Source organism: Clostridium sp. AF37-5, from assembly GCF_003477605.1.
In the GTDB taxonomy this organism is placed as follows: Bacteria; Bacillota; Clostridia; order Lachnospirales; family Lachnospiraceae; genus Eubacterium_F.
In genome coordinates, this window is the sequence record NZ_QUDR01000012.1 from 1 (window position 1) to 91,910 (window position 91,910).

75 protein-coding genes and 1 other annotated feature are annotated in these 91,910 nt (G+C 41.4%); of the genes, 58 read left to right on the forward strand and 17 right to left on the reverse strand.

Annotated elements, in window-relative coordinates:
- Positions 1-83 precede the first annotated feature (83 nt).
- Complete coding sequence (locus tag DW019_RS08730; protein ID WP_022377808.1) at positions 84-254, reverse strand: 4Fe-4S binding protein; 171 nt, start codon at positions 252-254, stop codon at positions 84-86.
- Between the two features lie 146 nt (positions 255-400).
- Positions 401-826 carry a flavodoxin gene (locus DW019_RS08735; RefSeq protein WP_117478173.1) on the reverse strand — a complete coding sequence of 142 codons (426 nt, stop codon included), beginning with the start codon at positions 824-826 and terminating at the stop codon, positions 401-403.
- Positions 827-1,082: 256 nt separating this feature from the next.
- On the opposite strand from DW019_RS08735, the gene DW019_RS08740 reads away from it, so the two are divergent.
- Complete coding sequence (locus DW019_RS08740) at positions 1,083-1,292, forward strand: DUF1858 domain-containing protein (RefSeq protein ID WP_347461394.1); 210 nt, start codon at positions 1,083-1,085, stop codon at positions 1,290-1,292.
- A gap of 62 nt (positions 1,293-1,354) precedes the next feature.
- On the opposite strand, the gene DW019_RS08745 is transcribed toward DW019_RS08740, so the two are convergent.
- Positions 1,355-2,155 (reverse strand): adaptor protein MecA, encoded by an 801-nt coding sequence (locus DW019_RS08745; protein WP_181974925.1) that lies wholly within the window; start codon positions 2,153-2,155, stop codon positions 1,355-1,357.
- A 239-nt stretch (positions 2,156-2,394) separates the two neighbouring features.
- Here DW019_RS08745 and DW019_RS08750 point away from each other — a divergent pair, with 239 nt between their 5' ends.
- The 3 genes from DW019_RS08750 to DW019_RS08760 all read left to right on the forward strand — a co-directional run bounded on the left by DW019_RS08750 (position 2,395) and on the right by DW019_RS08760 (position 5,194).
- The gene (locus DW019_RS08750; protein ID WP_022377812.1) at positions 2,395-2,739 is read left to right on the forward strand and encodes a hypothetical protein; all 345 of its coding nucleotides are present in this window, start codon (positions 2,395-2,397) and stop codon (positions 2,737-2,739) included.
- Between the two features lie 97 nt (positions 2,740-2,836).
- Complete coding sequence (locus DW019_RS08755) at positions 2,837-4,399, forward strand: hypothetical protein (protein ID WP_118443132.1); 1,563 nt, start codon at positions 2,837-2,839, stop codon at positions 4,397-4,399.
- 153 nt (positions 4,400-4,552) lie between these two features.
- Positions 4,553-5,194, forward strand: coding sequence for a hypothetical protein (locus DW019_RS08760; RefSeq protein ID WP_118443133.1), 642 nt, complete (start codon positions 4,553-4,555; stop codon positions 5,192-5,194).
- Position 5,195: 1 nt separating this feature from the next.
- Here the strand turns inward: DW019_RS08760 and DW019_RS08765 are convergent, their stop codons facing one another.
- Entirely contained in the window at positions 5,196-6,137 is a 942-nt protein-coding gene (locus DW019_RS08765; protein ID WP_117478168.1) for an AEC family transporter, read from the reverse strand.
- A 144-nt stretch (positions 6,138-6,281) separates the two neighbouring features.
- Between DW019_RS08765 and DW019_RS08770 the strand changes: the two genes are divergently transcribed.
- Positions 6,282-6,974: an L-ribulose-5-phosphate 4-epimerase gene (locus DW019_RS08770; RefSeq protein WP_022377816.1), complete on the forward strand. Its 693-nt coding sequence runs from the start codon at positions 6,282-6,284 to the stop codon at positions 6,972-6,974.
- On the opposite strand, the gene DW019_RS08775 is transcribed toward DW019_RS08770, so the two are convergent.
- Positions 6,971-8,293, reverse strand: a complete 1,323-nt coding sequence (locus DW019_RS08775; protein WP_118443134.1) for an aryl-sulfate sulfotransferase — start codon at positions 8,291-8,293, stop codon at positions 6,971-6,973. The genes DW019_RS08770 and DW019_RS08775 overlap by 4 nt on opposite strands.
- Positions 8,294-8,387: 94 nt before the next feature.
- Positions 8,388-9,671 (reverse strand): amino acid carrier protein, encoded by a 1,284-nt coding sequence (locus DW019_RS08780; RefSeq protein WP_118443135.1) that lies wholly within the window; start codon positions 9,669-9,671, stop codon positions 8,388-8,390.
- Between the two features lie 111 nt (positions 9,672-9,782).
- Here DW019_RS08780 and DW019_RS08785 point away from each other — a divergent pair, with 111 nt between their 5' ends.
- From DW019_RS08785 to DW019_RS08800, 4 genes are all read left to right on the forward strand, one after another.
- Complete coding sequence (locus tag DW019_RS08785; protein WP_118443136.1) at positions 9,783-11,078, forward strand: chromate transporter; 1,296 nt, start codon at positions 9,783-9,785, stop codon at positions 11,076-11,078.
- A 25-nt stretch (positions 11,079-11,103) separates the two neighbouring features.
- Positions 11,104-11,658 carry a DUF5662 family protein gene (locus DW019_RS08790; RefSeq protein WP_022377820.1) on the forward strand — a complete coding sequence of 185 codons (555 nt, stop codon included), beginning with the start codon at positions 11,104-11,106 and terminating at the stop codon, positions 11,656-11,658.
- A gap of 94 nt (positions 11,659-11,752) precedes the next feature.
- Complete coding sequence (gene cysC, locus DW019_RS08795) at positions 11,753-12,331, forward strand: adenylyl-sulfate kinase (protein ID WP_118443137.1); 579 nt, start codon at positions 11,753-11,755, stop codon at positions 12,329-12,331.
- A gap of 24 nt (positions 12,332-12,355) precedes the next feature.
- Positions 12,356-14,380, forward strand: coding sequence for an aryl-sulfate sulfotransferase (locus DW019_RS08800; protein ID WP_118443138.1), 2,025 nt, complete (start codon positions 12,356-12,358; stop codon positions 14,378-14,380).
- Here the strand turns inward: DW019_RS08800 and DW019_RS08805 are convergent.
- From DW019_RS08805 to DW019_RS08815, 3 genes are all read right to left on the reverse strand, one after another.
- The gene (locus tag DW019_RS08805) at positions 14,366-15,928 is read right to left on the reverse strand and encodes a ClC family H(+)/Cl(-) exchange transporter (protein ID WP_118443139.1); all 1,563 of its coding nucleotides are present in this window, start codon (positions 15,926-15,928) and stop codon (positions 14,366-14,368) included. The two genes, DW019_RS08800 and DW019_RS08805, sit on opposite strands and share 15 nt — an antisense overlap.
- Before the next feature lie 125 nt (positions 15,929-16,053).
- Positions 16,054-16,851: an Ig-like domain-containing protein gene (locus DW019_RS08810; protein ID WP_118443140.1), complete on the reverse strand. Its 798-nt coding sequence runs from the start codon at positions 16,849-16,851 to the stop codon at positions 16,054-16,056.
- Between the two features lie 79 nt (positions 16,852-16,930).
- On the reverse strand, positions 16,931-18,253 hold the full coding sequence (locus DW019_RS08815; protein WP_118443141.1) for a uracil-xanthine permease family protein: 1,323 nt from the start codon (positions 18,251-18,253) through the stop codon (positions 16,931-16,933).
- Positions 18,254-18,376: 123 nt separating this feature from the next.
- Here DW019_RS08815 and DW019_RS08820 point away from each other — a divergent pair, with 123 nt between their 5' ends.
- Both DW019_RS08820 and upp read left to right on the forward strand, forming a co-directional pair.
- Positions 18,377-19,723, forward strand: a complete 1,347-nt coding sequence (locus DW019_RS08820; protein ID WP_118443142.1) for an HTH domain-containing protein — start codon at positions 18,377-18,379, stop codon at positions 19,721-19,723.
- A 75-nt stretch (positions 19,724-19,798) separates the two neighbouring features.
- A complete protein-coding gene (upp, locus tag DW019_RS08825) occupies positions 19,799-20,428 on the forward strand; it encodes a uracil phosphoribosyltransferase (RefSeq protein ID WP_117478158.1) in 630 nt (209 codons plus the stop codon).
- 70 nt (positions 20,429-20,498) lie between these two features.
- Here the strand turns inward: upp and DW019_RS08830 are convergent, their stop codons facing one another.
- Together DW019_RS08830 and putP are read right to left on the reverse strand one after the other, a co-directional pair.
- Positions 20,499-21,056 carry an NUDIX hydrolase gene (locus DW019_RS08830; RefSeq protein WP_022377830.1) on the reverse strand — a complete coding sequence of 186 codons (558 nt, stop codon included), beginning with the start codon at positions 21,054-21,056 and terminating at the stop codon, positions 20,499-20,501.
- Positions 21,057-21,080: 24 nt separating this feature from the next.
- Positions 21,081-22,607: a sodium/proline symporter PutP gene (gene putP, locus DW019_RS08835; protein WP_118443143.1), complete on the reverse strand. Its 1,527-nt coding sequence runs from the start codon at positions 22,605-22,607 to the stop codon at positions 21,081-21,083.
- A 543-nt stretch (positions 22,608-23,150) separates the two neighbouring features.
- Between putP and DW019_RS08840 the strand changes: the two genes are divergently transcribed.
- From DW019_RS08840 to DW019_RS08860, 5 genes are all read left to right on the forward strand, one after another.
- The gene (locus DW019_RS08840) at positions 23,151-24,173 is read left to right on the forward strand and encodes a hypothetical protein (RefSeq protein ID WP_118443144.1); all 1,023 of its coding nucleotides are present in this window, start codon (positions 23,151-23,153) and stop codon (positions 24,171-24,173) included.
- 100 nt (positions 24,174-24,273) lie between these two features.
- Positions 24,274-25,587 (forward strand): pyrimidine-nucleoside phosphorylase, encoded by a 1,314-nt coding sequence (locus DW019_RS08845; RefSeq protein WP_118443145.1) that lies wholly within the window; start codon positions 24,274-24,276, stop codon positions 25,585-25,587.
- A 46-nt stretch (positions 25,588-25,633) separates the two neighbouring features.
- Positions 25,634-26,782, forward strand: coding sequence for a UDP-galactopyranose mutase (glf, locus tag DW019_RS08850; RefSeq protein WP_022376710.1), 1,149 nt, complete (start codon positions 25,634-25,636; stop codon positions 26,780-26,782).
- Between the two features lie 18 nt (positions 26,783-26,800).
- Positions 26,801-27,817: a glycosyltransferase family A protein gene (locus tag DW019_RS08855; protein ID WP_118443146.1), complete on the forward strand. Its 1,017-nt coding sequence runs from the start codon at positions 26,801-26,803 to the stop codon at positions 27,815-27,817.
- A 47-nt stretch (positions 27,818-27,864) separates the two neighbouring features.
- Positions 27,865-28,446: a VanZ family protein gene (locus DW019_RS08860; protein ID WP_118443147.1), complete on the forward strand. Its 582-nt coding sequence runs from the start codon at positions 27,865-27,867 to the stop codon at positions 28,444-28,446.
- A 113-nt stretch (positions 28,447-28,559) separates the two neighbouring features.
- Here the strand turns inward: DW019_RS08860 and DW019_RS08865 are convergent, their stop codons facing one another.
- On the reverse strand, positions 28,560-30,005 hold the full coding sequence (locus DW019_RS08865) for a nicotinate phosphoribosyltransferase (RefSeq protein ID WP_118443148.1): 1,446 nt from the start codon (positions 30,003-30,005) through the stop codon (positions 28,560-28,562).
- A 755-nt stretch (positions 30,006-30,760) separates the two neighbouring features.
- Between DW019_RS08865 and DW019_RS08875 the strand changes: the two genes are divergently transcribed.
- From DW019_RS08875 to DW019_RS08910, 8 genes are all read left to right on the forward strand, one after another.
- Entirely contained in the window at positions 30,761-31,564 is an 804-nt protein-coding gene (locus DW019_RS08875; RefSeq protein ID WP_118443150.1) for a hypothetical protein, read from the forward strand.
- Positions 31,565-31,947: 383 nt separating this feature from the next.
- Positions 31,948-33,384: a sugar transferase gene (locus DW019_RS08880; RefSeq protein WP_117478150.1), complete on the forward strand. Its 1,437-nt coding sequence runs from the start codon at positions 31,948-31,950 to the stop codon at positions 33,382-33,384.
- A complete protein-coding gene (locus tag DW019_RS08885) occupies positions 33,377-34,522 on the forward strand; it encodes a glycosyltransferase (RefSeq protein ID WP_118443151.1) in 1,146 nt (381 codons plus the stop codon). Before DW019_RS08880 ends, DW019_RS08885 begins: the two co-directional genes overlap by 8 nt.
- On the forward strand, positions 34,519-35,517 hold the full coding sequence (locus tag DW019_RS08890; RefSeq protein WP_118443152.1) for a glycosyltransferase family 2 protein: 999 nt from the start codon (positions 34,519-34,521) through the stop codon (positions 35,515-35,517). Before DW019_RS08885 ends, DW019_RS08890 begins: the two co-directional genes overlap by 4 nt.
- 16 nt (positions 35,518-35,533) lie before the next feature.
- The gene (locus DW019_RS08895) at positions 35,534-36,337 is read left to right on the forward strand and encodes an ABC transporter permease (RefSeq protein ID WP_022377398.1); all 804 of its coding nucleotides are present in this window, start codon (positions 35,534-35,536) and stop codon (positions 36,335-36,337) included.
- A gap of 13 nt (positions 36,338-36,350) precedes the next feature.
- On the forward strand, positions 36,351-37,091 hold the full coding sequence (locus DW019_RS08900) for an ABC transporter ATP-binding protein (RefSeq protein WP_118443153.1): 741 nt from the start codon (positions 36,351-36,353) through the stop codon (positions 37,089-37,091).
- A 9-nt stretch (positions 37,092-37,100) separates the two neighbouring features.
- Positions 37,101-38,855, forward strand: coding sequence for a glycosyltransferase (locus tag DW019_RS08905; protein WP_118443154.1), 1,755 nt, complete (start codon positions 37,101-37,103; stop codon positions 38,853-38,855).
- A gap of 48 nt (positions 38,856-38,903) precedes the next feature.
- A complete protein-coding gene (locus DW019_RS08910; RefSeq protein ID WP_118443155.1) occupies positions 38,904-39,656 on the forward strand; it encodes a radical SAM protein in 753 nt (250 codons plus the stop codon).
- An 85-nt stretch (positions 39,657-39,741) separates the two neighbouring features.
- On the opposite strand, the gene DW019_RS08915 is transcribed toward DW019_RS08910, so the two are convergent.
- Together DW019_RS08915 and DW019_RS08920 are read right to left on the reverse strand one after the other, a co-directional pair.
- Positions 39,742-42,795: a CDP-glycerol glycerophosphotransferase family protein gene (locus tag DW019_RS08915; RefSeq protein WP_118443156.1), complete on the reverse strand. Its 3,054-nt coding sequence runs from the start codon at positions 42,793-42,795 to the stop codon at positions 39,742-39,744.
- A gap of 19 nt (positions 42,796-42,814) precedes the next feature.
- On the reverse strand, positions 42,815-43,942 hold the full coding sequence (locus tag DW019_RS08920; protein ID WP_118443157.1) for a CDP-glycerol glycerophosphotransferase family protein: 1,128 nt from the start codon (positions 43,940-43,942) through the stop codon (positions 42,815-42,817).
- A 797-nt stretch (positions 43,943-44,739) separates the two neighbouring features.
- Here DW019_RS08920 and DW019_RS08925 point away from each other — a divergent pair.
- The 18 genes from DW019_RS08925 (at position 44,740) to DW019_RS09010 (ending at position 72,281) form a co-directional block, all read left to right on the forward strand.
- Positions 44,740-45,189: a hypothetical protein gene (locus tag DW019_RS08925; RefSeq protein WP_022376064.1), complete on the forward strand. Its 450-nt coding sequence runs from the start codon at positions 44,740-44,742 to the stop codon at positions 45,187-45,189.
- Positions 45,113-46,162, forward strand: a complete 1,050-nt coding sequence (gene hydE / locus DW019_RS08930; RefSeq protein ID WP_117478142.1) for a [FeFe] hydrogenase H-cluster radical SAM maturase HydE — start codon at positions 45,113-45,115, stop codon at positions 46,160-46,162. The genes DW019_RS08925 and hydE overlap by 77 nt, the downstream gene beginning before the upstream one ends.
- 9 nt (positions 46,163-46,171) lie before the next feature.
- Positions 46,172-47,941, forward strand: a complete 1,770-nt coding sequence (locus DW019_RS15735; protein WP_117478141.1) for a DUF1294 domain-containing protein — start codon at positions 46,172-46,174, stop codon at positions 47,939-47,941.
- A gap of 153 nt (positions 47,942-48,094) precedes the next feature.
- Positions 48,095-50,050: a methyl-accepting chemotaxis protein gene (locus DW019_RS08940; protein ID WP_181974924.1), complete on the forward strand. Its 1,956-nt coding sequence runs from the start codon at positions 48,095-48,097 to the stop codon at positions 50,048-50,050.
- A 501-nt stretch (positions 50,051-50,551) separates the two neighbouring features.
- Entirely contained in the window at positions 50,552-51,454 is a 903-nt protein-coding gene (locus tag DW019_RS08945) for a substrate-binding domain-containing protein (protein WP_022376057.1), read from the forward strand.
- Between the two features lie 11 nt (positions 51,455-51,465).
- On the forward strand, positions 51,466-52,308 hold the full coding sequence (gene pstC / locus DW019_RS08950; protein ID WP_022376056.1) for a phosphate ABC transporter permease subunit PstC: 843 nt from the start codon (positions 51,466-51,468) through the stop codon (positions 52,306-52,308).
- Positions 52,309-53,184: a phosphate ABC transporter permease PstA gene (pstA, locus tag DW019_RS08955; protein WP_118443158.1), complete on the forward strand. Its 876-nt coding sequence runs from the start codon at positions 52,309-52,311 to the stop codon at positions 53,182-53,184. It abuts the gene before it with no gap.
- 14 nt (positions 53,185-53,198) lie between these two features.
- Positions 53,199-53,951 (forward strand): phosphate ABC transporter ATP-binding protein PstB, encoded by a 753-nt coding sequence (pstB, locus tag DW019_RS08960; RefSeq protein ID WP_022376054.1) that lies wholly within the window; start codon positions 53,199-53,201, stop codon positions 53,949-53,951.
- On the forward strand, positions 53,951-54,598 hold the full coding sequence (phoU, locus tag DW019_RS08965; RefSeq protein ID WP_118443159.1) for a phosphate signaling complex protein PhoU: 648 nt from the start codon (positions 53,951-53,953) through the stop codon (positions 54,596-54,598). The genes pstB and phoU overlap by 1 nt, the downstream gene beginning before the upstream one ends.
- 102 nt (positions 54,599-54,700) lie before the next feature.
- Complete coding sequence (locus DW019_RS08970) at positions 54,701-56,794, forward strand: methyl-accepting chemotaxis protein (RefSeq protein ID WP_117478135.1); 2,094 nt, start codon at positions 54,701-54,703, stop codon at positions 56,792-56,794.
- A 331-nt stretch (positions 56,795-57,125) separates the two neighbouring features.
- Positions 57,126-60,287, forward strand: coding sequence for an isoleucine--tRNA ligase (ileS, locus tag DW019_RS08975; RefSeq protein ID WP_117478134.1), 3,162 nt, complete (start codon positions 57,126-57,128; stop codon positions 60,285-60,287).
- 32 nt (positions 60,288-60,319) lie between these two features.
- A complete protein-coding gene (locus DW019_RS08980) occupies positions 60,320-62,782 on the forward strand; it encodes a glycogen/starch/alpha-glucan phosphorylase (RefSeq protein WP_117478133.1) in 2,463 nt (820 codons plus the stop codon).
- A gap of 66 nt (positions 62,783-62,848) precedes the next feature.
- The gene (locus tag DW019_RS08985; RefSeq protein WP_117478132.1) at positions 62,849-63,538 is read left to right on the forward strand and encodes a M23 family metallopeptidase; all 690 of its coding nucleotides are present in this window, start codon (positions 62,849-62,851) and stop codon (positions 63,536-63,538) included.
- 109 nt (positions 63,539-63,647) lie between these two features.
- Positions 63,648-66,119, forward strand: coding sequence for a family 43 glycosylhydrolase (locus DW019_RS08990; protein WP_117478131.1), 2,472 nt, complete (start codon positions 63,648-63,650; stop codon positions 66,117-66,119).
- 131 nt (positions 66,120-66,250) lie between these two features.
- Complete coding sequence (locus DW019_RS08995; protein ID WP_117478130.1) at positions 66,251-67,024, forward strand: helix-turn-helix transcriptional regulator; 774 nt, start codon at positions 66,251-66,253, stop codon at positions 67,022-67,024.
- A gap of 204 nt (positions 67,025-67,228) precedes the next feature.
- Positions 67,229-69,400 carry a PT domain-containing protein gene (locus DW019_RS15065; protein WP_242989348.1) on the forward strand — a complete coding sequence of 724 codons (2,172 nt, stop codon included), beginning with the start codon at positions 67,229-67,231 and terminating at the stop codon, positions 69,398-69,400.
- 69 nt (positions 69,401-69,469) lie between these two features.
- A complete protein-coding gene (locus tag DW019_RS09005) occupies positions 69,470-71,485 on the forward strand; it encodes a sialate O-acetylesterase (RefSeq protein WP_118443160.1) in 2,016 nt (671 codons plus the stop codon).
- Positions 71,486-71,657: 172 nt separating this feature from the next.
- Positions 71,658-72,281, forward strand: coding sequence for a hypothetical protein (locus DW019_RS09010; protein ID WP_147353020.1), 624 nt, complete (start codon positions 71,658-71,660; stop codon positions 72,279-72,281).
- Here the strand turns inward: DW019_RS09010 and DW019_RS09015 are convergent.
- Together DW019_RS09015 and DW019_RS09020 are read right to left on the reverse strand one after the other, a co-directional pair.
- A complete protein-coding gene (locus DW019_RS09015; RefSeq protein ID WP_118443162.1) occupies positions 72,265-72,777 on the reverse strand; it encodes a Gx transporter family protein in 513 nt (170 codons plus the stop codon). The two genes, DW019_RS09010 and DW019_RS09015, sit on opposite strands and share 17 nt — an antisense overlap.
- 19 nt (positions 72,778-72,796) lie before the next feature.
- A complete protein-coding gene (locus DW019_RS09020) occupies positions 72,797-73,189 on the reverse strand; it encodes a NusG domain II-containing protein (RefSeq protein WP_118443163.1) in 393 nt (130 codons plus the stop codon).
- Between the two features lie 92 nt (positions 73,190-73,281).
- Between DW019_RS09020 and DW019_RS09025 the strand changes: the two genes are divergently transcribed.
- The 14 genes from DW019_RS09025 to rplL all read left to right on the forward strand — a co-directional run bounded on the left by DW019_RS09025 (position 73,282) and on the right by rplL (position 83,284).
- Positions 73,282-74,547: a right-handed parallel beta-helix repeat-containing protein gene (locus tag DW019_RS09025; protein ID WP_118443164.1), complete on the forward strand. Its 1,266-nt coding sequence runs from the start codon at positions 73,282-73,284 to the stop codon at positions 74,545-74,547.
- Between the two features lie 7 nt (positions 74,548-74,554).
- Entirely contained in the window at positions 74,555-75,325 is a 771-nt protein-coding gene (locus DW019_RS09030; protein ID WP_118443165.1) for a tRNA threonylcarbamoyladenosine dehydratase, read from the forward strand.
- Between the two features lies 1 nt (position 75,326).
- Positions 75,327-76,469, forward strand: coding sequence for an ATP-binding protein (locus tag DW019_RS09035; protein WP_118443166.1), 1,143 nt, complete (start codon positions 75,327-75,329; stop codon positions 76,467-76,469).
- Positions 76,470-76,480: 11 nt separating this feature from the next.
- Entirely contained in the window at positions 76,481-77,704 is a 1,224-nt protein-coding gene (locus DW019_RS09040; RefSeq protein ID WP_118443167.1) for a hypothetical protein, read from the forward strand.
- 393 nt (positions 77,705-78,097) lie between these two features.
- Positions 78,098-78,541, forward strand: coding sequence for a hypothetical protein (locus DW019_RS09045; RefSeq protein WP_118443168.1), 444 nt, complete (start codon positions 78,098-78,100; stop codon positions 78,539-78,541).
- 394 nt (positions 78,542-78,935) lie between these two features.
- On the forward strand, positions 78,936-79,271 hold the full coding sequence (locus DW019_RS09050) for a nucleotidyltransferase domain-containing protein (protein ID WP_117478120.1): 336 nt from the start codon (positions 78,936-78,938) through the stop codon (positions 79,269-79,271).
- A complete protein-coding gene (locus DW019_RS09055; RefSeq protein ID WP_117478119.1) occupies positions 79,264-79,659 on the forward strand; it encodes a HEPN domain-containing protein in 396 nt (131 codons plus the stop codon). The genes DW019_RS09050 and DW019_RS09055 overlap by 8 nt, the downstream gene beginning before the upstream one ends.
- 317 nt (positions 79,660-79,976) lie before the next feature.
- A complete protein-coding gene (gene rpmG / locus DW019_RS09060; RefSeq protein ID WP_022376034.1) occupies positions 79,977-80,126 on the forward strand; it encodes a 50S ribosomal protein L33 in 150 nt (49 codons plus the stop codon).
- A gap of 33 nt (positions 80,127-80,159) precedes the next feature.
- The gene (gene secE, locus DW019_RS09065) at positions 80,160-80,363 is read left to right on the forward strand and encodes a preprotein translocase subunit SecE (RefSeq protein ID WP_022376033.1); all 204 of its coding nucleotides are present in this window, start codon (positions 80,160-80,162) and stop codon (positions 80,361-80,363) included.
- Positions 80,364-80,372: 9 nt separating this feature from the next.
- A complete protein-coding gene (gene nusG / locus DW019_RS09070; protein ID WP_022376032.1) occupies positions 80,373-80,891 on the forward strand; it encodes a transcription termination/antitermination protein NusG in 519 nt (172 codons plus the stop codon).
- A 20-nt stretch (positions 80,892-80,911) separates the two neighbouring features.
- Entirely contained in the window at positions 80,912-81,337 is a 426-nt protein-coding gene (rplK, locus tag DW019_RS09075) for a 50S ribosomal protein L11 (RefSeq protein WP_118443169.1), read from the forward strand.
- Between the two features lie 86 nt (positions 81,338-81,423).
- Positions 81,424-82,116: a 50S ribosomal protein L1 gene (gene rplA / locus DW019_RS09080; RefSeq protein ID WP_118443170.1), complete on the forward strand. Its 693-nt coding sequence runs from the start codon at positions 81,424-81,426 to the stop codon at positions 82,114-82,116.
- 37 nt (positions 82,117-82,153) lie between these two features.
- Positions 82,154-82,299: a sequence feature (ribosomal protein L10 leader region), on the forward strand.
- Positions 82,300-82,374: 75 nt separating this feature from the next.
- On the forward strand, positions 82,375-82,875 hold the full coding sequence (gene rplJ / locus DW019_RS09085) for a 50S ribosomal protein L10 (RefSeq protein ID WP_022376029.1): 501 nt from the start codon (positions 82,375-82,377) through the stop codon (positions 82,873-82,875).
- 40 nt (positions 82,876-82,915) lie between these two features.
- The gene (rplL, locus tag DW019_RS09090) at positions 82,916-83,284 is read left to right on the forward strand and encodes a 50S ribosomal protein L7/L12 (protein ID WP_022376028.1); all 369 of its coding nucleotides are present in this window, start codon (positions 82,916-82,918) and stop codon (positions 83,282-83,284) included.
- Positions 83,285-83,412: 128 nt separating this feature from the next.
- Here the strand turns inward: rplL and DW019_RS09095 are convergent, their stop codons facing one another.
- Positions 83,413-84,009 carry a cytidylate kinase-like family protein gene (locus DW019_RS09095; protein ID WP_118443171.1) on the reverse strand — a complete coding sequence of 199 codons (597 nt, stop codon included), beginning with the start codon at positions 84,007-84,009 and terminating at the stop codon, positions 83,413-83,415.
- A gap of 177 nt (positions 84,010-84,186) precedes the next feature.
- Between DW019_RS09095 and DW019_RS09100 the strand changes: the two genes are divergently transcribed.
- Both DW019_RS09100 and rpoC read left to right on the forward strand, forming a co-directional pair.
- Positions 84,187-87,984, forward strand: coding sequence for a DNA-directed RNA polymerase subunit beta (locus tag DW019_RS09100; RefSeq protein ID WP_117478116.1), 3,798 nt, complete (start codon positions 84,187-84,189; stop codon positions 87,982-87,984).
- A 21-nt stretch (positions 87,985-88,005) separates the two neighbouring features.
- Positions 88,006-91,746, forward strand: coding sequence for a DNA-directed RNA polymerase subunit beta' (gene rpoC / locus DW019_RS09105; RefSeq protein WP_118443172.1), 3,741 nt, complete (start codon positions 88,006-88,008; stop codon positions 91,744-91,746).
- Positions 91,747-91,910 lie beyond the last annotated feature (164 nt).

Below are 91,910 nucleotides of genomic sequence, written 5' to 3' on the forward strand. Positions count from 1 at the left end.
GCAGGAAAAATTTATATTTTTTCAATTGTCTACTTGACGGGAAGCAGTTCAAAATGACAGTCCCTTTTTAATTTTAATAAAAATTATTCAGCTTCAATCGCACCGGTAGGACATGCTGCTGCGCAAGAACCGCAATCCAAGCAAGCTCCGCCGTCGATTTCGTAATGTGCATCGCCTTCTGAAATAGCGCCTACTGGACACTCAGATGCACATGAACCACAACTGATGCAAGAATCAGAAATTTTATAAGCCATTTTTAAATCCTCCTTTTCTCAAAAATATTTTGAACATACTCACATGATAATACAATTTGCTCAAAAATACAAGGGAAAATTTATCGATAAGCCCTTAGAAAAGAATGGAAAAGGAGCACGACTTACGTTACTGATAAAAAATATCATTACTGAGCGGCAAGCTGTTTGCCAAGTGCCTTACATTCAGCAATAGCATCGTCATTTGGGACTTCCTGACAAATCAGACCCTCGCCGTTTAATACACGTGCGCCGGCTGCTTCCATACGCTCTACCCAGTCACGCATCCACTGACCGTCACCCCAGCCATATGAGCCAAAGAGTGCAATGGTCTTTCCACCAACGCTTCTTTCCAACTCGGATACAAAAGGTTCCATTTCGCTTTCTTCCAAAACCTCTGCGCCCATTGCCGGACATCCGAGTGCAAATACTTTTTCTGCTTTCAAGGCATCCAGAGAAGCGTCCGTAACATCAATAATTTTAGCTTCTTTGCCTGCTTCTGTTACGCCTTCGCTAATCGCTTCTGCCATAGCCTGCGTGTTTCCTGTCTGTGACCAATAAACAATCGATATCATAGTTAAACCTCCTTTATGTAGTTAGTTAAATCTAACTCACGCTTATACTAGTTTACTTTATGAAATCTGTCAACCGGATTATTGATAGATTTAATCAGCATCCATTAATTGAGATTCTTTCTTAAAAATGGAAAAACTTTACAGACTCAAAATGCGAATAACATTCCTTGACAAAGAATACACTTGTGACTATAATCGAAATTGCATGATATGATAGTTATCGATGACGAAAGCCAAAAGGAGGATATATACTATGTTGAAGGAAGTAACAAAGGATATGCTGATTGGAGAAATTTTGCAGGCAGACGCAACGGTTGCACCGATTCTTATGGCGTCCGGTATGCACTGCATTGGCTGCCCGGCTTCTCAGGGAGAAAGTTTAGAGGAAGCAGCAATGGTTCACGGCATTGACAGCGATGAACTGGTTACGAAAATTAATGAGTATCTGGCAACAAAGAATGCATAAGATTGTATTAAAAAAGGACCGCTTTTGTGGTCCTTTTTTCATGTTCTTAATTCATTGCAGCCTTAAATATCAGCAAGCTTAGTTAATGCGTTGTCCTTCAAAATCAGACGAAAATGCTCGTTATAATATGCCTGTGTGGCATAAGTAACATTTTCCTCTTTTGCGTATTCAGCCAAAGCAGAACACATCAGACGGAAAGCATTTTTCCCTTTGCCGCGGTGGAGTAACAAGAAATACCGCTTAGTAGCAGGGTCTTTCCACAAACTGTTTTTGCCACGGTAATCGCAGTCAATCTGACTGGTAAGTGTTATCAGCGTATTCAGGGAATCAAAGGAGAATACTTTGATTCGGTTAGCAAGTGGTTCTGCCTCTTTTTTCTTAGCGTTGCGTCTGTTTCCCTGCAAAGTATCCTTTAATGGTACAAATTCGCCTGATGATTCAGAAGAATCTTTTGTTTCATTATCCTCGGCTTCTTCCAATAATTCATGGAGCTGCTCGAAGCAGTTTATGAAATCCTCAGAATTCTCCGGTGCATCTTCTTCTAACAAATCATTGTCATCGGAATCGGCATCATCCGATGGGCCGAACATGGAGAAACGCTCATCCAATTCATCTGGATTATCAACTTTATTAATAAGCAGAATGATGGAATCCCGTGAAGTCGGGATTGCCTCAATCATAAGTGGAATATCATCCGCATCAAAACCTAAGTCTATATTCGCTTGCTCCATTATATCACGAAAAAGTTCTTTAGCTTTATCGGAGCCGTAAGCCAATTCACTGATTTTGAGCTGACGTTCCATCAAATCATGTTTGTTTAAGGTACAACGGATTTGATTTTCACTCGTTCGTTCAATTTTCACAAGCACACATCCTTTCATATTTTCTATTGTAGAAAAGTATAAGTTATCTTATCTATAAAGTCAACACTAAGTGAAAAAAAACAAGGGGAAAGTCGTTTAGTCGTTTGGGATGAGCTGAAACGGATAGACGACACTTGTTTTGGCAAAATCACCTCTTATATAATAGAAGCAGGTAAGTCAAAGCGATACGATGGGAGGTGCAGGAAAATAATCTATGACTTGCCGGGATGGAACGAAAAATGGCACTTTCATATGATAATATCACGGAAAAGTATTATGAGGGGGAAACTATGCAGCAGAATCAATGGATTGTAGACGAGATGAATCAGGTTTACAAACAAGGAATACGAGTTGATGTAAATGGGCTTTCGTATAATCCGAAAACCTCAGCAAATTTAATGCGTGTATTGGAAAATGGTTCCTATATGCTAGACTATGAAGGAGACATGTTGGGGCGTATTGTGGCTCTGCACGTGGATTCTGTCGGGCCATCGGAACAGCCATCCTATAAAACGCTGCGCTGTAAAAAAACAAAAAACAGGCCGGAAAAAAAGAGGCGTAGCGAAAAAAATAAAAAAAAATAAATTTTTTGCAACTTTTCCTCTCTTTGAATCGTCTTATTGGTATAAAGGGGTAAGAAAAAGCCCAAAACAATAAACTTAGTAAAAGGGAGGTTTTTTTATGAAAAAACAAATTTTATTTGCGGCGACAGCATTGATGCTCACCGCAGGCGTAGTGGCAGGATCAAATGAGTCGGAAGCAAAAGCACCGAAAAAGATTGCGATTAACAAGAAGAATTTTCCGGATCAGGTCTTTCGTGAACTTGTAAAATCCAATTATGACAAGAACAAAGACAAAAAGCTCTCAAAGGGCGAGATTAAGAAAGCAAAGAAGTTTGGTACATCCAGTACCAAAAACTCGATTAAGATTAAGAAGTCCAAGTATGGAAAGTATACCAAAAAGTATATTAAGGACATTAAGAACTTTAAGGGAATCGAGAAACTGACAAATCTTCAGAAGTTTGTTGCGAACGAGACGTCAGTAAAAACCATTAACTTAAAGAAGAACAAGAACTTAACATATCTTGAGATGCAGGATGGCAATCTGCGCAAGATTGATTTGAATAGTAACAAAAAATTGAAATATGTCTATCTGGCGTATAACAAAATTTCTTCCCTCAAGATGAACAAATGTAAAAAATTACTGATTGTAAATATTCAGGGACATATGGTTAAGAAAGTAAAAATCAACCGTAACAAAGCAACCGTTGTATACGGTGAAGATTATTATGCACCATATGCAGTTACAAAAGTAAAAGAAAATTTCAGCAATTTGAATAAAGCAGGACAGATGGATGGTGATGGTATATTCTGTGTATATGAGTGGGCAACAGACCATTCGAACTGCCTTCGTAAAACCGTAAGCGGCGCTGCTATGGCAAGCCAGCCGGTAGCCTTAGATGCAGATGCTGCAGCAAAGGCAAAGGGCATGCAGCAGATTACGGCGCAGTGGAAAGATGCGAAAGGCAACTTCTACTTCTTAGCAGATAAAGATGGCGATATGGTTGCTAAGACGGCATATTATCTGGTAAAGGTGAATGCGCAGGGTAAAATCGAGGCTGAACTTGCAGTCAACGACCAGTTGATTCCAAATATGACCGGTATTCAGGAAAAATACAGTATGGAACTTTTGGCAGTTCAGAACAATACTGCCGTACTCAGTATTTTGACTGCCGGAAATAATGGTGTTGTAACGGTTGACTTAGATAAATTGACGATTACAAAAGAGGCTGTTTGCAGTTTTATTCCGAAAACAGCAGAGGGGGATGTAATTGCCGGCGTTGAACAGGATGGATTTGAGTTTCATGATGTAGTAGTCAGCAAATTGGTTTCTTCCGGTGTGCAGAAAGCAGCGGATGGAAAAACAGACGTAGAAAAATGTCTGTTGTCAAACGGGCACGTTATGAGTATTCCGCTTCGCGAATCCTATGGTATGTACGGCAGTGCGGTACAGATTTACGGACAGAACATTTATGTGATTTCCGGCGAAGGATTTTTCAAAGCAAAACTGACCGCTAAGAAATTTACACAGCTTTATGGAATCAGTAACTTTGATGGCATGCAGGAAAGTGAAGTAACCTTTAGTCTGGCAATGAAGAATGAAAAAGAGATTTATCTTATGAGTGAAAAGCAGGACGATGATGATAAGGTGACATACCAGTTGCAGGCTGGTAAAATCGGATAAAGAGACTCGGGAGTAGTACGAAGTAATAAAGTAAGAGCCGCCAGTCGTTTATGTCCCCTCAAAACGGCTGGCGGCTTTGGTTGCAGAAATGGCGCAGATAGGCTATAATAAGGCAATATCAATAGATAATATTACGAAGACAGGAGTAAACGAATGAGAGAACAACGATGGAAGAGATTGCGAACCGGACTATTGATTATTGCCTTTTCGGTGATTGGAATGCTTGAATATGTGCAGTTAGTACAGGCATTTGATTTACCACAGATGATGTTAGTCGTTCCGGTGGTGTCCGTGATTGCCATGCTTTTACTTGGAAAATACAGTTTTTTTGTGCCGGTCTGCACGATTGTACTAGCAAGTGCATATCAGATTTTGGCGGGAAGTGAAAATGCGGTAGCAGAGCTTCAGACCAGTGCAAGAAGTATCGCAATTATTTTATTTGAATGTTTGTTTGTGCTTATGATCGCACAGTTTATCGGATTGGGACTTGGGGCAGCTGCCCGCACATTAGGAAAGAAGAATAAAAAAAGAGTGGTAAAGATTGTTATCGGCGTAGTCTTTGCGGTTGTTTCGCTTGTGCCGTATCTGCTTTTATTCCATAATCCGCTGTATCCTATGACAGCAAGACACCGTTTAAAATCATTTGCGGACAAGACTATTACCGACTATCCGATTGCGGATAAAAAAGTGTATTATTCTTTGAATGATTCGCGGTACATGTGCCGTGTTATTATGTCTGACGGACAGGTTCGCGTGCTGTATTTAGATGAGAACGGAGAAGCAAAGCGGCAGTAGTTTACAGGACTCCGAAACTCTTTAAAACAAAAATCCAAAGCGTCAGAGTCAGTGAGGACAAAAGTGTCGTCAGGACAATGATGCTGGATGTCAATATGCCATCGTTTCCGGTGTTTTTTGCCATAATGTAGCTGGAAACCGTAGTCGGTGAGCCAAGCATAACAAGCAGTGCCATGAGTTCCTGATTGCGGTAGCCAAAGAAGACGGCAAGCGGTAAAAACAGACCGGCAAGCAGAATCAGTTTGATAAAAGAAGCAAGAAGGGTTGGTTTCATTTTTTTCAATGCTTTTTTTCCTTCAAAGCTGGCACCGATGGAAATCAATGCGAGAGGGGTTGCAGTGTTTGCTACACTTCCAATGGCTTTATTGACAAAGGATGGAAAGTGCAGGTTCAATAAAGCGAATGGAAGTGCGATCAGAATACTAAGTAAAATCGGATTCTTCATCACATTGATAAAAGTTTCTTTCATATTTGGCTTTTTACCGCCGTTGTCACCTTTTAACGTAAGGATGATGACGGCGAAAATATTATATAAAGGAACGCAGCCGATAATCATTAAAGGAGCCATGCCGACACTGTCATACATATTGTTGATGAAAGCAAGTCCTAAAATGGCGGCGCTGCTGCGGTAAGAGCCCTGAATAAAGGCACCTTTTTGCTCTTCATTTTTCATGAATTTCTCGGTAAGTCCCCACAAAACGGCGATGGAAAAAATAGTGACAGAAAAACAGAATAACACATATTTTCCGTCAAAGGCAGAGCCGACATTATTTTCTGTCAAATCCGAAAATAAAAGAGCCGGCAGTGCGATGCGGAATACGTAGCGGTCCGCTGTTTTGGTAAATTCATCGTTGATAATTTTTGTTGTTTTCAAAACCTTTCCTAAGATGATAAGTAAAAAAATAGGAAGTGTGGCGTTAATACTGTAAATTAAGTTTGACATAATAATTTCCCTTCTTAGGCCATCTCTGGAGTAGACCTACAAAACTATTTTACCATGCCTGTCAATAGTATCGTGACAAATGGCGGTCTTTGTGGTACGATAAAACTATCCATAGTTTAAAAATTTTGATGGAGGTAATTAAGTATGTTAGAACAGTTAAAAAAAGAAGTATACGAAGCAAACATGGAGCTTCAGAAAAAAGGACTTGTCATCTACACTTGGGGAAATGTAAGCGGAATTGACCGCGAAAACAATTATGTTGTTATTAAGCCAAGTGGTGTTGAATACGATGAATTGACGCCGGATGATATGGTTGTTGTTGATTTTGACCAGAATGTAATCGAAGGAAAATACCGTCCGTCTTCGGATACGGCAACACATATTGAATTGTACCGTGCATATCCTTCTTTAGCAGGTGTTGTCCACACGCATTCAACGTGGGCAGTAACATTTGCGCAGGCAGGAATGTCGATTCCGGCACTGGGAACGACACATGCGGATTATTTTTATGGAGATATTCCGTGCACAAGAGATTTGACCGCAGAGGAAATTAACTTGGATTATGAGAGAAATACGGGACTTGTCATTATCGAGACAATTGGCGATAAAGACCCGATGGAAGTTCCGGGAATCGTTGTAAAGAACCACGGACCATTTGCGTGGGGAACAAGCCCGGCAAATGCCGTTTACAATGCGGTTGTTTTGGACAAAGTAGCAGAAATGGCGCACCATACACTGACATTAAATCCTCGTGTAAAACGCGCGCCACAGTATTTGATGGATAAGCATTATTTCCGCAAACACGGAGCCAATGCTTACTATGGACAGGATAACTAATTTTCGTTATTTCTTCTCCGCGAGAGGGACAAGGCATCCTGTAAGACTTCCTGTTTGCCATCACGAAAACGAATAACAAGAGAATAGGTACCGCTGTACATTTCCGTTAGAGGAACGGTAAGTGTGTAGCGGTATTTTTCGTACAAAGATTCATCAAGCGGCGGATTTGTCAAATCAAGCTGATAAATGCGGTCCGGATGACTGAATACAATTTCCTGAATCAAGTCACCGGTTGTGTTTACTAACAGGCTGTCGCCGTTTATGGAAAATGTAATGCCGTACGTATTTTTCATAAATTCTAAATCGGTAGCAGAAGATGTTTCTACCGAAGCTGCCTTGTAAAAGACCGGTGCTTTGAGCCAGCCAACGACCGGAAATTCAATTTTTTCCAGACATTCTCCAAAATGCGAGAACTGCTCTAACGAGTCGCTGATGACGGATTCGAAAAATTCCTGCTTCAGATGTGTGGCAGGAGAAGTTACTTCTCTTTCATAAGGAGAGTAGATATGCTGGATTGCACCGGTTTCCCGGTTGATTTCCAATAATAACTTGTCTCCTTTTTTGGCATCCGAGGAAAGCACTAACAAGTTTTTGTTTTCCGCAGAAATTTCGCCATATACGTCAAAAATGCCATCACCCACATAGTAGGTGCGGTAACATCTGCCAAGCAAATCCACCTCATACATGTGTGTTGGTAAAAGCCCCTGCTCTGTTTTTACCAGATAGTCCGGATGGACAATCAGAAAGTGTCCGTCCGAGAGCGGAATTAAATTATCATCTTTTGCCGGAAGCGATAAGAAATAACGATACATCCCCTGTTTGTCCTGGACGCATGGATAATGGTTTGTTTCGCTCAATGTGCCGGTATGCAATGTGATTTCACGGCTTTTAATAGGCTGGTTTGACTCGTTATATAATGTCAAAGTAATCATATTATCCGTGTTCTCACATAAGCCGAAAACAGGAAGTACGTGATTGGTTGTGTACGTCATGGAATCGTAGTGCCAGGGCATACAAAAATCGCTCACAACCGTGTAAGATAAACGGCATCTTGTGTTGGTGTGAAACATGCAAAGTGCAGTGAGCGGTGTGATGCCATAGGGATTTAACAAAAGTTCCATCGACTCAAACGAAGTTGAGGCATCGTGGCTTCTTGCCCATAAAAGATTTTCTGCCATCCTTGTTTTCTCAGTCAGAGAAATTGTTACCGGAATCTGGCCGGATATCGTTTGGTTTAAGCGCAGACGGTTAAGGCTCATAAAATCAATTTTATATTGTGTGACATGGCTTTTCAGCCATGAAGTGATTTTGTTTGGCATAAGATAAAATCTCCTTTGTACTTTTTACCCATTTTACCTATATAGTGTAATTATAGCAAAAAAAATATGTAAAAAGTATGTTTTTTTGTATAAATTACTCTTTTTTTACATATTTTCGGCACCGGACGAGCAGGTAAATGTTTGGAAGAAGGAGGAAAAGGTTAATAAAATCGGTCATTTCCCAGACAAGAGCAAGCGGCATAATGCCTCCGGCAAAAATCATAATGAGGTATAGAGTCTGGTAAAAACGCTCGTATTTTCCCTGAAACAAATAGTCAAATCCCTGCTTGCCAAGGTAACTCCAGCCAATTAAGGTGGCAAGTGCAAAACTGATAATGGCAATGGATAAAATTTCATCACCGAAAAATGGAAGTTTTCCAAATGCGGCGGTCGTTAAGGCGGAGGCGGGAAGCGTCTGCCATTCGGACGGAAATTCCAACTGATAGCAGACAAGTACAAGTCCGGTGATGGCGCAGAGAACGACGGTGTCCCAAAAGGTAGCGGACATGGAAATGGCGGCCTGTTTGACGGAATCATCTTCCGAGCAGTGGCCGGCAATCAGGCCGGTTGTGCCAAGCCCGGATTCGTTTGTAAAAAGCCCCCTTGCTACGCCATAGCGGATGGCTTTTCCCATCGTGTATCCGGCAAAACCGCCACCGATGGAAGGTGGTGTAAAAGCGGAGGAAAAAATTAATTTCAGAGAGGGCAGAAGATAATCTGCGTGCAGGATGAGATAGAGAAGACATCCGCCAAAGAAAAAAATAGCCATAGTCGGCACAATGGCGATGGAGACATTTTCAATCCATTTGCGTCCCTGCATCAAAATTAATCCCACAAAAAAAGCGGTTATAATCGCGCAAGTGGCAGGCGGAAGCGAAAAGACCTGATGACAGGTTTCGGTTATTGCGTTGCTTTGTGTGGTGCATCCGATAAAAAATGCAGATAGCGTGAGCGCGGCACTGTAAAGAAGTGCAAGCGTTTTTTTGTGCAGTAAAAAATGAAGAATATACATGGGTCCACCGTGTCCCTGATAGCGGAAATGGTGGCACAAAAACGTTTCGGCGTAAGTGGTTGCCATGCCCAAAAGCCCGGTGAGCCAGCACCAAAACACAGCACCCGGTCCGCCTAAGAAAACGGCGGTGGAAATGCCTATAATATTTCCGGTTCCAAGCGTAGCAGCGAGCGTTGTTGTAAGCGAGCCAAAACGCCCAAATCCCTTTTTGTTTTTGCTGCCATCGGAAAGAGAAAGGGAGATGCCATATCCGATTTTTCGCTGCACAAGCCGTAAACGCAGGGTGAAGTAGACATGTGTGCCAAAAAGCATAACAAGAATAGGACCATTCCATAAAAGCTGATTTACATCAATTAAAAGTTTCAATCACAGACTCCTTTGGTTTCCTTTAGTTCATTGTATGAAAAATTTTGGCAAGTCATACTTTTGACAAGACCGTTTGCTAATCTCGTGGACAAATGAGATTTGGAGGAAGCTATGAAGAAACAATTCACATTCATCGAATCGATGATAAAGGTGGGAGTGATTGGTTTCGGCGGTGGGAATGCACTGATTCCGGTATTGGAGCAGGAAGTGGTAAACGAAAAAAAACTGGTAAGTAAAGATGAGTATGACAAGTCGGTTATTGCCGCAACGCTGACACCGGGGGCACTTCCGGTTGAAATTGCATCGGGGATTGGTCTGCATGTCGGCGGCATCGGTGGGATGCTCGCGGGCGGTGTATTGATGGCTCTTCCGGGAGTTGTGTTTACGGTATTGTATTTAATGCTGCTTAGCGGTGCGGATTCTAATATTTTACAGCAGATTCAGTATGCTTCCATCGGCATTACAGCGTTTATTTTGTGCCTTTTGACGCAATACATTGTGCAGACATTAAAGGCGTACCGCCACTCTAAATTCCAGGTGGCCGCATGGTTCGTAATTCTATTTGTGTTTATTGCAACGGGTGGAAATTATCTTTGCCGTATTTTTGGATTAGAAATCCGGCTTCCTAAATTTTCGACAATCCAGATACTTTTGCTTACACTTTTAGGAAGTGTTGTTGTAGGATTATTGTACCAGAAAAAGACGAAAAAGAAGGACAAAAAGCCAAAACTGGCAGCCGGAAAACTGGGGGGCAGACTTTTGTTATGGGTTTTATTTCTGCTTTTGTTTTGTCTGCCGGCACTTTTTATGATGTGGCGTGAAGCGGCGGGCTTTGTAGGGCAGGGCGCTGTGTCTTCCTTTTTGTCATTTGGTGGCGGAGATGCCTATTTATCCATTGCCGACGGTCTTTTTGTGCCGGAATATATTTCAGAAAGTGACTTTTACAATCATCTGGTTGTAATTGTAAATGTGCTGCCGGGGTCTATTTTGTGCAAGACTTTGGCAGGGATCGGTTATTTGTGCGGAGAGGCGGTCGTTGGAACGACAGCCGGTGGATTTGCCTTTGCGGTGGCGGGATTTGCCTGTAGTGTTGCCTGCTCTTGTTTGATTTTTTATCTGGTTTACCACTTGTATGACAGACTGGAAGGATGTGCCATTTTTAAGGTAATCAAAAAGGCAATTCGCGTTGTTGTTTCGGGACTTTTGCTTACCGTGATGACAGGGCTTTTGTTGTCCGAGATGGAGATTAATTCAAATCCTGAGCTTCCGCGTTTGGCGGTTCCCACAATGATTGCTTTCTTTTGTTTCATAAATCTGATATTATATCATAGGAAATGGAAAAACATCGGACGCATTGTCGTATCGCTTGTGCTTGCTTTTTTACTGTGCAATGTGCTCGAAGTTTAGAAACAAAGGAAAGCAGGTTATATTTATGCATATTTGGAAACATTTTTCTACGATTACAAGGCACCGTCATAAAGTAATCGTGCATTGCTTTATGGCAGGAATTTTCTGGCAGGGGCTTAGACATGACTTGTCAAAATACAGTCCGGCGGAATTTATTCCGGGGGCAAGAAATTATCTGGGAGATAAAAGTCCGAACGAAAAAGAGAGGGAACGGTACGGCTTTTCGCGTGCGTGGCTTCATCATCAGGGACGCAATAAACACCATTTTGAATACTGGGTTGATTACAATCCGAAGTTAAACCGGAAAGAACCGGTGGAGATGCCAACCCGTTATTTGATTGAAATGTTTTGCGACCGCGTGGCGGCAAGTAAAATTTATTATGGGGATGACTATGATATAGAGAAGCCGTTTCTTTATTTTGACAAAGGGAGAAAACGACGCTGGATGCACCCGGTAACGTCGCAGAAATTAGAGGATTTGCTGATTATGCTGCGCGATAGGGGGGAAAAAGAGACGTTTTCATACATTAAACACGTGATGAAACCGGAAGGAAAAAAAGATAAAGCTCATTGGAAATAAAAACTAAAAAAGCCTTTTTTGTGACAAAAACCTATGATAGGATTTCTTCCAGAACATGGGTGGACATGCGATTTCATTAAAGGAGAAAAGGAAAATGACGGAAAATGTTATTTGGCAGCCGAATAAGGTCTCGGCAAAAGACCGTTATCGTGTGCTCGGACAAAAGGGGCTTGTTGTTTGGTTTACGGGACTTTCCGGTTCCGGAAAATCAACAATTGCGGTAGAACTGGAGAAAATGTTGAATGATGCAAAAAAAGCAGTTTATCTTTTAGACGGAGATAACATTCGACATGGAATCAATTCGGATTTGGAGTTTACGGATAAGGACCGTGATGAAAACATACGGCGGATTGGAGAAATTTCTGCCCTGTTTTGCGACGCAGGAGTTATTACACTGGCTGCTTTTATTTCCCCGTTTCGTAAGATGCGCCGGTTTGCGAGAGGGCGCGTCGGGGAAAATCAATTTCTTGAGGTATATGTGAGTACGGATTTTGAGACCTGTTGTAAGAGGGATCCAAAAGGTTTGTACAAAAAGAATATTAAAAATTTTACGGGAAAAGATTCCGGTTATGAGAAGCCGGAGAATCCGGAAATTGTTTTGGATACCATACATTTCACACCACAGGAGTGTGCAAAAGTTGTATATCAGGAAATTTTAAAAAGAATGAATTAGCAAAACGTGCATGGAGGAACAAAAATGGATAATTATTTTGTGTCTTCGTGTAAGAGGGTGAAGGATTGGATTTGCAGGCAGTTTGGGCAAAAGGAAAAAAAGACGGTTCACCACAAGAAACTTGCCGATGGCGGTGAGGTGATTGTGTGGGAAACCGGACGAGCAGGTGAAGAAGCGGCGTCGTATGAGAATTTATTTCTCCGCAAAGAAATCGCAGGATTTCGCACGAATATACGTCGTGAGCAGTCCTGTTCCATAAAGTCACTGACTAGAGACTATTTGTATAAGCAGCTTCTGAGCAGTGGTGAGTACACGTTTGACCATATGCTCGTTATAAAAGATCCATATGGAGAGGCACCGTTGACTGCACTTGCTTTGTTCATGTTAGAAGAGCCGGCATGTGTCCGTGTTACGACAAAAGGAAATTTAAAGGTGACGGATTTTGTTACAGAACTTCCTAAGAAAAAAGAGCATCGAGTGCCGATTTTAGGGATGTATGCTGAAAAGGCAAATGACATCGTCATAGAGATTCTCGATGATGAGGGAAACTGCGTAAAAAGCCATACTTTCACGATACGAACGAAAAGACTGCCGAAGTCACTGCGCAACGTGATTACGGTGAAAAAATGGACCGACAAACCGGCGTATTCCAATATTATGATAAATGGCGGTGTCAAGATTCATACCTGCGTGTTTGATATCGAAGGGAAAATACGTTATTATCTCAGCCGCAAACCGAGAGGATATGGTATTTTTCCATTATCGGATGGTCACTTTTTTTACATGGAAAAATATATTTCCGTGCCATCCTATTCCAATCCCCAGACAGTAGAGTCTTATGATATGGACTATTTCGGTCGTGTGTTTCGAACCTATCTGACGGAAAAAGGGGTTCACCACACGGCGGAAGAAAAGGCAGGCGGTAACATTCTCACCGGAAGTAATTCAATGCTTGAGCATACGGAGGACTGCGTTATTGAGATTGACAGACAGACCGGTGAAATTGTGTGGCAGTTAAATATGGCAGAGCTTTTTGATGAAACCTATCAGAATATGATGGACTGGTGCCATGTAAATTCCGCTGCGTATTATGAAAAAGACCGCACGATTTTGATTTCCCTCAGAAATGTGCATGCGGTAATTTGTGTAGATTACGATACGAAAAAACTCCGCTGGATTTTATCCGACCCGAAATTCTGGGAGGGAACAAAGATGACACCATATCTTTTGCAGCCGGAAGGTGATGTCAAATGGTGTTACCAGCAGCATGCGGCATTTGAAATTGCACTCCCGGATGAATCGAATCCACAGAAAAAACGGATTATTGTTTATGATAATCACTGGGCAAAGCGTCGAAAGGCGAAGTCTTTTGATAAAGATCCGCTCAGTTATGTGAGTTTTTATGATATTGATGAGGAAAAGAAAACCGTTTCGCTGCATAAACGATTTGCCGGACCAAAGACAAGAATCCGTGCAAATGGAATCTATGTTCCTGACAAAAAGCGTGTGTATAATATGGCAGGTTCTTATGCAGAACCGGTGGACGGTGATGGCGGTGGTATTTTCGAATACGATTATGAGACCGGCGAGGTGCTTTCCGAGTTTGGTGTAAAACCGGGATTTTTCCGCGCGTATCCGTTTGAGCCGAATGTGCAGGAACTCGCAGAGCCGATGCAGGTGACCGGCGATTATCAGGTCGGTCAGATTAAACAGCCGCAAGAGATATCAAGCAGCAAATACTGCAAGTTAAAGTCGGAAAAGAAACATCATATCAAGAGTGCTGCTATCGAATATGAGATGCAGGAAGATTTACTCTTTGTGAATAACGTAGACCACGAAGTGGAAAAAGTTTATTTTATTGGTGACAAAGGTGGTTATCAGGTTGACTTTGATGACACATACCAGACAATGGATGTGTTCCGCACGATGGTTTATAAAGTTGCCATGCAGCTAACCAATCTGCCAAAAGATAAATATAAAATTTATTTGCAGGTGAAAGGTGAACTGCAGACAACAAAAAAATATATCAATATATCAGCCGTTAATTAACTTTTCATAAGCTGCATAATCGGCAGCGTAGTATTGTCTGCCGATGAGCACCATGAGCAAGTCGCCGGGCAGAATTTCGGTGTCGCCTTTCGGCGTAATCGTGTGACCGTCACGCTCAATGGATGCAACCAATGTATTTTTCTGCCAGTCAATCTGGCAGATTTTTTTATGGCAGACCGGACTGTCAAAAGGAATGACATAAGTAACCAAAACTTTTTCTGCCGATTCTTTAATTTCCAGTTCAGTCTGTTTGTTCAGAATATTTTCCAAAAGGGACGTGTAAATCGGTTTGCTGCCAAGCAGGTTTGCAATGATATAAGCAATACTGCTCACGACAGCGATGTCTAACATCCGGTGCATATTGCCGGTCATTTCGGTAATCAATACAATACCGGTAATCGGCGCACGCACGATGCCCGCAAATAATCCCGCCATGCTGATAACGATAAACTGGGGAAGTAAATCGTTTGGCAGGGAGAGAGCGTGGATGGAAAGGTTTCCGAAAATTGCCCCGATGTAGGCGCCTAAAATCAGAAGTGGGAAAAAGATTCCACCGGGTGCGCCGCATCCGAAACTAACTGCCGAAAATAAAAATTTAACGACAAGTAAAATGCAAATCATGGAAAGTTCCGGTTTCCCATGCTCTAACAAAGCAATCATGCTGTGACCGCCGGCTAATACCTGCGGAAGGGTGAGACCAAGAATCCCGGAAATGACAAAAACAAAGGCAATCCGGATTTCTTTTGGTATTTTTTTCAAACGGTGGAAAAAAGCCTGCATTTTTAACATGACAAAATTATATCCGGCACCCGCAAGACCAAGCAAAATACCAAGCAATGCTAACAGCCAATAATAGCGGAGTGCAAGAGTCGATGTCGTAAACGAAAAAATAGCAGACTGTCCAAAAAATATTTTTGAGACGAAGTCGGCGCACACCGTGGCAATCAGACCAGCGACTAACATTGTGCGGTCAAAGGTGTGGTGGATTTCTTCAAGAACAAACATAATGCCGGCAAGCGGTGCATTAAAGGCGGCGGCAAGTCCGGCACCTGCGCCACACGATAACAGACCGATTTCTGTTGTTTTATCATAGTTTCTAAGGCGGGAATAACTTTTTGCCACCATCGCACCAAGCTGAATGGACGGGCCCTCTCTTCCAAGGGACAGACCGCCGAAGATACTAAGTGTACCACCGGTGAATTTGGCTAAAACGACACGCCAAAAACTCTGGTCCAAATAACCGCGGACCTCCCCTGAAACCTGCGGGATCCCGGAACCGGCAGCCATTGGCTCCCATTTCACAATCTTTGCGACAATACATCCCATCAAAATAAGAGCGGCAAACCAGAGGGCGGTAACACCTGCATTTCCGCGTATGAAATTCAGAACCGCATATAATCCGCTCTCTGCATAAGTTAGGCAGTATCGGTATAGAACGGCAGTCAAGCCGGCCAAGACACCGATTAAAGCACCTTCTATAACGAGTGTAATACTTCGCTTTGCCGTATTGTTTTCCAATTTTTCCAAAGTATGTTGATATTTATTCATAGGTAAACTTTCTCCTTGTTGTTTTCTTTATCCAATCAACCAGAGATATTTTACATCCAAATGCATTATTTTGCAAATACCCTCTTATTGCTCCTAAATGTAATGAAATTAAAAAATCTTTGCCGTTATAAAACCGTAATCGTACATTCCTTTGTTACACCGTCAATCGATGCCCGGATTTTTGTTGTGCCACGTTTTATTGCCGTGACTTTTCCGCGGCTGTTGACGGTGGCTACACTTTTTTTCTGAGACTTCCATGTTACTTTTTTCCCGGAGGACACTTTTGCTGTCAGAAGAAGTGTCTGATTGCGGGACAAAGATGCAGAAGTATAATTAAGTGTAACTTTAGGTTTTTTTACCGTGACATGACAGGTTTTTTTTGTACCGTCTGCCTTTGCGGTAATTGTAGTCTCTCCTGGTTTCTTTGCTGAAATTTTACCGTTTTCGTCAATTTCGGCAACGCTTGATTTTTGAGATTTCCATGAGATAGGTGACCTATTTGAGGTCTGCCCTTTCAGAGTAACCTGCGCTCCGTTTTCCATTGTAATGGAGGCGGTTGATAATGAAATGATAGTTTTCGTGACGGTAATTTTACAACTGGCTTCCCCACCTGCGACTTTTCCTGTAATCGTGCAGGTGCCCGCTTTTTTTGCGGTGACTCTGCCATATGTATTTACCGAGGCGACAGCGCTTTTACTGCTTTTAAACCGAACCCACTTGCCGTTGCTTGCAATTCCCGCAAGAGTAAAAGAATCGCCAATTTTTAATGTGGCACGATATCGGGAAAGAATTACAAGAGCCGGTGAGGCGGCATCTGCTGTCAAAGGTGCGGAAAAAACAGAGGCGGTAAACAGTACCGCTGTACATAAAAGGGCAATGCTCCGCCGGCAAGCCGCTTTCAAAAAAATAGACGTGTGTTTCATGATAAACCCTCCTTTTGTGGAGCAATAAGAGGGTAAATACAAGATAACACACGTCTAGTCATAAATCAAGTATTATTTTTTATTCTTTATCTTCTTCTCGTCCGGGTAAAATGGCATTTAACAAAATGCCCATAATAGCGGCAATGGCAAGACCGGTTAAAGTGATGCTTGTTCCTGCAATCTGGAAGGTAAGTCCGGAAGAGAAACCAAGTCCGCATACTAAAATGGTAGCCGCAATAATTAAGTTTCTTGATTTGGTGAAATCAACTTTGTTTTCTACGACGTTGCGAACACCGATGGCGGCAATCATACCGTAGAGAATAAAGCTGACACCGCCAACGATAGCTGCCGGTAGGGTACTGATGATACCGGCAAATTTCGGGATGAAACTTAAAACGACAGCGTAAATAGCAGCCAGACGGATTACTTTCGGATCATGTACACGGCTCAGTTCCAAAACACCTGTATTTTCACCGTAAGTGGTGTTGGCAGGACCGCCAACCAAAGCAGAAAGGGAAGTTGCCAGACCATCACCGATTAATGTGCGGTGAAGACCGGGATCTTCTACATAATTTTCGCCAACGGTTGCGGAAATGGCGGAAATATCGCCGATATGCTCCATCATGGACGCAATGGCAATCGGAGCCATAGCAAGGATTGCAGTTAAGTCAAATTTACAAAACTCAAATGGTGGAACATTAACCCAGGAAGCGTTGGCAACTTCTGCAAAATTAAAGATGGCGGAACCATCCGGATTTGTGATACCGCAAAAGTGCAGAATCAAGGCAACAGCGTAAGCACCGGCAATGCCGAGAAGAATTGGGATGATTTTCCACATACCTTTTCCCCAAATGTTGAAAATCACAATGATGGTAAATGCGATAATGGCTAACAGCCAGTTTGTCTGAACATTATTAACTGCGGATGGTGCTAAGCTTAAGCCGATGCAGATAATAATCGGACCGGTGACAACCGGTGGAAGAAAACGCATCGCACGTTTCACACCGACTAGTTTGATAATCAGTGCAAGCACCAGATACAGAGCACCGGCTACTACGATACCGCCGCAGGCGTAAGGCAGTTTTTCGCCCATGGACATATCTTTGAAAATTCCGGTGTCCAATTTGGAAACGGTTTCAAATCCGCCGAGAAAGGCGAACGAAGAACCAAGAAAAGCGGGAACTTTTAATTTCGTACACAAATGGAAGAAAAGTGTGCCGACACCGGCGCAGAATAATGTAACCTGAATGGAGAGCCCCTCTCCTTTAAAATAGTTGTTTACCAGAATCGGTACTAAGATTGTGGCACCAAACATGGCGAACATATGCTGTAGACCTAACAGTAGCATTTTGGGGATGCCAAGCGTTCTGGCATCGCGGATTGCATTGTTTTTTGTTTCCATAAGAAACCTCCTCATAATCGTTATTGGTTTTATTATAAAGAAAAAAAGTTCATCTGACAAGCATTGTTGCAATTGTGGCGTAAGAATAGTAAAATGAGGGAGGAAATAGAAAGGTGAACAAAGATGAAGAAGAGATTTACGGCGGGTGTTTTATTAGCCATTTTTACATTTTTATTTTTAGAGACAGAATATTTATTTGTGAATATAATGAGTGCGTTTTCATCTTCGCAGCAGGCGGTTAGTGCACAGGGAATTGTGCTGGGTGTCAGCGTCATTGGTTTTCTTTTATATGCTCTATTTCACAGGATAAAATCTGCTTTTGTAAAAAGAGTGGTGACAGTCATGTTTCCGCTTATTATGGCGGTCTGCTTGTTCTTTTTATGTGAAGCGGATAGTTACGCCATCTGTCTTTTTATGGGCGGTGTTGTATTTGTGCTGCTTGGATTGTTTGGCAGTGCTCTGCATTATCATGCACTTTTTTATGTTGGCAGAGATTCGCGCCTAGCACTTTTGGTTGGTGTGGCTTATGCACTGGGGTTGCTTTTTCAGTTTATATGTAACAATCTTGTTCGCAGCCAGATGGTACAGTTGATTTTTGTATTTATTCTTTTTGCCGCCACGGTTTATTATCTGCTCATACAAAAGGAAGCAGTGGAGTTAGAGCCTGTGGACAAGGGGGAGAAACAGGAGAAAATAACAGGGTTTATATTGGTTTTATGTGTTTTGTGTATGACGATGATTTTTGCGGCATTGGATAATGCAGTTACATTACAGCATGCAAAGGGAAGCTTGGATGTTGGACAGTGGCCGAGGCTTCTATTGGCGGTAAGCGGGATTTTGGCAGGCTTTTTGTTTGATTTAAAAAATCACCGGTATATGTCGATTGTGATGTTCTGCGTCACGCTTTTATCCGTACTCTGTGTGCTTGTTATTGTGACAGGCGGCTCGGTGCTTGCCGGACTTGTTATTTTTTATTTGTCATCCGGATTTTTCGTTGTCTATTTTACGACGAGATTTATGAATTATGCGGTACAGAGTTCCATTCCTGCACTCTGGGCAGGCATGGGAAGAGCGGTAAACAATGCGGGAGCGGCGGTCGTGACCGGAGGATCGATAGCCTTAGTAGAAGGTGGGAATGTAATTTTGATTTCTTCTGTGGTGCTTTTGCTGTTTGCGCTTATCAGCATTGCGATGTTTGCGACGGAGAGGCAGCAGGGAAAGAAAAAGGCAGAAGATGCACAGACACTTGACTTAGGAGCATTTGCAGAGAAATATTCCCTCACAAAAAGAGAAACGGAAGTTTTGGATGCATTGTTAAATTTTGATGACAGTGCGAAAGATTTGGCGAAACAATTATATATTTCAAGAGCTGCTTTGTATCGGCATATTTCTTCCTTGAATGAGAAAACGGGTACAAAATCGAGAATTGGCTTGATTCAGTTCTATTATCAGCAAAAAAATGAAGAATGAGATAATGCGAGATTGTATTTTTTTACAAGAAAAGGTACAATAATAGAAAACGCGAAAGAAAATGGAGGAAAGAAAATGAAACAGATTACTATAATGGAACATCCGCTGATTCAGCATAAGATTTCGATTTTGCGAAATGAGGCAACAGGAACGAATGAGTTCCGCCGTCTGATTGAGGAGATTGCCATGCTTATGGGATATGAGGCACTCCGTGATCTGCCGGTTGAAGATGTGGAAATTAAGACACCAATTGAGACGTGCCGGACACCGATGATTGCCGGAAAGAAGTTAGCTATTGTGCCGATTCTTCGTGCCGGACTTGGTATGGTAAGCGGTATTTTATCACTGGTGCCATCGGCGAAAGTCGGTCATATCGGTTTGTACCGTGATGAGGAAACACATGAACCTCATGAGTATTACTGTAAGCTTCCGGAACCGATTGACCAGAGAACGATTGTGGTTGTAGATCCGATGTTGGCAACCGGTGGTTCGGCAGTGGCGGCAGTAGATTTTATCAAAGCGCATGGTGGAAAGAACATTAAATTTATGTCGATTATTGCTGCACCGGAAGGAATTGAGCGTCTGATGAAAGCACATCCGGATATTCAGCTTTATGTGGGCTGCAAAGACCGCTGTCTGAATGAAAATGCGTATATTTGTCCGGGACTTGGAGATGCCGGAGACCGAATCTTTGGAACCAAGTAAGAAATGTTAGAAAATAAAATGCTTAGAAAGCGAAATCTGATGTCAGGATTTTAGCCTTCTAAGCATTTTTTTATTTACTCCACAAGTAACAGTAAGATTGCGTTCTTGCGGCGAATAATTCCGTTTTCAGAAGTTTTTTGACTTCGTCTTTTGTGTACCAGCCGGCTTTTATTTCCTCAACAGTGGAACTGCTTTTGGAAAAGGTGCCGTCTGCAACACCGACGATACAGAGGTTGGTTTCATTGGCAAAGCCAATGGCACTGTAACTTAAAGGAAGAATATCGTTTACCGTCAGTAAATCAAGTCCGGTTTCTTCTTTTAATTCGCGCCTTGCGCTTTCGATTGGCTCTTCACCCTCATCAATCAGACCTGCCGGGAAATTATATACCCAGTCGCCTAAGGCAAGGCGGAATTCTTTATTTAACAGTATTTTTTCGTTCTTCTCATCGTGCATGATTAAAACGACAGAGTCCGGTGTTTTTGCCTGAAGCTCCGAAAGCGTGGAAATGTCCGGATTTCGGCTAATCATTTCATAAACTTTTTCTTTTCCATCGACCGTTTCATATGTGATATCATAGCGGTGGATAAAGTGACCGTCATGAATTTTTTTTAAACCTTTAAACTCCATAAAAACCTCCGTAGGTTTTGCTATTTATTCCTGATAAGTTTTGACAGATTCAAATTCTTCAACAATTTCTTTGGATGGTGCTTTTGTCAAAAGGCTGACAATGACAATGCACAAAAGGCTGACAAAGAATCCTAATAACAGGGAGTAAATTCCGGTTACGGCGTAAGGTGTCTGACCGCCAAGAATTGGAAGGTAATCCCAGATGATAACAAACAATCCACCGGATACGATGCCGGCAACGGCACCCGGAAGGTTGGTACGTTTCCAGAACAGGGAGCACACAACGAGTGGACCAAAGGCGGAACCAAGACCGGCCCATGCGTCAGAAACAAGTCCCATGATACTGCTGTCCGGGTTCCATGCGATAATGCAGGCAACGACAGCAATTACAAGAACCGTAATACGGCTTACATTTAATACTTTTTTGTCTTCTGCTTCCGGTTTCAGAATATTTTTGAAAATATCTTTAGATGCGGAGGAGGCGCAGACAAGAAGCTGGGAATCTGCTGTTGACATAATGGCAGCAAGGATTCCGCAAAGGAACAAACCGCCAATAAAGATTAAAACGATGTTGCCATCGAAAATCTGCTGAATCATTTTGATAAATACATTTTCGGAACCGGTTTCTACGAGTGTTTCATTTAAGAATCCGCGTCCTAAGATTCCGATAAAGCATGCGGCAATCAGCGAAATGGCAACCCATACGATTGCGATTACACTGGATTTTTTCAATTCTTTTTCGCTCTTAACAGCCATAAAACGGACTAAGATATGTGGCATACCGCAGTAACCAAGTCCCCAGGCTAAGTCAGAAACGATGGAAATCAGCGGATATGGTTTTCCTTCCATATAGAACAAACTTAAGAAGTCTGAATTTTCTGCTACACCGTGAGCGGTTAATGCACCGGTGAAGTCGCCACTGATAGCGGCATAAGCGATAATTGGCACCGTTAAGAGAGCGATAAGCATCATGGTTCCCTGCACAAAATCGGTGGTACATACGGCGAGGAATCCTCCCATAAACGTGTATGCCAGAATAACGGCTGCACCAATTAAAAGTGCGTAGTGGTAATCAAGACCAAATACGGTCTGGAAGAGTTTTCCACCGGATGCCAGTGCCGATGCGGTATACACTAAGAAGAAAATAACGATTACAATGGAAGAAATTCCAAGAAGAATCTTTTTCTTATCGCGAAAACGGTTCTGGAAAAATTCCGGGAGTGTTAAAGAGTTGTTTGCTACAATTGTGTAACGGCGCAGGCGTTTGGAAATGCAAATCCAGTTAAGCGCCGTTCCGATAAACAATCCGATGGCAATCCAGGCTTTTCCGGTTCCGGCAAGGTAAATCGAACCCGGCAGTCCCATCAAGAGCCATCCGCTCATATCGGAAGCCTGTGCGGAAAGAGCGGCAACCCAGCTGTTTAAGCCTCTTCCGCCAAGAAAATAATCTTCGGTACTGTTTGTTTTTTTCATCGAAAAGATGCCGATGCCAATCATCATCGCTAAATAACACACGAAGGCAATTAACACCGCAATGGTAGTTGTGGACATAAAAAATCCCCTTTCATAAAGTGTAATAATCGTCAAAAGTATAACATATTTGAGGGGGTGTAGGCAAGTAATGGTTAGGACTTGTCTTTAGATTTCGGCAGCTCAGAAGAAAAATTTTTCTTCTGAGCTGCCGAAATCTAAATAAACTTATAACGAATATTTGCTACATCTTTTGTGGCTGAAATTTGGGGGTGATTTGTGGCTAAAATTTGAGGTTAACACTTCCGGAACAACTCTTTTGCTTGATTTTTGCCTAGAGGGTTGCATTTTCACCTCATTATTCGGTTTTATTCGGGAAAATTGTACGACACATGCAACTCTTTATATTAATTTCTTGCTTTTTGGTTGCTTTCGGCTGAATTTTCTCAAAATCTATGCAACTATTCTTGGTATATATGAAGGATAAGGTTGCATGTGGTTCTTTTCTTCTAAAAACTTGGTCTAAAAACTTGGCTGAAAGTATGATGGACATCATATCTCAGTTGTAGTAAAATACAAAGTAATAGTTTTGTGTTGATAGTTTAGGAAAGGGCGTGAGTTACTATGAAGTGGGTTCGGTGTTTTCTGATTTGTTGCTTGAGTCTGTTTGTTATTTCCTGCGATAAAGAAGCTGCGGTGCAACCGAGAGAGGAAGTTTCTCTAAAACGAGATAAGTCATACGAATATGAAAAGATACAAAAGCCGGAGCTTGCATTTTCAAAAGATATGAAACAAATGTACCTTATTGTAAATGAAGAGGTGCCGTATTATATTTTTCGCATGCAGACTTCCGGAAAAGATTCTTATATGGAGTGCCGGTGGGAGGAAGATAAGAAATGGGTGATGAAAAAAACGGCATGGAGTGATTTTATTGCAAAAAACTGCGGCAATGGTGAAATTCAGATTGCAGCCGATACAAAGCAGAATTTGTACGTGATGTATAGTGATAATAGTAAAACAAAATGCCAGCTGTATAAAATCAAGAAAAATAGGGAAATCCGGGAACTTCATATCCCTGATATTACGTCACGTGTAAAAGGGCAAAAGATTGTATCGTTTAGTGTGATTAACGAATCACGTCTTGTGTTTTTCTTTTCCTTAAAGGAAGATGCCACGGACGGACAGGCAATAGAGTACGACAGTGTAGAAGAAAAATTTCTTGCCAAAGATGGAAAAATTGATGATATATCAGCAGGGTTTGATACGGAAGGAAACTATTATGTGGTGGCACCGAGACAGCAGTTGATTATGAAAAAATCACTTTATGAAAGTGTGCCGAAAAAGGTTATAAAATGTGAGGGAATGACATCGGAAAGCAGCACTTCCGGTCTTGTGATTGATGACGATTTCGGATATCTGTTGACGGGGAATGGCATCTATGGTGGGAAATTGGATGCCAATGCATGGGAGAAGAAGATTGATGGGAAAGAACTCTATTACTGCAAGGACTTTCCGTCGCCGGTTCTTGGGATTGCCAACATGGTAAAGGTGCCTGGCAGGGATTTAGAATTTTATTTGATGACATGGAAAAATGCGGAGTGTTCGGATTTTGAATGGGTTCATTATTTTGCGGGCAAAAAACCGTAAATTACTGGCAGGAATGGCTAGAATATGTTACATTATAACTAACGGAAATCGTTTCGATTGGGTTTATGGGAACGGTCGTATTATATAGGAGGTATTTCACATGGGAAAAGAGAGATTTGTTGATTTAATCCAGAAAAAAAAGAATGGAGAGACACTGACAAAAGAAGAAATTGATTTTATGATAACGGATTATGTGGCAGGGAAAATTCCGGATTATCAGATGTCTGCCATGCTGATGGCAATTTACTTTAATGGCATGGAAAATGAGGAACTGGCGGCGTTTACTCTGGCAATGCGGGATTCCGGAGATTTGGTCGATTTGTCACCGATTGAAGGAATTAAAGTGGACAAACATTCGACGGGCGGTGTTGGCGACAAGACAACACTGATTGTTGGACCGATTGTGGCGGCTTGTGGCGTGCCGGTGGCAAAAATGAGTGGACGCGGACTTGGATTTACCGGGGGAACGCTAGATAAACTGGAGTCGATATCCGGTTTTCGCATTGACCTTTCGGCAGAGGAGTTTTTTGAAACGGTGAAAAAAACGGGAATCAGCGTGATTGGACAGACCGGAAATCTGGCACCGGCGGACAAACTTTTGTATGCACTCCGCGATGTAACAGCTACAGTGGACAGTATTCCGTTGATTGCAGCGTCGGTTATGAGCAAGAAGCTGGCGGCAGGAAGTGACAAAATTGTTTTGGATGTCACGACGGGCAGCGGAGCATTTATGAAAAATACAAGAGATGCGAAAAAACTTGCGAAACATATGGTGGCAATTGGAAATCATGCGGGAAAAGAGACCGTGGCAATTTTAACCGGCATGGAGGAACCGCTCGGATTTGCAATCGGCAATAACATGGAAGTAAAAGAAGCGATTGAGGTGTTAAAAGGAGGAGGCCCGGAAGATGTCAAAGAAGTCAGTGTGGCGATAGCCGGTATGATGCTGTCACTTGGGCTGGAAAATGTAAGCCACAGTCAGGGAAAAAGGATGGCGAAAAAAGCTCTTTCGTCCGGACAGGCATTTGAAAAATTCAAAGAAATGGTACAGGCGCAGGGCGGCGATATCCGTTATGTAGAGCATCCGGAATTTTTTGAGAGAGACGCATTTGAGGGAGAAGTGCTTGCTGCAGAAGATGGATTTTTATCCGGGATGGATACCGAGAAGATTGGTGTGGCAGCAGGACTTTTGGGTGCCGGCAGGGAGACCAAAGACAGCGTCATTGATATGAGCGCAGGTATTTACTTGAAAAAGAAAATTGGAGATACCGTGAAAAAAGGCGAACCGATTGCCATCTGCTATGCAGGAACAAAAGAAAAATTGAACCGTGGAATGGCAATGTTTGAGAGCAGTATCCGGTATTCGAAAGAAGCTCCAAGGATTCCGAAATTAATAGTGGATATTATTCGCTAGGTTTGGTAAAATAGGAATAATAAGGAATAAATGAGGGAGGACAGATATGTTCGATAGTATTGTGATTGGCAGCGGCTTCGCCGGTGCTGTGGTAGCCAGAGAGCTGGCTGAGAAAAAAGGACAGCAGGTGTTAGTAATTGACGCCAGAGACCATGTCGGCGGCAACTGCTATGACAAAAAAGACGACTATGGCATTTTGATTCATCAGTATGGACCGCATATTTTCCATACCAATATTGATAGAGTGTATGAGTATTTGTCACGTTTTACCGACTGGTATGAGTACCGCCATGAAGTTGTTGGAAATGTATACGGCAGAGAATTGCCAATTCCGTTTAACTTAAATACGCTGGAGCTTGTGTACGGCGAGCGCGCGCCGCATTTGGAAAAGCTTTTAATTGATAATTTTGGCGAAGGTGCCAGAGTTCCGATTCTGGAACTTATGAATCATGAAAATGAAGAGTTACAGGAGATTGCTCAGTATGTATATGAAAATGTTTTCTTGAAATATACGATGAAGCAGTGGGGCAAATCGCCGAAGGAAATCGATCCGGCTGTGTCTGGCCGAGTTCCGGTTCTTTTATCCAGAGATAACCGTTATTTTCAGGATAAATATCAGGGACTTCCGAAGGAAGGATTTACGCCGATTTTTGAAAAAATGCTCGATTATCCGGGCATTGAAGTGCGCTTAAATTGCGAGGCTGCATCGGTTCTTACCATTGACCCGGAGGCAGAAAATAAGGTTCTTTTTGAGGGGCAGCCATTTACCGGTAATGTGATTTTTACCGGAGCTTTGGATGAGCTGTTTGGATGCCGCTTTGGCAGACTTCCGTATCGTTCGCTGCGGTTTGATTTTGAGCACTATGACAAGAAATTTTATCAGAGCCACGGTGTAGTAAACTACACGGTGTCGGAAGATTTTACCCGTATAACAGAGTTTAAGTATTTGTCCGGCCAGTTGGATGCAAAGGATACGACAATTGTGAAAGAATACCCGATGCCTTATCAGGGAAAAGACGGGGAAATTCCTTATTATGCAATTAATAACGCTGAAAATGATGCTCTGTTTTTGAAGTACAAAGAACTTGTTAATAAGATTCCAAACTTCTATCTGTTGGGACGTTTGGCTGAATACAAGTATTATAATATTGATGCGATTGTGGACCGTGCACTGACGGTGGCAGAGGAAATTTAAGAAAGAAGGGTTTTGAGAATGAAACTATTGACGGTTGCGATACCTTGCTATAATTCGCAGGATTACATGGAGCATGCAGTAGAAACCGCGTTAGTAGGTGGCGAAGATGTTGAAATTATTCTGGTAAATGATGGTTCTTCAGATAAAACGGCTGAAATTGCCGACCGTCTGCAAAAAGAACATCCGACGATTGTACGGGCGATTCACCAGGAAAACGGGGGCCACGGGGCAGCAGTAAATACCGGTCTTGCCAATGCAAGTGGTTTGTATTACAAGGTGCTCGACAGTGATGACTGGTTTGACAGAGGGGCATTCCTTAAGATTTTGGATGTGCTTCGCAGTTTTGTGGAAGATGGTTCCGGCGTGGATATGCTGCTTGCTAATTATGTTTACGAAAAGCCAAGCCTTCACAAACACAAAGTGATTCGCTACGATGGCGTTTTTCCGGAAAATCAGGTATTTACGTGGAATGATGTAAAACGCTTTAAGATTAGTCAGAACATTTTGATGCATTCGGTTATTTACCGGACGAAAATGCTTCGCGACTGCCAGCTTGAACTGCCAAGACATACGTTTTATGTAGATAACATTTTTGTTTATAATCCGCTTCCGTTTGTGAAAAAAATGTATTACGTGAATGCCGATTTGTATCGTTATTTTATCGGAAGAGATGACCAGTCGGTAAACGAAAAAGTAATGATTGGACGTATCGACCAGCAGATTAAAGTCAACAAATTGATGATTGATGCGTATGATTTGACAAAAATCAAGAACAAAAAACTGCGCGATTACATGGTAAAATATTTGACAATGATGATGACGGTTAGTTCTGTATTTCTCATTAAAGAAGGCTCGGAAGAAAGCCTGCTGAAACGCGAGGAATTATGGGAGTACCTGAAAAATAAAAATAAAATCATGTACCGCATGATAAATAAAATGGCACTGAGTAAGCCGATGCAGTTCCGCAGCAAAGCCGGCAGAAAGATTGTCGTGTGGGGTTATAGTTTGTCACAGAAGATTTACGGATTTAATTAGAAATTGATGGAAAAAGAGATAATATTGCTGGAGGGAAAGGAGTTTATATGATTACAGCACAGTTTATTTTATTCTTTTTTGCGTTTCTTATAATTTGCATGTTTGTTATGGGAGCATTAAACCGGGATTTGAGAGATAAAAGGTATTTATCGACAATGGGTTGTCTTTTGTCTGTTATGTTGATTGTTTGTGTATGCTTTTTTCCATTTCCGTATCAAGATGAATTATTGCAGACGATGATTACGGATGGAGAAGGACTGGGGAATAATTTTATTCCGTTTCATACAATAATATCTATTTTTGGTGAAGCAATAACATATCATACATATGGCACTTTGTGTTATCAATTTTTTGGAAACATTCTTTTATTTATACCTTTTGGTTTTTCACTTTGCTATTATTTTAAAGAAGGCAAAAAGTTTTTCAAGGTATTATGCTGCATTATTCTTGTAACAGTTTTAGTAGAAGTTTGGCAGGGAGCATTTAACGCTATGTTACAAGTAAATTACCGTTGTGTTGATATTGATGATGTAATGTTAAATACCATTGGGGGAATTTTTGGCTTTTGTGTGGCTTATTTTGGGATTCCGCGGTTGCAGACAATTTTTAAGAAAACAAAGAATAATTAGTACAAGAAAAGGAAGAAACATTATGCCCTTCTATGGCTATTATTTGATGAGTTAGAAGGATGGAAATGTTTTGTATCTTTGTATACGAAAATAACAATTTGTAGGACGCTTACTCAGCGTCCTACTTCATTTAATAATTCTTTTTTCATTTCATACAACTTGTCAGACAAATCAACAAATACTTCCTGAGGATTAACCAGACGTCTTGATTCTTCCCACATCGTTTCCAATTGCTCCTTGCAGTGTTTTTGAATTTCCATAACGGATGGCGAGTCGTAAACACACTGTCCGTTTTTGAAAATAGGAACTAAAATTTCTTTCATCGTGTAGGTGCCGCCTTCAAGACGCGTTTTTTTCCAAGTAGCATTCGGGTCAAAAAGAAGCAAATCTTCGGATTCGTCAAAGGTTTCGTCCGCAAGTGTTATGTAATCGGCACGGATTTTTCCGGATTCTTTGTCGTAAATGCGGTAAACCGTTTTGTTGCCAGGATTTGTGATTTTTGCCGGGTTTTCGGATAATTTGATTTTTGGAATCATTTCTCCGTCAATTTCTACCGCAGCCAATTTGTATACACCGCCAAACGCAGGTGTGTTTTTGGATGTAATCAGGTTTGTGCCAACGCCCCAGGAATCAATGCAGGCACCCTGTGAGAGCAGAGAGTCAATCAGATATTCATCCAAATCACTTGAAGCACAGATTTCGGCGTCCGGAAATCCCGCATCGTCTAACATTTTTCTTGCTTTTTTTGAAAGGTAAGCAAGGTCGCCGCTGTCGAGACGAATGCCATATTTTTTCGGCATGCGGTTCTGCTCACTCAATTCTTCAAATACACGGATGGCATTCGGTACGCCCGAACGAAGGGTGTCATAGGTGTCAACAAGAAGTGTCGTGTTATTTGGATACAATTCGGCATATTTGCGGAATGCAGTCAATTCATCCCCATAACTCATAATCCAGCTGTGTGCGTGCGTGCCAAGTGCGGGAACATCATATTCTTTTGCGCAAATTACGTTGCTTGTACCAATACATCCGCCAATGACAGCCGCACGTGCCCCGAATGTACCGGCATCCGGTCCCTGTGCGCGCCGCAGACCAAATTCCATAACGCCACCGCCCTTTGCTGCATAGCAGACACGGGAAGCTTTTGTTGCAATCAGGCTTTGGTGGTTAATCAGATTTAAGAGTGCTGTTTCCACTAACTGCGCCTCTAAAATCGGTGCGACAACTTTTAAAAGCGGCTCGCGCGGAAAGACTACGGTACCTTCCGGAATCGCATAAATATCCCCTGTAAAATGAAAACTTGCAAGATAATCCAAAAAGTCTTCATCAAACACGCCAAGACCGCGTAAGTAATCAATATCCTCATAATCAAAGTGAAGGCTTTTGACATAGTCAATTACCTGAGCCAGTCCGGCACATACGGCATACGCACCATCATCCGGATTCTGACGGTAAAATAAATCAAAAACAACACAATTTGATGCATGATTTTTAAAATAGCCCTGCATCATTGTGATTTCGTAAAAATCAGTAAGCAGAGTAAAATTTCGATTATCCATACTAACCTCTCAATCTGCGCAAAACTCAAAAAGTGCGCGTTTGCTTTTCAATCGTAATTCTTATTTTAGTAGAAAAAGAGATATCTTTCAAGTTAAACTGAGTTTTGGTTTGTGTTAGGGGGCGTTGGCGCCTTTTTGGTTTTCGTAATTTATCAAGAAAAGTTTGTGCTTCGTGGGTGCTCCCGCTTAACAAACGCGTAAGGGTATGGGCATGCAAAATACGCAATGCCTCATACCCACGTGTTTGTACCCACTCACCCCAAATCTTTTCTTGATAAATTACGGGGAATCCAAAAAGATTGCTAACGAACCCCTGATGCAAACTAATAACTTTGACCTCATATGCAACCTTTCTTCTCGGAAAAAGACAAAAGAGCTGCATGCCTTTTGAACAAAAGCAACCCAAAACAACGGAAAATTAGAAGAAAGAGTTGCATAGAACCATAAAGCCATCTTGACCATACATATAGTTCCCCTCAATTTTTTTGATACTATACTGGAACCCAATTGGCAGCAAATACTTAACATAGCTCAAATATCATTGAAATTTCTCAAAAAGAAAATGTCGATATAAATCACTTGCTTTTTAAATAATAGTAATACTTAGTTGTGTATATATCTATGAAATTTGTAATATCTTAATTGCCTGTAAATTGGGATTAAAGACTAATATAGATAATGACAATAGAATAACTAAGGAGTATAATAAGTAACTACAGGTGTTGTATTACGTGGGAATTGAAAGAGAGGGATAAATGATGAATATAAGTTGGAAACGTGTTTGGATTCTTATAAAAAAATGGAGACTGTTTATTATTAGTTCTGCTATAGCAGTTCTCTCATTAATATTTGTAATAAAGACATATGGCGAAACAAATGAGAGTTGTAAATTGATTAATGATATTGCAGTGTCCTTTTTTTCTGGGGCTCTTTTTGCTGATGTAACTTTTTTTGTTGAAATAAGAATTGCAACGCAAAAAGAATGGCAACAATTTGCTAATGTTATTTCAAAATACATTTTTGAACTTGACAAAAAAATTTTCGAATTAGAGAAGGAAAACATTCTAACAGAGGATAGAAATAGAATAAGAGAATTGGAACACATTAATGAGTGCATTGGAGAAATGATTGATGAGATACGTCAGTATAATATGATATATTTTCTGAAGGCATATCAAATGGAAGTTTTTTTAGGAAAATTGTTATGTGTTATTGAAAGATATCTAGAGATTATTAAAAAAGAAGAGAAAATAGAAAAGCAGAAAAAACTTTTTTCTAGATTAATGAAGAAATTAATTATAGAGAAAGAGGTGCCCGTTGAAGAAGCGGCAGAGGTGTATCCTTATGATTCTTTTTGCGAAAATGATTTAGATGAAGTTGATAAATTGGTATTAAATGGTATGAGTGATTCTACAATGAATGATAAACTAAAAATTTGTGATGATTCTGACCTTTCTCATGGAACGGAGTATAGTTTTGCAGAGAAACTAAAAAAGAGATATAACATTGTTAATTATTATATTGTACATGTTTTGCCGAAGGAGCATTTTTTGTTTTAGTACTCCAAAACTGATTGTACGCAGCCTTAGAATAGGAGCGTTTCTTGTTAAGCATTTTTTATAAGAGAAAGAATCATACTAAGTTTCAAATGCGTAGTTTGTGACAGGGGGGCACTTCCGATTTTTTGTTTTCTAATAAATCATCAAGAAAAGATTTGGGGTGAGTGGGTACAAACACGTGGGTATCTGGCATTGCGTATTTTGCATGCCGATACCCATACGCGTTTGTTAAGCGGGAGCGCCCACGAAGCACAAACTTTTCTTGATGATTTATGGAAACCTAAAAAATCGGCAACGACCCCCTACATTGACAATAACTTTCCATCTATGGTAAAATTACTATACTTGTGCATGACAGACAGTTTGGGAGGTGGATGGTTGTCATGAATAAAAATTATGACCCGTACAAGAAGACGATTTTGTTCTTCTTTTCCTTAATAAGCGTGGCATTGATGGCGACAGTTTTTGCGTATTTCTGGTACCGCGTGTACTGGGACACGATGTACTTTTTCCATTTCTACCGCAAAGGTAACTGGGCTTTGATTGGGCTTTACGCAATTTTAGTGTACTTTTTCTCAACGATGTATGGGGCACTCAGAATTGGACAGCTGCGGCGGATGGAAGTGGTGCTGTCGCAGTTTTTAGCTACATTTTTAGCAAATATTGTGATGTATTTCGTGATTTGTCTGCTGGCTTTTGGGCTTGTCAATCCGGGATACATGATTTTGATGCAGTTAATTGACTGCGTGATTGCGGTTGTTTGGACAGTTGTGACGAGACGATTGTATAACCGCATTTTCCAGCCGTGGAAAATTCTTCTGATTTATGGTGACAGACCGGCGTCGGAGTTAGTCGATAAATTGGAGACAAGACGTGATAAGTATGCGATTTACGGGGCAATTGATGCCCATGCCGGAATCGACCGCATTGCCGAGACGGTGAAAGATTATCAGGCGGTTTTGATTGGAGATATTGCGGCGGAAACAAGAAATGAAATTTTAAAATATTGTTATGGAAATGGAATCCGGGCGTATGTAATGCCGAAGATTTCCGATATTATTTTGATGGGTGGCGACGAAATTCATGTGTTTGACACCCCATTTTTGCTGTCTAAGGGATATTCTTTGAGTTTCGACCAGCGGTTTTGGAAGCGTACGGTAGATTTGCTCATTGCGGTGCCGCTTACGATTTTATTGTCGCCGATTATGCTCTTGGTGGCATTTGCGATAAAATGCTGCGACGGAGGTCCGGTTTTTTACAGGCAGGTGCGGTGCACGAAAGACAATCGGGAATTTTCTATTTTAAAATTCCGCAGCATGATTGTGGATGCCGAAAAGTCGGGAGAAGCCGTTCTTGCCAAAGAGCATGATGAGCGGATTACGCCGGTGGGCCGTTTTTTGCGTGCTGTCCGGTTAGATGAACTGCCACAGCTTTTTAACGTGCTTTCCGGGGATATGTCGCTTGTCGGACCGAGACCGGAGCGGCCGGAAATTATTGCAGAATACCAGAAAGAAATGCCGGAGTTTGTTTTCCGCACCCGTGTAAAAGCCGGAGTGACCGGATTTGCACAGATTTACGGAAAATACAACACCGTTCCCTATGACAAACTGAAACTGGATTTGTTTTATATTGAAAATTACTCTCTGTGGATGGACTTGAAACTGATTCTTATGACAGTAAAAACCGTTTTGAAAAAGGACTCGACAGAGGGCGTGGATACCGACCAGACAACGGGATTGAAAGAACACACCGAGGGCAACGAAGAGGTCGAACGCAAGATTCAGGAATATACATCCAGGGAGGAATCGCATCATGAGTAAAAAAGCATTACTGGTAACAAGAGTCAGCGGCTTTGTACCACAGTTTGAAATGAACAACGTGAAAATATTACAGGAAATGGGATATGAAATCCATTATGCGGCAAACTTTGATGTTGTTGTGTATGGAAAAGACAATTCCCGGCTGATGGGCACGGGAATCCACCGACATCATATTCCGTTTGGGCGCTCGCCATTTTCCAGGGATGTGCGGACGTGCTATTTGGCGTTGAAAAAACTGATGCTTGAGGAAAAATTTGATTTGATTCACTGCCATATGCCGATGACAGGAGTTCTCACACGCAAAGCGGCAGAGAAAGTATACAAAATGACAGGAAGAAAAGTTCCTGTTATTTATACCGCACATGGCTTTCATTTTTATGAGGGTGCACCGGTTTCCAATTGGAAATATTATGTAGCGGAAAAGCATTATGCGAGATATACGGATAAACTTTTGGTGATTAATCAGGAAGATTATGCGAGGGCAAAAAAATTCCCGATTCGCGGAAATGTGGAATATGTGCAGGGTGTTGGCTTGAAACCGGCCCCTGAAAAAGACCCTGATTTTGATATGCGGAAAGCATACGGAATCCCGGCGGACCACAAAGTAGTTGTGAGTGTTGGCGAGCTGACGGAAGGAAAAAATAATGAAGTTATGCTCCGGGCGATGGATCGATTCCGCAGAAAAAAACTGACGTATCTTATTTGTGGTACTGGTGCGATGGAAGAACATCTGCGCACCGTGGTGCGGGAGATGCATCTTGATGAACAGGTGGTATTTGCCGGTTACTGTGAGAAAATTCCGGATGTTCTTTTGCAGGCAGACTGCTTTGCCTTTCCATCGAAGCGTGAAGGACTTCCGGTAGCGATGATGGAGGCAATGCGTGCCGGACTCCCGGTGCTTGCCTTAGATATCCGTGGAAACCATGATTTGATTTCCGATGGAGAAGGCGGATTTTTATTTGAAGAGGGAAATGCATCCGATTATGTAAAAGGTCTTTCCTTTTTCTTAGATTACCCGGAAGAGGCAAAACGGATGGGTGAATGGAACAAAAAAAGAGTGCAGGATTTTTCGATTGATTTAGTGGAAGAAAAAATGCGGAGAATTTATGCAGAGGCAGAAAGCGGGGAATTGAAATGAAACTTTTGACGGTGTCCATAGCCGCCTATCATGTGGAGGATTATCTTCGTGAAACATTGGATAGTTTTTTGATTCCGGAAGTAACGGACCAGTTAGAAGTTTTGATTGTAAATGATGGTTCCGGTGAAGGGGTCAATGAAATTGCCCGTGAATATGAGGCTAATTATCCGGATGTATTCCGTTTGATTGATAAAGAAAATGGCGGTCATGGTTCGACGGTAAACCGCGGAATCGAAGAGGCAGCGGGTAAATATTTTAAGACCGTTGACGGGGACGATTACGTGTCCGCAGAAGGCTTGAAAGAGTTGCTTTCATATCTTCAGACCGCAGAGGCTGATTTGGTGGTGAATGACTACCATAGTTTTAACGATGCTTCCGGTGAAATGGTGAGTGAGATGCACCATGAATTTCCGGAAAAAGAGTATCGGAAAACGTATCCATTTGAGAAAGTCTGCGGCAAAGTTTACATTAATATGCATGCTGCTACTTACCGCACGGAATTGCTGAAAAAAATGGGAAGACGTCTGGATGAACATTGTTTTTATGTGGACGCCGAGTATAATTTGTATCCGATTCCGTTTGTGAAAACAATTGCGTTTTTGGAAAAGCAGGTGTACTGTTACAGACTTGGGATGGAGACGCAGAGTATGAACATCCGAAATATGCAGAAAAACTGCGCACACCATGAGATGGTGCTGACACATTTGCTGGAATTTTATAAGGAAGAAGCAGAGCGTCTGACGCCGGAGAAAAAAGCATATGTGGCGGAAGGCGTAGCGAAAATATTGACAAGCCAGTATAAAATTTATTTGAGTTATCCGGCAGAGGCGGTTCACAAAAATCAAATTGTGGCTTGGGATAAACGAATTAAAAAAGAATTTCCGGATATTTACCACAGTGTGACAAACCGTGCCGTGAAAATGCTGCGGCATAGTGGGTATGGATTGTATCGTTTGGCGTCGTATTTATGCCGGAAGGCATACGGATGCGACTAGAGAATGGAGGTAGTGTATGTCATTATTTGTTGCCAGAATAAAGGGCTTTGTCCGATTCAAAGATTTGATGGGACAGCTTGTGAGCAGGGATTTGAAATTGAAATACCGCCGCAGTGTGCTGGGCTATTTGTGGAGTGTATTAAACCCGCTGTTTATTATGATTATCATGGCGATTGTATTTTCTAAAATGTTTACGAGAGCCAGTATTACTAACTTCCCGGTATATTTGATGAGCGGCCAGGTTATGTTTAACTTTATGAATCTGTCCACGAAATCGGCGATTCAGTCGATTAACGGAAGTGCATCACTCCTCAAAAAAACATATGTACCGAAATACGTTTTTACCGTTTCAAAAATTATCAGTGGTTTGATTGACTGTGTATTTTCAATGGGAGCGCTTTTGATTGTTATGTTATTTACCGGGGGAGAATTTACGTGGCGGCTTTTTCTGTTCCCGCTTGTGCTCGCACAGAATTTTGTATTTACGATGGGGCTGGGACTTTTCTTGGCCGCAACCAATGTATTTTTCCGGGATATCCAGTATATTTACAATGCCATTACAACGGCATGGCTTTATTTGACACCGATGTTTTATCCGATTGAGGCACTGCCACAGAATCTTCAGTACATTGTATCGCATCTGAATCCGATGTACTCCTATGTTTCACAGTTTCGTATGCTGACGCTGCCAGGGTTCGTGCCGGCTGGAATCAGTATTATGTGGCTCATTATAATTGGAATTGTGTCGGCATTTCTGATGCTCATCATCGGACTGTGGGTATTTGTAAAGACGCAGGACAAATTTATTTTGTATATTTAAGGAGGAGAATGGCGTGAATGATATTGCAATCGATGTAAAAGATGTGACGATACGGTTTAATCTGGCATCGGAAAAAATTGATAATCTAAAAGAATATTTTGTAAAATTAATCAAACATGAACTTCTCTTTCAGGAGTTTCTTGCCGTCCGGGATGCTTCTTTTACAATCCGTAAAGGAGAGGCGTGGGCGCTTGTGGGAAGCAATGGTTCCGGCAAGTCAACACTTTTGAAGGCAATCAGCGGAATTTTGAAACCGTACAAAGGGGAGATTGTTGTAAATGGAACGATTTCTCCGCTATTGGAGCTTGGCGCCGGTTTTGATATGAATCTGACGGCAAGGGAAAATATCTTTTTGAATGGAACAGTGCTTGGACATTCTAAGAAATATATGCAGGAGCATTTTGATGAAATTGTGGAGTTTTCAGAACTTCATAAGTTTTTGGATTCGCCGGTGAAAAACTTTTCATCCGGTATGCGTGCAAGGCTTGGCTTCTCGATTGCTACGATTGTGCGTCCGGACATTTTGATTGTGGATGAGATTCTGGCGGTTGGCGACTATTCGTTCCAGCAGAAGTGTTTGAAGCGAATGGATGAAATGATGGGCGGCGGAACAACGCTTTTGTTTGTATCACATTCGATTGACCAGGTGCGTAAACTCTGCGACCATGCGGTGTGGATTAATAAGGGACAGATTATGCAGATTGGCGAGGTAAATGAAGTGTGTGATGCCTATATGGCAACTCAGAAGAAATAGAGGATAAAAATGATATTACAGAATTTAGTTTTTCCAAAAGAAAATATTTGCAATGAGCCGGAGCTTTATTTCCATGGGACGACAGACGGAAAAATACCGGCTGGAAATGAAGCGGATTTATTTACTTATTTTAATAGTTTTTCGGCTTATAAATGGAAAATGTATACGAAAATAAAAGAGGTTCGATTCCGCCTGCGCTGTAAGGGAAGCTGCATGGTTCGACTGTGGGATGCCGGAGTTACGGGTGGAACAATGGCATTGACTGAAAATTTTACCAGTGAGAGACATAGGCAGGCAGATCCGGATGAGGTTTCTCTTTCCTTTTCTCTGGCAGACGTAAAGGGAATTGTTTACGCAACGGTTAGGGCAGACAGTGATACGGAGATTCTCGGTGGATGTTTTGAGACAGTTTTTGAACCCATCCAGTTAGCGAAAATAGCGATTGGAATTTGTACATTCCGGCGCGAAGAATTTGTGAAGAAAACGCTGGAAACTTTAAAGCGTGAAACGATGGAAAATCCGGATTCACCGCTTTATCAGAATGTTTATGTTTATGTGTCGGATAACGGACAGACGCTTCCTTGCGAAGAGTTGTCAAACGACAGAATTTTTGTGATGCCAAATCGAAACACCGGCGGCTCCGGCGGTTTTGGACGCTGCATGAAAGAAGCATATGAGGATAGGGAAAAGTATGGCCTCACACATATTTTATTGATGGATGATGATATTGTACTGGAACCGGAGTCACTTTTCAGAACGTATACACTTCTTAACTTCTTAAAAGAGGAGCGGAAAGGGGCTATGCTCGGCGGAGGGCTTTTGCGTCTTGATATCCCTTACATTCAGCATGCGAATGGAGAACTTTGGCAGGGGGGACGTATTGGTTTTACTAAGCGTGGCTATGATTTACGGAGAATGACAGATGTTGTCCGCAATGAATATAATCTCCCGATGGACTATAATGGCTGGTGGTACTGCTGCGTGCCGTTAGCAGCACAATTTCGTGGTTTTCCGCTTCCAATTTTTATTCATGGCGACGATATTGAATATGGTCTGCGTTTCGATGGAAATATTATGACAATGAACGGAATTGGTGTGTGGCATGATGCGTTCGATAATAGAAAGGCGTCTTCCATGGAATATTACGATATGAGAAACACATTGATTGCCTGTGCCATCCATCATCCGGAGTATTCTCGTCTGCACATGATAAAACGTGTTGCGAGACATCTTATTGGACAAATGCTTCATCTTCGCGTGAAAGATCAGGAATTGACGATGAAGGGCGTCGAAGATTTCTGTAAGGGAACTGATTTTTTGAAGGAACTAGATCCGACAAAACTTCATCCGGAAATCATGAAAATGGGTTATGCCATGCAGGATGTTTCGGATGATTTACACAAGTTTGGCGTTGATGTGGAAAAGACAAAGCCGCAGCCTTCGCATTTATATGAGGACGGTGGTTTTGCAAAGAAACATTTGCTGTCTGTGAACGGATGGCTTCTTCCGGCGAAAAAAGAGACGGCGGTGCTTCCTATGGGCGTGCATCCGGATGCTTTGTATCGCAGAAAAACGGCTCTTTTATACGACCCGGACACAAGCCGTGGATTTTATGTCGAACGGAAAGCAAAAGATTTCTTTGCAACCATTGGCAGATGTTTCAAAATGGGCTGGCTGCTTGCAGGCAAGTATAAAAAGACCGTGAAAGATTTTCAGAAAAATGGTGCGGAATTGATTTCGTATGATTTCTGGAAAGGGTATTGATGGCGGGGGAGATTTATAAATTATAAAAAAGGGGAATGTAGTTTCGTTATGAATGAATATGTAAAAAATTTAAATCGAATTGAATTTGTTGTAACAATGGCATGCACCGGAAAATGTAAACACTGTTCAGAAGGGGAACATACAAATTGCAGAGGGCATATAGACACAGCACTTGCCGTAAAATCAATTCGTGAAATATGTGGACAATATAAAATTGAATCTTTGATGACATTTGGTGGAGAACTACTTATTTATCCGGAAGTTGTCTGTGCGATTCATAAAATGGCAACGGAGATGGGAATTAAAAAAAGGGAATTAATCACAAATGGTTATTTTTCAAGAAAGAAAGAGCGGATAAAAGAAGTTGTTAAGAGTCTGGAAGAAAGTGGTGTTGAGAGCCTGCTTTTATCAGTTGATGCTTTTCATCAGGAAACAATACCCATTGACCCAGTAAAGTATTTTGCTAAGTGCGTTTCAAATTCAAAGATACACATTGAGTTAGGTCCTGCATGGCTTGTTAGTAAAGAAGATGACAATCCGTATAATCTGAGGACAAAAGAAATATTAAAAGAATTTGAGGATTTAAAAATTCCCATTGGGGCAGGAAATGTCATTTTCCCGAGTGGAAATGCGTTAAAATATCTTGGGGAATATTTTGATGAGGAACTTTCGTATTCGTCGCCCTATGATGAAGACCCATATGATATAAGGGCAATTAGCTTTTCGCCGGATGGAAGTATTTTAAATGGAAATATTCATAGGAAAAAGATACTGGATATTTTAGAAGAATATCAGCCATAAAGTTAAGTCTTTAAATTGCAAAAAAAGTCGAAAAAAGCAAGTTTGTGCATTTGAGTGCACAAACTTGCTTTTTTCGTAAACTGTTTTAATATTTATTCTTAAATATTTTCCCCCTGATATTATCGCAGTAATAACAGTAACTCTTATAAATCCACCGATAAATAAATTTCGATTTTTTCATCGACATTTCAAACGATTTTGTATGGTATGACTTTCCATGCATCCAGTCGACAATTGTCTGGAAGGTTACCGGAGGAGCGTATTCCTCAGCACGCTCACCAAGTGCCACGGCATCCTTGAGGCTTCCAAAGACATTCAGCAGAATCGGATCGTCGGTTGTCTGCTTGAAGTTTGCCATGCCAAAGTCATACAGGTAATGGCCGGTTGTAAATTCATCCTCTAAGTTGAGTGCACAGAAATCCTTTGCAAAGCGAACCAGATAAGTTTCCAATGCCTGATTCATTTCTTCGTCATTTTCACAGGAATTAAATACCGGCTCGATGCGTCCATTTTTCTCTTCGTAGGTTTCGATGGTACGATACGGAAGATTTGCAAAAATGGATTCTGCAAACACAACGGAATGTGTGTTGCAGGTGTAGTTGTAGCGGATGGATTTGCCGATGGTCGGGTAAATGCTCCGTACATAATACATCGGGTCATCTACTTCGTGACCGGCGGCATCGGCTAACAATCTTGTCAGGCAGTCCTGTGTATAGCCACGGCCCCAATACTCAACAAAGGCAAATGGTTCGTTGAAATCAATTTCCTGACGAAGATAGTCGGAAACGATGACACGCTGCTTTTTGGCAACGGCAAGCAAATGTTCTTTGTAAGCATCGGAACGTTTTAATTTCTGGCTCACATCAGAAATTAACTGGTCTGAATAACGCTTCGTTGTTTTTAAGTAACCAAGCTCCGGGAAGAACTTATCAAATGCTGCTTCGTCAATCAAAAGGGCGGAAAGCAATTTGTTGAAATTGCGAACGCCGCTGAAGTTGCCGTAAGGCTCGAAAAATTCTTCATCCACTTTGTCGATAAACGATGGCACACGCCATGCTTTTCGTGAACCGTAAATATATTTTGTGCGCAGCGGAAGTCCTTTGCTCTCAATTACGGCATCCGCCATAAGTTTCAAATAATAGCCGTCACGGGAAATAAAATAAAGTGTTTTGTAACCTCGTTTTAAGGCGTCGTGAACTGCCCAGTGAACATAAGGAACGAAATAAAGACTGGCATATTTGTAGGCAAAAGTCTCTTTGTCCGTGTGCTCCTCCAGGCGGAAGTTGCGGAACAATTTCACAACACTGTGCATACCATATTCTTCAATGTAGGCTGCCATATGTTTTTCATAGTTGTCAAGTTCCGGAACCGACACCGGCTGTGTGTGGATGCCAAGACGGGATGGCTGGGTGTCATCGGCAAATTTATTATCGCCAATGTGAATCCATTCCGAATAATGGTAGTCGAGAGAACTATAAACTTCCAAAAATAATTTTCTGGTTGTTTTTTGATAACCTTTATCACTCGATAAAAACAGTGGAAGTGTGGCAAGAAGCGGGTCCGCTTTTGCTAACATTTTCTGAATCGTTTCTTTCGGCAAATACATATCACTGATTAATACAACATCGTTTCCTTCGGCAAGATACGATTTGAGCATATCAATGTGGTCGGTTAAAGGAATGACGGAGCGGATTTCTTCCTCGCACTCCCATGTAATCAACTGCTGTTTCTGCTCATCGGTGAGAGGAAACAGTGTTGCCATGTGGTCATAAATTTCCGACAACTGGATTTCCAAATGGTCGTCATTTCGGATTAATACCGACTTTTTATAAAACTCACGCACATTGGATTCGCACCAGCGGCGAATCTGCGAAAATTTGCGGATAAAATAGCTGTCGTAGCCACAGTCAGACTGCTCCAGTTTTTTGCGGACATTGTCGAAAACGCTGGAAGGATGACAGCACTGACGTGAAAACAGGGTATCAAAAATATCGAAACTGTAAAGTTTCGGAAATTCTCGTTTTTCCGGCGTGAAAGAAAGTGCGGTGTCGATAATCCGCTCGCAGTCATTTTCATCCGAATAAGACCAGAATAACTGATTGATTCGGTCGAGTTCTTTTTTCTCTGTCTCTTTGCAGGAAGCAAGAGCTGCAAGTAATTCATCAAAATCAGATGCTTCGGTTCCGCAGGTCATTTCTCGTACATCGAAAACAAAATCGCGGAAATTTTCTTTGTCATCAATATCATAAAAATACCTAATAAAAGTTTTTACTCCACGCGCTAATAAATCATAGAAAATGGAGGAGTAATCAACAATGGCAATGTCGATATCGGAAAAGATTTCGTACACATCATCTTCATTTTCCCAGAAATAAAAATTCGGATGTTCACGATATACTTCTTTCATTGCGAGATACTGAGTGTCTTTTTCCACTAAAGGATGCATTTTTAATATCAAAAGAATGTTGTTTTCATGAAGGACTTCTGCTAGACGTTTCATATCCGGAAGAGCGGACTTCATGAAATTAGCACCATTATTATCGCGGTAAGTAGGGCAGTATATTGCCAGCTTGGTATCGGCAGACAGCCCTTTCTTTTTGCGAATATCATGGTCGTAACTTTGAATGTTATCGTTCACAACACAGCGTGGATAGCCTGCACGGATTACTTTGTCATCATCAATGCCGCACTGCTCTTTGAAATGTTTTTCCATAATTTCCGAGGTAACTAAAAAGAGCTGGTTGTTGCGAAGAATATCGTTGTTTTGAATGTATTTTTTCGCAATGCGCTCCTGAAGAAATCCGTCGGTTACCTTTCTTTCGATACTCTTGCAGCCAACGCCGTGCCACAGATTCAAAACGGTAATACCGGAAAGTTCCGGCTGAAATACTTCTTTACACATTTCAACGACATAGACACCGGCTTTTTTCATGACATCTTTTCCTTTGGAAGAGCGGTAAAGTTCTGCCTCGTAACCAAGTTTATGCACGTAGTTCATCGTGTCTGCATTGTAGCACATCCAGACCGGTTTGATTTCTTTGTGATGTCTTATGATATATTCAAACATCCATTTTGGATTGCCGGCAAAGCTATTTCCGGCGTTAAAAATCCATAAATTTTTATCTCGTTGTTCGCTCATTTTATTACTCCTTACATTCTTAGTTCTCTAATATATGAAGAATTTGTTCACATGCTGTTCCTTTTTCAAAAGAACCCATGGTTTCAAAATGCTGTTTGTACAAAGTTGTGAAGTCTTCGTCCCGGTATTTGACTGCCATGTCGGGAAGTGCCGCAATGTCTTTGCATTTCAAATACGGCCATGTGTCATATGGAACAAAGAAACCGCGGTCCATTTGTTCGTATTCTTTCAGGCGGTTTTCCAATAAGAAAACCGGGCGCCCGGTCAAGGCAAAATCCCAGATGCAGGAAGAAAAATCGGTTACCAGTAAATCACTGGTGTAAAGTAAGTCCTGCATTTCATAATAGGCATTTCCGTCAAGAATCCGCTCATCAAGGGATTCATTTGTTTCCTCTCGGAAATAATGTGAGCGGTAAAGAACAATCCAGTTGCTTTTGGTCGCTTCTTCTAAACGGTCAATTGTTTCTGATAAATAGCGCAAATCGTACTGCTCTTTTTCCGGAGCAGTCATCTGAAAACTTGGCGCAAAAAGCAAAATTTTTGTCTGCTCGCTTATATGATAAAAGTCCTGTACACGTTTTTTGATTTCCGGATGCTTGGAGAAAAAAATATCGTTTCTTGGCGTTCCGGTTTCCAAAAAGATTTTTCGGTCTAACGAAAATGCTTCGGCGTACATGTCAGTGCATGCTTGGCAGGAAGACACAAAGTAATCTAACCGCTTATACCATTTGTCGAAATTTGCGGCAAAGGTTTTATCTTCGTTTATTGTTTCTTTGCCGACTTTTTTATAAGCACCGCCACCATGCCAGGTTGTCAAAAAGATTTGTCCTCTTTTTTTGACAAGTGCTTCATCAATCATATCGTTAGTGATAAAAATACCACAGCGCAGAAATAATTTAAAATAGCTTAAGCTTCGCTGGCGCACGACTGTAATTCCGGTCCGCATCGTACAGGTTTCCGGAAAACGGGTGACCCAGATAAGTTCGTATTCTCCCGGATGTTTTAACCAAAACGACTCCATAAGAATACTTGGGTTGCACACATAGCCCTTGCGGTTATTCGCATAAAACATAATCCGGTTTTTTTTGACCGGAATAAAAAACAGCAGGTACTGAAGAAGTCGTGCTATTCGTATTTTTGCTTTCATATTAAAACGCTTCCTCTTTCCTTTTTCATAACCTCAATATTTTACTACAGAGCATAAATAGATGTCAAGTGTTGACAAATCAAGGGGTTGGCAGTTGTTAAGGATTCCATAAATCATCAAGAAAAGTTTGTGCTTCGCGGGCACTCTCGTTTGACAAACGCGTAGGGGTATCGGCATGCAAAATACGCAATGCCAGATACCCACGTGTTTGTATCCGCTCTTCACGAACTTTTCTTGATGATTAAATGCAAGCCTAATAAGCTGCCAGCAGATACTTGTTAGTGAATCTCTCCTGCACGAATTAGGTGCGCAGTTTTGAAACAACGCTTTTCCTGCAATTTGCTCTATAGGGTTGCATGTGTTAGGCTTCATCTGGAGAAATTAGATGGCACAAGCAACTCTTTGTGGTAATTTTCGCTGTTTAGGTTGTTTTTTTCTTATATATTTTCTTGATGAAAGTTGAATGTGACGAAAAAATGCAACCTTTTGAAGAAAATAAATGGAAAAGAGTTGTTCCATAGGGGCAAATGTTAGTTGTTTATCTTTTTAGGTTTCCGTAAATTAGCAGGAAAAGATTTGTGGTAAGTGAGTACAAACACGTGGGTATCAGGCATTGCGTATTTTGCATGCCGATACCCCTACGCGTTTGTTGAGCGTGAGCGCTCACGAACCACAAACTTTTCCTGCTAATTTACGGAAACCTAAAAATTTTAAAAGCAACAAACATTTGAAAAAAGGATGACAAAAACAGAGGAGTTTCATATAATAAGTGTGAAGATATTTCTTTGGGGATTTATATGTCAGAAAAGAATAATTTTTTGTATGATGTCAGTATGTCCTATGTAAATGCCGGATGGCAGGAGCGTTATTGTGCGCTGGTAAAGTATCTTGATGCATATCTGAAGGAGAATTGTGGTGAATTTTTTGCCGATTTGCAGCTTTACCAGACCGGGCCGATGAATTATGTAGTAGTGGCGGTGTATTATGATGTGCCGGGTGTCGGCGAGGCTCTTCCTAAGATTCTTGGATTTGTAAATGCAAAATATCGGGAAGTTGTTGGACATAATGTAAGACGAAAGCAGATTTTGAAGTTTGACTTAGCAAAAAAATTACACGGGCAGAGTGAAGTGTGTCTGCACGCTTCCTCGGAAGAGATGGAGGAATCAGAAGATGAACAACCGCGAGAGGATTATGCGTCTTCGACAGGAGAAGAAATTAGACAGGAACGAAATGATACAACTTCTTGAAACAGCAAATAGAGAGGACCGAGAGTTTCTTGCCGCACAGGCGAGAGAGGTTCGGGAGAAGATTTATGGGAAGGACGTATTTGTACGGGGGCTGATTGAATTTACAAATATCTGCCGCAATGATTGTTATTACTGCGGGATACGCAAAAGTAACGAAAAAGTGGAGCGGTACCGCCTGACGCCGGAAGAAATTTTGTCCTGTGCCAAAGAAGGATATGAATTGGGGTTTCGCACTTTTGTGCTGCAAGGCGGCGAAGATGGCTGGTTTACGAAAGAGCGGGTGGCTTCGATTGTCCGGGAATTAAAGAAACAATTTCCGGATTGTGCAGTGACGTTATCTATCGGAGAGCGCACCAAAGAGGAATATGAATGTTTTCGTGAGGCGGGGGCAGACCGTTACCTTCTGCGCCACGAGACGGCGGACGACGCTCACTATAGAAAACTGCATCCTCAGGAAATGAAACTTAAAAACCGTAAAGAATGTTTATTTACCTTACGTGAACTTGGATATGAAGTAGGTGCCGGTTTTATGGTAGGCTCGCCGGGACAGACGGTGGAGTGTCTTGTTGAAGATTTTGAATTTTTGCAGGAACTGAAGCCCCATATGATTGGAATCGGACCGTTTCTTGCCCATCAGGATACACCATTTGGTGCAGAAGAAAATGGTTCCTATGAGCAGACACTTTTATTATTAAGTATTCTTCGTCTGATGTTTCCGGGGGTGTTACTTCCTGCGACGACAGCACTTGGAACAATTGCACCGGATGGACGAGAGCAGGGATTATTGGCAGGAGCGAATGTATTAATGCCAAATTTATCACCGGTTTCTGTGCGGAAAAAGTACGAGCTGTATGATAATAAAATATGTACCGGGGAAGAGTCGGCACAGTGTAAAGATTGTTTAAGCAGGCGTGTGGAATCGGTTGGCTACCGGATTGTGACTGACCGGGGAGACAGCCGGATTGAGAAATAGGAGGAACGTATGATAGCGTATTTTTTGGCAGCATATTTGATTTTAAATGGAATTGTATTTTTGATTTACGGAGTGGACAAGTATAAAGCAGTTCACAATAAGTGGAGAATCCCGGAAACTACCCTTCTTGTTATCGCTGTTATTGGTGTAATAGGTGCCTTTGCCGGAATGCATGTTTTTCATCACAAAACACGTAAACCAAAGTTTTATGTAGGGGTTCCCGTTATCTTTTTCTTGGAGGTGCTTGCTGTTATTGGTATTTTTTGTGCGGGTGGGAAATACATGGGGAACACTGCCAAAAAAGAAAATGCAGCGAAAACGGCGAGCCTTTCTTCCACATCAAGGGAGGGATTAAAAAGAGGGGAAGAATTTACCATTGAAAAACAGGAGTTTAAGAAAAGTCTTTCGCAGGAGTCTTTTTCGATTCCATTCAATACAATGGATGAGTGTTATCGTGTGGGGGACTTGTTTGTGTCTTTTGATTCGGGAACAAAATCAAAAATAAAGATTTATTTTTGGAATCCAAAGACAATGAAAGTTCCGGCTGTATATACATATCGTGAAAATGTTGAAAATTATGATGATTCGTTATTTGCAGCGAATGAGAGCGGACAATATGTGATTGCGCAGATTGCCGAAAAGTTAATTGTATTTAATTTTTTGGGAAAGGCCATGAAGGAGATTTCAATTGAAGAAGGCCGGCCAACAGATATTATGGAAAAGGATGGGAAACAATACATTTTGACATCATCGACGCTTTATGTCGGCAGTATCCAGTCGGGATTTCGTAAGGTGGGAAGCAATTCTGACAAAGAGGAAAAGAAGAATGCCGAGGAGGATAGATGGTCGTTAGAATTTTTATTTTCCTGTGGAGATTATGTTTATGTATTGATGACTGTGCCTGCTAAGTATCATAGTTTTAGTTGGTTGTGGCAGATATCATTAAAAAATGGCGAGTGGAAAAAAATCATGGACGAAATGCCCGGCTTTTCTTTTGATAAGGATACAAAAGAAGTGGCAGCGGGAATTGAAATTGGCGAAAAAAATGCTGAGGTATTGTATTATAAATTCCATGAAGATGGAACGTATGAAAAGAAAAAAATCAAGGCGATTCCGGGAGCTGTGGAAAATGGAGTTATTTACACCGCATCGAAAAAAGAATTTCTCGCTATTTCGGTGAAAGACAACAAAAAAACGGTGTTAAAGCATGTAGGGCGGTATTGTGAAATTGCAGATTTAAAGTATGAAAATTTAAGTAATGTAAGGCAGGAAAAAAAGGGGAAAATTATTTACAAGGTATCCGTTTATTTGTCGGAGAAACCGATGAAAAACCGGTATGGAAAGCCGATGCCGGATTATGAAAATTATTACTGCTATGATGTGGAAACAAAGCAGACGCAGACAGTGAATACAGGTGTCAGCTATATAGATTTTGATTATGCGGAAGGAAAGACATATATGAAAAATCGGGAAAAATGGCTTACACTTGAAAAGGAAACGAACATGGTAGAAATGGCAATTGATTATATGTATGAGGATAATGCGACACCGGATAAAAGAGTTGTGCGTGTGGCGCAAAAAGACAAGCAGGAAAAGGTAGTCTCGGATAAAGTGTATACTTTTTGTGGAGACGAACAAGGAAATTGCCGGATTGAAGATGTGACTGGCAAGTATAGAACGCTTGAGAAGAAAGAAAAGTGGTTTACAATTACAGCAAAACAAGTAAAAACGATTTCGGATAAGAAGTTGTTAAAAGGGCTGATGAAAACGGATGAATAGGGGCACGCATGTGATATGTTTTGTCTTGCATGTTGTAGAAAATGATGTTAGACTATAAGAGATAAGCAGACAGAAAGGATACTTGAATTGATGGAGAAGATGGAGAAAACATCTTACAATGAGTAAATTATTTATATGTCAAGGAGGGGGAATATGAAAAAAACAATTAAGGGGAAACTTACACTAAACACAGCAATTTTTATTGTTGCAGCAATTATTGTCTGCGAAATTGTCAGTGTGAATGCATTAAAAACAAACATGACAAATCAGACAAGACAATATGTCAGCAGAGAGGCACAGACCAATGCACGTGTGGTTAATGAATGGCTGCAGGGGCAGGCAAACACGGTACATACAATTACGAATACGATTGCTTTTATGAACACAAAAGATACGGATCACGTGATGGATTACCTGGAAAAAGCCTTGAGTGAGAATAAAGAGGCATTGATGTATTATTTGTGTTTTGGATATGATGGAGGAGTATTTCCTGCAAACCATTCTAAAATAGATCTGGATCCAACGACAAGAGACTGGTGGAAGCAGGCCATTAAGAAAAATAGTTTGATTTATACGGCACCATATAAAGATTTTGCTTCTGGGAAAATGATTGTTACCATTGCAGAACCGCTGGAAATAAAAGGCGAACAGGCGGTTGTGCTGGCGGATATTACGATTGATACTTTGACTAAACTTGTTTCTAATGTAAGTACGGATGAAAACATTCAGGGCTTTTTGTTAGATGCCGATGGTATGGTTGTTTCGCATCAGAATAAGGATTATCTGCCGAAAGAGGAAGGAAATACTTCTTTGGCTAAGGTACTTTCTGTTAATGTAAAAGAGGTTTCTGAGATAACAGATTATGATGGATATTCAAAATTTATTCATACCGCGCAGATTACAGCTACCGGATGGACATTTGGTGTAACGGAGAGGGAATCAGTAGTAACAACACAAGTGGTGAAGAGTGTGATTTTAGTTGTCGGAATCGGGGTTGTCCTTTTGATTCTCGTAGTTCTTCTTACCATTGCCAGTGTGAAGAAAAATTTGAGGCCACTTGAAAATATGAAGACATTTATCCGGGAGAAAGTCATCGGTGATTCTCAAAAGAATGTACATAAAAATGAGGTTGAGGAAATCTCTTATTTATTACAGGAGTTAGAACAGCGTTTTATTGGTGTGATTCGCAAAACAAAAGATGAATCCAATGTCATTCATACCAGAGTGGAAAATACGAATGACAAGGTCTCCTTAATTAATCAGAATATTATGGAAATCAGTGCAGCAATGGAAGAAACCGGAGCAAACATTGATTCCCAGACAACCAGTATTCAAAACATTGATAAAACTTGCAAGGATACAACGCATGCAGTGGATGTTCTTGTATCCCATGCAGAAGAAATGTCTGATAAAGCGAAAGAGATTGGTGAGCGTGTCAATGAAGCGGTGCAGAAATTAATGACAGATAAAGACAGTGCTGTGGTGAAGGCGGACGAAAGCAGAAATCGTATGCAAATGGCGATTCAGCAGACAAGAATTATTGGCGAGATTGCAACTGTCTCAGCGTCAATTGAAGAAATTGCTTCTCAGACAAATCTTCTTGCATTAAATGCTTCGATTGAGGCGGCAAGAGCCGGAGAGTCAGGAAAAGGATTTGCGGTTGTTGCGGAAGAAATCAAACAATTGAGTGAAGATACATCAAACGAAATTCGTAAAGTGAATGACTTGACGCAGAAAGTATTTGAAAGTGTGAAGATACTGTCCACTGAAAGTAACGAGTTATTAGTCTTTTTAGATGAGACAGTTTTGGCAGATTATGATAAATTTGCAAGTCTTGCGAATCAGTATAAAGAAGACGCAAATTATTATGAGGAAACAAGCGGTTCCATGGAACATAATGCAGAAGAAGTAATGGACGCAATTCAAAGTATTTCAAATGTTTTGGAAAATGCAAGTTCAGCACAGATGGAACTTGCGTCTGCAGTAGAAAGCGTAAATGAGAATTTGCAGAACATGACAAGTTCAAGTGAAAGCATGACTAAGGAAACGAAGAATGCGATGGAAAGCGTAAATGCTTTGCGGGAGACGATGGAAAAATTTAATATGTAAAGCAATATACATATTCTTGGAATTTCCAGTCAATAAAGAAAGGTTATGTTTTGTGGGCGCTTCCGCTTAACAAGCGCGTAGGGGTATCGGCATGCTAAATACGCATGCCGGATACCCACGTGCTTGTACCCACGCAACATAACCTTTTTATTGACTGGAAATTCCAAAAGAAGAACTATATTACTACATATTAATTTCTATCTATTTTGCAATTTCCCTTTTTCTTATTTTTCTCAAACCTAATCCCCAATCCATTCCGTAGCAAAAAAACACGACCCATTGACTGCATACAGCCACGCGGGTATGAGACATGCGTATTTAGCATGCCCATACCCTTGCGCGGCTGTTAAGCGGGAGCGTGCAGTCAATGGGGGTGTATTTTTTTGCAAATTTTTACGAACTTTTTACATAGAAATGATTTCAGATTTTACATTCGCCTCCTAAACTAGGACTTGTAAGAAAGAAAAAGAAAGATGAAAAGATTGAAAGGAGAAAACAAAAATGAAGATGACAAAAAAAGTATTAGGAATGGTTTTATGCGGGGTTATGACAGTGGGGATGATTACCGGCTGTGGCGGCTCTGACAGCAGCACAACAAATGATGCAGGAAATACATCTGCAGATGCAGCACAGGAAATTTCCGTTGTATCACGTGAAGATGGTTCCGGTACACGAGGCGCTTTTGTAGAGCTTTTTGGTGTTGAAGATGAGGAGAACGGAGAAAAAGTAGACAAGACGACAGAAGAAGCAACAATCGCAAACAGCACGGAAATCGTTATGACAACCGTAGCCGGTGATAAAAATGCAATTGGTTACTGCTCACTTGGTTCTTTAAATGACAGTGTGAAAGGACTTAAGATTGACGGTGCAGAGCCAACGGTTGATAACATTAACAATGGAAGTTATGCAATTTCCCGACCATTTAACATTGCAACAAAGGATAAGAAAAGTGAAGTAACACAGGACTTCATTAACTACATCCTGAGTGAAGACGGACAGAAAGTAATTGAGTCTAACGGTTACATCAAAGCAAGTGATGCCGGTGCTTTCAAGAGTAACGGTGCCAAAGGTAAAATTGTAGTAGCCGGTTCCTCTTCGGTTACGCCGGTTATGGAAAAACTTGCTGAAAGTTACAAGACAGTAAACAGTGGAGCAGAAATTGAAATTCAGGAAAGTGATTCCACAACAGGTATGAATTCAGCAGCAGAAGGAACTTGTGACATCGGTATGGCATCCCGTGACTTAAAAGACAGTGAAACAGGTGCAGGACTTACACCGACAGTAATTGCAAAAGACGGAATCGTAGTAATCGTAAATAACGAAAACAAAGTAGATAACATGACAAAAGCACAGGTAAATGATGTGTTCCGCGGAACAATCACAGACTGGAGTGCCATCAAATAAAGGAGGCAGCCATGAAAGAAAAGGCAATGAAAGTAGTGTTTCTGATTGCCGCTTGTGTTTCGATTCTTGCTGTAGCATTAATTTGTATCTTTCTCTTCGCAAATGGTATCCCGGCAATTAAGGAAATCGGCTTGTTCGATTTCCTGACGGGAACGGCGTGGAAACCGGGAAATCACAAATTTGGGATTTTGCCGATGATATTAGGAAGTATATATGTGACCGCCGGAGCTCTTATTGTAGGAGTTCCGATTGGCATTTTGACAGCAGTGTTTTTAGCAAAGTATTGTCCGAAAAAATGGTATCGAATCTTAAAAGGCGGCGTCGATTTGCTTGCCGGAATCCCATCCGTTGTCTACGGATTTTTTGGACTTGTTGTTCTGGTTCCGATGGTGCGCGACACCTTTGGCGGAAATGGAAACAGTATTTTAACGGCATCTCTTTTGCTTGGCATTATGATTCTGCCAACGATTATTGAGACATCAGAGGCAGCTATTCAGGCGGTGCCGGATAAATATTACGAAGGAGCACTGGCACTTGGTGCCACGCATGAGAGAAGTGTTTACCGTACGGTTGTACCGGCAGCGAAATCCGGAATTTTAGCAGGAATCATTCTTGGTGTCGGACGTGCGATTGGTGAGACGATGGCAGTCATTATGATTGCCGGAAATCAGGCAAGAATGCCTGCCGGTTTGTTAAAGGGTGTTCGTACACTTACAGCAAACATAGTAATTGAAATGGGATATGCGGCAGATTTACACCGCGAAGCGTTAATTGCGACAGGTGTTGTCCTGTTTGTCTTTATCCTGATTATCAATTTATTGTTCTCACTCTTAAAGAGAAAGAAGGTGGACTAGATGGCAAATGGTTTGAAAAAACAAAAGCAGAAATGGAAAGCACTTGCAAAACATAAGTCCTCTCTGGTTCTTTACCTGATTACAATTTTGGCAGCAGCGATTACGGTATTTGTGTTAGGATACCTGATTGTTTATATTCTGGCAAATGGTATTCCACATTTGAAACCGTCACTGTTTGCTTTTACTTATACATCGGACAATGTTTCGATGATGCCGGCACTGATTAATACGGTGCTTATGACACTGGCAACCTTGATTGTTGCGGTTCCGCTTGGCATTTTCGCCGCCATTTATCTGGTGGAATATGCGAAGAAAGGGAACAAATTAGTAAGTGCAATTCGTGTAACGGCAGAAACACTGACCGGAATACCATCGATTGTTTATGGATTGTTTGGTATGTTGTTCTTCGTCGGTTACTGCAAATGGGGATTTTCCCTTTTGTCAGGAGCTCTCACCTTAGCAATTATGGTGCTTCCGGTTATTATGCGAACGACCGAAGAAGCACTTATGGCAGTGCCGGATTCTTACCGAGAAGGAAGCTTTGGGCTTGGTGCCGGAAAACTGCGAACGGTATTTCACGTAGTTTTGCCGAGCGCCGTTCCGGGGATTTTATCCGGTGTTATTTTGGCTACCGGGAGGATTGTTGGTGAGACCGCAGCATTGATTTATACGGCAGGAACGATTGCAAAAGTGCCAAGCAGCATTTTTGATTCGGCAAGAACGTTATCGGTTCATATGTATAATTTGTCAAAAGAAGGACTGCATACGGATGAATCGTATGCAACGGCAGTGGTTCTTTTGGTCCTTGTAATTGCAATCAATATGTTGTCGAATTTTGTCGCTCGAAAAGTTGGGAAAAACAAATATGGCAATTAGAATGGAGAATGAATATGGAAGATAAATTTTGCATACAAAACATGAATCTCTATTATGGAGATTTTCATGCACTGAAAGATGTCAGTATGAACATTCCGGCGAATGAGATTACCGCTTTTATCGGACCTTCCGGCTGCGGTAAATCTACATTTTTAAAATCGCTAAACCGGATGAATGATTTGGTAGAAGGGTGTCGGATTTCCGGTTCCCTTCAGTTAGATGGCGAAGATATTTACGGTGACATTGATGTCAATCATCTTCGCAAGCGGGTTGGAATGGTGTTCCAGAACCCGAACCCATTTCCAATGAGTGTGTACGATAATATTGCTTATGGTCCACGAACTCATGGAATTCACTCCAAGGCAAAATTAGATGAAATAGTTGAACGGTCGCTGAAACAGGCAGCAATTTGGGACGAACTCAAAGACCGTTTGAAAAAAAGTGCCCTTGGTTTATCCGGCGGACAGCAGCAGCGTTTGTGTATTGCCAGAGCACTTGCAATAGAGCCGGAAGTGATTTTGATGGATGAACCAACAAGTGCCTTAGACCCGATTTCCACTTCAAGAATTGAGGATTTGGTACTGGAATTAAAAGATAAATACACAATTGTAATGGTAACGCATAATATGCAGCAGGCAACGCGTGTATCTGACCGCACGGTATTTTTCCTTCTTGGAGAAGTAGTTGAAATGGACAAAACGGAAAAATTATTTTCCATGCCAACGGATAAACGTACAGAAGATTATATTACGGGGAGGTTTGGATGATGAGAAATCGATTTGACAGACAGCTTACAGAATTAAATCAGGACATGATTCAGATGGGGCATATGATTGGCCAGGCAATCGGCATGGCAATCAGCGCACTGAATAACCGTGACAAAGAACAGGCGGAAAAAGTAATTGATTATGATGATGAAATTAATGAGGAGGAGCGGATTATCGAAAATCTCTGCTTGAAACTTTTGTTGCAGCAACAGCCTGTGGCAAGGGATCTGCGCGTAATTTCATCGGCACTGAAAATGATTACAGACATGGAAAGAATTGGTGATCAGGCAGCAGATATTTCGGAAGTAACCCTGCATTTAATTGATGCTAAGTATAAAAGAGATATGGAGCATATTCGAAAGATGGCAGCAGAAACGACCTATATGGTTGTGCAGAGCGTGGAAGCATATGTAGAAAAAGACGAGGAAAAAGCAAAAGAAGTCATTGCACATGATGACATTATTGATGATTTATTTATTAAGTCAAGAGAGGATGTAATTTCTCTTATTCGCAGTAATCCGGAAGAGGGGGCTTGTGCGACGGATTTACTTATGATTGCAAAGTACTTTGAGCGAATCGGAGACCATGCCTGCAACATTGCGGAATGGGTCATTTTTTCAATTACCGGAGAGCACAAGAAAAAATAAAAATAAAGTAAAAATATGTAAAGTTATAATTGCATTTTTTCCTTATCAGCAGTAAAATAAATATAACATTGATTTTACTTATGAGATAGGAGGAGCGTGTGTATGAAATCAAAATCATTGCGATTTCGCATATTGTTACTATTGGTAGGAACAACGGCTATAGCTGCTTTAATTTGCGGAATTATAGGATATTATAATTCGAGAGCAGTTGCCGACAGTGATGCAAAAGAAAAATTGACGACAGTGAGTGAAGGGTATGGGAAAGATATCGATAACCTGCTTTCACAGGTAGAAGTTGCGGTGAATACTCTTGCAGATGTAACAAAAAATCAGATTCAGGATGTAGACAAGTTCAAAAGCAGCAGCAGCTACGTGGATTCCTGTACGGAGGCGTTAGAGACTACAGCTCTTCAGTGTGCGAATAACACGAAGGGCGCGATGACTTATTATATCCGCTATAATCCGGAATTTACAGAAGCAACATCCGGTATTTTTGCTTCGAAAGAGAGTGAGAATGCAGATTTTAAGTCATTGACACCGACAGATTTCAGCAGTTTTGACAAAGACGATGCAGAACATGTGGGCTGGTATTATATTCCGGTTAAAAATGGAAAGGCAACTTGGATGGATCCGTATTTAAATTCCAATGTGAATGTATATATGATTTCCTATGTTGTTCCGATTATGATTGACAATGAAGCAATTGGAGTTGTTGGCATGGATATCAACTTTAATCAGTTAAAACAACTTGCCGACAAAGCCAAATGTTTTGATTCCGGATATGTTTTCTTGGTTGATTCATCGAATAAAGTTTTGTCACATAAGGATATAAAACAGGGAACGGATTTGCAGAAAGTGGATGGCGAACTGGCCTCATTTGTGAAGGCCGGAAAGACGGGCGAAATAAAAGAGTACACTTATAATGGAAACAGGAAAATGGTAAGTGCTGTTTCATTGAAGAATGGCATGAAATTGGTAATGGCTGTTTTAGATAAAGAAGTGCAGAGCAATTCCACCCGCTTGATGTATATGATGATTATTGCGATTGTTGCAGCAACTTTATATGCAGCAATTACAGGATTTTTCTTCAGTGGTTCGATGATTCGTCCAATTAAGGATTTGACAGGAATTATTGAGAATACGGCGAAACTTAATTTTGTAAAAAGTGAAAAGGGTGAGAAATTAGTCCGTATGAAGGACGAGACCGGTGCGATGGCACGTGCCGTACAGCAGATGCGAAGTAAACTTCGTGCGATGGTAGCGTTAATTGACCAGGCAGGAATTAAAATGGGTGATAATGTTACCGACTTGACTGTGAATATGTCAGAGGTCAATGATATCTGTAATAATAACTCGGCCACGACAGAAGAACTCGCAGCAGCGATGGAAGAAGCAGCCAGTGCAACGGATACAGTAAATCAGACGATTGCAACCGTAAAAGAAAATGCCGAAAGTATTAAGGCACTTTCGGGAAGAGGTGCCGCACTGTCAACGGAAGTGATGGAGCGTGCGAATCAGTTAAAGACAACGACGGAGAATGCCGGAAAACGTACAGATGAAATGTATGCAGAAGTGAAACAGCGTACGGAAGTTGCGATGAAACAGGCAGAAGCGGTAGAGAAGATTAATGAACTTACGCATGATATTATGGAAATTTCTTCTCAGACAAATCTCCTTGCCTTAAATGCTTCCATTGAAGCAGCAAGAGCAGGAGAGGCCGGTAAAGGATTTGCCGTTGTAGCAACCGAAATCGGTGCTTTGGCTACACAGACCCAGAATGCAGTTGGTGATATCGACAGCATTATTGGCGAGGTACATAACGCAGTAAGCGGTATGGTAGATTGTTTACAGAATGCGATGGACTTTTTGGAAAATACGGTTCTTGGCGATTACAAAGGATTTATGGAAGTCGGCGAGAAGTATTCCGAAGATGCTGCTGCTTTTGAAGATGGCATGACTAAAATTAATCATTCAATTGTTACGTTGGTTGATGCGATTACTGATATTTCTCATTCAATCGAAGAGATTAATCTGACGGTAAATGAGTCGGCAACCGGTGTTTCAGACATTGCAGAGAAAACTTCTGAGATGGTTCGGAAGATTGAGGCAACCGGAACATTTATGCAGGATAGCGAAGAAAGTGCTAACAATTTAAATCAGATTGTCAGTGAATTTGATTTGGATGGCAAGAAATAACAAACTCTTGACAATTGCAAATAATCGTACTATCATGAAAATGCTCATAGAGAAAAGCGTTGACGGAGACAGTACCCTGTGTGGAAGTGTTTCAGTGAGCCGGCGATAGTGAGAATCCGGCACCAGTAAGCATAGGCGAATATCACTCCTTAGCTGCAAAGTCGAACGGTATTTATCCAGTAGACTACGCCGGTATCTCCCGTTATAGAGATATATGTTCGGTTTGTGAAACACTCACAGTCCTGACGTAGAAGACAGGTGGTATAATGAAAGTTTAGGCTCTCATCCTAGTTGGATGGGAGCTTTTTTATTTTTTTTAATGGAGGTAACTATGTATAACAAAGTATCAACAGGCATGAATTTTGTCGAGAGAGAAAAAGAAGTAGAAAAATTTTGGAAAGACAAAGATATTTTTCGCAAAAGTATTAAACTGCGTGAGGGGGCACCAACGTATATGTTTTACGATGGACCGCCAACGGCGAATGGAAAACCGCATATTGGTCATGTATTGACCCGTGTTATTAAAGATATGATTCCGCGTTACCGTACAATGAAAGGCTATCGTGTGCCGCGTAAAGCCGGATGGGACACGCATGGTCTGCCGGTTGAGCTGGAAGTAGAAAAACTGTTAGGTCTGGATGGAAAAGAGCAGATTGAAGAATATGGTATGGAACCATTTATTAATCAGTGTAAAGAATCTGTCTGGAAATACAAAGGTATGTGGGAAGACTTTTCCGATACCGTAGGTTTCTGGGCTGACATGGATGACCCATATGTCACATATGATGACAATTATATTGAGTCTGAGTGGTGGGCATTGAAGGAAATCTGGAATAAAGACCTTTTGTATAAAGGATTTAAAATCGTGCCTTACTGCCCTCGCTGTGGTACACCGTTGTCCGCACAGGAGGTTGCGCAGGGATACAAAACCGTAAAAGAGCGTTCTGCTATTGTCCGCTTTAAGGTGACAGGTGAGGATGCCTATTTCCTTGCATGGACGACAACACCTTGGACCCTGCCAAGTAACGTGGCTCTTTGTGTAAACCCGAATGATACTTACTGTAAAGTAAAAGCAGCAGATGGCTATACTTATTATATGGCGCAGGATCTTTTGGATACGGTACTTGGTAAACTGGCAAAAGATGATGAGCCGGCTTATGAAGTGTTAGAGAGTTTCCCGGGAACCGCATTAGAGCATAAAGAATATGAGCCATTGTTTGCCTGCGCGAAAGAGTGTGCTGATAAGCAGAACAAAAAAGGATTTTTCGTAACCTGTGATACTTACGTTACGATGACCGATGGTACCGGTATTGTTCATATCGCACCGGCATTTGGTGAAGATGATGCCAATGTGGGAAGAAACTATGACCTTCCTTTTGTGCAGTTTGTAAATGAAAAAGGCGAGTTGACAGAAGAGACTCCATTTGCAGGTATTTTCGTAAAGAAAGCGGACCCTGAGGTATTAAAAGACTTAGATGCCAGAGGACAGTTGTTTGATGCACCGAAGTTTGAGCATGAATATCCACACTGCTGGCGCTGTGATACACCGTTGATTTACTATGCAAGAGAATCCTGGTATATCCGTGAAACAGCAGTAAAAGACGATTTGATTAAAAATAATAACACTGTAAACTGGATTCCGGAGTCAATTGGAAAAGGACGTTTTGGAAACTGGTTAGAGAATATTCAGGACTGGGCAATTTCCCGTAACCGTTATTGGGGAACTCCATTAAACATCTGGGAGTGTGAAGGATGTGGACATCAGGAATGTATCGGCGGAAGAAAAGAACTGGCAGAGCGTGCCGGAGATCCAAAAGCCGCTGAGGTAGAACTCCACCGTCCATACATTGATGAAGTAACCTTTACCTGTCCGGATTGTGGAAAAGTTATGCACCGTGTACCGGAAGTAATCGACTGTTGGTTTGACTCCGGTGCGATGCCATTTGCACAGTATCACTATCCATTTGAAAATAAAGACGTGTTTGAGAAACAGTTTCCGGCCCAGTTTATCTCCGAGGCGGTTGACCAGACACGTGGATGGTTCCATTCGCTGATGGCAGAATCTACTTTACTTTTCAACAAAGCACCATATGAAAATGTAATCGTTCTTGGACATGTGCAGGATGAAAATGGACAGAAGATGAGTAAGAGTAAGGGAAATGCCGTAGATCCGTTTGATGCTCTGGAAAATTATGGAGCAGACGCAATCCGCTGGTATTTCTATGTAAACAGTGCACCATGGCTGCCGAACCGTTTCCATGGAAAAGCGGTTACCGAGGGACAGCGTAAATTCATGGGTACACTGTGGAACACATATGCCTTTTATGTGTTGTATGCGGAGATTGACCAGTTTAATCCAACCGAGCATACATTAGAATATGAGAAACTTTCGATTATGGACCGCTGGCTTTTGTCCCGTCTGTATTCGACGGTTAAAGAAGTTGATGAGGACCTTGACAACTACAAAATTCCGGAGACCGCAAAAGCATTGCAGAGTTTTGTGGAAGATATGAGTAACTGGTATGTGCGCCGCTGTCGTGATCGTTTCTGGGCAAAAGGCATGGAGCAGGATAAAATGAATGCCTACATGACTTTGTATACGGCACTTGTAACAATCAGTAAGGCAGCAGCTCCGATGATTCCATTTATGACCGAGAGCATTTATCAGAATCTTGTGTGCAATCTGGATTCAAAAGCACCGGAAAGTATTCATTTGTGTGATTTTCCGAAAGTTAAGGAAGAATGGATTGACAAAGAACTTGAGACACAGATGAAACAGCTTTTGGACATTGTTGTTCTTGGCCGTGCATGCCGTAATACAGCAAATATCAAAAACCGTCAGCCAATTGGAAAAATGTATGTAAAGGCAGAAGGCGAATTGTCCGATTTCTATAAAGAAATCATTGCAGATGAGCTGAATGTAAAAGAAGTTGTATTTACCAATGATACAAAAGAATTTACGACATATCAGTTTAAGCCGCAGCTTCGTACTCTCGGACGCCGTTTCGGAAGCCGTTTGAACGAATTGAAAGAAGTGCTTGCCGGATTAGATGGCAATGCTACGATGGATGCGTTGAATGCTTCCGGTGAAGTGACTGTTACGGTTGGCGGCGTAGATGAAGTGCTGGCAACAGAGGATTTGCTGGTAGAAACGGCACAGATGGATGGCTATGTGAGCGAGGAAGATCACGGTATTACCGTTGTATTGGATACAAACCTGACACCGGAGTTAATCGAGGAAGGATTTGTGCGTGAGGTTATCAGTAAAATTCAGACCATGCGTAAAGATGCAGGTTTTGAAGTGGTTGACCATATCCGTGTTTACGAGCAGGGAAATGATAAGATTAAAGAAATCATCAAAGCAAATGAATCTCAGATTAAAGCCGATGTTTTGGCAGATGAGGTTATTTTGGATAAAGTAGAAGGTTACACCGCAGATTGGAAAATTAACGGTGAGGCTGTTACACTGGGTGTTACAAAAGTGGAAGCGTAACGAAGAGTTTGTTACAGAAAGAGAGGTAATTTATGGCATTTGTAACGGAAAAGGAAAAGAAAAAGGAATTGAAGAATAACATTTCGAACTACATGAAATTGTTGTTCCGCCGTTCGGTTGAAGAGGCAACTCCACAGCAGTTGTTTCAGGCAGTTTCTTATGCAGTCAAAGATATCGTAGTTGATGACTGGATGGCAACGCACAAAGCCTATGAGAAAAAGGATGTGAAGACAGTTTACTATTTGTCCATGGAGTTTTTGATGGGTCGTGCACTTGGTAACATGATTATCAACCTCAAAGAGGACAAAGTTGTACGCGAGGTACTTGACGAGATGGGTGTAAACTTAGACTTGCTTGAGGATGAAGAGCCGGATGCAGCTCTTGGTAATGGTGGTCTTGGACGTTTGGCAGCCTGCTTTTTGGATTCCTTATCTACACTTGGGTATCCGGCTTATGGCTGTGGTATCCGCTACAAATATGGTATGTTCAAGCAGAAAATCGAAAATGGTTTCCAGATTGAAGCACCGGATGACTGGTTAAAAGATGGTAATCCATTTGAGATGAAGCGTCCGGAATATGCCGTTGAAGTACGTTTTGGCGGTTATGTAGCGGTAAGAAAAGACGAAAAGACCGGAAGGGATCGTTTTGTACAGGAAAATTATCAGTCCGTAATGGCAGTGCCTTATGATTTGCCGGTTGTCGGTTACGGAAACCACATTGTAAACACACTTCGTATCTGGGATGCTGAGGCAATTGATACGTTCAATCTGGATTCTTTTGATAAAGGTGATTATCAGAAGGCAGTTGAGCAGCAGAACCTTGCCCGTACTATTTGTGAAGTGCTGTATCCAAATGACAACCATATGGCAGGAAAAGAGCTTCGCTTGAAACAGCAGTATTTCTTTGTATCGGCAAGCGTGCAGCGTGCGATTATGAAGTATATGGAAAACCACAATGATATTCATGGTCTTCCGGAAAAAGTATGTTTCCAGTTAAATGATACCCATCCAACGGTAACAGTACCTGAATTGATGCGTATTTTGTTAGATGAATATGGTCTTGAGTGGGATGATGCGTGGGATATCACAACCCGTACCTGTGCTTATACAAACCATACAATTATGGCGGAAGCATTGGAGAAATGGCCGCTTGAGTTATTCTCCCGTCTGCTTCCTAGAATTTATCAGATTACCGAGGAAATTAACCGTCGTTTCCAGAATGAGATTCAGGCAAAGTATCCGGATAATCAGGATAAAGTAAAAAGTATGGCAATTATTTATGATGGTCAGGTCAAGATGGCACATCTTGCTATCGCTGCCGGATTTTCGGTAAATGGTGTGGCAAGGCTTCATACGGAAATTTTGAAACATCAGGAATTAAAAGATTTCTATGAAATGATGCCGGAGAAATTTAATAACAAGACAAATGGTATTACACAGCGTCGTTTCCTGCTTCATGGAAATCCGAAACTTGCTGCATGGGTAACAGACAAAATCGGTGATGAGTGGATTACAGACTTGTCTAAAATTGATAAACTTTCTGTTTTTGTGGATGATAAAAAAGCGCAGCAGGAATTTATGAATATCAAGTTCCAGAATAAAGTTCGTCTTGCGAAGTATATTAAGGAGCACAATGGTGTTGAAGTAGACCCTCATTCGATTTTCGATGTACAGGTAAAACGTCTGCATGAGTACAAACGCCAGCTGCTTAACATTTTGCATGTTATGTATTTGTATAATCAGTTGAAGAAAAATCCGGGTATGGATATGTATCCTCGTACTTTCATTTTTGGTGCGAAAGCTTCTGCCGGATACCGCCGTGCAAAGGCAATTATCAAACTGATTAACAGTGTTGCTGACGTAGTAAACAATGACGCTTCAATTGAAGGAAAAATCAAAGTTGTATTTATTGAAAACTACCGTGTGTCCAATGCAGAAATCATTTTTGCTGCTGCTGATGTATCAGAGCAGATTTCAACTGCAAGTAAAGAGGCATCCGGTACCGGTAATATGAAATTTATGCTAAATGGTGCACCTACCCTCGGAACAATGGATGGTGCCAATGTTGAAATCGTAGAAGAAGTAGGCGAGGAAAATGCTTTCATCTTCGGCCTTTCCTCACAGGAAGTAATTGATTTCGAGCATAATAACCAGTATGATCCGAAAGAAATTTACAACATGGATTCGGATATCCGTGCCGTGCTTACCCAGTTGATTGATGGAACATATTCCCCTGAAAATCTTGATTTGTTCCGTGAGATTTACAATTCTCTGCTTGAGACAAACGGCTATGAGCGTGCGGACCAGTACTTTATTTTGAAAGACTTCCGTTCTTATGAGGCGGCACAAAAGAAAGTAGAAGAAGCATACCGCGATGAGGAGCGATGGGCGAAGATGGCAATGCTCCAGACTGCTAAATGCGGTAAATTCTCTTCCGACCGCACCATCGAAGAATATGCGAAAGAGATTTGGCATTTGGAGAAAGTTACTTTGTAATAAAATTGAATAAATTATTTTAAAATCGAACATACTATCATCAAACAATTTTTGTGAGGTGATAGTATGTTTTTTAAACAAAAAGGATTCTATATATCATTAGCCTGTGGCATTGCTGCAATTGGCGCCTTTGCGGCGTTATGCATCAATATGAACCGCAGTGAACAAAAGGAGCCGGTGGCTTCGGCGAGTAATCCCCCGCAGGCGACCGCGGCGGCAACACCGGAGACGAAAGAAGCGTCCAGCAATCATGCAAATTCCGAGGTAAAAGAAAAGAAAACAAAAAAACGTAAGAAAAAATCTGTACAGACCAATGCAAAACCTGCGAAAAAGCAATTATCGTTTAATCAGGAAGAGGGCCTTTCCTGGCCAATAAAAGGCGATGTGCTGATGGAGTACAGCGCAGACAAAGTGGTATATTTTAAGACACTGGCACAGTACCGCACAAATCCGGCACTTCTTATAGAAGCCAAAGAAGGAATGGATGTAAAAGCGAGTGCGGATGGTATCGTGGAATCGGTGGAAACTTCTGAAGAAACCGGTCGTACGGTTTCGATATCAATTGGTGATGGTTTTACAGTTGTTTATGGACAGTTAAAAGATGTTTCTGTAAGTAAAGGTGATATGGTTTCGGAAGGACAGGTCCTCGGGAAAATTGCAGAGCCGACAAAGTATTATAAAGAAGAAGGAACAAACCTTTATTTTCAAGTGAAGGAGAATAAAACCACGGTAAATCCGATGTTGCTGCTTAAATAAGTGTGCCGAATATATCAAAAACAATACGTTTATCATCATGGCAGGGAACTTCTTTTTGTGTTATTATAAACAAAATATAAAAACTATATAATGTAAAGGAGGAACTGCCATGAAACAATGGAAACGAGTTAGTGGAGTTGTTTTATCGGGGATTTTAGCTTTGTCAATGACACTTGGCGGGATGACAGCGCCGGATGCAGGGGCAAAAGCGAAAAAAGCAAAATTAAAGACAAAAAAGATTAGTGTTACGGTAGGAAAGAAGAAAACAATTAAAATTGCAAACAAGAAAAAATCCTGCAAGTACACATTTAAGAGTAACAAGAAAAAGGTTGCCAAAGTATCGAAAAAGGGTGTTGTGACCGGTCAGAAGAAGGGGACAGCCAAGATTACGGTAAAAGAAGTTAAAAAGAACGGAAAAACGAGAAAACTTGGAACTGTTAAGGTAACAGTGACGAGGAAAAAAGGACCGGATAAAAACGTAGTAAATACGACAAAACCTACGGCAAAGGCTACAGCGAAAGCAACAGAAAAGCCAAATCCGGCAAAAGCAACACCGACACCTGTTGTAAAAGGCACATCGGTAAAAGTGTATACGGACGAAATTAAGGATTCTAATTTGGTTGCAGAGGCAGACGGATTTGGACATATGCCGACACCGGAACCGACAAAATCAGCAGATGCTACACCGGAACCAACACCGGCAGTGCTTGTTAATGCGGACATGGAAAAGGGCGAATATGAGCCAATCGCTTCTCGTGGTTCAGCTTCTATTTCAGTCGTTGATGATGGAGCAAATAACACAAAGAAAAGTGCTAAAGTAACAGGACGTACAGCAGACTGGCATGGTGCTTCAATTGATGTTTCTTCTTTGGTTGAAACAGACAATGAATATGCGATTTCTTTTTATGCAAAGCAGGAAACAGGAGAGGATCAGAAACTGGATCTTTCCATGCAGTATGTTGGGGATGATGAGTCCACTCATTACGATTCAATTACGTCCGTTGAACTTTCGGATTCTACATGGACAAAATGTGAGGCAACTATGAAGGTGCCGGAGCACACGGGAACGATCTTGATTTACTGGCAGTCTGTGTACCAATCCAATAATGATATGGACTTTTACCTGGATGAGGTAACCATGACAGGAGTTGCAAAAACAGCGGATAAAGATGCAGGCGTTCCGGATCTTAGTACAGGACTTGTTAAAGGGAAAATCGGTAATCCGATTATGACCTCCCGTTTGACAGCGGATCCGTGGGCTATGGAATACAACGGAAGAGTGTATGTTTATGGAACAAATGATTCTCAGCAGTACGAGGCAGCAGCTAATGCAGATAATAACTACAGCAAAATTAAATCATTGAACTGCTATTCTTCTGCCGATATGGTGAACTGGACAGATCATGGAACGATTGCAGTATCCGGAAGTAAAGGAGCTGCGAAATGGTCGGCAAATTCATGGGCACCTGCAGTATGTCATAAGAAGATTAACGGCAAAGAGAAATTCTTCCTGTATTTTGCGAACAACGCAAGCAGTATTGGTGTATTGACGGCAGACAGCCCAACCGGTCCTTGGACGGATCCGATTGGAAAACCAATTATTGACCGCTCTATTACCGGCTGTGCAGAATCTGAAATTGGATGGCTCTTTGACCCGGCAGTTTTGGTTGACGATGATGGAACCGGCTACCTTTATTTTGGTGGTATTGGTAATACCGATGGAAAGAAAGAAGACTTTATCCGCAATCCTAAATGTGCACGAGTTGTAAAACTTAGTGACGATATGACTAGTGTAGATGGGGATGCAAAAACGATTGATGCACCATTCATGTTTGAAGATTCCGGTATTAACAAAATCGGAGATAAGTATTATTACAGTTACTGCACAAACTGGACCGGAAGCATTGACGGTGTTACCATTGACCGTGCAGACTGCCCGACGGCAAACATTGCGGTAATGGTAAGTGACAGCCCAATGGGTGACTTTAAATATGTTGGCTGTGTTTTGAAAAATCCGGGTACATATTTTGGAGTAACCGGTAATAACCATCACTGTTTTACACAGTTTAATGGTAAACTGTATGCATTTTATCATACGAAGAAAGACACAATAGCAGTCGGTACGAAACAGGATTACCGTACGACTTATGTAAATGAGTTAAATCTTGGTGACAATGGAGATTTTACAAATGCGGATGGAACAATTGCCGATACAAAGATGACAAAGACCGGTGTATCATCGATTGGTACAATCAATCCTTATGAGACGGTTGAGGCAGAAACATTTGCGATGGCAGATACGGTAGGAACTGTTATTAATAATGAAAAAGCGTCCAATGAAGACTGGGCCGTAAATTATTCCGTATACAATGGAAAGATTGGTGCTTATATTGGTGTAGCGGATGTTGATTTTGGAACGGATGGAGCATCTGAAATTACCATGAAACTTGGTGATTCCACATCGGATTCTTACCAGACGGTTACAAAGAAACTCGGTAAAAAGCTGACAGGAAAGCATACCATTTATTTTGAGTTTGATACACTGGATGTTCGTATGGATTCTTGGAGCTTTAAAAAGTAATAGTATTGTTTTGTAGATGTATAAAAGGACAGCATACCATAGAAGATTGTGGTGTGTTGTTCTTTTTTGTGTTGCTATAATTCAAAATGACATGTTATAATAGCACTAATAGTTGAGGAGGTGTTTAATACATGTTTCGAATTATATATGCAGTCGAACGTGAATGTAAGCCGGAGGGGTTTGAGGATAATCTTGTATTTGCTGAAGGTGAGTATGAGATGATGTTGTTTGAAAACGATACGATGATTGAAGTGGATGGCGAAATGCGTCCATACCCGGCACATACCGGGATTATTTATAAGCCCGGACAGAGAGTTCATTATCATGCGAAAGAGGGAAGATTAACATACACATGGATACGATTTGATTGTGATGAACCATTGTTTGCGGAAGGCTATGTGCCATTTGGGGTTCCTATTTTCTGTTCAAATTATGACTATTTTCTTGTTTATTGGCATATGGTTGCCTGTGAGAATTATTGGCATAGTAAAAGCGAAGAATATATTATTTCGAATTTGATGCATATTATTTTCCACTGGTTTCATGATTATGCATTTCCTAAGCAAGGCTCCAGGTATCAGCCGCTCTTAGAAAAACTGCGCGGGGATATTTATGCACATCCGGAATATGACTGGACGTTGGAAATGATGGCAGAGCGGATAAATCTAAGTCCACGCTCGCTTCAGAAAGTGTATAAAAATTTTGCAAATGTTTCATGTATTTCAGAAGTGATTGAGAGTCGGATGATTCGGGCAAAGATGCTTTTACTTCGAAGTGCCTTTGATGTTGGTGAAATTAGTATGCAGTGTGGATATCGCAATGTAGAGCATTTTTGCCGCCAATTTAAAAAGCATGAAGGATGTTCTCCAAGCCATTATCGTAAAGAACATTTGGTTCGGCCGTAAAGTGTGCATGATAAATCAATTTTCGTTCAAGATATATCATGGATTTGCTGCAGGAAGTGAGTTATACTAATACTCAAGTAAATCAATATTTACTTTCCCTCAAAACAAACTCTTATAACTAAAAATACTGTCATTGTGAAAACAGTGGCAGTATTTTGCTTTTTTGGGGTTTTGATGGAAAAGTCAAAAAGGAGGAATCAGAGCATGAGAAAAAATGTATTTCGTGCAAAGGGGCTTGCACTGTTATTAACAGCTGCCCTGCTTGTGCCGCAGATGTCGGGCGTATCTGCTGATGCAAAAGCAAAAAAACCAAAATTGAGTAGAACAAAGGTTTCCGTTACAGTGGGGAAAACAAAAAAGGTGACAGTAAAAAATGCAAAAAAAGTTACTTGGAAAGTAACAAAAAAAGCAGCCAAAATTGTTAAACTCACAAAGAAATCCAAAAAGGGAGCAACAATTAAAGGCTTAAAAAAAGGAACTGCAAAAATTTCCGTTCAAATGAAGAATGGAAAGAAAAAAGTGAAAAAGACGCTTACGGTGAAAGTAAGCAGTGCAAAAAAAGTTGTTGTTACCGCAGAACCGGCTAAGACTACAAACAAACCGACAAACGGTCCAACGAATGGTCCAACAAAAGAACCGGTAAAAGAGCCAACAGCGACACCGACTGCAACATCAACAACAGAACCGTCGGTAACGCCAACAGCAACGCCGACAGAAGAACCATCGGCAGAGCCAACAGCGACACCAACACCAATGCCGCTTCCGGATCTTGGTAAAAACGACGTTAAAGTTGACCTGACAAAAGAAAACGAATACGGGCAGAATTCAGTATTGGAAGATACCATTACTTATTATGAAGGAAATGGTGTAAGCTATACATCGACCGGAGAATTTAGCGGTGGTGGTGTAGCATACTGGACCAATGCAGACAAGTCCGGAATTGATTTATCCAAATACAAATCCATTCGTATTGTAGCGTCATCAGATACAGCAAATACACCTGTTGTTTGTGAATTGCTGAAGAGCAATCCGGCAAATGTATGGGGTGGTGGAATCGACGTATTTGATGGCTACAGTGAGTACAATGCTATTACAGAAGCTGGTAAAGCACAAGTGTTTGAATTCCAGATTAGTGATGATTTGGCAGCTGATTTGGCAGAGGGAACACTTGCTTACGGTATTCGCTTGAAATACAATGCATATCATACGGATGGTGACGATTTACCAAATTGCAATTTTAATATTTATTCCATTATTCTTATGGGAAAAGATGATGTGCCAGAGCCAACAGCAACACCAACAGAAGAACCGACACCAACACCTGGTGTGGCAAGCGGAAGTGCTGCGGTTGTGGTAACAGCGACAGGAAGTGCGGCAGGACTTGATTTGGAAGAGGGAGATACTCTTGATTTAAATGCCAGTGTAAGCACTACTGGATGTGCGGTAACCGGTGATATTGTTTGGACAAGCTCCAATGAAGAGGTAGCAACGGTTAGTGCAAGTGGCGCATCGGCAACAGTAACGGCGGTTGGAGAAGGAACGGCAACGATTAAAGCAACAATTACAACCGATACCGGCATTGTTACATATGACAAATATGATGTTACGGTAGTCGCTTCTGACCTTGTTTTAGAAGGTGATGATTTAGGAGCAGGTGCATCTTATACGTATGTACCTAATGGATTTGCTCTGTATGCTTCTATGGGAATTTTTGAGATTGATAAGTCAAAATTGAGTAAAGAAGGAACAACTATTTCGATAAAGTACACAGCGATGGAAGGAGATACTGACGTAAAAGATACACAGAGATTTAACATTGGATTAAAGACCGGTGACAAATGGAATTCCCCGGCAATTAAAGATTACTATGGCAAGACAGGCGGCGAGGTAAATCTAACATTGACTGCTGATGACATGAAGAAAATCGGTGCGGATGATAAGGTTTATGTTCATGTAGGCACAGGAACTGCCGGATTTAAAGGAACATTTACGTATCTGTCGGTAACAGCAGGAGAAGATAGTCTTGTGTCGGAACTTCCAAAGGCTGTAAGTTATGTGGAAAGCGGACTGGCACAGTGGGCTCCAACAGCAAAAGTTATGCTTCCGAGTGATATTGATTTTAAGCAATATTCAAAATGCCAGATTGAATTTACAGCATCCGATCCGACTTTCGAATTCCACGGAATTGTTGGTCATAAAGTGAATGGTAAAGATGTAACAGATCCTAAGTATGGTGTTACATCAGAAGGATATTTTGAGGTAAATCTTTCCAATGTGAAAAAAGAAGAGGGTACAGAACCGTTTGTTGTAATCAATGCCGGAAAGGCAGGGTACGCAGGCTCTGTGACGATTACTAAGATAACATTTGTAAAATAGTATTTGCGATGAAAGAGACCTGCTCTTTTTGCAGGTCTCTTTCGTTATCAAAGGAAAGCGAGAGTATTAATGAAATTAAAAAAAATCATGAAATGGTCGGTGATTACGATGGCAATGATGGCGGGGATTTGTTTTGCGCCGCAGTCGGGAAAAGCGGCGGAAAAATTGGAGGTTAAAATTCCTACCGAGCGCGCAATTTATCAAAGGGACAATAACAATTATGCCAACGTAAAGGTTTCTATTGAGTACAGTGGAACCGGGGAGGTGTCGGCAAAACTTTATGACGGAGATAAAGAATTAGGAAAAACGGCGGTTTTAACCAAAGGGGAAGGTAATACATATGAAGGAAGTATTGCAAATGTACCCGGAGGTGGCTGGTATACATTGATTGTAAATGCGGGAAGTGAGAGTAAAACAGTAGAAAAAGTTGGAGTCGGTGAAGTTTTTATTACCGGTGGACAGTCAAATTCCTGTAACTTTGGAGGCGAAAAAACAACTGCTCAATCAGATTTAGTATCAGCATATAATCCGAATACTAACACGTGGCAGCATTGTGAGGACAGTCAGCCGAGTGAAAGTGGATTTAATACCGGTAATGGCGGTGGCTCCGCATGGCCTTCCATGGGAGACGCCCTGACACAGAAGACTGGTGTTCCGGTTGGCTTTGTATCAACGGGTGTTGGTTCTGCTAAAATTGAGGAACTTCGTACAAAACATTATTTTGCAATTAAAAATGCAATTAATGACTTGAAGCCATATGGGTATCGTGCTTTTTTGCTTCACCAGGGAGAGGCTGATACGGATGGAACAAAGCGCGAAAAATATCTGGCTTCTTTACAGCAGTTAATTGCACAGACAAGAGAAGATGCCGGATATAATTTGAATTGGTGCATTGCGCAGGTTTCCTATGCATGGAGCAATTACAATAATACGAAGAAAATGGAATCCATGAAAGAGACCCAGCGTGCGGCCTGCAACGATGAAACTATTTTTGTGGGACCAACGACCGATGATTTACAGGGTGAGTATCGACACACGGATAATCTTCATCTGAGCAAACTTGGTTTGATTGAACACGGAAAACGCTGGGCAGATGTTGTGTATAATAAAATGATTACAGCATATGAAGTTTCCATGGATACAAATACGAAGCATGGTCAGATAAGTGGAGAAAAATCCACATATCATGCTGGTGACATTGTAAAGGTAAGTGTAAAGGCAGATGAAGGATACTATTTGAAAATAGGTTCCTTTACGGTAAATGGAAAGCAGGAAGCACTGGATGGTTCTTCATTTGTTATGCATGCGGAAAATGCCGTTATGACAGGAGAATTTGTGACAATAGACGAGCTGGTTGGTTTTCTAAAGGATGAATTAGAAAAGGCGAAAAAAATTGATGCAGCCAAGTATGAAGAGGTATCGGCAACTGCATTAAAAAATGCAATTTTGGCAGGTGAACAAGCGATAATTACGCCGGCGGTAACCGGGGAACAGGTTCAAAAATGTACGGTTGAACTTATGACAGCACAAACGTCACTTGTTGAAAAGTCAGTGCCGGATGCAACACCAACACCGCTTCCGACAGCAACACCAACCGCTGCCCCAACAGAAGCACCGAAACAGACAGAAGCACCAAAACAGACAGAAGCACCAAAACAGACAGAAGAACCAGGTGTCAGTCAGCCGGTTGCCGGTACACCTGCCGCAAAGACAAAACTTCCGAAAAAAGGAACTATAATCAAAAAAGGTGGAGTGAAATATGTGATTACAACGTCTTCCGGAAAGGTAAAGACGGTATCCGTTCTCGGAGTGGCAAACAAGACAAAGAAAAGTATTACGATAGCCAAGACAGTTTCTTATAAAGGGTATCAATATGCCGTAACCGGAATTTGCAAAAAAGCGTTTTACAAAATGTCAAAATTAAAGAAAATAAAGGTTTTGTCAATAAAGATAACAAAGGTTGGTAAGCAGGCATTCAAAAAAACAAATGTTAAATTAAAAATTCAGGTTCCAAAGAAAAAACTAAAAAAATACCGGAAATTGTTTCAGGGAAAGGGACTTGGCAAAAAAGCAAATATCGTGTAATATATGAAAAGAAAAAGACATCGTGGTCTGACACGGTGTCTTTTTTGCTTTAAGACAAAAGGAGATTTTATTTGCATTTTGCAGAAAAATGATTTACAATGATAATGAATCATTAGACTTATGATTACACATAAGAGAAGAAATTTGAACAGCCACGGAAGGCGTGATGGTTATGATAGCGGCATATAATTTATATCTTGGGGGCTTCCTGCCGGAAGTGTCACCAAAAAACAGTATTCACAACAAAAGAGAATTAAAAAATAAATATAAAAGCATTGTCAGCCTGAATAATGCGAATCCGCTTGTTATGGTGAAACTTTCTGCGGACACGCAGGCGTATGCGCTGAATGTGAAGGAAATGTCGATGGAACTTTCAGAAGCTTCGCAGGATGTGCTTAATGGGCGAAGTGAGGACGTGGAGGATAACATGAACCGCGTCTTGTCGTTGTACAATGGTCTGCTCAAACGCAGTGACGAGTATGGTGAGGCGAATCATAAGCCATCGAGACCGGGCGGTGAGCTGCGCTATCTTGTGGAGGGACACACGGCAGAATTGTTTGAATCCGGAATTGCGATTGATTCCGATGGCTTTTTGTCATTTTCAGATGAGGCAGAGATAAAAGTACCGGAGAAATTTATTGCGGATTTGGCATCGAAAGCAGAACAGATGAGTATGAATCCGATGGAGTATGTGGATAAGAAAGTTTATAGTTATGCGCATTTATATCGGAGCGACATTGGAACTGCTTATCAGGCATCTGCATTTAGCGGTATGCTGTTCAATTCGTACTGCTAAAGAGTGGGATTCTTTGTCGGCAAAGCAGAACAAAGGCACCAATCAGACCGCCGGCAATTAAGCCGGAGAAATACAAAAAAGGAAAATAAGGAAGGATGGCAGAAGGACCCACAAGCCATGCGGCTACGGCAAACTGCCCAATGTTATGTGTAATTCCGCCTGCAACACTAACTCCGAAAGCGGAAATGTGTAAGTGGGTTTTATTTTTCAACAAATTCATGATAATAAGACTAAGTACACTTCCGGCGAGGCTGTATAGAAATCCGAACAGACTGCCAAAGGTAAAAGCATTTAACAGTCCTCGTACAATGCTTACGGTAAGCGCTTGGCAGAAGCCATTTTTATACAAAACAAGTACAATAACCAGATTGGCAAGCCCCAGTTTGATTCCCGGAAATGGGATAGGAAGCGGAAAAAGACTTTCAATATAACTGAATATGAAAGCGATGGCGGTAAAAATAGCAAGTTCAGTGATTGTGTGGATGTGCGGTTTCATATAAGCCTCCTGTTTGGTATTATCGTACAATAGCATCCGGTGCAGAATCCGAAGAAGAATCCGTAATGGTTATGACAAGACGGTGCGGCAGACAGACAATCGACTGTCCGGTTTCTTTAATTGAGCCGGTTTTAACACAGGTTTTGTCACCACAGTCTGCATCCGTCATAGTAACGGCGCCATCCTGAATAAGGAATTGATTGCTTCCTCCGTCTGTACAGCGAATCGTTTGTTTTGTGTTTTCTGACAGGGGTAAGGATAGAATCAATTTTCCATTTTCACGGACTTCAACGGTTGAGGCAGGTGTGGATTTTGGATAATAAATCCAAACGGTAATGCCGATACCGATGAATAATAAAAATAGAATTAATATAAAATCGCTTTTGGTAAGATGTGAGCGTAAATTTGACATTGTTATCTCCTTGTCAACCGTAAAAACGTTAAGCAACTATCTTACACGATAGCAGATTTTGTATAAAAAGTCAAAAAGAGAGGATGAACTACATGAGAAATCAAAAAGGAAAAAAGATAGGACTTCATATGCTGACGGCAGCACTTTTTTTTGTACTTGCCATGAGCGTCTGCACAGTAAAAACGGAAGCGAAAGATTATAAACAGGGCAAGGTGTATAAAATCACAGCTAAAAGCAAGCCGTTGAAAGCATCGAAGTTTACAAAATCTTCCTTATATAATAAAAAAACAAGGATGTATTTTACCATTCGTTCCTATATGGAGAAATTCCAGAAAAAAGGAAAAGGAACGCTTATTTTGAAAAAGGGAACGTACACTATTACCAATACCATTCATGTGCCATCGAATGTTACGATTATTTTTGAAAAGGGCGTTAAAATTGTAAAAGGAACGAAGACGAATAAGAAAAAGATGCCGGCAGCGATTACGCTGTTCCAGTTGATTCGCCCATCAAATGCGAAAAAGAAAGGCGTTTACAGTGCTTATAATGGTGAGAAAAACATCCACTTTGTTGGCAAAGGCGGTGTTTCAATTGACATGAAATACATGAAATACGGCATTGCTTTTGATGTAGCACATAATGATGGCGTGACGATTGAAAAAATTAATTTTAAAAATGTAAATGTAGGACATTTTATTGAAATGGATGCATCTGCAAATGTTTCGGTTACCAGATGTACTTTTAAAAATGTGAAGAAAAATTCAGATTATGTAAAAGAGGCAATCAATCTGGATACGCCTGACCGCGAAACGCAGGGATTCCACAATGACTGGTCCACGTATGACAAGACACCGAATCAGAATGTGACAATTGCAAACTGCAAATTCTCGAATCTGGGACGTGCGATTGGAACTCATAAATATAGTGCGAATGGTGAAGAGCAGGTTTATCATAAGAACATTGTTTTGCGAAATAACCGCATTGAAAATATGCTCTGGGATTCGCCGGTACGCGTGATGAACTGGTCAGATTCTGTGTTGGAGAACAATGTTATTTCCAATGTAAAACAAAAAGGAAAAAGTGATACCCGTGGTATTTTGGTGAGCGGCGGTGTCAACGTTTCGATTAAAAATAACACACTCAGCGGCATGGGACGCGCAATTCAGTGCATTGCATGGAAAAACAGCGGGCCTGGATCGGTTTACCCGATTACTTATAATAATCTGACAGATCAGAACAAGGAAGATTTAAAAACAAATATTGGAAAGAAACTGGGACTTTCGGAGTATTTTGTACGAATTAACCCGGTATATAATGTATTTACAAATGCGGAAACAGTTGCGATAAGAAAAGGATGAAACTAAGATGTTGACACAGTTTTCAAGAACGGAATTATTGTTGGGAAAAGAAGGTATGGAACGCTTGAAAAATGCCAGAGTGGCAGTTTTCGGAGTTGGCGGTGTCGGTGGCTATGTATGTGAAGCGCTTGTTCGCAGCGGCGTGTTTACATTTGATTTGATTGATGATGATAAAGTCTGTCTGACGAATCTGAACCGGCAGATTATTGCTACGAGGAAAACAGTTGGACAGTACAAGGTGGATGTCATGAAAGAACGAATTTTAGATATCAACCCAGATGCTGTCGTAAATGTTCATAAGTGCTTCTTTTTGCCGGAAAATGCAGCAGAATTTCCGTTTGAGGAATATGACTACGTGATTGATGCGGTTGATACGGTGACGGCAAAGATTGAGTTAATCCTGCGTGCGAAGGAGACAAATACACCGATTATCAGCAGTATGGGTGCCGGTAATAAGCTAGATGCGAGCGGTTTCCGTGTTGCGGATATTTATAAAACAAAAGTGTGTCCGCTGGCAAAAGTAATGCGGCGCGAGTTGAAGAAACGCGGTGTGAAGAAACTCAAGGTGGTGTATTCGGAAGAACAACCGAAACGCCCGATTGAGGATATGGCAATCAGCTGCCGGACAAACTGCATCTGTCCGCCGGGGGCAAAGCATAAGTGCACGGAGCGCCGGGATATTCCGGGAAGTACAGCATTTGTACCTTCGGTTGCGGGGCTTATTATTGCCGGTGAGGTGGTTAAAGACTTGTGTCAGACGGAAAGTGAGCGGCGTTAATATGAGTATTACAGTAGATGAATTATTTGCAATGAACCCGGAAACTTATCAGATTATTGATATTCGCGGTGAGCAGGAAGTGGCTAGAGGTGCCATAGATGGAGCGTTGCATTTAGATAAAGATGAAATTTCGGCAAGTCCTGAGGTGGATAAGACAAAAAAACTTGTTATTTGTTGCAGCAGAGGCGAGACCAGTATCGGTGTTGCGGAAAAACTTTGTGAAGAAGGATTTGATGCCGTGAGCCTTCAGGGCGGCTATGCTTCGTGGCTTTTGGCACGTTTTCGTCAAATGGAAGAACAAGATGCTGCCGTTGACAAGGCGAAAGAAGTGGAGCGGAGTCTTCATAAAAAATTTCGAAAAAATATTTGGTCGAAATTTACGAAAGCGGTTACGCAGTATGAATTGGTAAAACCGGGAGATAAAATTGCGGTCTGCATTTCCGGCGGAAAAGATTCGATGTTGATGGCGAAATGTTTTCAGGACTTGAAACGTTTCAGCAAGTTCGAATTTGATGTAAAATTTCTTGTTATGGACCCCGGCTACAGCGAGGCAAACCGCAAGGTGATTGAGAACAATGCGAAAATTCTGAATGTGCCGATTACGATTTTTGAATCGAATATTTTTGATTCGGTTTACCATATTGAGAAATCGCCGTGTTATTTGTGTGCCCGTATGAGGAGAGGTCATTTGTATAATTTTGCGAGAGAACTTGGCTGCAATAAGATTGCACTTGGACATCATTACGACGATGTAATTGAAACGATTTTGATGGGAATGCTCTATGGGGCGCAGGTGCAGACGATGATGCCAAAACTTCACAGCACAAATTTTGAGGGAATGGAGTTGATTCGTCCGTTGTATCTTGTTCGTGAAGATGACATTAAGGCGTGGCGCGATTACAATGATTTGAAATTTATTCAGTGTGCGTGCAAATTTACGGACACTTGTACAACATGCGATAACGAGGAAACTCGCTCGAAACGGCTGGAAATTAAAAATCTGATTCATGAATTGAAGAAGACAAATCCTTTTATTGAGGGAAATATTTTTAAGAGTGTGGAAAATGTAAATCTAGATACGGTAATTGCTTATAAAAAAGATGGTGTAAAGCATCATTTTCTGGAGCATTACGAGGATAAATAGGAGGAGAGAGTATGAAAAAATGGCTTGAAAAAGTGGATTGGATTTATGTCATTGTGCCGCTTGCGTTACTTGGTACGTTTTGGGTGATTGCGGCATTTACCGGACAGTGGCCATGGCAGAGTAATCCGTACAATTCGTATGCATTGCAAACGGATTCGTGGCTGAAAGGAAGGCTTGATTTAGGGCAGGACTATCCATGGCTTGAACTTGCTATTTATCAGGGAAAGTATTTTGTTAGTTTTCCTCCATTTCCCTCTTATGTGTTGATTCCTTTTGTTATGATTTTTGGTACCAATACGCCGGACCATTTGATTGCTCTTTTGGTCACTATTGCCGGATGTGTGTACGCGATTAAACTTTACCGAGAGGTTTCTCTTGAAAAGCAGCATGCATTGTTCTGGGTGCTTATGCTCTATTTTGCGTCCGGTTATCTTTTTGTCGGGATGAACGGCTATGTCTGGTTTATTGCTCAGAGCATGAGTTTTACGCTTAGTTTAATGGCACTGTATTATGCGATGCGTCAAAAAGGTGGTTTGTCGTTAGCGTTTTGGGCGTGTGCTGTGGGATGCCGTCCGATGCTTGCGTTGTATGGTATTCTTTTGGTTTATCTTTTGGTGAAAGGGTACAAAAAGGAAAATCCGAAAGGGACAGTATGGCAGCTTGTAAAAGATAAATGGTACTGGGCGATTGGCTGTGGTGCGATTGCAATTTCGTATATGGCGCTTAATTATGCCCGCTTCGGCAATATCACGGAATTTGGACATAATTATCTGCCGGAGTTTACGAGAACTACGACTGGTCAGTTTAATTTTTCTTATTTAAAAGAAAATTTAATGCATTATCTGCGTCTGCCGGCAGCAGGGGGAAACGGTGGTGCGCTTTCGTTTTTCTCATCGGATGGAATGGCGTTTTGGCTGATTGCGCCGATTTTTATTACCATGATTGGTGTTTGGATATATGCGCTGGTGAAAAAGAGAGAGGGAAATTTGACGCTGCTTGTTATGCTTCCGATTTTGGCAGTGGCGCATTTGTTGATTATCTGCTGTCATAAAACGCTTGGCGGCTGGCAGTTTGGCAATCGCTATTTGCTTGATATGATGCCGTATTTGTTCTTTGGTCTGACACTCTGGAAACCAAAGGGTGAAAAGTTTGTGCAGTGGAATACGGTGATTTTGGTGTTTGGGTTTGCGATTAATCTGATTGGAACCGTGGCAACGTATAATCATTGGATTTGACGCATTCGTGTTGTATGGCGGCTAAGTTGCGTGATGGCTAAGTTGCGTGGCGGCTGTGCTGTGTGTTGCTGTGTTGTGCGTTGCGTGTGGATAGAGACGAAAACGTGAAAAACAACGCAAATTGTCTGAAAAGCGGAAAAGCGTTGCATCGGAATGATGGAACTTGCTATCAAAAACAACGCTAATTTGAAATTACACCTAAAAGAGTTGTTTTTGTGGCGTAAAACATCGCGAAAGGGCGAGGAGCACTTCTAAAATTCAGAAAAAGGCAACCATTAAAGGGAAAAATGAGTTAAAGAGTTGCTTGGTAGAATTATATTGAAAAATTCCAAAGAAATTTCTTTTTTTTCTTGATATAATATCGAAATCAAGAATGTTTTAGGAGGTAGAAAAATGAGAAAGAAGATTATTGTAAAGTTATTGGTGTTATCCCTTTTGGTTGGAGGATTGTGTCAATGGAGCGGAGGAAGTAAGGCTAAAGCGGCAAGTTCATATTGGCTTTATGGAACGGGGCTTACAAAAAGTCAGGGCGGCGAAGCTGGATGTCGTATTAAAATGTATTATCGGGGTGGAAAATTGATTATTAAGGGTGGCATGAGCAAGGTGAAGAAAAAGTTTGATTGGGATACAAGTAAAAAAATCAAGGCAAAGACACGAAAGTATAAGGTTGCATCTAATTGCAAAGTGGTAGAATGCGAGGGAAATGAAGAGTATTCCTATGCAATTAAAAAGTTCACAAAACAACGTGGAATTAAAAGTACGAAAAATTGGGCTGGTATTTCCACATGGGTTAAAATAGTGAAAGGAAAGGTTTCAAAAATTTATCTTTCTGCATGATTTTGCGGCAGGGGTATATGTTTTGCCCCTGTTTGTTATTTGCAGAAGAATAAAGGTGACTAGATGTGAAATAGAAAATATTTGAAAAAACATGTTGACGTTTCATGTGATTTTTAATATACTATACATAAGAAAAGCATTGTGCTTTAACAATAGGTGATGCACAGCCTTATAAATGAGCGATTTATGAGCAGAGGGCACGTAGTTGCCCTCTATTTTGTTGTTAGGAGAGAATGTTGGCGATAGAAAGCTACAAGCCATGCCAATTTTGCAGACTGTTATACTAAATATAAAGAAGTTATAAAATTAGTGGATGTTAGTTGGATGGTGTGATATACTATAATTATTAAATAACTTGATTGAAAAAAGAGCAGATTAACTAGGAGGTGAGGTTATGCCAGAGGCAATTCGTAATGTAGTGGATTTGTTTGTGCAAGAGATAAGAAATGTTTTGGGAGAAGATTTAAAAAAGGTAATTGTGTATGGATCCTATGCCAGAGGTGATTATAGGGAAGGCTCAGATGTGGATGTTATGGTATTGACGTCGCTTACTGATGAGGTTATAAAACCAGTTGAATATAAATTGTATGATGTTGCTTTTGATTTTTTAATGGAGTATGGAGTTGACATAAGCATTATTGTAAAGAATGAAGAGCATTTTAAATATTGGTTGGGAGCCTTACCGTTTTATGATAATGTTGTAAAGGAAGGTGTGGTTATTGATGGATAATAGAAAGCAGGACTTATCAAGTTATCGACTTTCGCAGGCGGAAGACAGTATTAAAGTTGCACAGATGAGTTATGATAATGCGTTATTTAAAGATTCCATTAATCGTTCGTATTATGCTACTTTTTACGCGATAAAGGCAGTATTGGCGTTGGAAGAAATTGATTTTAAACGGCATAAAGATGCAATTGGATATTTTAACAAAACCTATGTGGCAACAGAAAAGTTTTCAAAAGAATTAGGAAGAAGAATAGGGATGTTGAAGCAGTTGCGGGAAAAAAGCGATTATGATGATTTTTATATTGCAGGGAAAGAAGAGGCTGCTAAGCAAATTGAAACAGCAGTGCAGATGATTAATGAAGTGAAAAAATATGTTGGAAAAAACTCGTGAAGCTACAAGCCATGCCAACCTCGTGAGCAAAGCTCCCTCGGTCGCGGGCTGTCGCCCTATAAAAAATAAAAATCCCACTGCTTCTTATGTGAGCAAGCTCCCAACGAAGCAGCGTGAATTTTATTTTTTGCATGGCTTGTAGCTTTCGCGAAAAAAACTTATTGACGTGGACCTATGGCTTGTGGTATAGTGGATAGGCGATGAATTAGGTCTTTTTTTTATGCCAAAATTTTGACCAAGCCGCAGTTGCGGTGTAAGAGCTGAATAAGCGCAGGATTGCGTGGGTTCAGAAAAAATAATTTCACGGAGGTGACAAGATGCGTACTAAAATTACTTTGGAATGTACAGAATGCAAACAGCGTAATTACAACATGACCAAAGATAAGAAGAACCATCCGGACAGAATGGAAACAAAGAAATATTGTAGATTTTGCAAGAAACACACGTTACACAAGGAGACTAAGTAGTCCGTGTGATGTTTCGGAAAGGATGTGTGTCACATGAGCGAAGCAGAAAAGACTTCGAAACCTGGCTTCTTTAAAAGTGTAAAGAGTGAGTTCAAGAAGTGTACCTGGCCGAAGAAGGAAGATTTGGTGAAACAATCTGCACTTGTAATCGTAGTGTCCGTATTGCTCGGTGTACTGATTGCCGGTGTTGACTGGGTGATTCGTCTGGGATTGGCTGCACTTCACATTGTTTCATAGGAGGTTGCCATGGCAGAAGAAGCAAAATGGTATGTAGTTCATACTTATTCCGGTTATGAGAATAAGGTAAAAGCAGATATTGAGAAAACAATCGAGAATCGTAATCTGCAGGATCAGATTTTAGAAGTTCTGATTCCGCTGCAGACGGTCGTAGAAGAGAAAAACGGAGAAAAGAAACAGGTTCAGAAGAAAATGTTTCCGGCGTACGTTTTAATCAATATGATTATGAATGACCAGACTTGGTATGTTGTGCGAAACACACGTGGCGTAACAGGATTTGTTGGACCGGGATCCAAACCGGTACCGTTGACAGAAGAAGAAATTGCCAACATGGGATTTTTGGCAGAGGCAGAGGCTTCTCCATTTTCCATTGGAGATCATGTTATCGTTACAGAGGGAGTATGGCAGGATACTGACGGTGTTGTTCAGGAAGTTCACCCGGCAAAACAGATGGCAGTCATTGTCATTGATATGTTTGGCCGTGATACTCCGGTTGAGATTGACTTCTCAGAATTGAAACTGGTTTAATCGTTTAGGAGGAATTGAAAATGGCTAAGAAAGTCGAAGGATATATTAAATTACAGATTCCGGCAGGAAAGGCAACTCCGGCACCGCCGGTTGGTCCTGCACTTGGACAGCACGGAATCAATATTGCTCAGTTTACAAAAGAGTTTAACGCTAAAACACAGGGACAGGATGGAATGATTATTCCTGTTGTAATTACTGTTTATGCAGATAGAAGTTTTAGTTTTGTAACAAAGACTCCGCCGGCTGCTGTTCTTTTGAAGAAAGCATGCAAGATTCAGTCTGGTTCCGGCGAGCCGAACAAAAAGAAAGTTGCTACAATTTCTAAGGAAGATATCCAGAAAATTGCAGTAACAAAAATGCCTGACTTAAATGCCGGCAGCTTAGAAGCAGCTATGAGCATGATTGCTGGTACAGCAAGAAGTATGGGTATCACAGTAGAAGAGTAGTCAAAATTTATCGCAGAAAAAAGAACTAATGTCATTTGGACGTTGTGGGAGACAATGTTCGTTAATACCACTAGGAGGTTTGAAAAATGAAAAGAGGTAAAAAATATACAGAGGCCGCAAAATTAGTAGATCGTGCAACACAGTATGATGTGGCTGAAGCAATTAGCCTTGTTAAGAAAACAGCAGTTGCAAAATTTGATGAAACCGTAGAAGCTCATATCCGTCTTGGTGTAGATGGCCGTCATGCTGACCAGCAGGTGCGTGGTGCCGTTGTTCTGCCTCACGGTACTGGTAAAACAGTTCGTGTTCTTGTATTCGCTAAAGGTGATAAAGTGGCAGAAGCAGAAGCAGCAGGTGCAGATTTCGTTGGTGGCGAAGAACTCATTCCAAGAATCCAGAATGAGGGATGGTTCGATTTTGACGTTGTAGTAGCAACACCTGACATGATGGGCGTAGTTGGTCGTTTAGGACGTGTCCTCGGACCAAAAGGCTTGATGCCAAACCCAAAAGCTGGTACGGTTACAATGGATGTTACAAAGGCTGTTAATGATATTAAAGCAGGTAAAATCGAGTATCGTTTGGATAAAGCAAATATTATCCATTGTCCGGTTGGTAAAGCTTCCTTCACAGAAGAGCAGCTTACCGAGAACTTTAACACATTGATGGATGCTATTGTTAAAGCAAAACCAGCAAGTGCAAAGGGAACCTATATGAAGAGTGTTACCGTAACTTCTACAATGGGTCCTGGAATCAAAGTAAATACTTTGAAAATTGGATAATTAAAAACTTGACAATTGTGTAGCGCTATGCTACACTGACTAAAGTTTATAACTGCCGTAGACAGCAAGTATAGCTTTGCTATGTAAGTGCGGATGCCGCTTGCCGAGGAAGATTGTGAATGCAATCATAGTGAGATTATATCCTCTGTCTGCGTGCGCAGGCAGAGGATTTTTTATAAATGTCAATGACATTTTTGATGAAATCTCCGGCAGATTATATGGCAGCATAAGCTGACAATAATAAGGAGGTAACAAATCATGGCTAAAGTCGAATTAAAAGCGCCTATCGTTGATGAAATCAAAGGCTATGTATCAGATGCTAAATCTGCAGTTCTTGTTGATTATCGTGGACTGACAGTTGAGCAGGATACAAAACTTCGTAAACAGTTAAGAGAAGCTGGTGTTGTATACAAAGTATACAAAAATACAATGCTTCACTTGGCGTTTGATGGAACCGATTTTGCGCAGCTTGACAAAGACTTGGAAGGTCCTACAGCAATCGCATTCGGTATCGAAGATGAGACTGCTCCGGCAAGAATTATTAATAATTTTGCAAAAGAAGCAGAGGCTCTTGAGATTAAGAGTGGAGTTGTAGATGGTGAGTATTATGATGCCGCTGGCGTTAAAGTTCTTGCTACAATCCCGTCAAAAGACGAGCTTATTTCCAAGTTGCTTGGAAGCCTGCAGTCACCAATCACGAACTTTGCTCGTGTCGTAAAACAGATTGCAGAAGCTCAGGGCGAAACAGCAGCAGAATAAGTTATTATTATTTTTTTAAATTTGAATGGAGGAAAACAAAATGACAACACAGGAATTTATCGATGCTATCAAAGAGATGAGCGTTATGGAATTGAATGATTTAGTAAAAGCATGTGAGGAAGAGTTCGGCGTATCTGCAGCAGCAGGTGTAGTCGTTGCAGCAGCAGGCGGAGACGCAGCAGGCGGTGCAGCTGAGAAAGACGAGTTCGACGTAGAGTTGACAGAAGTTGGAGCAGCTAAGGTTAAAGTTATCAAAGTTGTTCGTGAAGTAACTGGTCTTGGATTGAAAGAAGCTAAAGAAGTTGTAGACGGAGCTCCTAAAGTAGTTAAAGAGGGCGCTACAAAAGAAGAAGCTGAAGAAATCAAAGAGAAACTCGAAGCTGAAGGCGCAAAAGTAACATTAAAATAATCGCGTTCACACTAAGCGGTGCAAAACCAGAAATAGACTCAGAAACTGCAAGCTTGCTTGCGAGTTTCTGAGTCTATTTTTGATTTTATAGCGCGCGTAGAGACGCACGAAGTGCGGCACGGCACCGCTTATGCATCCTTGATATTGTTAATAAACTCCTCCAATAACTTAGCCGTTCTTTCCACACCAATCCGGCTGCTATTGATACAAACATCATAATTGCGCGAGTCACCCCATTTAAAATCCGAATAGTGATTATGGTATCGGCGGCGGTATGCGTCATGTTTAGTGATTTTAGCTGCGGCGGCAGTTTCGGAAAGCGAAAACTTCTCCATAACATGTTTTAATTTGCGGTCCTTGTTTCCGGTAACAAAAATTGAAACTAAGCTATCATATTCCTTTAGAATCGTTTCGGAACAACGGCCAAGCACGACGAAAGATTCGCCGGAGGCGGCCTTTTTACGAAGAAATTCGAACTGCATCTGCGCCAGATTGTCTTCGGTTGCGTTAGAATATCCTTTTACTCGGCGCGAAAGCAGTTTGTTGCGCGGCTTTTCATCTACACCGGCAAAAACAGCCGGGTCAAAGCCCTTTTCTTTTGCGATTTCGTCAAGCATATTGCGGTCATAAAAAGGAAGCCCCAGATCTTTCGCAATTTGTTTCGCAATTGTGTGTCCTTCACTGCCGTATTCACGGCTGATTGAAATAATGATTTGATTCCCCATACATCGTCTCCTTAAAAATATTAAAAAAATAGAAAAAAGTGCCAAATAAACGCTTGACACCTTACTACATTTGTGGTACGATAGAAAATGCACTATTGTGGTATGGTAGGCGCAATATCCCTACCTAATTTGTAGTATATCACAGTTCTGTAGAAAAGACAAGGAGTGAAATCATCAATGGAGAAAAACAGAATACGCCCTGTCCATGTGGGCAAAGGTGTGAGAATGAGTTACTCGAAACAGAAAGAAGTATTGGAGATGCCAAACCTCATTGAGGTTCAGACAGATTCGTACAAATGGTTTCTGGAAGAGGGCTTGAATGAAGTATTCCGCGATATTTCGCCGATTGCGGATTACAACGGCAATTTAAGTCTGGAATTTGTTAGCTTTGAGCTGTGCCGGGATGATGTGAAATATTCCATCGAAGAGTGTAAGGAGCGGGATGCGACTTATGCGGCACCATTGAAAGTTAAAGTAAGACTCCATAATAATGAAACAGAGGAAATTAGTGAACATGATATTTTCATGGGAGACCTTCCTCTTATGACCGCGACAGGTACGTTTATTATTAACGGAGCAGAGCGTGTTATTGTAAGTCAGTTGGTTCGTTCCCCTGGCATTTATTATGGTATCGCCCATGATAAAATTGGTAAAGAGTTGTATTCTTCGACTGTTATTCCAAACCGTGGAGCGTGGTTGGAATATGAGACAGACTCCAATGATATATTTTACGTTCGTGTAGATAGAAATAGAAAAGTTCCGATTACGGTTTTGATTCGTGCACTTGGTGTAGGGACAGATCAGGAAATTTTGAACATGTTTGGCGAGGAGCCGAAAATTTTGGCAAGTATTGAGAAGGACGTTTCCAAGAACTATCAGGACGGTTTGCTTGAATTGTATAAAAAACTTCGTCCGGGTGAACCGCTTGCTGTTGACAGTGCGGAAAGCCTCATTAACAATATGTTCTTTGATGTAAGACGTTATGACTTGGCGAAGGTTGGACGTTATAAATTTAATAAGAAATTATCCTTCACAAATCGTATTGTCGGATTTGCACTTGCAGAAGATGCAGTCAGCCCGGAAACCGGTGAAGTAGTGGCAGAAGCCGGAACGATGGTTTCCGAAGAGCTTGCTCGTGAAATTCAGAACGCAGCCATTCCGTTTGTAATGATGCAGACAGAAGAAGGACATGTTGTAAAAGTATTGTCCAATATGATGGTTGATTTACATGCATTTTTGCCACAGGCAGATAAAAAAGCGTTGGGAATTACAGAAGATGTTTACTATCCGGAATTGAAGAAGATTTTGGAAGAAAATGAGACGGATGAGGAGCGTTATGACGCAATCCGCCGCAATGTAGCATTGTTAATTCCGAAACATATAACAAAGGAAGATATTTTTGCTTCTATTAACTACAACATCCATTTGGAATATGGTCTGGGAAATGACGACGATATCGATCACTTGGGAAATCGTCGTATCCGTGCAGTAGGCGAGCTGCTTCAGAACCAGTACCGTATTGGTTTGTCCCGTATGGAGCGTGTGGTGCGTGAAAGAATGACAACGCAGGATATCGAAGGTATTTCTGCACAGTCGTTGATTAATATTAAACCGGTAACGGCAGCGGTTAAGGAATTCTTCGGAAGTTCCCAGCTGTCACAGTTTATGGATCAGAACAACCCGCTTTCTGAGTTGACACACAAACGTCGTCTGTCAGCCCTCGGACCTGGTGGTTTGTCCCGTGACCGTGCCGGATTTGAGGTGCGTGACGTACACTATTCCCATTATGGAAGAATGTGTCCGATTGAGACGCCTGAGGGACCGAACATCGGTTTGATCAACTCACTGGCATCTTACGCAAGAATTAACGAGTATGGATTTGTTGAGGCTCCATATCGTAAAGTAGACCACTCGGATGCGGAGAATCCACGTGTAACAGATGAAGTTGTTTATATGACGGCAGACGAAGAAGACCGTTACCACGTTGCACAGGCGAATGAGCGTCTGGACGAAGAAGGTCATTTCGTTCGTAAAAATGTATCCGGTCGTTTCCGTGAAGAGACATCGGAATTTGAGAGAAATAAAATTGATTACATGGACGTATCGCCAAAGATGGTATTCTCTGTGGCAACAGCCATGATTCCATTCTTGGAAAATGATGATGCGAACCGTGCTCTGATGGGTTCCAACATGCAGCGTCAGGCAGTGCCGCTTCTTGTAACAGAAGCACCGGTTGTCGGAACAGGTATGGAAATGAAAGCGGCTGTTGACTCCGGAAACTGTGTGGTAGCAAAAGAAGGCGGTGTGGTAGAACGTGCCGAAACAAACCGCATTTTGATTCGCAAAAAAGATGGAAATCTGGATGAGTATAAATTGTCTAAATTTGTACGAAGCAACCAGGGTACCTGCATGAACCAGAGACCGATTGTTACAAAAGGTGATGAAGTTGAGACTGGTCAGGTAATTGCTGATGGACCTTCTACTTCCGGCGGCGAAATCGCCCTTGGTAAAAACCCATTGATTGGATTTATGACATGGGAAGGTTATAACTACGAGGATGCCGTACTGCTCAGTGAAAGACTGGTGCAGGAAGATGTGTATACTTCTGTTCATATTAATGAATATGAGACAGAAGCACGTGATACAAAACTCGGACCGGAAGAAATTACACGTGATGTACCGGGCGTCGGTGATGATGCTCTCAAAGATTTGGATGAGCGCGGTATTATCCGTATTGGTGCAGAAGTTCGTGCCGGAGACATCTTAGTTGGTAAAGTAACACCAAAAGGTGAGACAGAACTGACTGCAGAAGAAAGACTTCTTCGTGCTATTTTCGGAGAGAAAGCAAGAGAAGTAAGAGATACATCTCTTCGCGTTCCACATGGTGAATTTGGTATCGTTGTGGATGCGAAAGTATTTACCCGTGAAAATGGGGATGAATTGTCACCTGGTGTAAATCAGACCGTGCGCATTTATATTGCACAGAAGAGAAAAATTCAGGTCGGCGATAAGATGGCTGGTCGTCATGGTAACAAGGGTGTCGTTTCCCGTGTACTGCCGGTTGAAGATATGCCATTTTTGCCAAACGGACGTCCGCTTGACATCGTGTTGAATCCTCTGGGTGTGCCTTCCCGAATGAATATCGGACAGGTGCTTGAGATTCATTTGAGTCTGGCAGCGAAAGTCCTTGGTTTCAATGTTGCAACACCGGTATTTGATGGCGCAAACGAGATTGACATCATGGATACCTTGAAACTGGCAAATGATTATGTAAATACACCGCTTGAGGATTTTGAGAAGAAATACAAAGATGTTCTTGATCCGGAAGTGATGGATTATCTCCTGACAAATCAGGACTATAGAAAAGAATGGGCAGGTGTGCCGATTAAGGAAGATGGAAAGGTTCAGCTTCGTGACGGACGTACCGGAGAGTATTTCGATGGCGAAGTTACGATTGGTTTCATGCATTATCTGAAACTCCATCACTTGGTTGATGATAAAATCCATGCTCGTTCCACTGGTCCTTATTCACTGGTTACCCAACAGCCACTTGGTGGTAAAGCGCAGTTTGGTGGTCAGCGATTCGGAGAGATGGAGGTATGGGCTCTTGAGGCGTATGGTGCAGCTTATACTCTTCAGGAAATTCTGACCGTGAAGTCGGATGACGTAGTAGGACGTGTTAAGACATACGAAGCAATTATCAAAGGCGACAATATTTCTGAGCCTGGCATACCTGAGTCCTTTAAGGTATTGCTGAAAGAGTTACAGGCTCTCGGATTGGATGTTGCAGTGCTGGATGAAGAAGGAAACGAAGTTCAGATGAATGAGTCCATAGAAGAAGGAACTCATGAAAATGTGAATGAATTAATCAATGACAAAAACTTTGAACTCAAAGAAGAATCCTTTGAAGATGCCGGTTTCCGCGAAACGGATGTACAGGGCATTGATGACGATAGCAGCATCAGCGCAGATTGATAGAAAGGACGGGTTATAAATATGCCACAGTATGGTAATGAAGAAGAAAAGACATTGACTTACGATAAAATTAAAATCAGACTGGCATCTCCGGAAAAAATCCGTGAGTGGTCCAGAGGTGAGGTAAAGAAGCCGGAGACCATCAATTATCGTACCCTGAAACCGGAAAAAGACGGTTTGTATTGCGAGCGTATTTTTGGACCGAGCAAAGACTGGGAATGTCATTGCGGTAAGTACAAAAAAGTACGTTATAAAGGTGTTGTCTGCGACCGATGTGGTGTGGAAGTCACAAAATCCAGCGTTCGTCGTGAGCGCATGGGTCACATTGAGTTGGCTGCTCCGGTATCCCATATTTGGTACTTCAAGGGAATTCCGAGCCGCATGGGCTTGATTTTGGATATTTCTCCAAAAGTATTGGAAAAAGTATTGTATTTTGCTTCCTATATTGTATTGGAATCTGAGACACCGGAAATTCAGGTAAAACAGGTTCTTTCTGAGCAGGAATACCAGAAAGCAAGAGAAGATTTTGGTGATACGTTCCGTGTTGGTATGGGTGCAGAATCCATTCAGGAACTTTTGCAGAGAATTGATTTGGAAGAAGAGTCCAAAACATTGAAAGATGAATTGAAGGATGCCAGCGGACAGAAACGTGCCCGCATTATCAAGCGTCTGGAAGTTGTAGAAGCATTCCGTGAATCCGGAAACCATCCGGACTGGATGATTCTTACGGTGATTCCTGTTATTCCACCGGATCTTCGTCCGATGGTACAGCTGGATGGTGGACGTTTTGCAACTTCCGATTTGAACGATTTGTATCGTCGAATCATTAATCGTAACAACCGTTTGAAGAGACTTTTGGAACTTGGCGCTCCGGATATCATTGTGCGAAACGAAAAACGTATGCTGCAGGAAGCAGTTGATGCATTGATTGATAATGGACGTCGTGGCCGTCCGGTTACAGGACCTGGAAACCGTGCATTGAAATCATTGTCTGATATGCTTAAAGGTAAACAGGGACGTTTTCGTCAGAACCTTCTTGGTAAGCGTGTTGACTATTCCGGACGTTCTGTAATCGTCGTAGGACCGGAACTTAAGATTTATCAGTGCGGTCTGCCAAAAGAGATGGCAATTGAGCTTTTCAAACCATTTGTAATGAAAGAATTGGTTGCAAACGGAACTGCTCATAATATTAAAAATGCAAAGAAAATGGTAGAGAAGTTAGAGCCTGCTGTATGGGATATCCTTGAAGAAGTAATTCGCGAGCATCCGGTTATGTTAAACCGTGCCCCTACACTTCACCGTCTGGGTATTCAGGCATTTGAGCCAATCCTTGTCGAAGGTAAGGCAATCAAACTTCATCCACTCGTATGTACAGCGTTCAACGCCGACTTCGATGGAGACCAGATGGCTGTGCATTTGCCACTTTCCGTGGAAGCACAGGCAGAGTGCCGCTTCCTTCTGTTGTCACCAAACAACCTGCTGAAACCATCCGATGGTGGTGCCGTAGCCGTACCTTCTCAGGATATGGTCCTTGGTATTTATTATTTGACACAGGAGAGAACTCCGGAGCAGGGAGCAAAAGGAACCGGACGTTTCTTTAAAGATATGAATGAGGCAATTATTGCCTATGAAAACCATGAGATTACACTTCATGCAAAAATTAAAATTCGTCGTTTTGGCGTAAATGCTGCAGGTGAAGAAGAATCTCGTATTATTGAATCGACATTGGGAAGATTTATTTTCAATGAGATTATCAGCCAGAATCTTGGGTTTGTTGACCGAAGCAATCCGGATAACTTCCTTAAACTGGAAGTAGATTTCCACGTTGGCAAAAAGCAGTTGAAACAGATTCTGGAAAAATGTATTAACAATGAAGGTGCAACAAAGACAGCGGAAACGCTCGATGCAATTAAAGCACTTGGTTATAAATATTCGACAAAGGCAGCAATGACTGTTTCCATTTCCGATATGGAAGTGCCGGCAACGAAGAAAGATTTGCTTAAGCAGGCAGAGAATACGGTTGAGGTTATTTCCCAGAAATACCGCCGTGGTCTGTTGACTGAGGAAGAACGTTACAAATCTGTTGTTGAGACATGGAAAACTGCCGATGACCAGATTACACATGACTTGTTGAGTGGTTTGGATGAATTGAATAACATCTACATGATGGCGGACTCCGGAGCTCGTGGTTCGGATAAGCAGATTAAACAGCTTGCCGGAATGCGTGGTTTGATGGCAGATACATCCGGTCGTACCATCGAACTTCCAATCAAGTCAAACTTCCGTGAAGGTCTTGACGTATTGGAGTACTTTATTTCTGCGCATGGTGCTCGTAAAGGTCTTTCCGATACAGCGCTTCGTACAGCCGATTCCGGATATTTGACAAGACGTCTTGTTGATGTGTCTCAGGAATTGATTATTCGTGAGACGGATTGCTGCGAGAGCCGTAACCGTGCAGAAATTCCGGGTATGTGGATTAGTGCGTTCATGGATGGAAAAGAAGTAATTGAGACGCTTGAGGAGAGAATTACAGGACGTTATTCCTGTGAAACAATTCTTGATGACGATGGTGAAGTGATTGTTAAGGCAAATCATATGATTACGCCAAAACGTGCGGCACGCATTGTGAATACAAAGAAAATTATTGATGCAGGTGATAAGGCACAGGTTAAGATTCGTACGATTCTTACTTGCAAATCACACATTGGTATTTGTGCTAAATGTTATGGTTCAAACATGGCAACGAAAGAACCGGTACAGGTTGGTGAAGCAGTTGGTATTATTGCTGCTCAGTCCATCGGTGAGCCGGGTACACAGCTTACCATGCGTACGTTCCATACCGGTGGTGTGGCCGGCGACGATATCACACAGGGTCTTCCTCGTGTCGAGGAGCTTTTTGAGGCAAGAAAGCCAAAGGGACTTGCTATTATTTCCGAATTTGCAGGAAAAGTTCAGCTTCGTGACACCAAGAAGAAACGTGAAGTGGTTATTACAAATGATGAAACCGGACAGAGCAAAGCATATCTGATTCCATATGGTTCCCGTATTAAAGTATTGGAAGGACAGGAATTAGAGGCTGGTGATGAGTTGACAGAAGGTAGTGTAAATCCACATGACATCTTGAAAATTAAAGGTGTTCGTGCGGTTCAGGATTATATGCTCCGTGAAGTACAGCGCGTATACCGTCTGCAAGGTGTAGAAATTAATGATAAGCATATCGAGGTTATTGTACGTCAGATGCTGAAGAAGATACGCATTGAGAATAATGGGGATTCTGACTTCCAGCCTGGTGTTATGGTAGATGCTCTGGATTATGAGGATGTAAAAGAGCAGCTTGAAGCTGAGGGTAAACAGCCACCGGAAGGCAAGCAGGTTATTCTTGGTATTACAAAAGCTTCCCTGGCAACGAATTCCTTCTTGTCAGCGGCATCTTTCCAGGAGACTACTAAAGTGTTGACCGATGCAGCAATTAAGGGCAAAGTGGACCCATTGATTGGTTTGAAAGAGAACGTTATTATTGGTAAGCTGATTCCGGCCGGAACCGGTATGAAGCGTTATCGTAATATCAAGCTGCACAGTGACCTGGTAGACAGTCTTGAGCCACCGGAACCGGTAGAAGAGGTTGTAGAAGTGGTAGAAGAAGAAAAAGAGAAAGAAGTAAAGATTCTCGTAAAAGATCCGGATGTTGAACTGGATATTGCGGAAGACGAAGAAATTGCCATGACAGAAGCAGATGATGACGTGGTAACGATTGAAGAGTAATTAACAAAATCGAAAAAATAGGTGCTTTGCTATATGGTTAAGCACCTGTTTTTTTCTTTTTTTGTCGTGATTTAAGTTAGAAAAACGCTCAAAATAAAAAATGCAAAAAACATGAAAAAAAGTGTTGACAAACGTCGAACCGTTTGATAAGATATAACTCGTTG

Bases quoted from the DNA above. Each gene is read 5' to 3' on its own strand.
- DW019_RS08730 (WP_022377808.1), bottom strand. From the start codon at position 254: ATGGCTTATAAAATTTCTGATTCTTGCATCAGTTGTGGTTCATGTGCA.
- DW019_RS08735 (WP_117478173.1), bottom strand. From the start codon at position 826: ATGATATCGATTGTTTATTGGTCACAGACAGGAAACACGCAGGCTATG.
- DW019_RS08750 (WP_022377812.1), top strand. From the start codon at position 2,395: ATGGCACTTTCATATGATAATATCACGGAAAAGTATTATGAGGGGGAA.
- DW019_RS08755 (WP_118443132.1), top strand. From the start codon at position 2,837: ATGAAAAAACAAATTTTATTTGCGGCGACAGCATTGATGCTCACCGCA.
- DW019_RS08760 (WP_118443133.1), top strand. From the start codon at position 4,553: ATGAGAGAACAACGATGGAAGAGATTGCGAACCGGACTATTGATTATT.
- DW019_RS08765 (WP_117478168.1), bottom strand. From the start codon at position 6,137: ATGTCAAACTTAATTTACAGTATTAACGCCACACTTCCTATTTTTTTA.
- DW019_RS08770 (WP_022377816.1), top strand. From the start codon at position 6,282: ATGTTAGAACAGTTAAAAAAAGAAGTATACGAAGCAAACATGGAGCTT.
- DW019_RS08775 (WP_118443134.1), bottom strand. From the start codon at position 8,293: ATGCCAAACAAAATCACTTCATGGCTGAAAAGCCATGTCACACAATAT.
- DW019_RS08785 (WP_118443136.1), top strand. From the start codon at position 9,783: ATGAAGAAACAATTCACATTCATCGAATCGATGATAAAGGTGGGAGTG.
- DW019_RS08790 (WP_022377820.1), top strand. From the start codon at position 11,104: ATGCATATTTGGAAACATTTTTCTACGATTACAAGGCACCGTCATAAA.
- cysC (WP_118443137.1), top strand. From the start codon at position 11,753: ATGACGGAAAATGTTATTTGGCAGCCGAATAAGGTCTCGGCAAAAGAC.
- DW019_RS08800 (WP_118443138.1), top strand. From the start codon at position 12,356: ATGGATAATTATTTTGTGTCTTCGTGTAAGAGGGTGAAGGATTGGATT.
- DW019_RS08805 (WP_118443139.1), bottom strand. From the start codon at position 15,928: ATGAATAAATATCAACATACTTTGGAAAAATTGGAAAACAATACGGCA.
- DW019_RS08810 (WP_118443140.1), bottom strand. From the start codon at position 16,851: ATGAAACACACGTCTATTTTTTTGAAAGCGGCTTGCCGGCGGAGCATT.
- DW019_RS08815 (WP_118443141.1), bottom strand. From the start codon at position 18,253: ATGGAAACAAAAAACAATGCAATCCGCGATGCCAGAACGCTTGGCATC.
- DW019_RS08820 (WP_118443142.1), top strand. From the start codon at position 18,377: ATGAAGAAGAGATTTACGGCGGGTGTTTTATTAGCCATTTTTACATTT.
- upp (WP_117478158.1), top strand. From the start codon at position 19,799: ATGAAACAGATTACTATAATGGAACATCCGCTGATTCAGCATAAGATT.
- DW019_RS08830 (WP_022377830.1), bottom strand. From the start codon at position 21,056: ATGGAGTTTAAAGGTTTAAAAAAAATTCATGACGGTCACTTTATCCAC.
- putP (WP_118443143.1), bottom strand. From the start codon at position 22,607: ATGTCCACAACTACCATTGCGGTGTTAATTGCCTTCGTGTGTTATTTA.
- DW019_RS08840 (WP_118443144.1), top strand. From the start codon at position 23,151: ATGAAGTGGGTTCGGTGTTTTCTGATTTGTTGCTTGAGTCTGTTTGTT.
- DW019_RS08845 (WP_118443145.1), top strand. From the start codon at position 24,274: ATGGGAAAAGAGAGATTTGTTGATTTAATCCAGAAAAAAAAGAATGGA.
- glf (WP_022376710.1), top strand. From the start codon at position 25,634: ATGTTCGATAGTATTGTGATTGGCAGCGGCTTCGCCGGTGCTGTGGTA.
- DW019_RS08855 (WP_118443146.1), top strand. From the start codon at position 26,801: ATGAAACTATTGACGGTTGCGATACCTTGCTATAATTCGCAGGATTAC.
- DW019_RS08860 (WP_118443147.1), top strand. From the start codon at position 27,865: ATGATTACAGCACAGTTTATTTTATTCTTTTTTGCGTTTCTTATAATT.
- DW019_RS08865 (WP_118443148.1), bottom strand. From the start codon at position 30,005: ATGGATAATCGAAATTTTACTCTGCTTACTGATTTTTACGAAATCACA.
- DW019_RS08875 (WP_118443150.1), top strand. From the start codon at position 30,761: ATGATGAATATAAGTTGGAAACGTGTTTGGATTCTTATAAAAAAATGG.
- DW019_RS08880 (WP_117478150.1), top strand. From the start codon at position 31,948: ATGAATAAAAATTATGACCCGTACAAGAAGACGATTTTGTTCTTCTTT.
- DW019_RS08885 (WP_118443151.1), top strand. From the start codon at position 33,377: ATGAGTAAAAAAGCATTACTGGTAACAAGAGTCAGCGGCTTTGTACCA.
- DW019_RS08890 (WP_118443152.1), top strand. From the start codon at position 34,519: ATGAAACTTTTGACGGTGTCCATAGCCGCCTATCATGTGGAGGATTAT.
- DW019_RS08895 (WP_022377398.1), top strand. From the start codon at position 35,534: ATGTCATTATTTGTTGCCAGAATAAAGGGCTTTGTCCGATTCAAAGAT.
- DW019_RS08905 (WP_118443154.1), top strand. From the start codon at position 37,101: ATGATATTACAGAATTTAGTTTTTCCAAAAGAAAATATTTGCAATGAG.
- DW019_RS08910 (WP_118443155.1), top strand. From the start codon at position 38,904: ATGAATGAATATGTAAAAAATTTAAATCGAATTGAATTTGTTGTAACA.
- DW019_RS08915 (WP_118443156.1), bottom strand. From the start codon at position 42,795: ATGAGCGAACAACGAGATAAAAATTTATGGATTTTTAACGCCGGAAAT.
- DW019_RS08920 (WP_118443157.1), bottom strand. From the start codon at position 43,942: ATGAAAGCAAAAATACGAATAGCACGACTTCTTCAGTACCTGCTGTTT.
- DW019_RS08925 (WP_022376064.1), top strand. From the start codon at position 44,740: ATGTCAGAAAAGAATAATTTTTTGTATGATGTCAGTATGTCCTATGTA.
- hydE (WP_117478142.1), top strand. From the start codon at position 45,113: ATGAACAACCGCGAGAGGATTATGCGTCTTCGACAGGAGAAGAAATTA.
- DW019_RS15735 (WP_117478141.1), top strand. From the start codon at position 46,172: ATGATAGCGTATTTTTTGGCAGCATATTTGATTTTAAATGGAATTGTA.
- DW019_RS08940 (WP_181974924.1), top strand. From the start codon at position 48,095: ATGAAAAAAACAATTAAGGGGAAACTTACACTAAACACAGCAATTTTT.
- DW019_RS08945 (WP_022376057.1), top strand. From the start codon at position 50,552: ATGAAGATGACAAAAAAAGTATTAGGAATGGTTTTATGCGGGGTTATG.
- pstC (WP_022376056.1), top strand. From the start codon at position 51,466: ATGAAAGAAAAGGCAATGAAAGTAGTGTTTCTGATTGCCGCTTGTGTT.
- pstA (WP_118443158.1), top strand. From the start codon at position 52,309: ATGGCAAATGGTTTGAAAAAACAAAAGCAGAAATGGAAAGCACTTGCA.
- pstB (WP_022376054.1), top strand. From the start codon at position 53,199: ATGGAAGATAAATTTTGCATACAAAACATGAATCTCTATTATGGAGAT.
- phoU (WP_118443159.1), top strand. From the start codon at position 53,951: ATGAGAAATCGATTTGACAGACAGCTTACAGAATTAAATCAGGACATG.
- DW019_RS08970 (WP_117478135.1), top strand. From the start codon at position 54,701: ATGAAATCAAAATCATTGCGATTTCGCATATTGTTACTATTGGTAGGA.
- ileS (WP_117478134.1), top strand. From the start codon at position 57,126: ATGTATAACAAAGTATCAACAGGCATGAATTTTGTCGAGAGAGAAAAA.
- DW019_RS08980 (WP_117478133.1), top strand. From the start codon at position 60,320: ATGGCATTTGTAACGGAAAAGGAAAAGAAAAAGGAATTGAAGAATAAC.
- DW019_RS08985 (WP_117478132.1), top strand. From the start codon at position 62,849: ATGTTTTTTAAACAAAAAGGATTCTATATATCATTAGCCTGTGGCATT.
- DW019_RS08990 (WP_117478131.1), top strand. From the start codon at position 63,648: ATGAAACAATGGAAACGAGTTAGTGGAGTTGTTTTATCGGGGATTTTA.
- DW019_RS08995 (WP_117478130.1), top strand. From the start codon at position 66,251: ATGTTTCGAATTATATATGCAGTCGAACGTGAATGTAAGCCGGAGGGG.
- DW019_RS15065 (WP_242989348.1), top strand. From the start codon at position 67,229: ATGAGAAAAAATGTATTTCGTGCAAAGGGGCTTGCACTGTTATTAACA.
- DW019_RS09005 (WP_118443160.1), top strand. From the start codon at position 69,470: ATGAAATTAAAAAAAATCATGAAATGGTCGGTGATTACGATGGCAATG.
- DW019_RS09010 (WP_147353020.1), top strand. From the start codon at position 71,658: ATGATAGCGGCATATAATTTATATCTTGGGGGCTTCCTGCCGGAAGTG.
- DW019_RS09015 (WP_118443162.1), bottom strand. From the start codon at position 72,777: ATGAAACCGCACATCCACACAATCACTGAACTTGCTATTTTTACCGCC.
- DW019_RS09020 (WP_118443163.1), bottom strand. From the start codon at position 73,189: ATGTCAAATTTACGCTCACATCTTACCAAAAGCGATTTTATATTAATT.
- DW019_RS09025 (WP_118443164.1), top strand. From the start codon at position 73,282: ATGAGAAATCAAAAAGGAAAAAAGATAGGACTTCATATGCTGACGGCA.
- DW019_RS09030 (WP_118443165.1), top strand. From the start codon at position 74,555: ATGTTGACACAGTTTTCAAGAACGGAATTATTGTTGGGAAAAGAAGGT.
- DW019_RS09035 (WP_118443166.1), top strand. From the start codon at position 75,327: ATGAGTATTACAGTAGATGAATTATTTGCAATGAACCCGGAAACTTAT.
- DW019_RS09040 (WP_118443167.1), top strand. From the start codon at position 76,481: ATGAAAAAATGGCTTGAAAAAGTGGATTGGATTTATGTCATTGTGCCG.
- DW019_RS09045 (WP_118443168.1), top strand. From the start codon at position 78,098: ATGAGAAAGAAGATTATTGTAAAGTTATTGGTGTTATCCCTTTTGGTT.
- DW019_RS09050 (WP_117478120.1), top strand. From the start codon at position 78,936: ATGCCAGAGGCAATTCGTAATGTAGTGGATTTGTTTGTGCAAGAGATA.
- DW019_RS09055 (WP_117478119.1), top strand. From the start codon at position 79,264: ATGGATAATAGAAAGCAGGACTTATCAAGTTATCGACTTTCGCAGGCG.
- rpmG (WP_022376034.1), top strand. From the start codon at position 79,977: ATGCGTACTAAAATTACTTTGGAATGTACAGAATGCAAACAGCGTAAT.
- secE (WP_022376033.1), top strand. From the start codon at position 80,160: ATGAGCGAAGCAGAAAAGACTTCGAAACCTGGCTTCTTTAAAAGTGTA.
- nusG (WP_022376032.1), top strand. From the start codon at position 80,373: ATGGCAGAAGAAGCAAAATGGTATGTAGTTCATACTTATTCCGGTTAT.
- rplK (WP_118443169.1), top strand. From the start codon at position 80,912: ATGGCTAAGAAAGTCGAAGGATATATTAAATTACAGATTCCGGCAGGA.
- rplA (WP_118443170.1), top strand. From the start codon at position 81,424: ATGAAAAGAGGTAAAAAATATACAGAGGCCGCAAAATTAGTAGATCGT.
- rplJ (WP_022376029.1), top strand. From the start codon at position 82,375: ATGGCTAAAGTCGAATTAAAAGCGCCTATCGTTGATGAAATCAAAGGC.
- rplL (WP_022376028.1), top strand. From the start codon at position 82,916: ATGACAACACAGGAATTTATCGATGCTATCAAAGAGATGAGCGTTATG.
- DW019_RS09095 (WP_118443171.1), bottom strand. From the start codon at position 84,009: ATGGGGAATCAAATCATTATTTCAATCAGCCGTGAATACGGCAGTGAA.
- DW019_RS09100 (WP_117478116.1), top strand. From the start codon at position 84,187: ATGGAGAAAAACAGAATACGCCCTGTCCATGTGGGCAAAGGTGTGAGA.
- rpoC (WP_118443172.1), top strand. From the start codon at position 88,006: ATGCCACAGTATGGTAATGAAGAAGAAAAGACATTGACTTACGATAAA.